The sequence below is a fragment of the Acinetobacter sp. Ac_3412 genome (genome assembly GCF_013072675.1).
GTDB classification, from domain to species: domain Bacteria; phylum Pseudomonadota; class Gammaproteobacteria; order Pseudomonadales; family Moraxellaceae; genus Acinetobacter; species Acinetobacter higginsii.
Window position 1 is genome coordinate 1 of sequence record NZ_LXUJ01000009.1, and the last position, 115,343, is coordinate 115,343.

The window sequence follows — 115,343 nt, forward strand, 5'->3', positions numbered from 1 at the left end:
CTTTTAAATTAGAAACACCCCAATCTCGAGAGAGGTTGGGGTGTTTTTTATTGCGCGGACGGAAAGGTATAATGGGGAGAATCAATCGTAAAATCTGAGCTAAGGCTTTTATAGAAGGTGTAAAGAAAAGTCCTTTCTGACAATTTTTTATAAATATTATAAAAGATTGGACGTGTGCTAGTTTTTTGAACAGATAAGTCAGTTGAAAAGCTTTTTCCTTGTATGCGGAAACATTGCTTTATGTTATAAATATTTTTATAGGCATGTTTTTTGCTTATTTTAATAAAAGGAAAGACTATGAAATTATCTGTTGGATTGAAAGTTGCGAACAGCTTATCGTTAACTCCTCAATTGCAGCAGGCCATACGTCTTTTACAGCTATCTAGCTTAGAGTTAGAACAAGAAATTCAAATCCAGTTAGACAGCAATCCATTACTTGAAAAAATAGAAGATATGGGTACCACGGAAAGTCTGTCTTCACTAGAAGAAAAAGAGAATGGAGATTTAACCACTGAACTGAATGCGGATCATCTTCCAAATGATTTACCTGTTGATACTGAATGGGATGATATTTATACCCATCAATCTACAGCATTGGCCTCACCAGAATATGAAGAAAGAGAAGACAATCGTCAAGTACATTTGAGTCTCAAAGAGCATATTTTAGATCAAGTCAATCTCTTGCATTTTTCAACGGTAGAAAAATTGATTGCATATTGCATCGTAGACTCTCTTGATGATAAAGGGTTCCTCGATGCAGATTTGGATGATATTTTGCTTGCAGTTTCCCGTCTTTTACAGGAAATGGAGAGTGAAGAAGAGGTTGAGCAAGATGAAATTATTGTTGTTTTAAAACATATTCAACGTCTTGATCCTATTGGTGTCGGTTCCAGAAATTTAGCAGAATGCTTGAAAATCCAACTTGAAACTTTTAATGAAAAAGTTCCTTATCTCGCTGAAGCTAGAAATTTATTGAAATACTATGAGTTATTGATTTCGAATGACCTGAATAAGTTGTTAAAGCAAACAGGATTATCTAAAGAGCAATTAAAAAGTGCCGTTGATTTGTTGAAGACCTTAAAGCCTTATCCTGGGTTGGAATTCAATCAACAAGAATCTGAATACCAAGTTCCTGATGTTGTGGTGTCGAAGAAAGATCAACATTGGCAAGTTCAACTGAACCCTGATGTATTGCCTAAATTACGCATCAATTCTTTTTATTCAGGCATGATTCGTCGAGCTGATCAAAGTGACGATAATGTCTATTTGCGCAATCAAATGCTGGAAGCGAAGAATTTTATCAAGAGTATTGATGAACGTCATAAGACTTTGTTGAAAGTAGCAACCTGTATTGTTGAGCATCAGCGAGCTTTTTTGGAGCAAGGCCCAGAAGCGATGAAACCTTTAGTGCTTCGGGATGTGGCAGAAGAAGTTGAATTACATGAGTCGACCGTATCTCGGGTGACAACCAATAAATATATGCTGACACCACGTGGTTTATTTGAATTGAAATACTTCTTTTCTAGTCATGTTGGAACAACAACAGGTGGTGAGGCTTCATCGACGGCAATTCGTGCCATGATTAAAAAACTCGTTTCAAGTGAGAATCCGCGTAAGCCTTTGTCAGATAATGCAATTGCTGAAATGTTGAAGAATGAAGGGATTGAGGTGGCTCGACGCACGGTGGCAAAATATCGTGAATCGTTACATATTGCCTCATCTTCTGAAAGAAAAGTCTTGATCTAAATTTCAAGGTGTGACTATTCTAGGGGTTCATTATTACGGAATAATGAATTTTTTTAATGATCACTAGAGGAATCGCTGAAATGATTTAATGGATATTGAACCACTGATAATGTGCATTAAATTTGCTGAAGCGATTTTCTTGTATCCTGAGAAAAAGGTGAGGGATAGAATTATGCAAATAACGATTCGTGGGCACCATTTAACCATTACACCAGCCATTGAAGAAAATATAAAAGAAAAGTTTAGTCAAATGACCAAACATCTAGATCAGGTCAATAGTATGCAAATCAAGTTGGCTAAAGATCATCAAATTGACAAACGTTCACATAAAGGTAGTGCAAATCATATCGCTGAAGCGATTATACGTTTGCCGGGGGTAGAACTGTTTGCACAGGCCACAGCCGATGATATGTATACTTCAATTCGAAAACTGACAGATAAATTAAAACGCCAGCTAGCAAAACATCGAAAAATTCAATGTTCGTATCAGCATGAACTGGCACTTTTGAGTTAATTTTTTATTTTGTATAAGAGGCTTTTTGTGAAGCCTCTTTTTTTTATTGATAAAAAAAGAAACTGCTTACTGAATTATGTGAAAAAGTTATAGTAAAATAGCTGGTTTTACACCAATGGTTGTATAAGAGGCCTTGTAATGAATAGTGAGCAGCTCACGCAAATTTTAAAAGAAGCTTTCCCTGAAGCAGAAGTAGCAGTGAGCGGTCAAGCTGGGAAATTTGACCTTCGTATTGTGGATGATCAGTTTGAAGGTAAGCGTACCGTTGCTCGTCAACAAGCCGTTTATGCACCTCTAAATTCTTATATTGCGAGTGGCGCAGTTCACGCTGTTACGATTCGCGCAATGACAAAAGACGAATGGCGCAAAGCAAGCCTTTTCGGAGCTTAAATATTAATGGATAAATTTTTAATTACGGGCGGTGTTAAGCTCGAAGGTGAAGTGCGCATTTCTGGTGCTAAAAATGCAGCTTTACCTTTACTTGCAGCAATGATCCTTGCTGACTCTCCGATTAAGCTAACCAATGTACCTAATCTAAAAGATGTAAATACATTGGTTAAGTTGATTGCTGGTCTTGGTGTGACCATGAGCTATGAAGGTGAAACGGTTTGTGCTGACGCATCAACATTAGATAACCAGTTTGCACCATATGAACTTGTACGCACCATGCGTGCATCTATTTTGGTGCTTGGTCCTTTGTTAGCGCGTTATGGTAATGCAAAAGTATCATTACCAGGCGGCTGTGCGATTGGCTCACGTCCAGTCGATCAACACTTAAAAGCTTTAGAAGCTTTAGGTGCGCAGATTGAAGTTGAAAATGGCTATGTGCATGCTTCAGTTGATGGTCGTTTGAAAGGCGGTGAAGTTGTCTTTGATATGGTGACCGTTGGTGGTACCGAGAATATCTTAATGGCTGCTGCACTTGCTGAAGGTGTAACCACGATTCGTAATGCTGCTCGTGAACCAGAAATCACCGATCTTGCGCAAATGTTGATTAAGATGGGCGCTAAAATTGAAGGTTTAGATACAGATACTTTAGTCGTTACTGGTGTTGAAAGTTTGCATGGTTGTGAATATGCCGTTGTTGCAGACCGTATTGAAACAGGTTCATATTTAGCTGCCGCTGCCATTACTGGTGGACGAGTGAAGACTACCCATACTGATCCTTCATTATTAGAAGCAGTATTGGATAAGTTTGAAGAAATGGGTGCTGAAGTCACGCGTGGTGATGACTGGATTGAATTGGATATGCAGGGCAAACGTCCTAAAGCCGTGAGCTTTAGAACCTTACCGCATCCAGAATTTCCAACAGACATGCAAGCGCAAATTATGGCAGTCAATGTGATTGGACGTGGCTTTGCAACGATTTCTGAAACCATTTTCGAAAACCGTTTTATGCATGTACCAGAACTTTCACGTATGGGTGCGAATATTCAAGTGGAAGGACATGATGCGGTGGTAACGGGTGTGGAAACACTTCAAGCTGCACCTGTCATGGCAACCGATTTACGTGCTTCATTTTCACTTGTTTTAGCTGCTTTGGTTGCTGAAGGTGAAACATTGGTTGACCGTATCTATCATATTGATCGTGGTTACGAACATGTGGAAGAGAAATTGCAAAGTTTAGGTGCTCAGATTAAGCGAGTAAAAGGATGAATGACTTAAGAAACGATGATCCAAATTTTGACGTAATGGGCAATTTTGATCATGGTTTAACTTTAGCACTCAGTAAAGGTCGTATCTTAAAGGAAACATTACCGTTGCTTGAAAAGGCGGGTATTAATTTACTTGAAGATCCAGATAAATCACGCAAATTGATTTTTCCAACTACGCACAAAAAAGTTCGTATTTTGATCCTACGTGCGTCTGATGTTCCGACTTATGTTGAGAATGGTGCAGCAGACTTTGGCGTAGCGGGTAAAGATGTATTGATGGAACATGGTGCGCAACATGTTTATGAGTTGCTTGACCTAAAAATTGCCAATTGTAAGTTGATGACGGCGGGTAAAGTCGGCATGGAACGACCAAAAGGCCGTTTAAAGATCGCAACTAAATACGTCAACTTGACCCGTCAATACTATGCAAGCCTTGGTGAGCAGGTTGATGTCATTAAGCTATACGGATCAATGGAACTTGCACCTTTGGTTGGGTTGGGTGATTACATTGTCGACGTGGTTGATACAGGTAATACTTTACGTGCCAATGGCTTAGAGCCATTAGAAGAAATTTGCAAAGTTTCTTCACGCTTAATCGTCAATAAGGCGAGCTTTAAGCGTAAGCAAGCGGTGTTAAATCCGATTTTGACGCAACTTGAACAAGCCATTAAAGCACGTCAAAACTAAGTTTTAGATTGAATTGAATAAAATGGTCAGCTTCGGTTGGCCTTTTTATTTGAGTTTATCTGGATTACGTAAAGAATAAATGCTTTGCAGTTGTTGCTGATCATTGAAAGCAAAAGTAAGTACCATGACACAATAATGGTCTGAGTCATAGAGTTTAAAACCGACACTGCCATTGATATGGCACATTTCCCAAGAGAGCTCTGTCCAAGCCTGAAAAAGCAAGTGTTCAAAGAAACGTAATATAGGCGGTCGGCCAATGAAAGGCTGTCGAATGGCTGAGACTTTACCACCGCCATCTGCTGCAAATTGGATATCGTCACTAAGTAATTGTGTGAGTTGATTCAGGTTATGTGAATGAATGGCGACTTTGAATGCATTGAGTAAGTTGATTTGCTGCTGAGTCGGATGATTCGAGAGAACATTTGGTTCATCCGCAATACGTTTTCTGCTACGGGCCACCAATTGTCGACAATTACTTTGTTGTTCCCGAAGGATTTCCGAAATTTCAACATAGTCAAGATTAAAGATGTCATGTAGTAAATATGCTGCACGTTCTTTAACTGAAAGTTTTTCAAGAACCAAAAGAAAAGCAGTAGAGAGGGTATAGTCGGATTCGACTGAGAATGTTTCTGTATGATGATAGGGTTCAGGTAACCATGTTCCCGTATATTCAGTTCTAGATCTGTGGTGAGCACGGAGTAGATCAATACAATGGCGTGTGCATACAGAGGTCAGCCAAGCTTGGGGATTGAGAATATCTTGCTTGGGTTGCTGTTGCCATTTTATAAAAATATCCTGTAAGACATCTTCCGCATCACTTGTTGTTCCTAGCAGCCGATAAGCAAGACCGAACAGAAATGTTCGGCTTGTCTCAAAAATTGTTAAATCGTGTTGGCTAATCATGCCTGATGCTTTCATAGATGTTAATGCTGTGAAATTGCAATTCGATTCCACAAATTAATCATGCCAATCAGTAAAGTTAAAGCTGAAATTTGTGGCTCACTGAAATATTTTAACAAGGCTATACGGAAAGGCTCATAATCAGTGAGTGGGTTTAAAGTCGTGAGTGCTTCAACCCAAGCAAAGGCGGCTTTTTCCTGATCCGTATAATCATTGCAATGTCGCCATACCACCAAACGGTCCAAACGTGATTGTATTTCACCATCTGCCATAGCTTCAGCAATATGCATCTTCACACAAAAAGCACAACCATTGATTTGCGAGGCACGTAATAGAACAAGATGGTAAAGCGAGCGATCTATCAGAGCTGAATCAAGAATATTTTGATGGACTTGATAGAGGTGATGAATTGACTCTGGTAAGTGTTTTTTAGGATGAATATTGAGTGTCGTCATTATAGTGTTCCTGATTAAAATCAACGTAGGTATTCATTTGACGATTCAGCCTTTTGTTTTGTGACAAATGGAATAAAAAATTTAACTTTTGTTTTTGATAGCTAAATGTTTTGATTAAAAAGATAAAAGTAAAGATTGGGGATTGATCGAAGAACCTTCTCTTTCTGATTGATTTTTTTAGCCTATATTGTGCCCACAAGGACACCGAAAAAGAGTAAACTTAGCGCTCTCTTATTCGCCTTGTGGGTAAATTGATGCGACGTTTATCGACTCAGGATCAAAATTTTAAACAGACATTTGCTGAACTTTTAGCATTTGAAACGGTTAATGATCCTCAATTAATTCAAACTGTAGATCAAATTATTGCTGATGTACGTCAGCATGGTGATGATCATGTGCTTAAATTAACGCAACAGTTCGATCGACATCCAGCGCATCAATTCTCTGATTTAGAACTGACTCAAGCACAGCTCAAAACCGCATTTGATGGTTTAAGTGTTGAAATCCGTGAAGCATTAGAGCTTGCTGCAAAACGCATTCGTTCGTTCCATCAAGCACAAAAGCAGGAAGGTTGGACCTATATCGATGAGTTGGGTAATACCTTAGGTCAAAAAGTCACACCTTTGGATCGTGTAGGGATTTATGTGCCTGGCGGATTAGCCTCTTATCCATCATCGGTACTTATGAATGCTTTGCCTGCACATGTTGCAGGGGTTCCTGAAATTATTATGGTGGTTCCGGCACCAAATGGTGAGTTGAATCCATTGGTATTAGCAGCTGCCTATTTAGCTGGGGTGAGCCGAGTGTTTACCATTGGTGGTGCACAGGCCGTTGCAGCATTGGCTTATGGAACACAAACCATTCCAGCAGTAGACAAAATTACAGGACCAGGCAATCGATTTGTAGCAGCCGCAAAACGTGCGGTGTTTGGTCAAGTCGGTATCGATATGATTGCAGGGCCTTCGGAAATTCTGGTCTATGCCGAAGGTGAAAATAATGCTGAATGGCTAGCCATGGACGTATTGTCTCAAGCTGAGCATGATACGGTTGCACAAGCGATTTTCATTACTCCAGATGAAACTCTGTTAAATGCAGTTGAAGCCGCGATTGAAAAGCATTTAACTGAATTACCAAAAGCAGAAATTGCCAAAACTTCGATTCAAAATCGTGGTGCATTGGTATTGGTAAAAGATCGTGCAGAAGCAGTTGAATTGATTAATCAGGTCGCACCTGAGCATTTAGAACTTTGTCTTGATGATGCTGAATTGATGAGTCAGGAGATTCGTCATGCGGGTGCAATCTTTATGGGACGTTATACCCCAGAAGCCATTGGTGATTATTGTGCTGGTCCAAACCATGTCTTGCCGACATCGGGTACGGCACGTTTTTCTTCACCGCTCGGTGTTTATGATTTTCAGAAACGCTCTAGCTTAATTATGTGCTCTGAAGAGGGTGTGAAAAGCTTGGCAAAAGCAGCCGATGTTCTGGCAGTGCAAGAAAATCTTGATGCCCATGCGCGCTCAGCCCGTTATCGTTACCAATAACCGATTCAAAGATTGATAGGGGCTGGTTAGCCCCTTTTTTAGGATACATGAGAGTAGAACAATGACGTTTACAGCAGAACAAATGCGTTTTTGGAGCCCCGAGGTTCGTGAATTAGAGCCTTATGTACCCGGTGAGCAGCCTAAAATTCAAAACTTACTCAAACTCAATACCAATGAAAACCCATATCCGCCATCACCAAAAGTGGTGGAAGCAGTGCAAGCTGTTTTAGCAGATCATGCTGATGCCTTACGTCTATACCCTGACCCAGACGCGACGGTGTTAAAGCAGGCGATTGCCAAGCAGCAGCATGTTGATGTGGCTCAAGTCTTTGTCGGTAATGGGTCGGATGAAGTATTGGCACATATCTTCAAAGCTTTTTTTATCCAGAAACAACCGATTCTTTATCCAGATATCACCTATAGTTTTTATCCTGTTTATAGCCAGTTCTTTGCGACACAAACCAAGCAGATTCCTTTGAATGAAAAATTCGAAATAGATGTATCGGATTATGCGCAGGAAAATGGCGGTATTATCATCACCAATCCAAATGCGCCAACCAGTATCGCGCTCGGTTTAGATAAGATTGAGCAGGTACTCAAGGCAAATCCAGATCGCGTGGTCGTAATTGATGAAGCCTATGTTGATTTTGGTGCTGAGTCAGCAGTGCAATTGGTTAATCGCTATGAAAATTTAGTGGTTTGCCAAACGACCTCTAAGTCACGTTCATTGGCAGGCTTACGCGTTGGTTTTGCCATTGCACAAGCACATTTGATTGCGGGACTTGAAGCCGTAAAAAATAGTTTTAACTCCTATCCAATTGATCGTTTTGCAATAGCAGCAGCCGTGGCATCATTCGAAGATCAAGCTTATTTTGAAGCGCAATGTGCCAAAGTGATTGAGAGTCGAGAAAAATTAGTGAGTGATCTCATAGCTTTAGGCTTTGAGGTATTGCCTTCGAAAGCCAATTTTATCTTTGCTACACATCCGCAACATGATGCTGCCCAGTTGTCTCAACAATTGCGTGAACAGGGGATTATTGTGCGTTATTTCAATAAGCCGCGCATTAATCAATTCTTGCGTATCACGATTGGTACAGATGAACAAAACCAGCGTTTAGTCGATACGCTTAAAACGCAAATTTTATAAATCTGTATTGACGCTTATTGTTCAGAAGTTTGCCATGTATTGAGTAAATCAAGCATGGCAGAAATTTTATCAAAGCATTCTTGATATTCTGCTTCTGCATCAGAAGCAATGGTGATGCCGCCACCCGCCCACATCGATAATTGATCCTGATATTTTTGAATACTACGAATCAAAATATTCCAGCAACCTGTACCATCGAAATTAAAATAACCTAAGCTGCCACAATAAGCGCCACGCGGTGCACCTTCTAATTCTTCAATGATTTGCATAGCACGAATCTTCGGTGCACCTGTGATTGAACCACCTGGTAGGGCAGACAATAACATTTGCATTGGATTGATGTCTGCTTTTAAGGTTGCCGTAATCTCGCTGACCATATGATGGACTTGATTAAAGCTTTCAATTTCAAATAATTTGGTTGTCTCAACAGAGCCTGTTTCAGCATAGACACTCAAGTCATTGCGGAGCAAATCGACAATCATGACATTCTCAGCCTGATCTTTTTCAGAGTGGCTGAGTTTATCCTTTGAGATCTGATCTTGTTGTGGATCGTCAAAACGTGGCATGGTGCCTTTGATTGGGCGTGTTTTAATTTCTCGGTTGTCCTTGAATTCAATAAACAGTTCAGGAGAGCAACTGAGCAATTCAAAATCATTGATTTTGAGATAACCAGCATAGGGGGCTTGGGTGAGTTCCCATAAATCATGGGCACGGCTTAATAATGAACCTTGTACATGCGCTGTAAATTCTTGAGTCAAGTTAATTTGATAACAATCCCCCGCTTTGATGTACTCCTGCACTTGGTTGAATGCAGTGAAGTACTGCTGTTTCGTCCAACGAGGGCGGCATTGCTGATTTAAAGACAGTGCATTGAGTTGTTTTGGTGTATTGATCAAATCGGAAATGTGTTGATAGATATTTTCAGCCTGAGGTTCATCACTATAAAAGTACCATTCACCTTCCTGAAACTTTAAAAAGCTGAGGTATTGACCCAAGAAAAAACTTGGCTGTGGGCATGCATCAATTGTTGTAAATTGATCTGCACTATAGTCATAACTAAAGAAGCCAATATATCCACCATAAAATCCATCAGGATGATCAGAAGAGGAGGTGCCATCAAACTGAGAGAAGTCGAGGAGAGAGCGTACTTCTGATTTGATTTGATATTGATTGAATTGTATTTGTTGAAATTGTTGAAGCTTAGATTGCTGAAAAATTAGAAACTCTTTGGGTAAAAATGCAATTACAGGTGCACCTTGGTCATGCAAATAAACTAAGCCAGTCAAATCAAACAGTCGGGACAGAAGCTCAAATGCAGAAGTGAGTTGCGTGTTAAGCTTTTGCTGAAAATAAGACATAAAACGGAAATACTGGCTATACATTTGAAGAGAGAAATTGTACTACATCCAAAAATATCAAACTGATGTTTATCCTACTGTTTGATGAAAAAACGGATGCTTTTGCTCGAAGATTGCTTAGATCAAATAAATGATGTATTTATCAGATTAGAATGAATAAAGCACTTTTGTTAACACTTCTTATCTGATTTTTGACGATGATAAATGGTTAACAGATTTAAGTTTAGATTTGGTGTTCAAAAAAATATAATAAAAATCATGAATAATTACATGTTGTTGTCACGATTTTTTTGAATAGTTTGGATTGAGTGTTTTATATGCCGTTTGTCGGTTTGTGGATAAAAAGCAGTTAACAGGAGTTGAACATAAAATAACAAACAGGTAATTTAGTAATTGCTAAGCGAACTACTCAAGGATTGGAAGTTCAAGTTGTCATTTAAGAATAAAACGACCGTGGACAGTTTAGAGTAGTGTAAGTCAAAAAATAAATGCTCTTGGGAGAGTGCTCAATGAAAATGTTTACTAAACTAGCTTTAGTTTCTTCAATGGCGATTAGCGCAAATGCAATGGCTATGCAGTCAATGGATGATGCTGCACTAAGCGCTGCAACAGGTCAAGACGGGATTAATATTGGTCTTGGTATTAGCTCTGTTACGATCGATAAATTATTAATTCATGATAACGATGGTTATGCTGACAACGGTGGTGCAGCGGGTACAATTGGTTCTGGTGGTACAGGTGTTGCTGGTGCAATTGTTGTTAACAACGTTTCAGTTACACCAAATATGGCTGCATTGTTGCCTTCTCATAACTTGGCTGATTTGAAAATTGATACGGATGCTGGTACTACAGCAACTGGCGGTGCGTTCCTTAATGTTGCAGCTAAAGTATCTGGTTTGAATATTAGTCTTGGTAAAATCGAAGTTGCTGCTTCTGGAACTCAAGGTACAACAAATATCCAACGTGGCACTACTGGCGCAGCAAATGAAATCTTATCTGGTTTAACATTGAAAACAGGTACGATGGATGCAAATATTCAATTAGGTGCTGCTCCTCAAGGTGCAATGATCATGTTGAATACAACAATGACTGGTGGTTTGGAAATTACCAATTTAGGTATTAAAGATAAATCAACAATTGGTCAACAAACTTCAGGAGCTGTTGCAAGTACATTGGCGGGTGAAATTCGTCTAGACAGCATTAAAGTTGCTGATAATGGCAGTAATGACATGACTGTTAAGGCAAATGTAAGTGTAGTTGGTGAAAGTGTTGCAGGTGCTAATGACGGGTTCTTAAGAATTGTAAGTCAATCTCCAGCAAACGGTACAGATATTTACATTAAAGGCGTTCATTTAGGTAGTGCGACTGCAGGTTCAATCGGTGACGTAGAAATCCAAGGTTTAAAAACTACTTATGGTTCAGGTCCTACAGCAGCTTCTGGTGCAGTAATTACGATTTCTGGTCACTAATCGGTTATCAAACAAAAAAAGCGCATCTTGCGCTTTTTTTGTTTTTAAGTAGAGTTTCTATAGTGTAAATAATGCTGAAGGAAGTAACAATCGTGAGTTGTTTGAGTGTTTTAAATTATGCTGCTGATGTGTTGTTATTTTATGCCTATCATTCATAGGCTTTAAGTAAATTATTCGGTTTTATTTTTAGAACTAAAAAAGTTAAAATTATAAATAATTGTTATAGAAATGTTTGCTTAAAGGCAAGATTTGTCAAATTGTCGGTGTAATAATAAAAAAAATAACATTCTGTCAAAAAAAACCAAAAAAAAGATGTATTTTTTTATAAAAGAAGGTATCTTCATCTTGCAGGGATGTAGTGTCATAGACACTAAAAATAAGATGAATAAGGCAAGTGCTGCCATTGTTAGAAAAAGAGACTTATGTTAGAGATCGCTTTAGGCTCGGCATTGATGTATTACTTTACAACGCAAGCCTTTGAAATAGAAAAAAAACCAGAAGGATCTGTATATTATACAGAAACCTTGGATTCTCGTTATCCTTCCTTTACTCGCAACCACCGTGAAGCAGTAGTGATTAAACCTGCTACAGAGGATCAGTTTCGGGGGATCGTTCGTCAGGCCTATGATTATAGTTGTGGTTCAGCTGCCTTAACAACGTTATTAAATGGTTATGGGGGGTTACGTTTAACTGAACAGCAAACCATGAGCGGTCTACTCCAGTATGGTGAGTACCAGCGTATTATTGAGCGTCGTAGTTTCTCTTTATTAGATATGAAACGTTTTGTTTCCGCTTTAGGGATTAATAGTGGAGGTTATCGTGGGGAATTTTCAGATCTTATCTCGTTAAAGCAACCAGCGATTGTTCCTATTACTTATGCTGGCTTTAAACATTTTGTTGTATATAAAGCATATAAAGATGGGCGAGTTTATGTCGCTGATCCTGCGTTAGGTAATATTAGCTTTGATGAAACTCGTTTCAAAGAAATATGGGATAACAATACATTATTTATTGTTGATATTCCTCAACAATACCAAAAGAGCTTATTAGCATTACAAGATGCGGATATGCGTCATGTTGAGGATGCAACTGTAAATCGGTATGCCCTTGCTGAAATTCAATTTCCAACGCAAAAATTTGAGCATCTTGCGGACAAAGCTTCGACAATGCGTCGAGTATTGGATGCAGATCCTAATTCAGAAACGTATAACCAACCGATAACGACATATATGCGCTTATATTACAAGCGGAAGTAAATTTAGAAAAATCAGTAAAATTAATGTAATAGGATGCAAAGTAAAATGAATCGTACATGGATGAATATGAGTGTGTTGGCCTTAAGTTTAAGCGCAATCACATCAACACTTTACGCAGCAGAACAAGCATCACCTGTTGAGCCTGTAGCATCTGGAACAGATCAGGCATCAGTAGCTGAAGTACCAGTGGATACAGTTGCTGAAAGTCCAGCAAATCCTGTTGTAGATACCAGTGCGGTCGCTGAGGGGAATCAAGCAGACCAAGCTGCAAGTGCTTTACAAAAAAAAGAAACTGATGCAACACAGGAAACTAATTTACAAGAAGTATTCACATCCAATGAGCGCCAGTATTCATTAATTAAGAAAGGAATTTTTTCATCTTATTATGATTTGGACTATACCTATTATCGTGATAGCCGCCTTGATTTGGCCTTGAATGATAGTAATAGCTCATTATCTAGATTACGTGTTGAAGAAGATGCTAACCATACCTTAACCAATACGTTTACGGTTCAATACGGTTTATTAGACAATGTGACGTTATCTGCTTCGTTACCTTTTGTGGCGAAAAAAGAGTTATTGAAAGACCAAACAGCTGCAGGTTTAGGTGATATTAATTTTGGTGCGCGTTGGGAACCTTTTCCGTTAAAACAGGGCCGTTTGCCATTGGTCCTATTTGGTAGCTTATCAACTAAAACAGGTGATAGCCCATATGAAGTAGGGGTCGATGAGCTATCAACAGGTAAAGGTTATTATTCAGTTGGTGCTGGAGCAAGTACACGTAAATATATTGATCCTGTCGTATTGTTTGCATCAGTTTCAACTAGTTATGGTCTAAAAGAGTCTGGACTCAATCAATTGCGCGGAAGCCGCGTTTTAGAAAGTTTTGATCCAGGTCTCAGCGGTGGATTCTCTTTTGGTTTTGCCTATTCATTTAACTATGACGTGTCATTGACCATGTCATATCAACAAAGCTTTAATACTGGGGCGAAATTCTATTTCGAGAATGATGAAAGTTATAAATCTGCTGACCAGAGTAGTGCTATGTTGTCATTTGCTTTAGGGGTACGTGTATCACCTGAAACAATTGTCAATGGTACTGTCGGGATCGGTTTAACGGAAGATGCCCCAGATGTATCACTAGGCTTATCTTTCCCGCTTGATATCATAGGTTTTGGTAAAAAAGCTCGTTAAGGAGATGTAATAATGGTGAAACACCTTAAATTATGTCCATTAACGATAGCGATTTTTTTTGCTGGGCTATCGAGTGCTACCCATGCACAACTCGGACAAGACCTATCTGTAGATTTGCGTTCTTTATCATTAGGGAATGCAGTCACCGCGGATCCCCCTGGAATTAGTGCAGTTCACTTCAACCCGGCAGCACTTGCTAAACTAGACGGTTTACAAACTGATGTGCAAGGGATTCTAGCGAACTTTGCTATTAAACGAGATTATGCTGCGCCTGCTGGCTACAATGTTTTTGGCTATTCGGATGATCCGATTGTTTGTAATGATGGACCTGAAGTCGACTCGAATATTTGTACTGATTTTAAAGGAACGGTAAGTGGTGATGTTGAATATGCCAGTATTTATGTGCCTGTTTTAAAGAAAATTGTAGATTTAGGACCGAACTCCCCATTAGTTGCGCCCACTGCTGGTATTTCTTATAAACCACCTGGCTCAAAAGTAACTTACGCAACAGCAATTTATGCACCACTTGTAGCTGGTTTTGGTGCAGAAGATGGTAATCCAAGTAACTATATGGGGCAGCAGGTTGCTCTAGAGCGAATTACCTATTTATCGCCTTCATTTGGTTATCAGGTCAATGATAATTTATATCTCGGTGCTTCAATTGGGATGTCCTATCAAGCCATTGCGATGAAAACGGATTTACGTTTCCCAAATGAGCTGATTGGGGTATTACGTATGGTCGATGAAGTCGTTTGTGGACCATTTAAACAAAATGGAGACATTATTACTGACCTCCTGCTTTTTGGTATTTGTAATGCCAAAGAAGGAATGGATCCTTTTAGTAAGGTCGGATCTCTGGATGTTTCACTGGAACAGTCTTTAAGTCCTAGCTATAACTTGGGTTTATTGTGGGAACCTACGGATGACTTTAGCTTTGGGATGGTGTACCAAAGTGAGGCGAAGATGCGGTTAAAAGGTAAATATTTAATTAATGTTGCGGAAGCGCCACAACAATTAATTGCCGGATTGAACTCATCTGCAACAGGCCAGATTCTTGCAGCAATTTTAGGATTTCCAAGTTATGCACCCCCAATAGAATCTGGGTTGTTAGCAATGGATTTTAAATATCCACAGCATTTTAAAGCTGGGATTAAATATAAAATCTTTCCTGATTTGCAAATGAACTTTGATTTAGGTTGGACGGATTTCTCTGCTTGGGACAAGTTTAGATTTGAGTTTGATCGCCAAATTTCTTTGTTAAAAGTTGCTAAGCTTTTATCTAACGATGTAACCGATCGATCATTATCTTTACCATTAAAGTTTCAGTCTTCTTGGCGTTGGGGGATTGGCTTTGAGTATTCTGCAACAGATCGCTTGAAATTACGTATGGGCTATGAGCCTCGTACTAGTTCAATTCCTGATGATAAACGGAATACCATGGTGCCGATTAACAATGCACAATTGTTTGGTTTAGGGATCGGTTATCGTTTTGATCAGGACACAGATTTAGATTTATCACTTGGCTTTTTACGTAGCCGTGACGATATTCCTGCAAATACCAGTAGTCTTTCAAACCAAACAGGGGTGAATAACCTGTTATTAAACCCTTATGCAGGTTTGAACGTCAAAACAAATACAAAAGTCACTTTACTCGGGATTAACTACAGAACAAGATGGTAATGCAAAAGAAAAGGACTCAGCAATCGGCACTTGCTATTTCATTATTACTTTTAATGGTATCAAGTGTTTCGACTGTTTATGCGGATGGTTTCTATACGATTATTGGTCCAGATGGTCGTCCAATGGTTGTGCCTATGAAAATTGGAAAAAAAGAAGCAGAGCCTCGTAAGCAGCAACAGGAACCTCATGCTGAAAAAGCATCACAACCAACGATTACTAAGATCAATCCAGTAGAAACAGGAGTTGTACCGCTTGAACAGAAAAGGGCGGTAGAAACCCCTAAATCATTTGAAAACAAGCAAAGCCAACAAAATACAGCTGAAAAGATTTTAATTGAGTCAAAAGTCCCAGAGCCCAAAGTTATTCAACGAGCAGTCGATTCATCTAAAACGACGAAGATAGTCCATAATGAATCTGGAAAAGAATCATCAGTACCAACTAAAAAATTAAGTGAGGCTCAAGTCTCTTCCAACCCTTTGACGATAGAGAAGCCAACAGTTGAAAAAACACCAGCGGTTGTAGAGAAAACACCATTAACTAAAAGTGTTTCTAATTCTTCAAATGAAACTACCTCAATAGTTGGATTTAATAAGGTTGATGGTGTGGATTATGTCAATAATGAATATTTAGAAAATCAAGAATTTAATTTGGATGGAAAAAAACGCTTTTATACGATACCTGACGGCACTGGGCGTACTGAAACGATAGAAAGGAAAAAAGGAGTAAGTCGGTCAGTTCTAGATAAACTTCTAAATCGATCACAGCAATCAACAGCTCCAATTGCGTTATCTGGCACTTATATTCGTTTATCGAGTGATGATCTAAAATTAGCTTTTGAAAATGATCGTTGTTTTTTAGAGAGTTATAAAAAATCAATCAAAACTCTGACACTTAAAAAAGATATCGGATTATGGCCTAGAAAGCCGCTTAAGGAAAAATTTGAATATGAGCTAGTGAAACTAGACTCTTCTATTCAGTATATGCAAATTGATTCATATTCTTCCAATAATGGAAAACCTGTTTATTACTGGCCTTTAGTTGTATTTTTGGACGAAAAAGGGTGTATTGAAGAGGGTGTAAGTGGATTTAAAAATAGTAAAACTGCTGCGACAGTGTTACAACATTCGGGTATCCAAGGTGTGATAAAAGTACCAGTAGGTGCGCATTACATGATGATGACGCCATTAGCATCGGCGGTCGATGTTTCTGAACAAGAACTTTCTAATCAAGGACAGATAAAAATTTCTGTTTTACAGTAATCATGGATAGGATTAACCAATGATGAACAAAAAAATATTATTGCCATTTGCGCTTTCAACGTTGGCTATTTTTTTACATGGTTGCGGTGGTGAAAGTGCCAAAATCAATGAAGACCCCAATAAAGGTGTAACAGGGGTAACATCAAATACCAGTTGTGATATTACTGCGACAGATTGTTTACAGTTCGCGCTAGATTATCCTGTAGCAGGATTAAACTTTGATTGTAGTAGTGATAAAGTCAATCACTTTGCCACAAAACTAGATAGCAATATCGTTACAGGTGCATGTAAGCTCGGTGATACTGTAACTTTTTATCTACAAGGTGCTGAAAGTCCTAGGAAAATTAGTTTAGGTGCTATTCAGTTAGATAAAATTACCAAGACAAAAGTGGGGGTACCTGCGCGTATTCGTCTTGTTGATCTGGCGATGGGTTTAACGGGACAAACACCTGCTAGCCTAAGTATGAGTGATGATACGATCAGAGTCGCAATGGCTTTGACTAAAATCTTTCAGAGCCAGAGTATTGCAAATGATATGAATGTCATTGGTGATATACAACCAATTGAGTTCACTACGGAAAAGAAAAATACGCTTGCTGCTATCAGTCGGGATATTGGGAGTACAGAATTAAGCAGTGGAGCATATGCCGAAATTTTAAAGCCATGGTTAGATGTAAGCAAAATCAATGATGAACAAGCATTTTCTACTCTTACCCAGTTGCTCGATTTAAGTCATATGGGGGTATGGTATGCTGAGCTCCCACTTTTTAAAGCAGGAAGTAATGGTGCAGTTGTTGAAGTACCCAATGAGGGAAGTGGTGCATTCCCTGACGGTCTTTTCGGATGTAATAGGGAACTTTATAAGGATTGTCTCAATATCGGTGGGGACAATGGGGCTAGTTTACGACACTCGATGGGGCGGTTTGAATTATTAACAGACCGTCAAGGCTATACGATTGGTTATGGTCAGCAGTGGCGAGGAAGCCCGATTATTACCAATGGTGTCGTATCTCCACCTATTGTATTGCTTGGAACAACGAAACCAGAAAAACTGCAAATAAAAGCACAAAAAGAATGGTTTAACTTGGTTAATCAAGAGGTTAACTCGAATCAACCACTACGTTTTACATTAAACAATAATACATCCGAAGATGTGTTAATGACACAAGGTAAGTTGATTAATGGAACCAATATCGCCAGTACAGAAGCTGTCTATCGACAGTTGATGAAATTAAAATCGACGGATCCATTTAACAATGCAAAAGATTTGGGTTTATGGCAGCAGAGTATTGCTGGTGTGAACTATAAAGGGGTGACGGATGTATTTAAGGTCAACCCAGCTAGTTATTTACCAAAAGATGTCTTTACTACAGAAGCGAATGTTAGATCGGGGCAGCGTTATGCATTCCCATTATATGCAACTCTGACTTTTAAATTTCAAGAGACCACCCTTCCATCAGTTGATTTAGGGATTGTGATTGATGAACACGGTGATATTCGCACTGATATTAAAAAGGATGCAACTGCAACAGATATGTCAGGGAGCTGTGCTAAAGCAGAGCCACAAGCTGATGGTACATTTATTGATGAGTATGGTGTAACACAATATCGAGTGGGTACGACAGGTGGGGCACTTTATTCGGCGAATGATAAATCAATTACCGTGCGTATGATTTTAGCAAATCCAAAATTTGGTGCTATTGAAGGTGTATTACTCGGTTTGAACTTTACCTCCTTAAATGGTCAAAATAATATTAGTGGTGCGAAAATCAATGTGCATAACTTATTAAATGGGCAAGCCACAGGAATTAACTTAACCAACTTCTCAAATAATACGGTTTCTTGGTTGAATAATTCTGCTTTATATCTGACCGCTTATATCAATGCTTACGATAAAGAAGGAACAGATAAGAGCAAGTTTGTTGAACCAACGGCTCAAGAGCGTGCTTTTGCAAAAGGTTATCAAGGAACTGCAAGTATCCGTATTGCAGACCAAAACATCCCTGCATGTAATGCCATTAAGATCAAGTCTTAAGTGAATGATTAAAAAAGACCGCAATGGCGGTCTTTTTTAATCTAACCTGTATGGTCGAGTCGTGTTCCCAACGTTTCTAAATGGGTTAGAAAAATCCCTGTTTTACGATCCGCAAAATAATGTCGGAGTGTTTGTTCTACACTCGGAAAAGCCAATTCGGTCCAAGGAATTTCATGTTCTTCAAACAAACGGCATTCGATACTTTCTTCACCCGCACCAAATAAGCCTTGTTTTAAATGCGCTTTGAATAGGACATATATTTGGCCAATACGTGGGATATTGTACATACAATACAGTTGTTCGATTTCTACTTCGGCCTCGGCTTCCTCACGGGTTTCACGTGCCGCACCTTGCTCCATGGTTTCAAAGAGTTCCATATAACCAGCAGGTAAGGTCCATAGGCCATAGCGCGGCTCAATTGCCCGACGACATAGCAAAACTTTATCATCCCAAAGGGCCAAAGCACCACAAATGACCTTGGGATTTTCATAGTGAATGTTGCCACAGTGAGTGCAGACAAGTCGTGATTTATGATCACCTACTGGAATTTTTGCTTCAGTTTGATGTCCACACGCAACGCAAAAGCTCATAATTATCATCGGCCGTAGAGATAGCTCAGCATAACTGAATTTTGATGACTTCGCATCATGATCTATGATTGCACCGAAAATTTCAGCTATGATGCTGATTAAGGAAAAAGAGAACAAAGAGATGAGTCATATGGAAGAACCATCGTTAATACAGCTTTTACAACAACGGTTGCGTTTTTCCAAACGGATCCAGCAGGCGGACGCTGCGGTTTTGATTGCAATTACCCAAGAAATTCAACCGAAAGTCTTACTGACCCGCCGTTCTATGCAGTTGTCTCAACATGCGGGAGAGGTGTCTTTTCCCGGTGGAAAACGTGATCCGAGTGATACCAGTAATATCGTGGTTGCTTTACGTGAGGCACAGGAAGAAACAGCCCTAAATCCATTTGATGTTAAACTTCTGGGTGATTTACCGATTCAGCGTGCACGGAGTGGTCTCTCGGTTAAACCGATTGTGGGATTGATACCGGCTCAAGTCGATTTAATCGCTCAGCCTACAGAAATTGATCGAATTTTCTTTGCTCCATTACAAGAATTAATGGATGCACCTCCTTTGCCTTATGAAGTTCGTTTGGCTAGGCAATCGCTGTATTTCCCTAGTATGCAGGTGGAAAGTGAAATTGTGTGGGGGCTAACAGCTCGGATGTTGATTTCCTTATTTCAGTACGGTTTAGGTTATCAAAAAAATTGGCCATTCTTAGTGAATCCGCCTCATTTTGGTTTATCTAAATTCTAATTTTTTAAGAGTTATTAATCATGATGTATACCTATCAGGGATTGAGTCCAAAAGCGTTACATGAACCTTGGGATGGCTGGGTTGCTCCAACAGCAACAGTAATTGGTCAAGCAGAATTGGGTCGTCAGGTCAGCATTTGGTTTGGTGCTGTGGTTCGTGCTGATAATTGCGTGATTCGGATTGGCAATTTTTCCAATATTCAGGAAAATGCAGTATTACATACTGATGCAGGCATCGAATTGAATGTGGGTGAATATGTCACGATTGGGCATAAGGTAATGCTGCACGGTTGTACGATTGGCGATAATTCCTTAATTGGCATGAATGCTGTAATCCTCAACAATGCAGTGATTGGCAGGAATTGTATTATTGGAGCCAATGCATTGATTCCTGAGGGGAAAGTGATTCCTGATAATTCAGTCGTGATGGGATCACCGGGTAAAGTAGTGAAAACGCTGGATGAGCAGGGCGCTGCCCGATTGCGTTTAAGTGCCTTGCATTATGCAGAACATTATAAAAATTTCTTAGATTTAGCGCCGTTCCAGTTTTAATCATTTCAGTGTAACCAGCCAAGTTTATGCTTGGCTTTTTTATGGCGATAAAAAGACAATAACTCGCCTATCGCGTTTGAGTGGAGTATGATACTCGACGTTTTTTATCTCTTTTTCTCTAAGGTTTTTGCATGAAGTTGCTTGCATTGGAAACTGCAAATGAGCAGTGTTCTGTTTCATTAATTGATGATACTCAAGAACTCTATTTTCAATTGGATGAGCGAACCAAGGCACAAACTCAAACCATTTTACCTTTAACGGAACAAGCCCTGTTGCAAACCGATACGCAATTGGCTGACTTAACTGCGATCGCGTTTAGTCGTGGTCCAGGATCATTCAGTGGTGTACGCATCAATGCGGCGGTAGCACAGGCCTTAGCGTGGTCGCAAGATTTACCTGTTATTCCTGTTTCAAGTTTACAGGCTTTGGCGCAGGCGGCTTATCGTCTCAATGGCTTAGAGCAGGTGACGGCCGTGCTCGATGCGCGTATGCAAGAAGTCTATATTGCCAATTTTAGCCTTGATGAGCAGGGCATGATGCAGGCCATTGATGATGAGAAATTATTAAGCTATGAGCAGGCCACAGCGTATTGTCAATTTACAGCGATCGGTTCGGGTTCAGAATTAATTAAGCCAACTGACATAGACTCAGAAGCGGCTTCCTATCAGCACACGTCAAATGTCAACATCAAGGCAACGGCGCAGGACATTGCAACGATTGCACGCGTGTATGCGGCACAACAAAAATGGGTTGATGCTGAATATGCGCTGCCTGTGTATTTACGTGATGATGCTTGGAAAAAAATTCCCGAACAAGGTAAAGCGAACTAAGGTTAATTATGGATCTTTTATTGCTATTTAAAGCAGCAATTATGGGGTTGGTGGAAGGGATTACCGAATTTCTACCGATTTCAAGTACAGGGCATTTGATTTTAACTGGTCAACTGTTAGATTTCTGGACTGTTGAAAAACGAGATATGTTTGCGGTGGCTGTACAGATTGGTGCAATTGCAGCCGTGATCTATGAATATTGGGGTAAATTGTGGGGTGCACTGATTGGCGCACTCACAGGACAAGAACAAGGTCGCCGTTTAAGCCTGAATCTGATTATTGCCTCGATTCCAATTGTGATTATTGGTTTGACCTTCGGCGATGTGGTTAAAGCCTATTTATTTAATGCGATTACCGTTGCGATCGCCTTGATTATCGGTGGTTTTATTATTTTATGGGCGGAACGTCGTCCACATCAGATCGTCACTCAAGAAGTGGATGATCTGAGTTTTAAACAAGCGACTTTAATTGGTTTGATTCAGTGTCTGGCTTTGATTCCGGGAACGTCTCGTTCAGGCTCGACCATTATTGGCTCATTATTCTTAGGCGTATCACGTAAAGCTGCGGCAGAGTTTTCCTTCTTTTTAGGGATTCCAGTGCTGATGGGCGCAGGCTTACTGGATATGTACAAGATGCGTCATGAGTTGCATAGCAATGATATGGCTGTGCTAGGCGTAGGAATCATTGTTGCCTTTGTTTCTGCTTTGGTGGTGATTCGCGCTTTGATTCGTTATGTCTCTAAACATGACTTCACCGCATTTGCGTACTATCGCATTATCTTTGGTTTGTTTATTCTTGCGACATGGTGGACAGGTTGGGTGCATTGGTAATGCAGATGGGGTGTTGGTATCCAGCGGAATATGAACAATCATTTCAACAACTGCAAACCCGTTTGGCTGAACTGAATGTGCAGCTTAACGGGCAGGTGGTTGAAAAAATTAATGCACGTTTTTTACGTTTGAATCCTGACATGGCATTGGTTTTGGATGAGGATGGGCTCAGTCTTGCTGCCAATGGCATGAAAATGCAGCCTGATTGGCGTGCTGAAGTTCCTCGGCTGAAAAGAGCTAGCCTGAAATCTGAAATGATTGCCAGAGCCTGTCAATTGGGTGAAAAGCCAACCTTAATTGATGCCACCGCAGGTTTGGGCCATGACAGTTTATTGATGGCCCATCTGGGGGCGAATGTTCGTTTAATTGAGCGTCATCCGATTCTGTTTATGCTATTGGAATATAGCAAAGCCAAAGCTGAGCAAGATCCATTTTTGCAAAGCTCTATGCAGCGAATTGAGCTAATTTATGCAGATTCCAATACCTATTTACAGCAATTAGGTCAGCAAGGCGAGCAGGTGGATGTGGTGTATTTAGATCCAATGTTCCCACAGCGTGATCAGAATCAACAGGCAGTCAAAAAACAGGCACAAGTCAAAAAACAAATGCAATTGTTGCATATGTTGTTGCCTGAAGATGGCGAGATGGATTTAGGTGATCAGCTACTTCATTTGGCTCAACAGATTGCCAAACGTGTTATTGTGAAGCGTCCACGTCACGCAGTTTATCTGGCAGATCAAGCCCCTGATCATCAATGGTTAGGTGATGCCTGCCGTTTTGATGCATATTTTCCAAAAGGTCAAATTTGAATCAGAATTGAATGATTGTTTGGCTTGCGTCAATGCTCGGTAAAGATTTGTGATATAGTGCAAAAGCATGATTGCTAAAAAATTCTTGTCGAGCTTACACTACAGTCGCGCATCGCGTTTTTTAGGAAAAGTAATGCCCATTCAATGATTAGAATGGCATATTTTCAGTTTAGGCTTGAAAAGAGAAACTCCCGAAGAATTTTATGATCGACCTTAAACCCTCTATTAATATCTGGCATGATTTTAAAAGTAACCAAATTGCTGGAATGTGGTTGTTCCTCGGGTCTCGTCGTTCCTTACAGATCGTTCATCCCTCGATTACCCAACTCATTATTTGGGGAATTCTCGGCGGATGTACCAACTCTTTATATAGCTGGTTAGTCGCAGGCCAAGTTGGAGAGTTTAACTCCCAAGGTCTAATTGGTTATGCACTTTGGCCTTTCATTGCTCTCATTGTTGGTATTTTCCTTTCCCAACGTATGAACCAGCCGCGTCTGATGCTAGTACCTGCCTTGTTATGGTTGGTGTTGGATACCAATATTCTATTGTTGCAATGCATCATTCAGTATTTGGGCTCAAACGGCTATCTCAATTTTATTCCTGACAGTATTTATAACGGCTTCCTGCCACCCTTATTTGTTGGACTGTTTGTTTGGCAAAGTTTGGCTGTGATCTGGGTTTTTTCACGTGCTTTAAACTGGCCGTGGTGGGAACGTGCTTTGGTTTTTGTCGCGACCATTGCCACTATGGTGGTTTGGCAACTTTCAGTGAAAGATCAGCCGATTTGGAAAGTGGAAGAAACTCCACCAAGCTTCGCTGAAGATGCTTTCTATGCACAAAGTCATTTGTTAGATAAAGCGCTGGATCAGATTCAATATGGGGATATTGCTAAAAGCCATTGGTATTTCATGGGTGTGGCAGGTGATAGCTATGTGGATGTATTTAAATCTGAAATCGAGCGTATAAGAGAACAGTTTGATACGCGTTTTGGAACCTTCGGGCGCTCGATTATGTTGATTAATAATCCTGCGACACGTTTAGAGGTTCCGATTGCTTCTAAAACCAGTATGGAGTTGGCTTTACGCCGTATTGGTCAGCAAATGAATCGGGATAGTGATGTCTTGTTTCTGTATATGACCTCGCATGGTGAACGTAATCATTTTGAAATTGAAAATGCACCTTTGGATTTAGATCAGGTTGATCCAAAATGGTTAAGAGAAACCTTGGATAAATCGGGGATTCGCTGGCGTGTGATTGTGATTTCAGCCTGTTATTCAGGCAGTTTTATTCCTGCATTACAGTCACCCGATACTTTAATTATTACGGCTTCTGCTGCGGATAAAACCTCGTTTGGCTGTAATAATGAAGCGGATTATACTTATTTTGGTCGAGCGTTCTTTGATTTAGCGATGCGCGAACAATATTCAATGAAAACTGCATTTGAACAGGCCAAGCAAACGGTAACCAAATGGGAAATTGCACAGGGCGTAGAACCTTCTGAGCCTCAGTGGGCGATTGGACGCAACATGGAACTGATGTTGCCACAGCTTGAGCCCTATTTATTTCCAACTCAGAATATCGCTTCAACAGATATAACCAAAACACAGGATGATGAACATGCAGCTACTGCAAAAAAACCGTTGTTTTGAGGGTGAGCAACGGATTTATCAGCTGGAATCTCAACATTTAAAGGGAAGCACTAAGGTCGGTGTTTATTTGCCTCCTGCTGCTTTAGCGGGGAAGCCTTGTTCAGCTTTGTTTTATCTTGCGGGACTGACTTGTACTGAAGAAACCTTTGCCATCAAAGCACATGCGCAACGAATGGCTGCTCGATTAAGTCTGATTTTGATTACGCCTGATACTTCTCCGCGTGGAGATGATGTGGCTCAAGGCGATCATTGGGATATTGGTCAGGGTGCAGGCTTTTATCTCAATGCAACGCAACAGCCTTGGGCAGAGCATTATCAGATGGAGTCCTATCTGGTTGATGAGCTGTATGCACATGTCTTGCAAGAATTGCCTGTGATCGAAAACCAAATCGGTATTTTCGGGCATTCAATGGGTGGACATGGTGCTCTGACCTTGGCCTTTAAATATCCAGAGCAATTTAAATCGGTTTCAGCCTTTGCGCCAATTTGTGCACCGAGTCTCTGTCCTTGGGGTGAAAAGGCATTCACCCAATATTTGGGTCCTGATCAACAACAATGGCTCGCACATGATGCGACGGCTTTGGTTCAGCAAAAGGGCAGTGTATTTGATGAAATTTTAATTGATCAAGGCTTAGATGATCAGTTCTATGCCCAATTGAACCCTGAAAAGTTTAAGCAAGCTTGTCTGGATGCAGGGCAACACCTGACTTTACGACAACACAAAGGCTATGATCACGGCTATTACTTCATTCAAAGTTTTATCGATGATCATTTACAGTTCCATGCGATTCAATTAGAAAAAAATTAACAACCGAAAGGTTCTACTTAGGGGCTGTTGTTTGAGCCTATAACATAAGGCATAGCTGAAATGCCAACAGCCCCTAATTTGTTAGAGCATTATAATTTTACTAATTCGACTCTTCTGTTTTTTGCTTTACCTTCTTCGCTTTCATTACTGGAAACCGGCTTGGTATCGCCAAAGCCTTGAGCCTTTAAACGAGATGGATCAATCCCTGCATCGGTCAATGTTTTGACAACAGTTTGTGCTCTTGCCTGAGAGAGTTTTAAATTATGTGCGGACTCGCCTGAGTTATCAGTATAGCCATTAATTTCAAGTTTTAGCGCATCATCACTTTTTAATAAGTTCAGTATTTGGGTGATTTGTTCATGTGAATCTGCTAACAGTGTTGCTTTATCTGTTTCAAAGTTAATCTGTATATCAACTTTATTATTTTGATCTAAAGCGGCTTTTAACTGATTTGCCGACAGAGCTTGTGCGGTGATTTCTATAGGTCGGGTTTCTAAGACCAATAAACCCGCTGATAGTCCACTTTGAGTGATTTGAAACCAGATATCTCGATGATTTTGATGAATCACATAGCTTTGTGTTGGATTGTTATAAATATCTCCTAATCCATCCACATAAGCTACACCATATTTTTCTGAAAGTTGGGTGCTGAGTTCTGTCGGAATTTTACTGTCTGTAATTTTTTTGCCGCCTAAGCTGCCAATAACCGCATCCAAATTACGCTGTAGCTCCAAGAAGGAGGCTTGTTTGTTATTTTCTTCAGCATCGATCCGTCCATTGAAAAGTTTACCCTCAACTTTCTCAAGTTTGTCTCCGACCCAAAACTCCATTTGAGCGAAGTTTTCAGTGGATTGATGAGCAAAATGATAGCCTTTAGGGAGTTGAATAAATGGAAAATCTCCAAGTTCAACATTCGAAATCGGAATTTGATCGATATTGAAGCTATCGGTTTTTGTTTGTGCTTCAGCTGATTGATGTTCTGTAGTCGCGGCACTTGTCTCGGCTGCCTCTTGTTTTTCTGGTTTTTTACTACAACCGATGGTTGTTAGACTGATGATTGCAGTCATTAGCATGACGGATGAAAATTTCTTATTCATATGCTTTCCCTATTTAAGGCATACATGATATCCAAAACAAAATACTATTTTTAATTTTAAGCGGATAGATCGAATTGAAATACTGATCTGCCTGCTGATTTAACACTTCTTTCAGTTTTTTAACTATGCTGCCATTCAGCAACAAATTCCTGTTGTGCCATACGGTTTAAATGATCCAGTACCACCTGTTCTAGACGAGCTACATCTTCTTGTTGATTTTCAATCAGTACAGCCAAATGTTGTTCCTGTGGTGTAAGTGTCACCGTAGCCGTCGGCATAAAAATTTTTGAATGGGTTTCGGTTTCCAAAACTTCAAACTTATGTTTCCAATGGTTCAGTAAGCGCTTACTGATTCGTTTTCCTTCAGTGGTTGTGATTTGAGTCGTACTGTTCATGTTTTAGACATCCTCTTATTTCACTCCATACCATAGCAAAGCTGAGAAAAGATAAAAATAGTTCAGATGCAACGCGTTGTTGCAAGTTTGCAATGTCCTAATAATGACTTTGTAACAGACTTAAGTTCGCTAAATTTGCTATAATCCTTGCATTATTTTCTTAGAGTTTGCCAGGTCGTCCATGTCCAAGCCTTATTTAATTGCGCCTTCGATTTTATCTGCTGATTTTGCACGTTTAGGTGAAGATGTAGAGAAAGTTCTAGCTGCGGGCGCAGACGTTGTACATTTTGATGTGATGGACAACCACTATGTTCCTAACCTGACTTTTGGTGCCGGGGTATGTAAGGCACTGAAAAACTATGGCATCAAAGCGCCGATTGATGTGCATCTAATGGTTTCACCTGTTGATCGTATGATCGGTGATTTCTTAGAAGCCGGTGCAGATATTATTACCTTCCACCCAGAAGCAACGGATCATATTGATCGCTCATTACAGTTGATTAAGGCCGGTGGCGCCAAAGCAGGCTTGGTTTTCAACCCAGCAACGCCATTGCACTATCTTGATTATGTATTGGATAAAGTTGACCAAATTTTGTTGATGAGTGTAAACCCAGGGTTTGGCGGACAGAAATTTATTCCAATGACTTTGGAAAAGCTTCGTCAAGCACGCAAAATTATTGATGCCAGTGGTCGTGATATTCGTTTAGAAGTAGATGGCGGTGTAGGACCGGCCAATATTCGTGAAATCGCAGAAGCTGGTGCAGATATGTTTGTTGCAGGCTCAGCAATTTTTGGTCAGCCGGACTATAAAACCGTGATTGATCAAATGCGTGCAGAGTTGGCACAAGTTGGTGCAAAAGAAGTTTAGTATTTTCATTCTATTATTCACATAGTCTTGTGGATAACTTTGTTTATAACTCGGTGGATAACCGTGTTGATAACCAAGTGGATAAGATGTTGTTAAAATAAACAAAATGATTTCAGTTGTTTATATTGGCAACAAAATGATGAAAAAAGGACAGTTTTTTGTCCTTTTTTTTGTGCATTAACTTATTCATTTTGCTTTATTTTTGCTCATGCTTGTTGATGTGCTGTTTAGCTTGATAAAGCAGCAGTTTGGAGCGAGGTTTGGGTGGAATTATCGAAATTCAGACATAAAGATGATTGTGCATAACTGCAAAAGAAATTATCCTAGGCAGATTAAGTTATTTTTTTGATGATCGGAATAAGGAACATAAGTGCAACTTCTTAAGCGATACAAACGCCTGTGGTTTGTATTCCTGATGATATTTTTCATCGGGGGGAGTGGCGTGGCTGTTGCTGCTGTTCAAGTGATTCAATCCGATCAAAATACTTCAACGGTTATGCCAAGCATGGCGTGTCACGATCAGCAAATGATGGATCAACATCATCAGATGCCAAGTTCGAAAAGTGACTCACTCAGTTCAGCACAGTGCCATGATGGGAAAATGCATAGCGATCAACATTGTCTGGACTGCAATAGTACCTCACATTGTCAAAGCATTAATTTAGGTTTGGATCAACATAGCCCAAGTCTAACGTCTTCGCCATTTTTAGAGTTGAGTACCCGTACCAATACGGATTATCAGGCTCGACACCTTGCTGGTTATTGGCAAGAGATTTTACGCCCTCCTAAAGCCTGATCTGTCTTTACTCGGCTCTTTCGATTCATGAACAGAGCAATTTGAAAAGCTAACAGATTAGGAAATTATCATGTCTTCAAAACTATATGCTGGTGTTGTCGCTAGCTTAAGCCTATTGTTTGCGCCTTATACTTTGGCTGCAATTAAAGAATATCATCTGAACATTAATGAAGGGATGGTGAATGTCACTGGCAAGCCCGTCAAACGCATTACCGTAAACGGTAAATTTATCGCCCCGCTCTTAGAGTTTGAAGAGGGTGATGAAGCGGTCATTCATGTGCATAACCAACTCAAAAATCAAGATACCTCTTTGCATTGGCATGGATTGCTGTTACCTGGATTGATGGATGGTGTACCAGGTTTTAATGGTTTCCAAGGAATTAAGCCGAATGGCAGTTTTGAATACCGCTTCAAAGTACGTCAAAACGGCACCTATTGGTATCACGCACATAGCAAAGGGCAGGAACAAGATGGTTTGTATGGCGCGTTGGTGATTTATCCAAAAGGCAAGCAACCTGTTGCTGCCCATGAAAAAGCTGAACGTGATTATGTGGTGATGTTGTCGGATTTCCATGAAACGGAAAGTGACAAGATCATGGCGAATTTGAAAAAGTCTGCGGAATACTACCAAAATCATCGTGAAACACTGGGTGATGTCTGGAAACAAGTTAAAACGCAGGGTTTAAAAGCCACGTGGCAAGACCGTTCCGCATGGAATCAGATGCGTATGGCCAAAACCGACATGGGCGATGTAGATGGCTACACCTTCTTGGTCAATGGTCAGACACCACAACAAAACTGGACCGGTGCTTTTAATGCGGGTGAAAAAGTACGTTTACGTTTTATCAATGCTTCAGCAATGTCTTTCTTTGATGTACGTATTCCCAACTTAAAAATGACTGTGGTCAGTGCCGATGGGCAGCCCGTGAAACCTGTTCCTGTGGATGAATTCCGTATTGGAACAGCCGAAACTTATGATGTATTGGTTGAACCCAAACAAGCCCATTATCAGATTGAAGCAGAGTCGATTGACCGTACTGGCTTTGCCATTGGCTCACTGCACAATAGCATGACGCCCAATACGCAAAAGGTTCAGATCCCTAAAGCGCGTCCACGAGCTTTATTAACCATGGAAGATATGGGCATGGATCATGGTGCGCATGGTCAAATGGATATGGGCAAGATGGATCATAGCCAGCATCAGATGTCGCAAGATAAAGCGAAGACTGCAACGACTTCGCAGCCTGCTATGGATCACAGTGCACATGCTCAAATGAATATGGCGGATATGGATCATAGTCAGCACCAGATGCCGCAAGACATGGCGAAGACTGCAACAACTTCGCAGTCCACTATGGATCACAGTGCACATGCTCAAATGGATATGAGCAATATGGACCATAGCCAGCATCAATCAACTGCCACTACGGACACTTCAAAGACGGATACCGTGCAGGGTTGGGCCAATGCAGCAACGCCAGCAGGTCATAAAGCGTTAAGTTATGCAGATTTGCAATCTTTAAAGCCACAACCTGAAAGCTATAGCCGTCCAGCAGAACGTGAAGTGGTAATTCGTTTGGGTGGAACCATGGAGCGTTATATCTGGACCATTGATGGCAAGAAATTTAGCGATCCTGACTTCAAGCCTTTAACCGTGCGTTATGGTGAGCGTATCCGACTCAAATTTGTCAATGACAGTATGATGGCGCATCCGATGCATTTACATGGCATGTTTATGCAGCTGGAAAATGGTCAGGCACCTCAAGATATGCCAAATAAACATACTCTAGTCGTACCACCGGGTAAGACCGTTACGGCTTTATTGACTGCGGATGAAATCGGTGAATGGGCGATCCATTGTCATCTGTTGTATCACATGAGTGCGGGCATGATGAGTAAATTAATTGTCGCCAATGTGGATGACAGCAAAGCAGCACAAACAACACCAGTTCAATCATCTCAAGGAGCGAGCCATGCACATCACTAAGCAATCTTCTAAGATGAAACGTTATACACAATTATTGGCGATTGGTGGCATTGTCTCTTCTTTCAGTGCATTGACCTATGCACATGAAGGACATGATCACTCGATGCAAATGGATATGTCGGCACAGCAGAACATGACAATGAATGCATCCATGCCGATGGACCATTCACAGCATCAAAGCCCAAGTATTTCCTCTCAGATGCAGAATCAAGATGGGCATGCTGACCATTATAAGGAACATGGCGGACAGATTTATCAGTCGACGCAGTTAGATACGCAATGGCTACTTGATGAAGATGGGCAGGGCACGCTCAAGTCCAAGTTAAAAACTTGGGTGGGAACTGATGAAAATAAATTATTCATCATTGCGGACTATGCCAAGGCCGAGTCAGAAAAATCGGAGCAAAGTCTGGCTGCGCTATACAGTCGGAATATTGCAGATTTCTGGGATGTACAGGCTGGGGTAAATTATCGCTATAACCCTGAGCGTGAGGTGGATAAGGAACAATTTGAGGGTGTTGTCGGTTTTCACGGCATGGCGCAGTATTTCTTCGAAACCGATGCACATCTGTATGTCGGACAAGACCAACAATGGCGCTTTGTGTTGGAAACAGAACGAGATTTGTTGCTGACTCAAAAGTTGATCCTGCAACCATATCTGGAAATGGAATGGGTACTGCGAGATGAATCCAAGTATGCTGCTAAAACAGGTCTTGCCGATGCTGAAGTGGGGGTTAAAACCCGCTATGAAATCGTCAAGAATCGAGTGATGCCTTTTATCGATGTTGGCTATGGTTATAGCAAAGGGCGTAAGGAAACCAACTGGCAAACCGCCAGTGACTCCAAAACCGGTTGGGTCTATGGTGCTGGTCTGTCGCTAAAGTTCTGATATTTTGTTTAAAATGTCATTTTTTCGAGATACTGTTGGTTTATACTGACAGTATCTTTTTTGAGTCATTCATGGTGCATAAATGGCTTTAGAACAACAAGACAATCCAATAATAGATAAACTAAACGCGTCGACTAACTTGAGAGAAAAATCTCAACGTGTGTCGGCTTCTCAGCTTGAGTTGATTCCTGCCGATGGCAGTATGAATGTGAGTTTTTACTATATCCCTCATATGAGTAGTGCTGTAGAAGAGCAGCGCGTAAGAAAAGCATTACTGCCTTTTTCAGATCAACTCATTGAACACTGTATTGATTTAGAAGCACGCCATTTAGCCCTCTATCATCAGGACCCGATTGCTGAGGTGACTGCCGCATTACAGCGCTTGAATCTTGGTGCAGAATTACAGCAAACCATGCCGCATTATGAACCGATGGAACTGGCGACCTCTAAACCACAAGTCGCTCAGAATAAAGATCAGCAGCAAGATGAAAATGTCTTAAGCCTGATTCAACAGTTCTTTTCAACTGCTTTAACACGATTTAAGCAATGGATAAAAGCTTTAGGCAATAAACAGGATCAATAACATGCCGAGATGGATGTATGGCTTGCTAGTGATTGCACTCGGCTGGATGCTGTGGACAAAATGGATTAAGCCTACACCTGATATCAGTCAGATTACGACTCAGCAAGGTGTACAAGTTGTGGCATTAGAAAATTATGAAGGTTCCTTCCGTGTGCTTTCCAGAGAAGACTATAACTTGGGGCGTGAAGCTGAGTTTTCTCCTATGGATATTGCCGTAGGTTGGGGTGAAATGGCCAACCCTCAGGTGTATAAACAGATTGATATTTCCCAAAGTAACCGTTGGTATCGTTGGTCTATCGATCATGAGCCACCCATTCCACTGCGTCAGATTGCAACACACAGTGCCAATATGCATCTCGTCCCCGCCAATGCCGCAATTGCAACACAAATGAAAAAAATTAAACAAGATGATTTGGTGTATTTAAAAGGCTCGCTGATTGAGATTCAGGCCAAAGATGGTTGGCGTTGGAAAAGCTCTTTATCTCGAGAAGATACGGGTAATGGCGCGTGTGAGTTGATGCGGGTCGATCAAATTGTCTGGCAGTAGTCGAATTAAATAAAGAGCTTCATTTTTTCAAAAGCTTAGTCAATATAGATACAGAACAAATCACATATTTAAAAATTCCACAGTACACTACTGCACCTAGGAGGACGACCTCCCTCGAAAGAATTACGTTGGGACGACCCAACATTCGATAAAGTTGAGCGTAATAAAATGGCATGGGCAATTTTAATTTTGGCAGGTATTTTTGAAGTCATTTGGGCATATTCCATGAAGATGTCTGAAGGATTTACCAAGTTAACGCCAAGTATCGTGACCATTGTTTTCATGATTTTAAGTGTGGTATTACTTTCCATGTCGATGCGGACACTTCCACTTGGAACGGCCTATACCATTTGGACGGGAATTGGTGCGATTGGATCGTTTGTTGTTGGCATTTTGATCTTGAATGAACCGATGACGGCTATGCGCATGATCGCAGCGGTATTAATCGTTTCAGGTCTTGTATTGATGAAGTTATCATCAAATTAATGGTTGAGGAGAGTGTGATGCAACTGGTGTATATGTACATGGATTCTCCTGTGGGTGCATTAAAACTGGTTGCTCATGATCAGGCACTTGTCGCCGTGATGTGGGATAATGAAGACCATAAACGGGTGCGGCTTTCTGAGCTGATTGAAGATCGCCAGCATCCAATGCTGCATCGTGTCAAACAACAATTAGAACAGTATTTTGCAGGGCAACGTCAGCAGTTTGATTTACCACTTGATTTTCAAGGCACTGCATTTCAGCAACAAGTCTGGCAGGCTTTATTGAGCATTCCTTATGGGGAAACACGCAGTTATAAAGACATTGCTATTCAGTTAGGGAATGAAAAAGCGGTACGTGCTGTTGGAGCCGCCAATGGTAAGAATCCGATTTCGATTATTGCGCCGTGTCATCGGGTGATTGGTTCGAGTGGGGCTTTGGTGGGTTTTGCAGGTGGTCTGGATAAGAAGCAGATTTTACTGAGTTTAGAGCAAAGCCAAATTCCATAATCTGTAGTGTTAATACTCGATTTTCATTTCTTTTTGGAATAAGCTATTTAACAGATATGAATCGACATATTTTATGACTTGAACCGTAACTCAGTTATTAGCGAGGCGGTGTCTTGCTTAGTGTAATTCAATATTAGGAATAACCTTCGGTTCGAGTTACTTTGGTTTCGCCCAAAGTAACCAAAGGCATTGTCATCTACAAAACCTGTTCACTTGTTGCATTTGTTTTATCTATCGCAGAAACGGGATATTACAAATACCACGCAGGTTGTAGATGACCTTTCCGAGTCTCATATATAGGGTATGTATTCATTTTCTTTTTCATAACAAATTGAATGGAAGTTTAAAAATGGCTGTTGGTGACGTAACAATGCCACTTATGCATGTGGTGCAGGGTGTAAAAATTGGCTCAACTGAGGCGTATGTACGTTATCCAAATCGACGAGATTTAGTCATTTTTGAATTTGCCGAAGGCTCAAATGTTGCAGGGGTATTTACCCAAAGTGCTTTTGCGGCTGCGCCTGTTCAATTGAGTAAAAAGCATTTAACAGAAAATACCCCACGTTACCTGATTATCAACACGGGTAATGCCAATGCTGCAACGGGAACAGTTGGTTATAAAAATGCAGAAGCGACTTGTGCCAAGTTAGCTGAATTAACAGGTGTTCAAGCCAATCAGATTTTACCATTTTCAACTGGTGTGATTGGTGAGCAACTCCCGATTGAACGTTTAGTACAAGGCATTCAACCTGCATTAAATGATTTAAATGCAGATCGTTGGGCGGACGCAGCATCGGGCATTATGACTACAGATACCACACCAAAAGGTGCATCTGAACAGTTTGAGCTGGATGGTGTGACTTATACCATGACGGGAATCAGCAAAGGCGCAGGTATGATTCGTCCGAATATGGCGACCATGCTCAGCTTCGTTGCAACCGATGCCCCGATTAGTGCTGAATTGGTACAGCGGTTATTGCAAACCACGGTTGAGCATTCTTTTAACCGCATTACCATTGATGGTGATACCTCGACCAATGACTCTTGTATCTTTGTCGCAACGGGTCTAGCTGGCGGTGCTGAAATTCAGAGCCAAGATGATGCACGTTATCAACAAGTGCTTGATGTGCTTGCACGTATTATGAATCGTTTGGCGCAATTGATTGTGCGTGATGGTGAAGGCGCGACCAAGTTCATTACCGTTCAGGTGGAAGGCGGAGCCAATACCCAAGAATGTTGTGATGTGGCCTATAGCGTTGCTGAGTCACCGTTAATTAAAACGGCTTTATTTGCCTCAGATCCAAACTGGGGTCGTATTGTGATGGCGATTGGTAAAGCGGGTGTACCAAACCTAGATAGCAGCAAAGTTCAAGTTTGGCTTGGTAATGTACAAATCTGCTTGGATGGTGGTGCAAACCCTGACTATACCGAAGAAGCGGGCTCAACCGTCATGGCTGAGAAAGAAATTAGCATTCGTATTGACCTCGGTCGTGGTACAGCAAAAGATACGGTTTATACCTGTGACTTTTCTTACGACTATGTCAAAATTAATGCCGATTATCGCTCATAAATTTGCGTTATAATAAAGCCTCTACAGTGGGGCTTTTTTTAGCTAGTTTGTGGATGAGGTGATTTTTCCCAAATGATCACGCCATTACCCACGTTAAAAGTTTGCAGTGATGCAAGCACGCAGGATAGAGAAGACGTTTTATGAATGATGCGAATTTAATTGCGAACGAAGCCAAAAATATTGTGCAGGCGCATTTAGATCGTTTGGGCGAGCCAAAGGACAACAGCCTTAGCCCAGAAGTGAAACAAGAAAAGTTTGCCCAAATTGCAGCAGAGTTGAAAAAACGCAATGCAGTGCTTGTGGCTCACTATTACTGTGATCCGGAAGTGCAAGAGCTTGCCGAACTCACGGGTGGCTGTGTTTCTGATTCATTGGAAATGGCGCGTTTTGGTCGTGATCATCCTGCAACAACGCTTGTGGTGGCAGGCGTGAAGTTTATGGGCGAAACCTCAAAAATCTTATCCCCTGAAAAAACCGTGTTGATGCCAACCCTAGAAGCAACCTGTTCACTCGATTTGGGCTGTCCTGTCGATGAGTTCACTGCATTCTGTGATCAGCACCCTGATCATACCGTGGTGGTGTATGCCAACACCTCGGCGGCTGTGAAAGCACGTGCCGATTGGGTGGTGACTTCAAGTTGTGCGGTAGAGATCATTGAGCACTTAGATAGTTTGGGTGAAAAAATTATTTGGGCACCTGACCAGCATTTAGGTCGTTATATTCAAAAGAAAACTGGCGCAGAAATGTTATTGTGGGATGGTGCATGTATCGTGCATGAAGAATTCCGTGCGCGTGGTATTGCACAAATGAAAGCACTTTACCCAGATGCTGCGGTATTGGTTCATCCTGAGTCACCTGAATCAGTGGTGGATATTGCAGATGCGGTGGGAAGTACCTCGCAACTGATTAAAGCAGCACAGACCTTGCCGCATAAACAAATGATTGTGGCAACAGATCGCGGCATTTTCTATAAAATGCAGCAAGCCGCACCAGATAAAGAATTATTTGAAGCGCCAACTGCAGGTGAGGGCGCGACTTGTCGTTCATGTGCACATTGCCCGTGGATGGCAATGAATGAACTGGATGGTATTTTGCATGTGTTACAGCATGCTGATCAAGAAATACACGTTGATCCAGCCTTAGCTGAACGTGCGAAATTACCCTTAGATCGAATGTTGAACTTTAGTGCTTCTTTGAAACGCTAAAATGTCTGAAAATGCTTGTTAAATATACATTTGATAAGGATTTATTAGTTTTTTGGAAAATAGGTGTTGACGTTCTAGGGCGTCGCGCCTAGAATGCACACCGTACCGCACGATGTGCGATACACTAAAAGCTGAAAAGAAATCGGAGCATAGCACAGCCTGGTAGTGCACCTGGTTTGGGACCAGGGGGTCGTAGGTTCGAATCCTACTGCTCCGACCATTTAAAATATGTTGAAAAACATAGTTTTAAATATCGGCGAAGTATCGTGATAGTATTATCATCGTTATGCGCCTGTAGCTCAGTTGGATAGAGCATCCGCCTTCTAAGCGGATGGTCACAGGTTCGAATCCTGTCAGGCGCGCCATTTGGCAGCTTGGTATATAGAATCAAAGTTTTGATGGTGGATGTAGCTCAGTTGGTAGAGCCCTGGATTGTGATTCCAGTTGTCGCGGGTTCGAATCCCGTCATTCACCCCAATTTCGGAGCATAGCACAGCCTGGTAGTGCACCTGGTTTGGGACCAGGGGGTCGTAGGTTCGAATCCTACTGCTCCGACCATCATCTTAAAAGATGAGATAAAATACCGCTAAGTTAGCGGTTTTTTTACGTCTGGATTTTTTAAATTTAATAGCTTAAATTGAGTCCGTAGCCGTAGGTCGCGGCGTACCAATTCACGATAAATGTAGAGATTAAAAATACAAGAACTAAGATTATGATGAATTTATAGCTCGCTTTTTTGGCTGCTATAAGATAACCAGCCAACATGCTTAAGATGAACCAAAACCAAGTATAGATCATTAAAAAGTTCTTAAATGAACCACTACAACCTTCTATACATGGCCTTTTATGTTTTAATAAGTTAATAAAAATTTCATGCGAAAGTTGCATTAAAACAATGATAATTATTAGACCTAAGATAGGGTACAGAATCTTTTTCATCATTTGAACTCAAAATTAATAGCTTAGATTCAGTCCATAGCCATAATTTGTTGAATACCAAGAAAGCAAAACTAATAAAAAAATAATTAAAATAATGAAGTAAAATATTGTTTTAAAACCAACTTTTCTTAATGAAAATAAGTATCCGATGAGTCCACCCGAAAAGAGGCTTGTCCAAGTAAATGTTCTTGCAATTATTAAAAAATCAGCACTACATCCTTCTCTGCATCTAGATTTATCTGTATAAATTAAACTAAAAAATTGAGGTACAATTAGAATAATTATTGCAACTAAAAAAATTCCAGCTAATACCCATAAAATATGTTTCATTACTTTACCTCGAAAAACAATATTCTCTTTGCTTTACCATAATCAGAATATGTATATCCCATAAAGTCAAAACTGTTAAACCCAAGAGTAAAACGTAAAAAGGTTGTCCAATTATCTGTTAATTTTGATTTATTCCATAAATCGATATGTCCACCGCTCGCTGCATCTGCACTTTCATCATCGCGTTCCCAATACTCTCCGAAAAATATAATTCCTGTTTTACCTTTGATTTTTGATTGCCAATCTCTCCCTGTTATGACGATAGCAGGGCCAATCCCACAAACAGGTCTTGTTTGAAGCCAGCCAGCCATCTCATTCGCTCTTGTTGCTGTCGCCTTATTGTTTAATACAATACGACCAAGCGTAGGTGCTTTCCCTTCAGGTTTAATATTGTTCTGAGAAAAAGTAGTCATCTTTACACCTACTTTATGCAAAGTCACGCTCATTCGAATTGCACATTGATTTTCAAACCCTTTAGGGGCTTGTCCATTAATGTTATAAGGTGGAGTTTTGTCACCATAGTAATTATCCCATAACTCTTTAAAGGTAATCGGAACGATTCCCACCATACTACAAGCCGCAACAGAGCCTCGTTTGGGATTTGTTTTAACTGTTCCCGATTGATTAACTGGCATCACCACCACGCTTGGTGAGTGCTTCTTCACCTAAATAGAGTTTATAAGAAGCATGTCCCTCGGTTTCAATCCGTGGCAGTTTCCCATCAGCGCCAATTGTGCCTTGAAAGATTTTACCCTCAGCTGTTTCAATTAAGTAGGGCATACCTTCGGCAAAACTAAACTCAGCTGCCACTTGTTCATCGAAAACTTGAGGGCTGCTGGTATTGAGGAAGTTGCTAACAGCGGATGAACTATTCGCGCCTGCACCGATTCCGTTATTTCTCACCACAAGGCTTTGATTCGGAAAAAAGGTAGCACCGCAAGTGGCTTTGTCACCCGCCACAATAATGGTTCTGGTGCCTACCATTAAAAAGCCTCTACCTGAAGCTTGAGCTGTGGCCATCACTTGGCATTTGGGGCAATAGTGCCTCATGCCTTCTACGTGTACAGGAATCCCTTCGACGAGAAAGGTATTATCCGCTTCTTGTACTATGCCACCGTGGTCTGTATGACAACCTTTGGTGATAAGAGCCTTCATTATTTTATCCAGTAAATAATCTTCAGTTATTTAAAAAATTTGTTTTAATAAAACTAATAAATGATTTATTTACTTGGTTTAGCTATTCAAAGTAAAGTGGAATGCAAACATTATCCTGATGTGTTAAAGGAGTAAGTTTGAAGTGTTGATTGATGAGTCCATTCTGAGCCTTTTGCCAGTTTTAAATAGACATGAATGAATATTATTAGGAGGTGACTTATTGGCTTCTGAAAGATTGCATTTTTACTGCAAGGGCATTGCTTGATTTGGCTATTGCGCTTTGAGGATGATCCAGTTAAGTTGCTTATATTGATATGAATTGGTTAGACAACTACAACAGTATTTAAATGCCGTGTTCGGCATAATGCTTCCACTTTTTAAAAAGAAAAAACAGAGTATAGCGATGACAGAAACAGCTTTTGATTTTGTAATTATAGGTGGTGGTTCAGCAGGATCGGTACTGGCTGGGCGATTATCAGAAAATCCAAATATTTCGGTATGTTTATTAGAAGCTGGTGGTGATGGCAACAGTTGGTTGGTGAATACACCTTCAGCAGCAGTGATTAGTATTCCGACTAAAATTAATAACTGGGCTTTAGAAACCATTCCACAAAAAGGCCTAAATGGCCGAAAAGGTTATCAACCGCGAGGTAAGTGCTTAGGTGGAAGTTCTGCCATCAATGCAATGGTGTATATCCGTGGGCATCGCAGTGACTACGATCATTGGGCTGCTTTGGGTAATGCGGGATGGTCTTATGACGATGTTTTGCCATATTTTATAAAATCAGAGCATAACGAGCGCATTCGTAATGAATATCATGGACAGCATGGTCCACTTAATGTCAGTGAATTACGTTCAGATAATCCTTATCAAAAAACTTTTGTTGAAGCTGCGAAGCAGGTGGATTATCCGCTAAATGATGACTTCAATGGTGCAGAACAAGAAGGACTTGGTGTTTATCAGGTCACGCAAAAAAATGGCGAACGCTGGAGTGCTGCCCGAGGTTATTTATTTCCTCATTTAGGCCAGCGTTCCAATCTACATGTGATTACCAAAGCCTTGGTGTCAAAAATTGTGATTGAAAATGGTCGTGCTGTTGGGGTCGAATATAAACACAATGGACAAAACACAGTTGTTCGTGCCAAGAAGGAAGTCTTATTGTCAGCAGGGGCATTCCAGTCACCACAAGTCTTGATGCTATCTGGTATTGGTCCAAGTCAAGAGCTTGAAAAGCACGGTATTGCTGTCGTTAAAGATTTGGCGGGTGTGGGTGAAAACCTGCATGACCATCCAGACTTTATTTTTGCTTATAAAACCAAGCAAATGGAGGGAACTTTTGGTGTATCAGTGGGTGGAAGCCTAGACCTAGTCAAGCAGATTGGACGTTATCGTAAAGAGCGTCGCGGTTTGATCACCACCAATTTTGCTGAGTGTGGTGGTTTCTTAAAAACTCGCCCTGAGCTGGATAAGCCAAATCTACAACTGCATTTCGTGATTGCGGTGGTAGATAACCATGCTCGAACAATGCATATGGGACACGGGATTTCATGCCACGTCTGTTTGTTGAATCCGCGTGCGCGTGGTTCAGTCAAACTCAGTGGTAAACATGTGGATGATCCATTGCTGATTGACTTTAAATTCCTTGAGGATGAGCAAGATCTTCAGGATATGGTCGATGGGTATAAAGTCACGCAAAAGTTAATGAACGCACCTGCTTTAAGTGAAAAAATTAAAGAGGACATGTTTACTGCTAATGTGCAGTCTGATGATGAAATCCGTGAGATTTTGCGCCAACGTGTCGATACGGTGTATCACCCAGTGGGTAGTTGTAAAATGGGGGTGGATAAGATGGCCGTGGTTGATCCTGAACTGAAAGTCTATGGTATTGAGGGATTGCGAGTCATTGATGCCTCAATTATGCCAACCGTGGTGAATGGTAATACCAATGCGCCGACGATTATGATTGCTGAGAAAGCGGTGGACTTAATTCGTCAAACGTGGAAGTAAACTTAAACGATCAGTAATTGGAGCTAAGCTAGCAATGTCTTAGCTCTTTTCATTTTCAGTGCTGTTGCGTGGTGTTTCCAGCATACGTGGAAAAGTGAAATTATAATTTTCCAGTGCATAGCGGAATAATTGAGCAGGGCGCTTGCCGACAATTTTTTGCTGTCCCGTTTCTTCAACTGCACCTGCTTCCTGCATACGCCGTCTGAATGATTTCTTTTCTAATGTATGGCCTAAAATAATTTCATAAATGGTTTGTAATTCGGTCAGGGTAAAAAGCTCAGGCATGAGGCTGGCGGGTAGAGCGGTGTAACGGGTTTTATTGCCAAGGCGATCATAAGCGAGTTGGAGCAGCTGTTGATGATCAAAAGCTAAATCCAGCTGTAATGCCTGATCGATTGGAAACCATTGGCTATGCTCAGTGGTGTGACTTGCTTGAATTTCAAATTTGTCAAAATCAATCAGGGCAAAATATAAAGCGGTAATCGACCAGCCGCGTGGATCACGATGTTGATTGCCAATGGTTTCGACTTGTTCTAGGTAAGGGGAGTGAATCCCTGTTTTTTCAAGCAGTTTGCGATGCGCCGTTGCCATTAAGTCTGGGTCGGTTTTTAAATCGACAAAGCCACCTGGTAGCGCCCATTTGCCTTTTTCGGGAAAGTTGGAGCGCTGAATCATTAAGACTTGTAATTGACCTTTCGCCACAGAAAAAATTGCCATATCGACCATAAACAGTGGGGTGTCATAGTCTGTTTTTTGGTAGTGGGCAAGGTATTCCTGTTCGGAAGTATAGGTCATTTGGTGTTATCTCATGGATGAGTGAATCAAGTATAAAGGTTTTTATAGATTTGAATGTGCTGTTTATAAATGAAAAAACAGTTTAGCTTGTTTAGGCATAGCGACATCCGTTATCGAGAAATCAAAACTTTTGTGTATTGGCAATTGCATACTTTTGGGGATAAGGCCTAAGCGAAAACTGTTCATTGCTATAGTTAGTTGATGGTGCATCCTGAGCCCAGTTCAAAATAGCATTCTGAACTTCGTGCAAGATCGTTAAATGGGCGGCATCCATGCCGCCTGTCTGATATAACGTAGATGAGCTGCAAATTAGAGGTCTTGATATTGCTTAGATCAATCTCTCCCGAATTTGATCAAGCGAGCATTCGCTTAACAATTGACCATTTTCAAATACTGTTTGCAGTGCCCCCATCTTCTCCTGTTCAAAGCTTTGTTGATCAAAGAGTTCAAAACCATTTTCGGTTTGTTCAACCCGTAATAAGCCCTTGGCTGATTTTTTAACACCTGAGTCGGTCACTGGGTCTTTAAACAGTTCGCGGCCGATACCGTTGACTTGCCCCCAAGTGGCTTTTACAGCAAAACCAAAGCTATCGCGAGTCAAATAGTTATAGGTATAGCTGCCAATTCCAAAGACCAGATTATTGGAAGCAAAGCCTTTGGCTTCCAAACCTTTTAAGATATTTTGTGCACGTTCTAGGGTAATCGAGTCACCATAGATCAAACCAACACGCTCATTCAGTACTTTATAGCCTTGCGCTGTTTTGGTACCGCCAAAAATCTCCCATAAACATTGCACTGCACCTTTATAAGCAGGGCTATCTCGCTCTGCATCAGGATCGCCACAGATAATTTTCACGGGATCACCTGAGTCAGGGCGAAACACCACTTTGGCGAGTCCGAGGGCATTCGGTTGGCGTTTTAAAATCTCTGCTTTTAATTCCACACTAAACTCGGTAATCACACGCCAGAAATCCCAAGTATCTGAAACGATACTGACTACCCCAGCAGGATAAAGCTCACAGATCAGGCGTCTAAAGGTCTCGATTTCACTTTCTTCACTGCCCATACACATCACACTGTGTTCTGTTGCAGGCACTGAAACGCCGATGACACCAGTGGCGTTATAATATTCTTCAGCATAGTCAATTGATGCAACTGAATCGGTACCGATAAAACTGGTCAAGTGCCCCACGCCTGATTGGGCTGCATCATAGATCCCACTCATCCCGCGGCTACTAAAATCATGGCCTTGAACAGCAACAAAGTCTAAAGGTGCACCTGTTTTTTCTGCATATTGGGTTAACAAACGTTTGTATTCATAGGCAATGCTAGCGGTGGTACAGCTTTTCCATAGCTCGGCACTGAGCACGGTTTCAATATAGTTGGTTAACCAAAAGAAATTCGGATCAGTATTGATGATGGTCAATACTGGTACTTTGATATTGACGCGGCTACCTTCTGGCAAGGCTTTAATTTTTAATGGTAAATAACCAAGATCGTGCAAGGCTTCGATGTGCTCGACGGGCACAGCACCTTCACCTAAAGCGTTGTCCATACGGCGTTTATAGGCTGCCACCACTTTGGCTTTAGCTTGATTGAAGAAGCCTTCATTCCAAGTTTCAATCAGAAAGTGTTTGATAAAGCCTTGCAGGCCAAAGAACACAATCTTGTCATCAAAGTCAGGCAGCATTTTGGCTAGGCGTGATGAACGCGGGGTAAAGTTGGCATAGACGTATTCAGTTCCCACTGGATACTGGCGACGGTGGTCTGCTTTATAGAAATCAATTGCATTGAGTGGGTTAATTTTAATACTCATTTTTATTGGCCTCTTGCTTTAATCTTGATTTTGAAAATTGATGATATTGAGTTTGCTTGCTTCTGCTTGTGGCAGGCTATTGCTGCTAAAGATCTGATCGACCAAGCCATCAAATACCGCGAGACCTTTGCTAAAAATGCCATGGGTGACATACAAAATAATGTTTTGGCAATTTAGGCTGCGTAGTTGTTTGGCAATACCAATAAAGGTGGCACCACCATCGCAAATATCATCGGTGATCACGGCTGTTTTTCCTGTCAAATCAGGACTATCCACCGCCGTTGTTCTAATTTTTCCAGTGCTTGGATCGCGTTTCTTTTCACAGTGAATCACTTCAATGGCTTGTTGGCGTTGCGGATTGATACGGTTTGCAATCGCTTCGGTGCGTTGTATTGCACCAGCATCAGGGCAGATCAATACCGTATTGTCGGCGCTTAAAATCTGCATCAATGCTGGGCTTTGCTGGATAATCTCAATCGGTTCGATATTGATTACCTCTTGGAAGCTGGTATTTTTGCGTAACAGTTCAAGGGTCACTGGGCTATGGCAATCCCACACCACAATTTTCTGACGTTGTCCTGCAAATTTTTCGCTATTACTATTCAATAACTTGGTCATTAAATCCAGTGAGAAGGCCTGACCTTGTGCACAGATACGGTCTTGACGTGCATAGGGAAAATAAGGGATTTCTACGGAAAGGCGAGTGTCTTGTTGCAACAACACATTTTCCAATAATAGATAATCCATCACATCTGCACTGTTCTGAAGTGAGGCTTTGATCTGCGTGTCAGCTTGTAATTGGTTCAATAACTCAGGCTGTAGTTGAATATGACGTTCACCACCTGAAAACTGCAAAAACTCGATGGGAACATTGGCTTGAGCTGTCATAAGTTGAATCGTCATTTTTAACTTCTCTTTTATAGTGGCTTAAAGCCAGTAAATATATAGTGTCATAAAGACACTATTAAATGCAAGATTTAAATTTGATCGTTTTAATAAAAATAGGGAAGCAATTTAGAAAAATAGATTCATCTATTTGAAGTTAAAAGAGAATAATTTTTAAACTTTTTTTGAATCAATCGAGCGATTTTAAAATACATCATTTGCTGACTTTATTACTGCGATATATTGATATTTAGGTCATAGTTTTTGACAATTATCCTTGTCAGGATTGAGTCATGTGTTGTTTGCTTGGTACAGCAACGGGTCAAAGTGCTAAAAGCGAACAATGGGAATAAAACAAAAAGGAAAGCATCCTATGAAATCTCTGATTTGTCATAACGCTGAGTTAAAACTGGAAGACAGCCTTCAATTGGTTCCTGCGAAGGGGCAAGTCTTACTTGAAGTGGTACGTTGTGGTATCTGTGGTTCTGATTTACACATGCAACATCACTGCGATCATATGCATGATTTGGCAGCGCGAGTTGGCTTTAATGGGGTGGCAAAGTCCTCGGATAAATTGGTTTTCGGGCATGAGTTCTGCGGTAAAGTCTTGGATTACGGCCCAAAAACACGACGTAAATTGAAAGCCGATACTTTGGTTTGTGCTATGCCTTTATTAAATGTCGATCCACAAGGCTATGTTCCGACGGGGCTATCGCCAAGTGCTTCAGGTGGTTATGCAGAACAGGTCTTGGTGCAATCCAGTCTGATGTTTGAAGTGCCCAATGGTCTAGATGCAGACAGTGCTGCACTGACTGAGCCGATGGCTGTTGCCTTACATGCGGTACGTCGTAGTCGAATCAAGAAAAATGAGCCAGCGATTGTGATTGGCTGTGGTCCTGTCGGTTTGGGTGTGATTATTATGCTCAAAGCAGCGGGTGTCAAAACCGTAGTCGCCAGTGATTTTTCACCGAATCGCCGTCGCTTGGCCGAGCAGTGTGGTGCAGATATCTTGATTGATCCTAAACAGCAATCACCATTTAGCAGTTGGAAAGAGCTCGGCTTATTGGGCAATGTCTCAGAAGCAATTAATATGGGCATGGGGATTTTTGACAAGGTTCAGACTTACGCATTACCGTGGGTGAATGCCATGCGTGTCGGGGATAAACTCGGGTTATTGCCAAAACGTCCAGTGATTTTTGAGTGCGTGGGTGTGGCTGGGATCATGCAGCAGATTTTGGAAGGTGCACCACTGTTCTCACGTATCGTGGGCGTAGGGGTTTGTATGCAAAGTGACAAGATCGAACCTGCCTTGGCGATTAATAAAGAGCTAGAAATTCAGTATGTGTTGGGTTATACCCCACTTGAGTTCCGTGACACGCTGCATATGATTGCGGAAGGTAAAGTGGATTGTTCACCATTGATCACAGGTGTGGTCGGCTTGGAAGGTGTCGGCAATGCCTTTGAAGCGCTGCGTGATCCAGAGCAACACGCCAAGATTCTGATTGATCCAAAACGTGCAGGCGCAACGATTGAATTGATCAAGTCATAACATCCACGATTTTAAAAAGCCGCTTGCAGTGAAGCGGCTTTTTTATGTCAGAAGACTTGATCTAGTTAGGATTAGAAGCTTTTGGTCAATGAAAAAGTCAGGGTTGAATCAATCGGATTCGAGACTTTAGCATTTGGATTGCCATTGCTGTATTGCTGATAAAAACCGTCTTTATCCCATGCTTTGCTATAGGTCAAACTGCTGGAAAGATTGTAGGGCAGTTCTTTGTTGACGGCAAAACTGGCATCTTGGAAGCTGGCTGCAGAAAAGTTTTTAATGCGTTGGTTGCCATAATGGGCATTGACCGACCAACCTTGCGTAATCGGTTGATGCCAATTGACATCCAAATACCCCGAGCCACGTGAATGCTTATTGTTGCCGACGCCCAAAGTATCCGAGTTATTGCCGAAATAATCTTGGGTATAGGTCATCGCATATTTAACGCTGAGTGGCCCATAGCTGATCTCAGGGATAATTTCCCCATAATCAAAACGGGTATTGCCGGTATCCGCAGTGGTTTTTGCCCCTGGATAATAGTAATAGGTGACTTTGGTGCCGACAGTTAAATCACCAAAACTGCGGCTATAGCCAGAATACACATCCCACTCGACTGAGGCATCCCGAATAAAATGATCACTTACCATCGATGCCCAAGTCCCTGCATAAAAACCGCTGGCATGGTTGTAATCCAGTCCACCTTGTAAGGCAGGTTTACCCCAAGTTTGTTGAAAACCGCGAGAAACGTATTGGCTAGCCGCAGTGATATTGGCTGAGTAGGGTGAGGGGGTTTCAGTGGCGTGGGTGCTTTGAAAATAAAAAGCGAAAGGTGCAATTAAAAATAAGGTTTTTTTCATCATTTCTCCCTGAATGAAGTAAAACCCGAAGCTCAGCTTCGGGTATCCCCTAAAGGAATTTCTTGCTTATTGTATTGGACGTAATGGCGCTTGACGTACAGGTGCTGTACCCGCTTTGTAATAAGCCGCTTCAGAACGAGGGAGTTTTTGACCACGGATTTTATCGGCAATTTTTTCTGCGATCATAATCGTGGTGGCATTCAAATTACCAGTAATGATCAATGGCATGATGGAAGCATCAACCACACGTAAGCCTTGTACGCCATGAACGCGACCTTGACCATCGACTACTGCCATGTCGTCTTCGCCCATCTTACAGCTGCATGATGGATGAAATGCTGTTTCAGCATGCGTACGGACGAATTCATCCAGTTCTGCATCGGTCTGGATATGTTTACCCGGGCTGATTTCCTCACCACGATACGGATCAAGCGCAGGTTGCGCCATGATTTCACGGGTGATACGGATCGCATCACGGAATTCACGCCAGTCTTGTTCTGTTGACATGTAGTTGAACAGAATACTTGGATGCTCAAACGGATCTTTTGATTTCAGCTTAATGCGACCACGTGACGGTGAGCGCATTGAACCGACATGCGCTTGGAAGCCATGCTCTTTTACTGCATTACTACCGTTGTAGTTAATCGCAACAGGTAAGAAGTGATACTGGATATTCGGCCAGTCAAACTCTTCCGAGCTACGGATAAAGCCACCCGCTTCGAACTGGTTGCTTGCACCCACACCTGTGCCATTGAATAACCATTCAGCACCAATCGCAGGTTGGTTATACCATTGCAGTGCAGGGTAGAGTGATACCGGTTGCTTGCATTGATATTGCAAGTACATTTCTAAGTGGTCTTGCAGGTTCTCACCCACACCGGGCAAGTCATGCACGACATCAATATCCATCGATTTCAGGAAGTTGCTTTCACCCACACCTGAGCGTTGCAAGATTTGTGGCGATGCAATCGCACCTGCACAGAGCAAGACTTCACGTTTGGCTTGTGCCTGTTTCATATTGGCTTTGTCTGCACCAATAATATATTCCACACCCACGGCCTGTTTTTGATTGAACAGGATGCGGTTGGTGGTGGCATGTGTGACGATGGTTAAATTGGGACGACCTTTGGCTAGATCCAGATAACCACGGGCAGTACTTGAGCGACGACCTTTTGGGGTCACAGTACGGTCCATTGGACCAAAGCCTTCTTGTTGATAACCATTTAAGTCATCGGTACGTGGGTAACCTGCCTGTACGCCTGCTTCAACCATGGCGTGGAACAAGACATTGTTGCCATTTTTAGGGGTTGCAACTGACACAGGGCCTTTGTCACCGTGGTAGTCATTACCACCGATATCACGAGTTTCGGCTTTTTTGTAGTAGGGTAAGCAGTCTGCATAGGTCCAGTCTTCCAGACCTTTCATGGTTGCCCATTGATCCAGATCCATGGCATTACCACGGATATAGCACATGCCATTAATCAGAGAAGAACCACCTAAGCCCTTACCACGACCACATTCCATACGGCGATTGTTCATGTGTGGTTCAGGATCGGTTTCATAGGCCCAGTTATAGCGACGACCTTGTAAAGGAAAAGCCAAAGCAGCTGGCATTTGAGTACGGAAATCTAAACGGTAGTCTGGACCACCTGCTTCCAATAATAAAACAGTCACGTCTTTGTCTTCAGTCAGACGTGTTGCGAGCACATTTCCGGCAGATCCTGCGCCAATGATAATGTAGTCATATGCTTGAGTATTCATCGTTATCCCTTTTTCTATTCTTGAGGATGCCGATGCAATCATGGGATTGCTCGGCATTGAGGATTAATTTTGAGGGTGAAAGCTGAGGGCATTAGAAAATGCTGTGATACTCACCCAACTCAACTTGAACGGATTTGATACGGGTGTAATGACCCAAAGTGGTTAAGCCATTTTCACGACCAACACCAGATTGCTTGTAGCCACCGACTGGCATTTCCGCAGGCGATTCGCCCCAGGTATTGATCCAGCAGATACCTGCTTCAAGTTTATGAATCATACGATGTGCTTTGGTGATGTCTTGGGTCACCACACCTGCAGCTAAGCCAAAGGTGGTGTCATTGGCACGACGGATCACTTCTTCCTCAGTTTCATAGCTGAGAATGCTCATCACTGGGCCAAAGATTTCTTCTTGCACAATCGCCATATCATCTTGGCAGCTGCTGAATACAGTCGGTAGTACATAAGCACCTTTGGCAAGATCACCTTCAGTGGCACGGCCACCACCGATTAATAGTTTTGCACCTTGCTGTTTGCCTGACTCAATGAAAGACAACACTTTTTCCATATGCGGGAAACTGGTGAGAGGTCCGAAGTTGGTTTGCTCAACCATCGGATCACCGATACGAATACGTTTTACCCGTTCTACAACAGCTGCTTCAAAATCAGCAAGCAAGGCTTTTGGCACAAACACACGGGTACCATTGGTACAGACTTGACCTGAGCTAAAGAAGTTTGCCATCACTGCGATATCCGCAGCACGGTCAAGGTTGGCATCATCACAAATAATCAGGGGTGATTTACCGCCAAGCTCCATGGTCACTTCTTTCAAAGTCGAACCCGCAGCACTGGCCATCACTTTCTTGCCTGTTTCGACACCACCCGTGAACGAGATTTTTTCAATCACAGGATGTTCAGTTAACCATTGACCGATCTCGCGACCCGCACCTTGAACCACGTTAAATACGCCATCTGGTACGCCCGCTTCGGTATAGATTTCAGCAAGTTTAAATGCAGTCAGCGGCGTGATTTCGCTTGGTTTGAAAATCATGGCATTACCCGCTGCTAGGGCAGGCGCAGATTTCCACATGGCGATTTGAATTGGATAGTTCCAAGCACCGATACCAGCCACTACACCGAGGGGTTCACGGCGGGTATAAAAGAAGCTTGATTCACGCAGTGGCACTTGCTCGCCTTGAATCGCGGTTGCAAGACCAGCGTAATATTCGAGTACATCTGCGCCTGTCACGATATCCACGGTCGAGGTTTCGCTATAGGCTTTACCAGTATCGAGGGTTTCGAGCTGGGCAAGTTCATCATTACGTTCACGTAAGATATCAACTGCACGACGTAAGATGCGTGAACGCTCCATCGCGGTCATCGCTGCCCAGATTTTTTGGCCTTGTTGTGCGCTTTGAACAGCCGCTTCAATGTCTTGTTGTGAGGCTTGTTGAAGTGTTGCGATCACTTCACCGTTGGCAGGGTTAATGCTGTTAAATGTTTTGCCACTGGTCGCTGCGACATAACGTCCGTGGATATATAATTGGTGAACTTGTGCATCACTCATTCTGTTTCTCCTGCAAAGGCTTGTTCGCAAATTGAATTTGCGTTTTTACATAATCGTAAGCAATGGAACGGGCCAGTTGGCTGTCAAACTCATCGTGACTACTTAAACTGCCGCGTAACCATAATCCGTCAATCAAAGCTGCTAATCCGCGAGCAGCGATGCTTGCCTGTTGTTTATCATCGACCAACATAAGAAAATAATGTTTCAAGTTGGAATACAGGCGTTGATCATTAATTCGTTGTAAACGTCCAAGTTCGGGAAGGTGCATACTGGCAGACCAAAAGTCTAACCAGACCCGCATGGCTTGTTTGTTGACCTGACTGATATCGAAGTTGGAATCAATAATGGCCTTGATCTGGCTTTCTGGATGCGTATCTGCTTCGGCTTTGTATTGGTCAGTCTTTTGACGCAAAACGTTGAGCATTTCTTGCATACAGGTATTGATCAATCCCTGTTTGTCACCAAAATAGTGACTCACAATACCAGTCGATAGTTCGGCCTTTTTTGCAATCTGTGCAATGGTGGTATTGGATAACCCCACTTCAGAAATTACATAAAATGCGGCGCTAATAATTTCTTCACGTCGCACATGCTCTGGTTTTACTCTACGCTTTGTCATGCTTATCCATTTAAAGCCCTGCCAAGGTGCTTTTTATTCAACATTTCTCGATGTAGAGCATCATAACATTTTTTTATCATACTTTTTATTGATTGAACGTTCAATCAATAAAAAGTATAATCTGTAAAAATCAATGAATTTTTGATTGGAAAGAATAGAAGTAGCGTAATAAATCAAAGATTCTTATGGATAAGGCGATAAGCAGAATTGAACACTTATCACATTATTTTTTAAGAAAAAACACCAATTGCAAGGAGCAAGAACATGGTGTCAGAAAGTAATGAAGGGTCCCCATCTGAACCTATACGTTTAAATTTGTTTGTTTTTTGGAGCTCCGCAATCAGTATCGGCATTTTTGGCCTATTGTTTGTGTTGTTTCCACAGCGCAGTCAGTTCTGGTTAACCTATATACAAGGGCAGGCCAATCAATTATTTGGTTGGTATTACATGCTGGTAATCGTGGTTTGTTTAGGTTTTGTTGCTTGGCTGGCCTTTTCTCGGGTTGGGCAGATTCCATTAGGTAAAGATGACGATAAACCTGAGTTTGGCTATCTGGCTTGGGTGTCGATGCTGTTTTCCGCAGGGATCGGGATTGCGCTGCTGTATTACGGTGTAGCTGAACCCGTTGACCATTTTATTCGACCGCCAGAAGGTCAGGGTGGAACCATTCAAGCAGCACGTGATGCCATGATGTATAGCTTTTTACATTGGGGCATCCATGGTTGGGTGTTGTATGCCTTATTGGGTGTGACACTCGGTTATTTTGCTTTTCGTCAGAACTTGCCATTGGCATTGCGCTCTGCGCTATATCCAATCTTTGGTGAACGTATTCATGGTTTGATCGGTGATTTTGTTGATGGTTTTGGGATTTTAGCCACAGTCATTTCTTTGGTGACGAATCTCGGTATCGGTGCTTTGGTACTGGTTTCGGGCGTGCATTATCTCTTACCTGAAATTCCAAACAATCAAACCACATTGATTACGGTGGTGTTGCTGATGATGTCAGTCGCGACCATGACCACCGTGGTTGGAATTGAAAAGGGCTTGGCTTGGTTATCGCGTATTAATTTGCGTTTGCTCTATGCGCTCTTACTATTTGTATTCCTCACAGGGCCAACCAACCATTTACTTAATGGTTTAGTACAGAACGTGGGGGATTATCTCGATCATTTTCTAGCGAAGAGCTTTGATATGTACCTCTACAATGCTAAAGCAGGTGAGTGGTTAGGTTCATGGACAGTGTTCTATTGGGCGTGGTGGATTGCATGGGCACCATTCGTGGGCATGTTTATTGCGCGTATTTCCAAAGGCCGTACCATTCGTGAAGTTGTGCTCGGTGTCTGTCTGATTCCATTGGGTTTTACGCTGGCTTGGATCTCGATTTTTGGTAACACCGCAATCTATTTTATTTTGGAACAAAAGCAAAAAATCTTAGGTGATCTGGTGTTAACCGATCCTGCTTTGTCCTTATTTAAGCTTCTCGAATTTCTACCATTCAATCCTTATGTTGCTGGGATTGTTGTTGTGATTTGTTTCGTATTGTTTTTGACCCCTGTGGGTTCTGGTACACTCATGATCGCAAATCTGTCCTCGAAAGGGGGTAGCAATGAAAGTGACTCACCGATTTGGTTGCGAATTTTCTGGTCTGTGGTGATTACCATTGTCAGTATCGGGCTGCTGTTGGCAGGGAGTTTTCACTCTATGCAAAGCGCTGTGGTACTGTGTGGTTTGCCATTCTCCGTTATTATTTTGCTGTATATGTTTGGCTTGGCCAAAGCACTTAAACAGGATCAATTTAGTCCTACACCACCGCAAGTGATAACGCAGGACACTCAGTCATCACATCACACCACTGAAAAATCAGAAATATTGTAATTCGGGTAAATAACTTTTGTTTTTCATTTTCTATTCAGATATGTCTTTTCATTGATCTCGTGATGAAAAGACGTGGATGAATATTTTCTTTTTCTTCTCTAACTCCCTGAGGATTGTATGGCGACAGATAATCCAAGAGCGGTTGATGATGCTACATTAGCGAATAAAGACCATTTAAATCGTGTGGTCTTCTATGTTTCAGCTCTACTTATTTTAACATTTGCACTTGTTACGATTTTATTTAACGATTTTGCCAACCATTTGCTCAACGTAGTGCTGGCTTGGGTCAGTGATAAATTCAGCTGGTATTACCTATTAGCTGCAACATTGTATTTAATCTTTGTGGTTTTTATTGCTTGCTCGCGTTATGGCGATATCAAACTTGGTCCTAAGCATTCCAAACCTGAGTTTAGTTTACTCAGTTGGTCAGCGATGTTGTTTGCGGCGGGGATTGGAACAGATTTAATGTTCTTCTCTGTTGCAGAACCTTTATCTCATTATATGAATCCGCCTGTGGGTGAAGGTCAAACCTATGAAGCTGCGCGTCAGGGCATGGTTTGGACGCTGTTCCACTATGGTTTAACGGGTTGGGGCATGTATGCCTTGGTCGGGATGGCCTTGGGCTACTTTAGTTATCGTTATAACTTGCCACTTACGATTCGTTCCGCACTCTACCCAATTTTTGGTAAAAAAATTGATGGTCCGATTGGGCATAGTGTAGATATTGCAGCGGTTATCGGGACCATCTTTGGTATTGCCACCACCTGTGGTATCGCCGTCGTTCAGATCAATTATGGTTTGCATGTCTTATTTGGTTGGCCTGAAAACCTGTTGATTCAGTCGGCACTGATTTTGGTTGCTGTTATTGTCACCATTATTTCGGTGACAGCTGGGGTCAATAAAGGCATTAAGGTTTTATCTGAAATCAATATTTTTGCCGCAATTGGCTTAATGTTGTTTGTCTTGTTCTTGGGCAATACAGGATTTTTACTCAATGCATTGGTACAAAACTTTGGTGACTACATCAGTCGATTCCCAAGTTTGGCCTTGGAAAGTTTTGCCTTTGATCAACCTAAGGATTGGATGAATAGCTGGACCTTATTCTTCTGGGCATGGTGGGTGGCTTGGTCACCTTTTGTTGGTCTGTTCTTGGCGCGCATTTCCCGTGGCCGTACCATTCGTGAATTTGTTTGCGGTACCTTAATTATTCCATTGTTGTTCACCATCACGTGGTTATCTATTTTTGGAAACAGTGCCTTATATAACGTCATTTTTGAAGGCAATACGGCACTGGCTCAAACAGTTCTGACTGACCCTGCGCATGGTTTTTATGACCTATTGGCGCAATATCCGTGGTTTGCATTTATTGCAGGTGTGGCAACGATTACAGGTCTATTGTTCTATGTAACCTCTGCCGATTCTGGTGCGTTGGTTTTAGGGAACTTTACCACTAAATTTTCCAATGTTGATAATGATGCGCCACGCTGGTTAAGAGTGTTTTGGGCAACGGCAATTGGCTTGCTCACCTTGGCAATGCTGATGGCAAACGGGATTACCGCGCTGCAAAGTGCTACGGTAATCATGGGCTTACCGTTTAGCTTTGTCATGTTGTTGGTCATGGCGGGGCTGTACAAGTCTTTGCGTCTGGAAGATTATCGGAAGGCAAGTCGTAGTATGAATGCTGCGCCCGTGGTGGGGAACGTGGATATCCTGAACTGGAAAAAGCGTTTAGCCCGTGTGATGCATCATCCGGGTACCAGTGAAACCCAACGCATGCTTGATAGTGTCTGTGAGCCTGCAGTACGCACAGTTGCCGATGAACTGGTTAAACGTGGTATGCAAGTCGATGTCACCCAAACAGCATTGGAAGACAACGATGCACTCTATCATTTAGATTTAACCATCTACTTGGAAGAAGAGCACAACTTCGTTTATCAAATTTGGCCGGTACGTTATATCGCGCCTAACTTCAGTGAACGTGGTAAACGCGGTAAGCAGTTCTACTACCGTCTGGAAACCTTCTTGTATGAGGGTTCGCAGGACAATGATCTGGTTGGATACACCAAAGAACAGGTGATTAACGACATTCTTGATAAGTACGAACGTCATATGACTTTCTTGCACATCAATCGTATTAGTCCCGGAAATCGTCCTTTGTATCCCGATTCACAAGATTAATTGTGATAATAAAAAAACCTCACGTCATGTGAGGTTTTTTTATGTGCTGAATTATAAGGCGCCATATTTTTGCCATGTTTCACCCGTTTCATAGGTTTCATAATGGCTTTTGAGTTCATGCAGAGATTGGGTCTGGTAGATCGCAAAGATGATCATGATCAAGAATAAGCTGATCAATTTAATGGCGCGTTTATTCTTATATTCATCTGAATAGAGGTAGAAAATACAATAGAAGGCAATCATCAAATAGGTGCAAAACAGCGAGTTAAACACCAGATAAATCAGCAAGGCAGCGGTCGTTACCAAAGCAATTCGGTTTTTTAAAATCGTTGGGCGTAAGCTCAGAATGTTCAATATCAAAAGGCCAAACGAGGTCCAGAATAGATAGGCATGCCCACCGATAATGACAATATAGGTCGATTGCAGCCACAGCAAGACCAGCCATACAAAAACGGAAAAAATAATAAATTTAGAGAGGCCTGAAGACGCGGGCAAAGTATGTTTCATATGACATTGAATTTTAAAATAACTATTTGTTTAATAGGGGAATTAAAAACGAAACTTCAATAAGTCTTTGGTCTTGAGCTTGGTTATAACAACGCAGAGCAAAGACAGTGAACCACCCATCAACATCGCAGGAATCACGCTGAAAAAGCGCGTCATCACACTCGACTGCAACGCACCAAGCTCATTACTCGAGGTGACAAAGATGCCATTAATGGCAGCGACACGTCCAAGCATGTCCTTGGGTGGAATCAGTTGCAGAATCGTTTGACGAATGACAATGTTGATACTGTCACATGCTCCCATAATAATGAGAACTGCGACTGAAAAATACAGCTGTCTGGTAACAGCAAATAACAAGGTACACAGGCCAAAGCCTGTCACTGCTATAAGCATCATCTGCCACGGTCTAGATTTTGGTGGATAGCGAATTAAAATAATCATCATCACCAATGCACCAAAAGCAGGTGCTGCGCGTAATAGACCAAAACCATCTGCACCGATATGTAAAACATCTTGGGCAAAAATGGGCAGCAGCGCGATGATGCCACCAAAAAAAACGGAGCTCAGATCGAGAAACATCGCCCAAAAAATAATTTTAGTTTTAAAAATAAAATGTACTGCTTCTTTAAGACTTTGAGTTACTGACTCCGTTTGGATTTGCGGGAAATCTCGTTTTTGCAAACACCAGAGGGCAATACTGCCACTGAAAAAAAGTGCCACGATGACACTAAAAGTAATGTCTAAATCGAGATGAGCCAACAGGAAGCCCCCAATGACGGGTGCAAGAATACCACTGGCTTGCCAGCACATGCTGGTCCATGTGGCGGCATTGGTATACAAATGTTCGGGTACGACAAAAGGACGTAAAGAATTAAAGCAGGGACTGTATATGCCGCGAATACAGCCAAATAAAAACAGAATACTCAAGCATGAGATTAATAATAAATTTGCACTGATGGTTTGGGTGTGGAAAAGATCAAAACTGATCCATAAAGCAATCGATAAGGGGATGGCGAAGCTAAAGCTGATCTGCAAAATACGTTGACGATTAAAACGGTCAGCAATATAACCGCCCCATAAAGAGAGAATGAGAAAGGGTAAAAAATCCATGATCCCGACCAAGCCGAGGATAAGCGGATTCTTGGTAATTTGATACAGATAATACGCGATCAGTACTTCTTGAATTAGCACCGCAAACGTCAGACAGCATTGATTGACCGTCAATAACGTGAAGTCACGACTGGCAAATGCAGCAAAAGCAGAATGAGGTACAGCAGAAGACATAAGGCGTAGATTTAAAACATACAAATAAAGAAAAAGGGAAGAGTTGAAACTCCTCCCTTTTTGATGTGCTTCGCGTTACTTATTGAGCAACAGCTTCAGCTTTAACAACTTTCTTAGCAGGAACTAAGTTTGCTGGAGTCGTATAGTTCAAGCCCAAAGTTGAACTTGAGTACTGACGGATTTGATCTAACAACGCTGGATCTGTTGAAAGGTCTTTACCATAAGAACGTACGATCTCATGCAATTTGTCATTCCATACACCTTTAGTTTGCTCAGGGAATGCTTTTTCAAGCAAGTTAAGCATGATGTAAGGTGATGTAGACGCACCCGGAGAAGCACCTAACAATGCAGTTACAGATTTATCTTTAGATGCAAAGATTTCAGTACCGAATTGCAATTTAGCAGGTTTGCCCGGCTCTTTTTTGATGATCTGAACGCGTTGACCACCTTGTTGTAAATGCCAGTCTTTTGGATCAGCTTCAGGGTAGTATTTTTTCAACTCATTGAAACGATCTGCATCAGACATTAACACTTGGCTTACCAGATACTGAACAAGATCAGCATTTTGTAGGCCAATTGCAGCCATAGGCAACACGTTGTTTTTGTTGGTCGATGCAAGCAAATCAAGCTGTGAACCATTTTTCAGGAACTTGTTTGAATAAGTTGCGAATGGGCCAAACAACACATATTTTTTACCGTCGATATAACGAGTATCGATATGTGGTACAGACATCGGAGGCGCGCCAAGATCAGCACGACCATACACTTTAGCAGTGTGTTTTGCTGTTACCGCAGGATTGTCAGTTACAAGGAACTCACCACCAACAGGGAAGCCAGCATATTGTTGCGCTTCTGGTAAGCCAGTCATTTGCAATAATTTAATTGCAGCACCGCCCGCACCAATAAACACAAAACGTGTTTTCACATGATCAACTTTGCCAGATTTCAAATCTTTGAAAGCCACAGACCAAGTGTTGTCATCGTTTTTGCTGATGCCTGTCACTTCAGTTGAAGTGCTGAGTTTGAAGTTTGGACTCTTTTCAAGGTTGCCAATCAACTGCTTGGTGATTGCACCGTAGTTCACGTCAGAACCAACGTCCATACGGGTTGCAGCCACTTTTTGTTGAGGATCACGACCGTCCATCACCAATGGTGCCCATTGTTGAATTTCAGCTTTGTCTTCACTCAATTTCATACCAGCGAATAACGGATTTTGAACCATGGCAGCATAACGCTTTTCCATGAAATTCACGTTATCGCCCCATACGAAAGCAATGTGTGGTACTGGGTTAATGAAGGTCGTTGGTGTTTCGAGTACACCTTGCTTCACTTGGTATGCCCAGAACTGTTTGGCAATTTCAAACTGATCTGCCACGTTTACAGCTTTAGAAATGTCCATTTTACCGTCTTTTTCTTCGGTATAGTTCATTTCCATAAAGCCTGAGTGGCCTGTACCCGCGTTGTTAAAACCGTTTGAACTTTCTTGTGCAACAGCATCAAGACGTTCATACATGCGGATATTCCAGTCGGGTTGTAACTCGTTGAGGTAAGTACCTAAAGTGGCACTCATGATCCCGCCGCCGATGAGTACAACATCGACAGTTGGTTCGTTACTGGTGGTTTTAATTGCCTTAGACGCAACTGGTCTAAAAAGAAAGGCAATTGCAATAATAATTAATACTACGAGTAGTACTAATAAATATTTCCAAAATTTTTTCATTCAATTTACCTTAAAAATTAAATGACGCTCTATATGACAAGCGATATAGAGAGAAAGAATTTAAATGATGTACAGGCGCAATAAAGGCACATCAGTACGGCAAGGGATCGCCTTAACACTGATGTTGAAGAAGTTAGTTCATGAATTTTACTTTAATTTAGACGGTATTTTGGTTGAACTAATGTTTCAAAATGTACAAATCAAGCCAACTTTGATGATTTATTGTGTAAAAGTTGTAGAAAGTTCTAGTAAATCTTAGACTTATGGTTTAGAGAGATCAGTCACATTTTGACCAAATAAGATGATTTAGATAATAACAAAATGCGCAGTTAAGCATTAATGAGGGATGCAATCGAAGAGAGAACAATGCCGCTTGGTATGATTTATATGCACCCTATGCGTTATCCAGATCAGTTCAAAATCCCCTGAGCGATATTCATCTTTCAACGTGTCATCAATCGAGGATGCTGAGCCATTTTCATCTCAGCAAATTTATTAAAGTGAATTTTATTCATTTTCGACTTAGATTAAATCATTTTTATTCATCTCTTGATTAGGGTATAAATCACTCTATACAGAAATTCAGATTTATCTCAGAAATTAGGGTGGCGGATTAAAATGAGTAGCGCATTTAATTTTACGATCAAGAGTATTCGTTTTGATGAGAACTATTACCCATCAGAAAATACCCGTATTACAACCAACTTTGCCAATTTGGCTCGTGGTCAAAGCCGCCAAGAAAATCTGCGTAATACCCTAAAAATGATCGACAATCGTTTCAATACCTTGGCGCATTGGGATAATCCAGAAGGGGATCGTTATGCGGTCGAGCTTGAGATTATTTCTGTTGAGATGAAGGTTGAAGCGGGCACTGACAGCAATGCATTGCCTTTGATTGAAATTTTAAAAACCAATATTGTCGATAAAAAAACCAATGAGCGTATTGAAGGTATTGTTGGCAACAACTTCTCTTCTTATGTACGTGATTATGATTTCAGTGTGTTATTGCTTGAGCATAATAAAAATCAGTCTGGATTTAGCACACCAGAGAACTTCGGCGACTTACATGGCAACTTGTTCAAGAGCTTTATTGAGTCAGAGACTTACAAGGCAAACTTTAAAAAACCACCTGTGATCTGCCTCAGTGTTTCCAGCAGCAAGGTCTATCAACGTACTGAAAATCAGCATCCAGTATTGGGGACGGAATATTTGCAAGATGAATATTCATTAACGGATGAGTATTTCCAGAAAATGGGCTTAAAAGTGCGTTATTTCATGCCGCCAAATAGTGTCGCGCCGTTGGCCTTCTATTTCTCTGGGGATTTGTTGGCGGATTACAGCAATCTGGAGTTGATCAGCACTATCAGCACCATGGAAAGCTTCCAGAAGATTTACCGTCCTGAAATTTACAATGCTAATTCAGTGGCAGGCAAATCGTATCAACCAAGTTTGAGCAACCAAGATTATTCACTGACTCGCATTGTATATGATCGAGAAGAACGTAGTCGTTTGGCGATTGAACAAGGCAAATTTGTTGAAGAACAATTCATCAAACCATACCGCGAGACGCTTGAACAGTGGTCTGCCAGTTATGCAGCACAAAACAACTCGCAAAAAAGTTACGCGCACTAATTTATTGAAAATATAAGGTTATTGATGATGAAAAGATTATTACCAACGTCGACTGCGGGTAGCTTACCGAAACCGTCTTGGTTGGCAGAGCCTGAAAAGCTTTGGTCACCATGGAAATTGCAAGAGCAAGGTCTGATTGAAGGTAAACAGGATGCACTGCGTTTGTCTTTGCATGAGCAGCAAGTGGCAGGCATTGATATTGTCAGTGATGGCGAGCAAACCCGTCAGCACTTTGTGACGACTTTTATTGAGCATCTTACGGGTGTTGATTTTGAGAAACGCGAGACGGTGCGTATCCGTAATCGTTATGATGCTAGTGTTCCGACTGTAGTCGGTGCTGTATCTCGTCAAAAGCCTGTTTTTGTTGAAGATGCCAAGTTCTTGCGTCAGCAAACCAATCAACCAATCAAATGGGCGTTGCCAGGTCCAATGACCATGATTGATACATTGTATGATGCACATTATAAAAGCCGTGAAAAATTGGCATGGGAATTTGCCAAGATCCTGAATGAAGAAGCCAAAGAGTTAGAAGCGGCGGGCGTGGATATTATCCAGTTCGATGAACCTGCGTTTAACGTGTTCTTTGATGAAGTGAATGACTGGGGTGTGGCGACTTTAGAGCGTGCGCTTGAAGGTTTGAAGTGTGAAACTGCGGTGCACATTTGCTATGGTTACGGCATCAAAGCCAATACCGACTGGAAAAAGACCCTCGGTTCTGAATGGCGCCAATATGAAGAGGCTTTTCCAAAGCTACAGCAGTCAAAACTTGATATCATCTCGCTGGAATGTCACAACTCGCGTGTGCCGATGGATCTGATTGAATTGATTCGCGGTAAAAAGGTGATGGTGGGTGCGATTGACGTGGCGAGCAACACGGTTGAAACGCCAGAAGAAGTTGCCGATACCTTACGTAAAGCACTTCAGTTTGTCGATGCAGATAAGCTGTATCCATCAACCAACTGTGGTATGGCACCTTTGGCGCGTGATGTTGCGCGTGGCAAGCTAAATGCTTTAAGTGCAGGTGCGGAAATTATTCGTCAAGAACTGCAAGGCTAAAATGCACTGATGTTGTGAGGTAGAAAGGGCGAGTATGTGCGCCCTTGATACCACCGTAAAGCTCGGGTTTAATTGAGGTATAAAGTGATGGTTGAAGCAACAGATTTTAGAGATGCAATGTCTTTACTCACCAGTGCGGTCAGTGTGATTACCACCACGGGCATGTCTGGTCGTTTTGGCTTTACTGCATCTGCTGTATGTAGCGTCACCGATACGCCTCCGACTTTATTGGTGTGTATGAATCGAGCATCGAGTTCGCATGTGCATTTCGTCGACAATAAAATCTTAAGCGTGAATGTGTTAAGTGCAGATCATCAACATATTTCTAAAGCCTTTTCGTCTAAATTGAGTCCAGAAGAACGTTTTAAACACGGTGCTTGGTCAGAACTGGAAACAGGTGCGCCTGTTTTGGATGATGCCTTGGTGAATTTCGATTGCGAGATTGATCAAATTCAGGAAGTTGGAACCCATACGATTTTTATTTGTCGTATTGTGGCGGTTCAACAAAGTGGACATGATCAAAGCTTGGTTTATTTTAATCGTGCTTATCACCAAGTAGGGCAAACTGAAGTCGCTTAAAGCAGGATGCTTTAAGCCGATTGGCTTATTATTAAAATACATTTATATCATAATTTAAAAATAATAAACAATATAATCTATTGAAAAATAATAATAAAACTGATTTGGCCCAAAGTGTAACATTGACACCCTTAAACTCACCGCTTATTCTTTAAGCGCTGGCCTACATCGCCAGTCGGTTTTAGCAGACCGTTTCCTAAGTGCATTGAAAAACCTTGTTTTTTTGATGTAGACTCGTTCGTCCCCCTTTTGTAGCGGTAGGGCGAAAGGGGGACGCCTTCGGGCGTGCTGATTCTTAGGTTCAGTCTGCTAACCCTCTTTCTCCCTGCCACCATAATCTTTATGTCTTGGCAGCGTTCCGAATTTTGTAGGAGTTGGCCATGCACTGTATTTTTATTCTTCTTCAGTAGTCTTTGACGCCGTTTGATTGCATTCCGTAATTCAAACAGTACTTTGTCACGACTAAAAAATCATATCAACAATAAAACTTGAGATGCGCTCAGGCCGTCTTATCGGGTCTTTGCGTGCCTTTTTTTTGCTCATTGCAACATAAATGGCCGCTTGATCTGGTTAAGCAACAACAAAAAATTATTCAATCATGGAAATGATATGCCACCTTTTGCTTTGACTTATCGTGCTTTAAAAGTCTTGGATACCTCGCAAACACTGTTTAATCAAGATGGCTTTCATCATGTTGGGGTCGACCTGATTATTGATGCGTCACAAATTGCCAAAGGCACCTTTTATAAATACTTTCACTCCAAAGAGCATTTGGTTGAAATGACGCTAAGCTTGCAGAGAACGGCACTCAAGAAAGAAGTCCGTTCAATTCTCTATGCCAATAAAAACTTATCAGGGCGTGAAAAGCTGAAACGGATTTTCTTTTTGCATGCCGATGTAGAAGGGTTGTACCATTTATTGTTTCGAGCAGTTTTTGAAATTAAAGCACGTTATCCGAAAGCTTATGAGATGGTGGTGGAGTACCGAAACTGGTTGATTCGTGAAATTTATATGTTGTTGGCAAGGACGGATATCAATGTTGCCAAAGCAGACGCACAGATGTTCTTATTTGTGGTGGATGGGGCAATGGTGCAGTTGTTGAGTGGGAATAAGGTGGATAAAGGGAAGTTATTGGAGGGGTGGTTGGTGGGGGTGGGGTCATAAGAAACTTTATTTCTGAATGATTTAATTTTTATTATTTTAATTAGGTATTTTTATTAAAAATCATTATATTAAAGTTTACATTGAAAAGTACAAGTTCGGATTGTAAGTTATGATAAATTTACCCAAAGAAGGTGAAAGTCAAAGAATTGGTCGATTAGCGAAAAGAGCTTTAGTTAATCAGTTGCCTGATAATTGGATAGAAAAAGAACTGGATGGTGATTCTGATTATGGCATCGACTATCTTATACAATTAAAAAATAATGATAGTCATGTTGAATTTTCTTTCTATTTACAATTAAAAGGTACTAAATCACCTAAATACAGCGAATCAAAAACTTTTATTTCACATCCTTTTAAAACAAGTACTTTAGAATATTATTTACGACAAGACCCACTTGTTATGGTTGCTATTGTTGATATCCTAAGTGACAGAAAATTATATGAATGTCCTATTTATTATTTTTGGTTGGATGATGAATGGTTTAGGCAGAATTTTGATAAGATTAAAAATCAGGAAAATATTTCAATTCAAATACCTACTACTAATAATTTAAATCAGGATCTTGATATTTATGATTTTTATGTAAGTAGGTTTAGAGAAAAGCTAGCTTTCTCTGAGTTAAAGAAAGGTATTAGTGATCAAGATAAATCAATTCCAGAAACTGTAGAGTTTTTAGCTAAAAGAATTATTGAAAAGCCTATTTTCCTAAAAAGCATTGAAAAACAAAGCGAAGCACCTTGGATTGATAATCCTTCTGGCGAAGTGGCAACAGAGCTAAAATCATGCTCTGATTTTTTATTAAATAATCGTGTAAAAGATGCAAAAAAAATATTAGAAAAACTAGAAGAAAAAAAAGAAAATTTTACAACACATGAGTTTGCAGAGTTTTTTTATCAAAAGGCTAATATTTCTTCGTACGAAGGTTTTTTTGATGAGGCAGAGAACCTATATAAATTATCATATGAGAAAAATCAAAAAGAGCGTTATCAGTTAGCATATTTGCAATCTAAATTTAAATTAGACTCAATGCCATCCGAGCAAGAACTTAAAAAAATAATTAATATTTTGGATGAGAGTGATTTTACTAAATGTGTTATTAAAGCAAAATCCCTTGCTTTGTTAAAAAAACCATTTGAAGCATTAAATATTTTAAAACAAAAATATCCAAATGAAATTACCGCTCAAATGGGAATATGTACTATCGGAGAGCTTTATCAAGAACTTGATAAAATTATTGAAGAAAATATTAATTCAAACTTTGATAGTGAAAGAAAAAAATATGATTTTTATTCTTTAGCCGCACGAAGATATTTTCATAAATCCTCAAATCAGATAGGAGTGTTTGGAGAAATTTTGCCGCTTGATGGGCTTGCAAACTATGATGTTGTGGGGATGAAATTATCATATGAGTTTTTACAAAAAGCGTGGAATTCTGCTAAGAAATTGGGTTATCCAAGTGATGTGATAATACTCATGGATATCAGTGCTTTAATTTATGGATATTTCAATAAATTAGATGAACTAATAGTTTTTGTTGATAATATTTTGGCCGAGCGACCTCGTAACAAAGAAATAATAAAACCATATATTAGAATACTCTTTAATTGTAGAAATTATAAAAAGACAGTTGATTTGCTAGAGGAGTTAGAGAGTTTAGGAGACCTTGATGCAGATGAGTGTGGAATAAAAATACTTTCATATTCGTACTTAGGACATTATAAGCAATGTTTAGATTTTATTCATAAATATGAAGATATCTTAATAAGCTCAGGGAAAGACAATATTCCTGCGATTTTTTGTAATGGTATTGAAATTGCTGAAGCAATGTTAAAAATGGATTTAGTTGACAAATATAGGGAAATTGTCAAAAAACTACCAGAAGGTGAAGCTTTTCTTGCTATTCAAAAATTTGTTATGGAATCAAACAATGATAAAAGTCGACGATATGAATTTACTCAAGATTTATATCAAACCTATTTAAAACTTGGTAAACCTTTAGTCATAGCAGAGCAATTGTTACCATATTTAAATCCACATGAAACTCAATCAGCTCATCAAATAATTGAATTGGCTGAGCAAATCTTGAATGTGAGAGAACTTAGAAAAAGTAGATATCTAGATTTAGCACAAGCATTTTTCACAACTGGCAGATGGAAGGAAGCTGAAGTATTAGCAGAAAAAAATATAAATAAAGGTATTGCTATTTCTAAGTGGAAATTAGTAATGGCTGGTGCTTTAAAGAATCAAGGTAAAGTGGGGAATGCATATAATATAATCCGTGAAGCTATTCAAGAAGATAGTGCGGAACAATTGAATCAAAAATTTTACATAGATTTGTGCTTTTCTTTAGGTTTTATAGAGGAGGTCATGGATATATTGGAAAATAATTTGGTTAAATTTAAAGGTCAAGATGAGGAAATTTATATTGTTAGGAGATTGATTGAAATATATGCTAACAATGAGGTTTATAATGATAAATTAAAATTGGCTATTTTGAAATATGGGGATTTAATTAATCGAAATAATGTTGAACATGAGGGTGATTATTTACAATTATGTATGTTGTATAATCCTTTTGAAGATAATGAAGAAATTAATAATTTTGAAGAAAGAAGTAATAGATATTTTGAAAGTTTTCCTAATTCAAAAATTTTAAGAAGAGGTGAGATAAATGTTGAAAGTGGGGTTGAAGGTTTCTTGGAATCTTTTAGGGTATTAACAGGAATTACTCCTGAACAAGAAGAGAGATGGAAAATAAATAAACAAAAAATGAGGAATAGAGAGCTTCCTATACCTTTTTTTATGCGTGGAGAGTTCTTACAAAATACCAGAGATGTCTACACAACATGGATGTTGTCAAAGCATTGTACGGAGGAGGAGTTAGAGTTTAAGATAATTCATTCACATCAAATGGAAGTTGAAATTTTTTTAAATTCTATTGAGAACACTAATAATATTTTAATTGAAGAGACATCTTTATTAATTCTTAGTGATTTGAGTTTATTAGATGTTTTTTTAAACTTGCTGCCAAACTTTTTAATATTAGATTCAGTGTTCAAGCGAATAAGTCTAACTACTTATAACTCTATTTCTCCTAATAGTCAGGTTTCAGGTTTAATTTTAAAATCGATTCAAAATAATATAGAGCGGTTGCAGTTAGTTTGTGAGAATGAAATAAATGATTTTCATTATGATGGTATTTTAGAAGGTGAAAGAATTCTTTTTTTAACTGATGATTTTTATCTTTCGGTCTTAATGTCAGAGTTTGATTCTAACGTTTCATTTGCAAATGTTTTTAATGTTTTAGAGTTTCTTTTTTATAAAAATGTTTTAAGTAAAGATCTTTTTTTTGAAAAGATTGTTAGTTGTTTTTCTCTTGGAATTGTGGGTTTTAATATTCGTCTTGATTTTTTGGGAGAGTTGGTTAATTTTTATCTAGGTAAGCCTGATATTTGTAACTATGAACTTACTGATTTTAAAGATATTTTTGATAAACTTCTTGATGAAAGAAATAGTTTTTTGGATAAAAAACTCTTTTTTTTCAATATGTTTAGTTATGTTGATATAAACAGTTTAAATCCTAGGGTTATATTAAGTTTGATAGGTAAGTTGTTAGAGTCTAATCCAATAATTGATCCGCAAAATGTTGTGAATACTTGGTTTATATATTGTGGATTGAAAATAGAGTTAAGGAAAAAATCCGAGGCATTAAAAAGTGAAGTACATAAGGATTTCTGGTTTAAATATAAGCAAGTTATAGAGGTGTTGAATGATACATCTTATTCAAATAAGTTCTTATTGCAAAATATTTTTAATGTTACTCAAACCTTAGATGAGAATATTTGCCAATTAGCTTTTAGCAACTTAAAAGCTTCTTTCTCGACAGACTCAGAAGAATATCAGTTTTTGGAAACTCTAGGTTCGAATTCTCAAGCGTAAAGTAATTAGAAAATTTATTCGAATGAAACTTTAACTAAGTCATCTATCATATTTTACATGAAAGATGCCCTATCACTTATTAAAACTTAGATGGTATTGAATGATATAAACTTTTATTGTTGATAAAAGTAAAATTCATTTAATTTAATCAATAAAGAAACCGCCATTTATGGCGGTTTCTTTATAGCAGGTCGTCACACGACACATATGTTGTCATTTTCCATTTCAGAAATTCAAAAACTTAGCGATCAATACGACACATAATGACAATTTCAGCGACACAATTATTGTCATTTTCAGAGTTTTGCGATACATAAGCTGTCATTTTCTGAAAAATGGAATTATATAAGTTAACTATTAACTTGATAGAAATGCTTATTATTCTGGAAAAACATGTTTTAAGTTACTGTTTATGATTGGGATCTTTTGCTTGTTCAAGACATCTATTAAAAAATATCTCTGAAACTCTACAAGGTCTTATAGTCTGCCAATGAGTCTATTCATTGGGCCAATTCTTACTGAGATTAAAAACATCTTTAAATGATTTCCCTTCTATTAACTTAATTTGATTTCCATCTTTTTTTGCATTTGGCATTATTAATGCAGATGAAGGTAAGGGGAAATTTGACCAAGGGTTTATATAGAGAGTGTGGCCTACATTAGCTAATGAATATATAGAAAGGTTTCCAAAGAGCCAGGCACCACTACATCTTCTCCCTTTTGGTCCAGATGGGCCAATCCAAGCTCCATTTGGAACTCTAGAATAATGATAATTATCTAAGTTTTTAAAATTAAAACTAATTTTTTCCTCACCAAAGAGTGCCTGTAATTCATCAATTTGGTTAAGTCTAAAGCTATTAACATTGACAGCAACAATCAACGGCAAATCTAATTGTCCATATCTGTTTGTCTTTTTTTGAATTGCATCCCGAATAGGTATCCAACCGTTAATCCAACTCGCTCCATAACTACGAATCCCGATAAGTTGTTCGTGTGTTCCTCGATATTCACTTTTCAAAGGGATAGCATCTATCGTAACTTCCCATTCCTCATGTACCCATGTAATTTGGGGAAATGCAGAATATCCATTCTTTTCTGACTCAGCTAATACGATATCAGGATCAAGTGAGTCTAGCCATGGTTTAATCTTTGAGTATAATTTTTTACCACTAGGTTGAGTTAAAGGATTTCCAGAACAGCTAATCGAAAGAAAAAAATTTGGATGGGGTTTAGAATTAAGATAGTTTAGGGTTGATTCTTTTAATGTTTCTGTAGAATCATTTTTACCATCATTTTCCGAAGTACAAATTGCTTCCAAATAAAACTGATTTCCGTCTGGGCATGTGACCAAGAAATCTGGGCGTTTAGCTGAACCATTTGCTAATTCCGGGTGAGGAGACAGTGTAAAATTTTGATTTATTAAATATTGATGTAGCAGAAGTTCAAAAGTAGTTGAAGTAAATTGTCTCGGATCGCCTGATTTTAAACGAGCTATTATTTCGGGTTGCTCGATTACAGGATAATTATTCAGACATTGCTCTAAAAGTGATCGCATGTGCTGGGCTTTTGGCCAAGCACAACGATCTAAGAAATCAAATTCTGACTCATTTGCCTGAATAATATCGTGATTTGTACGAATAAAATTTTGGAATAGCATACTAATCTGATAACCATTCGGCATATGCATTCACATCGATCATTGGCACAGTACCGCTAAACTGCAACATTGAAATAAGCTGGAATAGAAACGCAGTTGCTGGTTTTCTTTCTGATATAAATGTATAAGCTTTACTAGTAGAATCCCAAATAAAGTGTCCGTGTGCTGCTACACATCCGATATCTATATGATCTATCTCTGTGCTTCCATCCCCTAAAGCGTTCCTTAATGGTTCACCATCACATGGTGACCAATCACTTTCTAGCGTTAGAATTCCACCTAAGATAGGAATTAATGGTTTTGCTGGATAAGTTCCCTTAGCATAAGGTATTGGTAAGCTGGTGCGATGCAAGGCTCTTACTGAAGCTATTTTTTGTCGAGCATATGCAACATGTGAAGCATTAATTGTTTGTTTTGCTTCGAAAACAGCATAAACACTTTCAGCTGGGATGATTGTTTGTCCTTCATATTTGAAAATGAAAGGAGAATACTGTCTATCATAAACTACGATATCAATTTGCTCACTGAAAATGCCATTACTATCTACAATGAAAGCTTTATCCGCAGAGTAGCGTTGCGGAAGATAAGTATTAAGCATCTCAAGCCATACTGACTCACTAGCATCACCTTTTGTTCCAGGATGGGAAAATGATTGTCGTGCAATTTCAAGGCGAAGTTGGATATCTTTATGGAAATTACTAAATAATGTTGATAACGACCACTCACTCATATTTTTTTCTCTTCAAATGGTGGCGTTGGATTCATTTGATTAGTGATTTCCAATGCTCGTTCAAACTTAACGCTATGCGCTGGATAGGCATCAAGAACAATTGTTGGGAGAAGTCGCTGAGTTAAATCGGAAAAAGTAAAACCACAACTATCAGCTTTCTCGCCTGTTGCGGCCACAAAGTGATTAATTTCATCATCAGTAAAACCTAGAGCCTGAAGAGATTTACTGAGAACAGCATAACGTTGTATTTCATTAGGTCGTTCAAAAGTCAGAATATCTGCTGCTCTGCGTTTAACCGCGGGATCAAGTGCTCCAATCCGATTTGTACACATAATAACGGCAGCTGGCAATTGACCATTAGCAATTCGATCAATACCCCGTATAAATGCGTTAACTCCTGCACGGTCTTCATGATGCATTTGAGCTGATTCTCGAGATTGGGCAAGAGCATCTGCTTCATCTACTAAAAGAATGACAGCTCCACGTGCTGTACCGTCTGCATTTTTAAGTCTAGTGGCGGCTTCTACTGTATAGTCAAATGCGGCTGATAAAAGTTGAGTCATTTCTCCAACACGACCTTGTCCTCTACTTGATAAACTAAGAGGATACAAGGTGATATCAATATTGTCCTGTCGTGCAACAGCATCACCGATAGTTTCCGCGAGTTCTGTTTTCCCTGAACCAACATCTCCTGCTAATACCACAAGTGGTGGACGACGAAGTACATACTTCAATAAATCTTCAGCATCAGGATGAAATTGTTGTGCCCAAGTTCTTAAACCTGAAGGGTTAACTAGAAGGCTAAGTATCTTAGTAAGACGAGCTTTTTGATCATCAAGCCCAACCAGTTTTGCTAATCTTTCTTGAGGCTCGAAATCTGGGAAATTAAGTCTTTTCTCGAAAAGTTGATCAAGTGACGGTGTATTATGTGAAGTCATTTATTGCTCCTTACGCTTGCTCTACTCAATGCTTTCCCTCCAGCTGAGTAATTTTTATCAGTTTCCAAATATCCGTTTACTGTTGGTTCTTGAGCACCAGTACGCTGATATGGCATCCGTGCTTCAAAAGCATCTTTTTGGGCTTGGTTGAGGGCATTCCATGTAGATGAATAAGTATGGTAATTATAGAATGATGCTCCCGAAGTATCGGCCCCTGGCCTTACGCGACCAGGGTCATCATCAGTAGCCCCCGTTCCAGAAAGATCAAGTGCCGTGTATCTCAGCGTGGGTTCAATCCATTGATCGTTGCGTTTAAATCCCAAAGTGAGAGTACCAAAATAGCCGGCCTTTAGAAGCTCAATCACTTCTGTTTCAATATTTGTAATATGATCGTCTGTAGGTCGCTCATAAAATCGTTGCATACGCTTCAAGTCTGCCGCAACCTTTGCTGCCATATGACGTGCATGAGTAACAGTAAAAGTCGTTGACTCGGTACTAGTAAAGCTAGACATATTTCATTTACCCCTGGAATGATGCACCAAAAACTTTTTGCCAGTAGTACACAGTCTCTTGCTTGGTCGGTGCGGATAAAGCTGCGTCAATAGCATCACCTGCATCAAGTGCAGCCTCGTAAATTGCGCTAGCATTGGAGTCTGTATACAACTGACTGACATTGTTAGAAGCGTTCACAGGATCAATGATTTGAACACGAGTATTAAAGTTTTCAACCGTAGATGCTGGATAATAATCAGTAAATAAAACCTTTTCTTTGAGGTCAGTCTTTGCAAGATAGGTGAAAAAATGCTGAAGAGCTTCAGGATAGTCGGCTAATGACAAGCCTCGATCACACAAGTGTGCGAGTATCAACTCTATCATGAATGATTTAAATCTGAACCCTTCATTAGCAGCTTTCATTCGGGCTGCCCAAAATTTTATTAATCGAACTACTTGAGAAAAATGTTCAGGCTGTGCTTGTTTGCGTTTCCTTATAAATTCAAGATGATAAGGAATATTCGTCATCAGAAATGAACCGTTGTCTTGGCTTACTAAATTCCCATACCAATTCGGATTTCCATCATACAATATTGGTACTACATCAACATCCAATCCAGAACCACGAAAAGAAACCGTTACACAGAAAGTTTTTGGCTGAACCTGATCTGGAGAAAAGTTTGGGAATGCTTTACGCAACCGCTCTGCAAGATACTCCATGAGTGTATTTACATCACGTGGTGCATCAGCCCCACTGATATAACATGCCACATCAATGTCGTTAAGAGAGCGTAGTGCCGTACCTTTAGCTAGACTTCCAGCCAACATCATTTTTTTGAGAGTGAAATCTGGATGTTCACTTAAATAATTCTCAAGTCTATCGCGCAGACGTTTGGCTTGTGCTCGAAATTCATTTGCTTTTTCTTTTGGTAGATTGACCCTTTCTTGAGCGAAACGGGCAATATCTTGATGACTTACGTGTTCTCGGGTCATGGGTATTTTCCATAAGTTACATATCAAAATCGACATGATATATAACTATTTTTTAATTTATGTTGAAAAACTAGTCAATTGTTTTATGACGAATTAGATTGAATAATGAGCTTTCAGCTTTAAGGCTTTTTTTAGGACGGTTAAAAGCTACTAGGTAATTATATAAATGGAGTCTGGGTGAGTTAGCTTGCCGCCAAGTTCTATCGACTATTTTTAGTCGCTGGCTCACGTAAATCGTCATTTGATACACTTCGATGCCTTGCGAATGTATTAATAGTAACTGCAGACTATTAGCTTGGGCAGACTGCTTTATTTATGAGGATGAAACATTTTCCTATGAAAGAATACTGTGTTCTGCAGAAGTGAATAAAATATTAATTAAGATAAATACGGATGCTGGGCATATTAAAGAAATGCTAGATCATTGGTACAAGGCAAAGGCGAAGAGCGTATTTTTAAAACGTTTAGAGCACGTCTTGGGTAGAGCCCTATGGGCTACTGAAAAACCAAATTTTCGTGTTAGTAAGATGCAGACACAGTGGGGAAGCTGTTCACCTCAATGAATACTTGTTTTAAATCCTTATCTGGTTAAAGCACCTACTCAATGTATTGATTATGTGCTTCTGCACGAACCTTGTCATTTAGCTGAACATAACCATAGTGAGAGGTCTTATCAGCTTATGAGTCAAGTGATGCCAGATTGGGAATCAAGAAAGGAACTGTTAGATAATATGGCAGCTAGGCTATTCAGCTAATATATAAAGAAAAAAACAAAGAAGAAGGTATGCAGCAAAGAGGAGCTGTAAAAATCTACCATCTAGAATTATATGTAAAGATAGAGTTAACGGCTATGATTATTAATCAACCAAAATATTTGAAGTTATTATAGACTTTACGTATATAAATTATGTGGTGATAAATGAATCTTTTTTTAGATTGTGAATTTAACGGCTGGCATGATCAAGGTACTGGTGAACTAATTTCATTAGGCTTGGTATCCGTTGATGGTAAATATGAGTTTTATGAGGCAGTTGGATGCAAAAATCCAACCCCCTTTGTTTTACAACATGTCATACCAATTTTAGGGCAATCCATCATTCCTATGTGGGAGTTGGTTGATAAGCTATGTAGTTTCTTATGGGAAGTGAATAATCAAGAGGAGGGCAGCATCACGATCGTGGCTGATTATCCTTCAGATATAGAGTTGTTTAACCGTATTTTGCTATTGGGGCAGGGCCAATGTATCAACGTGCCAGTACTAGGCTTTTTGCTCGATTTATCACTTAGTACAAAAAATTCCACAATTCCTCATAATGCATTAGCAGATGCTAGAGCTTTGAGCCAAGATTATGCATCAAAGTATCTTCAGTAAGTTTTTAAATAAGTGTGTATTGGCATATATATATCCAATTCACACTTAATTAGTAATTCAACAGAGCTTTCTACAAGTTTCTGCGCTTTATTTGTTGAACATCTGATCTCTTAAAAAGACGGATTGGGGTTCCTGTTCCAAGATAAATAGGTTGGATCAGTTCCTGAGTGTGTAAATTGGTAATATGCGAGTGAGGCATACCTAGCAATTTACTGGCTTCAGCTCCTGTCATATAGCTTTCTTTCAGCTTAAGTACTTCCTCGACATCGTTTTGCTGAACAAGTTTCCAATACACAAGATTTTCTACCGTCAAAAAACCAGATTTGCACCAATACTTGCCTAACCAATTCACTGAACAATTAAGTAGTCTTGCTGCTTGTTCAGTAGTTATTGAGTTTTCACTCAGCAATTTATGCTTTAGTTTAAGTACAGATACTTTAGGAATTCTAATAGACAAAAGATAATTGGTATCTTTAATAAGGATCCCTTTTTTAATCAAAACAGCAACTTTATTGGGGCTAATGTTTAAGTGTTCTGCTGCTTCATTTAACGACAAAAAATCTTGCTTTGTTTTTAGTGGAGTAAAGCTTTTTTTAGGCCTACCTGTACGAGTAGGATACTGTATTATTTTTTCAAGATCAGATTTTCTTAGGTGATTAACAGAGCTCATAAGATATATATTTACTGGGGAAGCATCGATATGTGGGCCTCGAATAGGAACAATCCCTATGCTTGCTAGTTTTTCAACAAGATTTGTTGGATTAATGTCTAGTTCCTTTGCAATTGTTGAGGCTAGAATATATTCACTCTTAAAACTTTCGAGTTTTGTAAAAGAATATCCTTCTGCTGCTTTAGCATCATTAGATAATCTGTCCAAATCAAACCATCCCGTATTTGCTAATTTACGTGCAGTTTCATAATTTATGTCGAGAATATTTGAAATTTCCTTTAAATCTAATTGCTTGGGATGAAGATGGATTTCCTTGATACGCGGTTTCCGTAATAAATTTTTATGTCTGTTTAATATTAAAAATTTTTCAATCAAATGGCTAGGGATAACATCATAGTAATGATTAATATCACCTAGTTCTAGAAAATCTTGCTCAATCCAATCTTCGAGTGTGTTATGAGTAACTCCTAAAACAAGTTGTAATTCACGTTTTTTTACCCCAAAGATATGACTTTTATCACTTGGGGTATATGTATGGCATTTTGCCTCAACTAAAGCTGCATAGTTTTTAAAAAATCTAGAATGTTTCAAAAATGGGAGCAATTGGATTCTTGGATGAGCTAGATTAATTCTTTGATTAATCAAAGTACTTAAGCTAATGATAGATTGATTATGATTATTAAAATATTCGTATACCAGTTCTAATGTAGTTTCATTATCTATAACGTTATCAAGCTCAAAAAAACCTCGTATTGCTAGCCAAAAGGCAGTGAAATATTGAAAGAAATCGTTCGAATCATGATTAAGCATTTCAACAAACCAACTGATGACTCGTATTGAACTACATTCAATCTTAGGTGCATCTTGCAATAGCGCATGGCAATGACGGCACTTTGTCACTCCTGAGCTAAGCGATATTGAGGATCCACATTGATAACATTTATCGACAAGGAAAATAGAGTGTATTGGACATGCATATAAAGGTTGTAAAAGCCAAATTTTTTTAAAAAATGGCTGTTCTTCTAAGCATTGTGGGCAATAGGAACAAGGATAGTATTTTAATAAATCTTCATGTAGTTCTATATTGCTCCATTTTCTCGCTGATCGGCTCGTGGGGCCAGCTTTTGCAAAGGCAAGACTTTGATGATTTGGGTCAATATTAAGTAGTTGTAAGACATATTTAAAACGCGGAAGATCTGCTAATCTACAATTCGGTGCGCTTTTTGCCAAGAAATGGTGCTGCTCTTTATTAATTAATCTCTCTATAGATGAATGCCTATTAAGCTCAGCAACTCTAGCTAAGAAGCTCACTGCCGATTCGCCATCATAAGGAATGGGATGAATAAGAAGGTTGCTAACGGATGTCATGAGTACTCCTTTTTTAGAGTACTAGCTAGGCTTGATAAAGACATTTCAAAAGGATTGGTTATTTGTGTGTTGATAAATGACGTAATTCCTAAGTTCCAAGCCTGACTAAAGTCATTAATAGTTATGGTATTTCTATTTTCAGCCAAGGCAATTGCCATGCTTTCACGTATCATGCTCATGACATAAGCATGATAGCCTTTTGTTGCTGTATATATTTGTACTCTCAATAGAAAGTTATCAAAATCTGGCGAAAATGAAATTTGAATTTCTGATGCCCTATGACTGACCTCTTTGAGAAAGGGGTAAAGGGTTCCTGGTGAGGTTTGAGTACCTAAAGTCAGAGGGTTTAATTGATAATGAAAAGGGAATCGTCGCGCGATTTGACTATCAATTTGAATGAGTTCGGCAAATTCAGGTAAACCAACGAGACAAAAGCTTATACCTGTTTCATTGACTAAGGTCTTAAGCCAATTGCCCACTGTAATGTTTAAACGTGTCGATGTTGCTTTGCGTTCAAATAAATGATGAAACTCATCTAGAAAAACAAGCTTGGTTTCACACTGTTGTAGTAAATAGCCTAGCCGATCTGTTAGGTAGGAGGTTGTACCTGTGTAATGAGATGGATCCCCTAGCTTATGTAGCATTGTTATTGCTAAAGACTTCACGGTAGCTGGTGAAGGAACTTCAACATAGAATGCTGGAATAATCGTTTTTTTACGATCTTTTTCTACTTTGATGGATCGTGGCATTTGACTCACAATCGTATTACATAACGTTGTTTTCCCAAGACCACCTTTTGCCAGAAGCATACTTCCAATAGGTTCTTTGTACGCGATACTGCGCTCCGCACATTGTTGGATTCCATTAAACGCCTGCATGAATTCATCAGAAGTGATTACGATTTCGTTAAGCTGACTTACGTGTTCATAGATAGATTGATTACTTATCATTTCTTTTCACCTTAAGTGAACCAAAACTTACAGCTGATTGTTGAGCATTATGTTGGTGGGAAGTTGTTGTGAGTTCTTCATTACTAGGGGGGGAAGTTAACTCGGACTCCAGTCGTGTAAGCTGTTTAGGTAGCTCAATTTTGAATTGTTTCAGTTTTGGTTTTTTACGGACAAGATCCTTTTGTATATCTTTCATAAGCTGATACAGATTATAAAGATCTGCGTGTTTCCCCAGTCTTTGTCTATCGGATTCAGACATCAGTTTTTTACGCTTCTGAACTTCTAGGTGAACACTGCGAGATAGGTTATACGTGTATTCAGGCCGAGTAGAGTCTGCTTGAATGACTAGATCCTTTTTATCTGGGTGTATGATATAAACTTTGCTCAGATCTAAATCATCAACAAGTACAGTAACTTTTTTGATGCCGTCAGCTTTCAATGTGGTGAGTGCATGTGAAAAGTAGCTAAGTCCATCAATAATCACTTGCCCATGATTAATATTTCGGTCAGTAGGTCTTCGACAAATAATATCAGCATCGGTCTTAGTTAAAGATGCGGGCTTTGTATGCTCAATAGCATCTTGCCATACAATAAGAGGGGCTCGTCTAGTAGTACTATGTATTGTTTGCTGATAAACCATTTTTATCCAAGAGTCGACGTATTCTTTAACCTTGTCTAATGTAAGACTAGCTTTGCTGGATGAATCATATTGTCCTCGTGCTATAGGATTGGAGAATGTTGTACCTGGAAGTTTTTGCAGAATACCTTCTGTTAATGTGCTGAAGAAGCGTTCAATATGAGGTTTGTTGTTTGGCGTCCCGATTTGCGATGGTGTGATAGTAATTGAGAGTTGTTTACATACACGTGCTAGAGCATTGTTTTTAAACTCAACACCATTATCTGGAATGATAATAGACGGAATTCCACCAGGTAAATCTCGATCAGGGCGTGTAATCATGTCTTTGATTAAAGCTAAAGTTGTCAATGCACTAGGTGGAAACATACTGATGTAAGTCCCAACAATTGCACGTGTATATGTATCGATGGCACAGGCCAGAAAAGGTCGTCCGAGTATTTGTCCAGTTTCAGGATCGATGACGATGATATCTAGATAATGGGTGTCGATTTCTACAGTATGTAAAGCAAATGAGTTTGGAGCACTTATACCAGCAGCTTGAAAATATTTGCGAGCGATACGACTTCCTTTCTTAACACGCATTTCAATATAAGGATCTAATTTTGCAATAGATCGCTGTATGGCTCTAAGGCTAGGTAAATATGTAGTTGGAATATTTTGTTCATTAAGCTTACATAATACGAAAGCCCTCACATCTTTGCTTGTTCGATGCTCTGGTTGTAGATATATCTCTGAAATAACCTGTTTGATGATTTGATAGACTTCCGGTGGGTATCTTAGCGTCTTATTACCTTTACCATGTTCGCTTAGGCTGAGAGCGTTATTGCTACTCATTCGATATTGAAAAATCCAGCGCGCAACAGTTCTTGCTGATGGTGGAGAGGCATCTTCAATTTCTAATGCAATTTCTTGAATGAGTTCTCGAAGTGGTTCAATAGAAGTGGGGGCTGTCAGTTTTGCTAGAGCAGTGAGTACATAGCGTTCTTTACGACGAATGGTTGAACAACTGTCTGGATTGATGAATAGCTTTTCTGGAGCGAAGACACATTGAATATCTCCAGCTTTATAGCGAGTTTCAAAGGTACTAGCAGAAATGGAAAATGGTTTTCCTCCTGCAATTGATGCATAGCGGATTACACCATAATTAGATGAGGTGATTTCAAATACATGTTCATGATCAGCAAAAGTGAATCGAAATCCAGGTTGAGGGATGAGTAAAGGCTTTTCCATTTTAAACCTCCTCACCTGAATAATAAGTTTTGTGGCTGATTAATGTGATTAATTCATAAAAAAGTAAGTAGTCACCTAATCGGGGATCGAGGTCTGCTTGTTGTAGGGCTTGATATATTTGCTCGGAATGGCTGAATTTATAAGGCTTCAACGCTTCTGTTGCGAGTTCGAGTTCGTATTTTGTCCAAGAGCATGTATGACCTCGTTGATACCAATGTTGTAATTGTTGTAGGTCTTTATTTGATGGCAAGCTTTTCTGGTCAATCAGTCGAAATGCAATGTTTAAAGGATGTAGTAAGTTTGCTAACCTAAGAAATCTGTCTAGATCATTTACAGATAGACTGGAAATATTAGGTTTAATTTCATGAACTTCATATTGGTTATTGATTGTTTGGACTAAGAAATCTGGGTAACAGAATTCCTTTTCTCCAAGAGCGATTTTGAGAGCTTGGGATCTAAAACATTTAACCTGTGGGTTTTTCTCAAGACAAATAGCATGTGCCAATTCAAGACGACTTTCGGTAGGAATGGAGCCTCCAGATTTTGCGCTGGGGAAAAGTGCAGTTCTTCGTCCATAGCAGCCTTGGTAGATTTTCCTTTGACCATGGATTGTAGAGGCAAGATTCGGCTCTGCTTTAAAAGCATTATTAATTTGATCTAGAATAGATTGATGAGGATTGTGTTTATCATCAAAAGAAAAAGCGTACATGTTGTATTTCCAGTATGTATAGCCATTCATCCCATTTTTAGGGATGAGTTCATTCTTGCGTAAAAAACGCAAAACTTGACTGATGGCTCTATACGGAAGATACTAGGATTCTCAAGTCTCTATATCTAACCATATAGAACCAACGGATCCGTAAGGGTCCGTTTTTTATTTGGATAGAGTTCTATGTCATGGCTTACTTCTCCTTATGTTGTTGGCTGTTATCTGAGTTAATCAGTAGTTTTGATACATTCTTCTATTTTCTTAAAGCTCTTGTTGCGTGATAGCAGCATTACGCTGTTTGACTAACCACTCTGCGACATCCTTGACTAGTGCATATTTCCCGCGACGGTTTTCAACTGAAAAGACTGGGATCGGTACTGTTTTCCTTGTAAGTGCTTTTCTGAAGGCATCAGTGGATCGATAGCCTAGAGCCACTCGTAATGCATCATCTGCAATCATCGGGCCATGGCGTTCAAAAAGCTCACGTTCAATGGTTTCTACACTAACTGGGGTAATGTGTTGCATTCCTGTCATGCCATGTCCTGTCTAGTCTAAACAACATCATATATTTTGTTCATTAGAGAGTCCATGAGTTACGAAATAGTAAAACTTTAATCTTATTTTTTTATTCATATAACTGATTTTTAATGATAATGTTTTTATTTTCGGATTTTTCGTAGATGATGACGAAAATCAAAAAAATGCCTGGTCGACCAAGAAGAGATCATATAGATAGCATAAGAGTGTCACTGTGGTATGAGAATCTGAAGCTTAATTTGTCGGCCTCTAATTCTTGCCAACTTGAAAGAATTATTGAACCAGAGGCTTTTGGCCAAAGTGTTTATGGTGTTCCTTATCACCACAATAAATGGGTGGTTTATCGTTCAGGCATACATACACCAAAGCCAAATTTAGTTGCTGCTGCTGAGTTTCATGTTTCTGGTAGCTCTACTATCATTAATAGTGTTTTATGGGAGGTCATAAAGGGGAAGAAAAAGTTAGATTGGATGCTTAAAGAGGGTATTAGGCAATTATCATGGGATGTTCAGAATGTTCTATATAAAACAAATAAATCTAAGAATTCTAGTGAGTTATTGCCAACTTTAACCAGAAAAAATCTTTCTCGATTGATACGCTTAGCAAACTTAGATTCTTTGGCAGCACAAATAATTTTTCTTCGAGACGCTGATAATAGAAATGAACGGACGCTAGCACTAAAAATAGGGCAATCGATTTATCAAACGCTTTTAATTATGTGTACATATCTACCATTCTGTTCATCTAGTTTCTGTGCTGAGTTGATAAAATTGATGCAAGACTATGTCTTTCCACTTGCACATGATGGGGAAAAAGGAATTCATATTCAGTGTGAAAATCAATTTTTTCATGAGGTGAGACAACTGTGTAATTTTCGGCTTGCTATGGAAGATCGAGGTCAGGTAGGGATGAGTGAAAACGATGGGGTTCAAGCTACCGCTGATTGGTTGAATGGTAAGTTAGGATTTCATTTACAATTTGCCTTTTCCGCTCCGATCACTTCTAAAGATGGGCGACTACTTAGCGAGCAAAGACTAAAACAATGGGGACAGGAGCAACTGTTAACAGGATGTTCTGAAAAATTCCCACCTTTTGACCTTTTCTCTGATTAAAGGTCGTTATCAGGTTCTGAATCATATAATTTATTATTGATAGTAAAACAGGCTGCGAATTGCAGCCTGTTTTACTATGGTGTCTATGACAACTTATGTGTCGTTCTTTGCCAACTTATGTGTCGCAAATGACAACATATGTGTCGCGTGACGTGTGGATTCAATCATAAAATGAAATTTTTTAACTTCTGTATTCCTTTAATAATTAGGCATATAGTGTAGGTGGATAATCTTTAAATTCATTTATTTAAGTAAAATTAAAAAGAATAAATTGAAATAATAGTCAGTTTTTAAACCATAAAATGAAATTTTACTAATTAAGTAAGTGAAATACTGTATCTAGTCTTCATGCTCAAAAAAACTTATTTAAGTCAATTAATTAATAATTGAGTTTTAGGATGATGGTTTTACCCAGTTTTGTACATGTAAATTTAAGTTGATAAATATTTAGATTATCAAGTCTCTGCATTAGTGACCTAAAGAAGCTCGATAATAATTATGTGATCAAATAGAAAGTTCGGAAAACTACATAATTGAGTCTCGATATAAAATTAATTTGAGTCTTTTTATTAAATTTCAAATGGTTGTGAGTAATTAAGGTTGCTTTAAAAAGTGGTCTAGTTATCATTATTTGTAATAAACACTAATTAATTAATTTTTTTGTTGAAAAGTGAGGTGCTTTTTGTACAATACATCATGATGAATTTACTGTATAATTAGTGTAACAAAAGTGAAATAAATGCGTAATAAATATTTAATCATTCTCGTGATATTTCACTCTGGTTTTAGCTATGCCGAAGATCAGGTGGGCCAACAACAGACTAAAGATTATCTTTCGCAGAAACAACAGATTGATCAGTTAACGCAATCTGTTGCACCGTTTATTCAGTTACAGCAAACAAAGGTTGATTCAAGCTATCCTTGGCTACAGAAAGAACCAGTTTGCTTTGGCATAACATCTTTAGAGGTTGATGTTCCAAGCACACATCCCAGCATAAAAACGGCAGATTTCAATCGTATCTTCAAAGAACTAAAATATTCAGACAACAAAGTCCTAGGCCGCTGTATTGGCGAAAAAGGGCTTTCTGGCCTTGTGAATTACATCAATGAACGACTGGTGCAATTGGGTTATGTGTCGACTCAAGTTATCGTGCCTGAACAGGATCTTGCGACAGGACATTTACGTTTAACTTTAATCCCCGGATTAATTGGCGAAATCCGACTTAAAAATAGTAAAAACCAAACTTTGAATTATCGTTTGCCCATGCATGCAGGCGATATCCTCAATATTCGTCAACTGGAACAAATTCTAGAAACCTTTGCTCGTCTACAAGGTATGCAGACCAGTTTCGATATCTTACCCAGCCAAAAAAATGCTGAAGATGCAGGTTATAGCGATGTCGAAATTGTATGGGAGATTCGGGAGCGGAACTTTATCACTGTTGGATTGAATGATGCAGGTAGTAAAAGTTCAGGAAAATACCAAGGCTATGCCAGCTATGCTTTAGAAAACCCACTTAATTTTGCCGATAGCCTATTTATTTACTATACCAAGTCACTCAATGATTGGAATGCAGACCATACCGATTTTAATAATGTCTTTGTTTCCTATGAAGTTCCTTATCAAAACTGGCTGTTTAATATCAATGCCAGTCAATATACCAATACCCAAGAACTAGAAGGCTTTGATCAATGGTTCGACTATAAAACCATTAACAAAGATTTTAACTTCCAAGCACAACGCGAACTCAGCCGCAGTAAATCTTACCGTCTGTCAGGCTATGCACAACTGTACCGTAAATCAGCATCCAGTTTTATTGAAGATGTAGAAATTGAAGTACAACGCAAACGCACAGCAGGTTGGGAGCTTGGCGGCAAATACCAGTTACGGCTCGGGCAGCAAACCATCAATGCCCAATTCAGCTATCGCAAGGGTACAGGCATCTTAGGGGCCAGCCAAACTGCTGAAGATATTACTGGTGAGGGCGATTCTCGGGCTGGAATTTGGAATGCTGCTGTTCAATATGCAGTGCCATGGCAGACCACTAACAGTAACTTTATGTATCAGCTGAACTGGCAAGGACAGTGGAGTCCCCAGAAAGTGGTCAGTCAGGAAACTTTCAATATTGGTGGACGCTACAGCATTCGAGGTTATCGACCTGAGCAAAGTATCGTGGGCAGTAATGGACATTATTTACAGCAAACCGTTCATTGGCTCAATCCTATTCCGAATTTTTCACTCTACGCTGGGCTGGATCAAGGACTGGTGACAGGTGAAGGCACTCAATATTACTCCGACCGTTATCTGTTAGGTAGCGTGGTGGGACTAAGAACTCAATTCAAACATATCAATGGTGAGTTTTTCATGGGCCGGGGGCTGGTTGCACCACAACATATCCAGAAAGACCTCATCACTGGTTTTAATCTCTCATTTAACTATTAAGCAAATCTATTCATAGAAATATAGGTATAAAGATGAATAAGCAATTTTACCGCACTAAATTTAACGCCAAACTTGGGACTTATGTTGCAGTATCTGAATTGGCAAAATCCCATCAGGGTGATACCTCCCCACGCATCAAAGCTTCAATCCACAGTAATCATGATGTGACAGACTCAGGTATTGCGGCAGCTGGGCAACGAACATTAAAACAATTGGTGCTGGCGCTTTCTGGTTTGATGGCGATTAGTCCGATTTATGCCAATGTCGTCGTCAATAATAATGCAGCAGCTGCGCATAAAGCGACCGTGCTCAAAGAAGGCAATGCAGCCAATGTTTGGATTACAGCACCATCTGCATCAGGCGTGTCACGTAATAGTTATACCCAGTTTGATGTCAATCAAAATGGTGTGATCCTGAATAACTCACGTGGCGCAGCAACTAGCCAAATTACCAAAACATCCATTGCAGCGAACCCGAATCTGGCAAAAGGTGCTGCGACGACTATTGTGAATGAAGTGGTTTCAACCAATCCAAGTTTATTACAGGGTAATCTTGAAGTCTTAGGATCAAGAGCAAATGTGGTGATTGCCAACCCAACCGGTATTACTGTAAATGGTGGTGGATTTATCAATGCCAATCAGGTCACGCTCTCAACAGGGGTGTTGGGTTATAACAGTGATGGTTCAATTAAAGACCATACTGTTAAACAAGGTGCAATCACGATTAATCCGGATGCCAATAACCGAGGGCTAGGCGGCAATGCCAATAATCCGGTTGCATTAGAGCTGTTAGGTCGTTCCATTGCGATTAATGCACCAGTGAATGCTACGACTATTACTGCTGTTACAGGGGCAAATACCATTGCTGCTGATACAGGAGCTTTTACGGCAACGACAGGAACAGGAACGAAACCTACAGTTGCGATTGATGTTGCGCAGTTAGGCGGGCTTTATGCAAATAGTATTTATCTGTATGCCAATGAAGCAGGTGTAGGGGTAAACAATGCAGGGGTAATTCAAGCGCTAAATAATGTGGTGCTGAATAGTAATGGCAAAATTGAACATAAAGGCACGATCAGTTCAACTAGCAAAACACAAGGTTTAGTGAGTATTAGTACGACAGGTACAGGAGTTGCAGGAGACATTAACTCATCTGGAAGTATCAATAGTAATAGCATGATCAAAATTGATTCAGGCAATAACCTTAATGTGAATGCCAAAGAAATTATGGTAAATCTTGGAGGTGTTACAGCATCACCATTATTGATCAATGTCAAAGGTAATTTAAATTTAGCTGCGAATAGCCGAATTTTTAACGATTCACAGAGTGGGGAGTTATATGTAGATGCAGCTAACATCAATTTAGCTACAAACTCAGGGCTTACAAGTAACCGTGCTTCCGCATATATACAGTCACAAAAGGATATCGTTACAGCCCAAGGTGCAAGATTAATTGCAGCACAGGATTTGAATGTATCAAGTAAAGGGAAATTATCTTTAATAGGCAATACACTGTATGCAACGTTAGGTTCAATCAATCTACAAGCAGACTCATCAAGTACCCAAGGTTTAATTGATATTCAGACAGGTACTATCTATGCAGGAAAAGACTTAAATTTATATAGTACTGGTGATATTAACTTAAAGAATTTAGGTTTGGCTGTGGAGAACTCAGCGAGCCGAGTGAAGAATATCAAAGCCTATAGTGGGCAGAATTTGAAATGGGATAATGCTGGTATTACGTTACCGCAGATTACAGGAAAAGTTCAGTTAGATGCTGCGAATCAACTTGATTTAGTTGGTAGCACAATTTCAAATAAAGATGATATCACTCTCCAAGCCAATAAGATTAATTTAGGTACGGCACTGAGCTCTCAAAAAAATATTAATATTACATCCCGTGTGAGTGATCTCAGCTTAGATAAAGCCTTAACAGCACAGGGGGATATCAATGTTGTTGCATTGGTTGGGAATTTGAATGTAACTAGTGTTAAGGCAAAATCTACAGCAGGGGAAATATCGCTATTAGCTAATAAGAGTGTAATAGTTGAATCAAATCAATCTGTTGAATCGAGGTTCCCAACTAATAAAGTAACAACTATTAATAATACAGATATCAATGGTGCTAAAGGTGTGACTATTGGTTCTATAGGTGATGGTTCAGTTGGAATTAGAGCAACGAATATAATTTCAGGTCAGGGTGATATACAAATAATAGGAGAGAATGGAGTAAGTCTGTCTAGTAATACTGATGTATATGTCAGTGGAGATGACCCTTATGAAGTTACGATTCCAAGTTTTTTGTTAGGCAAAAATATTAATATAAAGAATAAAAAAGGGGGAGTGAATGTTGAAAATACTAGTTTACAAACATCACAAGGGAATTTATCAATCAATAATCAAGTAGGTATGACAACAATTAAAGATAGTTTTTTGACTTCAATAGGAAATACGGAACTATACGCAAAAGATTTACTGACTTTACAAGGTGTTAGTGCTAAGTCTGATCAACACTTAGCATTGAATTCGGGACGTACAGTTTATATTAATGCCGAGTACACGCCTGCTACGGTATGGATCCCGAATAAAGTCACCAACTTAAGCTCCAAAGGCGTGACCTCAGTCACTGCTACGGGGAATCAGGTGATACAAAATGCGAATATTACAGGTGGCGCTGTGTTAATGGAGGCCGGAGGCTTCATTCTTAATCGTACAGGGATGAACTACAATGCAACAGGCAGTGATTTACTTAAAAATGATAAAAAGCTCAATGGATTAAATGGCAGTTTGAGTGTGCAGATGGGCAACGATCTGATCATTGACCCGCAGAGTGATAAGTTGACAGCAATTGGGAATATCGATTTAATTTCAAAAAAGGGGAATCTCACACTCAAGGGCTACGGTGGAACATCAGGAAATGGGTCCGAAAAAGTCGTTTCTTTAAAGACGGTCAATGGGGGGATTAATTTACAAGGAAATAAGGTTGAGCTACAAGGAACTCAGTTAGCAGCCGCTAAAGATATTAATATCGTAGCCGCATCGGGTGATGTTGTGATTGATGGGGTAAAAAATCAACTTATATCGTCTCCATCAAAAAGCCAAGTGAGTGATTTGAATACGCTAAAGTTTATTAATGATACACAGTGGCAATACACCAATAATCTTTTAAATGATAACTCTGCAACATCGAATGTGATGAAAGCAATTATAGGAGATGAAAATTTAAGAAATCTAAAAGTCTATTACGAAAATGAAGGAGCTCAAATCAATAGTGATCTAGGGTTTTTTTCATCGAATTTAAATGGATATGAACATAAAAGAGCAGAGATACAAACAAGCGGAAATATTAATATTGCCTCAAAAAATGGAATCCTAGTTCGAGGTGCCTCTGTGAGTGGGGCGGGTAAGGTTTTATTGGAATCAAAAGGCACCCTTACTAAAGCACTGACTGCAAAAGATACCCAAGATCAAGTGAATGCTGGGATATTGATTGATGGCTTGGTGAATAGTTATGAAAAGGGCAATGAAAATGATGCCAATTATTCGGTCAAGGAGTTTTTTAGGGGGGCATATATTGGTGGTAGTCAAGGTGTAGATATCAAGGCGACGGGCCTACAAGCAACAGACCATCTAGTTGCTCAAGGTGCAAAAATTAGTTCGTCAGGTGATGTGAATTTAGAAAGTACCCATGATTTGATCCTGTTGGCTGGTCAGGATCAGTCTTATGATAAATGGACCAATATCACTAAAAAGAGATCGTGGTACGGTAAGAAAAAGACAACTACAACGATCAATCAATATATCAATACGTCTTCAATTCCTGTCACAATTGATGCACAGAATATCAATCTGAAAAGTCTTGGTGATACAACCCTCTACTCTACTGAAATGGCAGCCAGCACAGGTGGCAAGGTTGATATCAAAGCAAGGAATCTTAAGTTACTTGTTACAGATGAACTTAATAAAAAAGAAACAACAACACGGAAGAAATCATCGTTCTGGGGGCTTAAATACAACGATACCAAAACCAATAATAGTTACAAAGAATTAACACAGGTTCCAGTCAAGGCGAAGGGAGATTACATCAATACTCGTACTGACTATGACACGATTATTCAGGGTGCTGAGTTTAATTATTTAAAGGCTGCATCGGTTCAGGCTGGAGGCAAAATAGAGTTGTTGCCTGCAACTAATTTGGTTGAGAATACTTCAACGAAAAAGAGTAATAGTGTAGTTTGGCAGTCGATGCAGGATAAAGGTTCCATCACTGAAACTGCAAAACTGCCAAGTTTTAATGGACCATCAGCGCCTGAATTTAAAGCGGCAGGTGGTTTAGTTGTACAAATTCCAGTTGGGGAAAAGGACCAGAATAAGGTTCAACTGAAAGAAGAGGTTTTAAAGCTTGCGAATCAGCCAGGTAACCAATATCTCAAAGACCTTATTGGTCGAGATGATGTTGATTGGCAAAAAATGATTCTTACCCAAAAAGACTGGGATTATAAATCACAAGGATTGACTGCTGCTGGTGCAGCTATTTTAGCGATTGTTATTGCAGCGGTAACAGCTGGTGCAGGTGCTGCTGCATTAGGGACAACAACAAGCGTAGCAGGAAGTGGCACAATCACAGCAGCAGGAACAACATTTACATTTGGTGCTGCGGGTGGCTCGGTAACAACTTTTGGTGGGGTCGTTCTTTCTACGACAGTAGGGACTGGAGCGGCTGCTGTAACAACCTATACCGCATTAGGCACGGCAGTGAATGCAGCTTTAACCACACTGGCAATCCAATCTTCAGTCGGACTGGCCAATAATGGTGGTGATGTTGGTAAAACGCTTAAAGAGTTGGGAAGTAAAGATTCTGTCAGAAATCTTGCGGTAACTGTTGCTACAGCTGGTTTACTGAAAGGGGTAGCAACTAATTTAAAAATTAGTGGTGATGCTGCGGTGAATGAACTTGCCAATAGAATGGCAAATGGCATGATACAAGGCGTGGGTAGTACCTTGATTGATTCTGCGATTAATGGTCGAAATCTAAGTGAGGGACTGGAAAAAGCTTTATTAGCAGGATTAGCCAATTCCTTGCAAGCCCCATTGGCAGGAACAATCGGGGATACATTGGGGATGAGTAATAATGCCTTTGTCAGCAAAGTTGTTGCCATTGCAGCGCATGCGGCAGCAAGTTGCGCTACAGGCTTGGTTGACAATCAATGTCAATCACGGGCACTTGGTGCAGCATTAGGAGAAGTTATTGCTGAGAATATGTTTAAACCTGCGAATGGTGTTGAATATACGGTAGCAGAAAAAGAAAGAATTCTAAATATCAGTAAGCTCACCACAGGGGTTGTAGCGGCTTATACAGGCTACGATGTGACTGCTGCTGCGAATGCTGCCGATACAGCGGTAACGAATAACTATTTAAACCATGCACAAGAAAAATTAAAGAAACAAGAGCTTAATAGTTGTAAAGGGGTTGAATGTGGTGGCTTAAGATTAAAGTGGGCGGCAATTGACGCTGGGCAAGATATTGGCTATGCAACGGGCTTTGTTGCTGGCATCCCAACAGCCCTTGGAGAGTCAGCAATTGGGTTGGTCCAAATGAGGCTAAACCCAATGCAAACGGCTAGAGTTTTAAAAGACATCCTGAGCAGTGAAAATATTTTAGGCACAATCACCAATGCTGTCAAAGATGAATATACGAACCGTATTAATAAACTTGAAGCAGAATACCAAAAAGCTGGTCCGTCAGGTTCATATAAGGCAGGTTTGGAATTAGGTAAAATTACGACGGATATGGTTAGCTTACTTGCAGGTGGAGCCAGTCTTGCCAAAGGCGGGCTTATACTGACAGAGAAAGTAGCAGCGAAAGTTAGCTACAAAGTTCTAAAAGACCCTGTGATAATTTCTAATAAAGGTGTTCCTACTACTTTAGATGGGCATAAAATATATGACCCTGAGTTTGCACCGCTAGGTTCTAACGAAAAAGCAACATATAGGTTTTCTGATCCTGTTTACAGAAAGGAGTTTGGTGGAACTGGTGGCGATGTCTATTTTGGAGAAAACATTGCCACCTCATATTTTGAAGTGAGGCAAGCTATTGGCGGGAAATCGTTGTTTGTAGGTCAGGTAGAAGTAAAAAATATGTTGGATTTAACAGATCCGAAGATTTTAAAACAAATGGGCATCGATCAGAAGAAGTTAACTCAAAAAATTGATGACGCGAATGAAGCTCAAAAGGCTTCGATATATGCCTATACAAACAATATTGCTAATCAAGCTTATGCTAAAGGTTATACGGGTATCATCTACAACAGCAGTCGTAATACTGAGGTAAGCAATAATCGTGTGGTGGTATTGTTTGGTGGACGTTACGATCCCGCAAAAATCAAGCCAGTATTAGATAAGCCGATTTTAATTGAAAAGAAATAAAGGAGTCATTCAATGAGAGAATTGCATCAGGTTGCAGCAAGAGAGATAGCTGTGATTCCTTACTATTTAAAAGGATATCAACAACATGGCTTGCAATATAGAATTAATCAATATGAAAGGGCTGAACCTTTAGGCGCACAATGTGGCAATTGTCATACCATTGTTTGGATAACAGGGCGCAGTGATCCTATTTTATTTAAGGAAGCTCCGAATAATCAAGAGTCTTACTATGATCATAATAGACGCTTTCTAAAATCTTTACCCGCCTGTCCTCATTGCCATCAGCAGGCTTATGACCTATTTATTAATAATGTTACATTAAAAAGATTTGAAGATGGTAGTCCGTTCCCAAATGAATTTTATGGTGTTGATGAAGAAATGTCCGCTAAAGTTAAAGACAAAGCAGTATGGTGGTATGGCGATGAAGCTGAGGCCAAAAGGTTAAGTCTACATTTTTTATGATGTGATTTGATTGATCAATTTGATTTGAGAAAAAGTGACGGTATTCAAGTTTAAATATCGGCACTTTTTTATTTGAGTTAATAAGCAACGATACTGGTAAATTCTTTATATTGAGCCTGTAAAAACTTCTGTGTAAATGCTGCTTAAATGAAAGCGTCTAAACGACCTTCAAATTCAATCATAAACCGACTCATAGCGGCACGCCAATCCCGAATTGGCATATTCCACTTTTTCGATGCAGCGTCAATCGCCAAATAAATCATCTTTCTAACCGAGTCATCGGTTGGAAAGAGCTTGCGCTTCTTGATTGTCTGTCGAATTACACTGTTCAATGATTCAATCGCATTCGTGGTGTAAATTGCCTTACGAATATCTGCTGGATAAGCAAACAAGGTATTTAGGTTCTGCTAGTGTCCGTACCAAGGTTTACTAATCTGTAGGTATTTATCATCCCACATGCTAGCGAAGACTTCTAACGCCTGCAAGGCAGACTCTTCAGTCGCAGCTTTGTAAATACGATTTAAGTCACTAGTGACTGTTTTATAGTCCTTCCAACTCACATATTTCAGACTATTGCTTACCATGTGGATAATATAGAGTTGAATACGTGTTTGTGGATAAACGGTAGTAATCACATCAGGAAAGCCCTTCAAGATTGACGCCTAGTGCCAAGAACACTGCTTTATTGATGACACTAGTGTCTTGCCTAACTTTTACAACAATGCAATCAAGATAAACGATGGGATAAATGCCATACAAAGGGCGATTCTGTCATTCGGTAACTTATTCTTTGACCGCATCTGTTATCTTGGAAATCAGACTAGGAGGCACATCCGCATCGTACAGCTCTTTGAATGTGCTAACGATTTTGCGAGTAGTCATACCTTTTGCATAAAGTGAAAGGATTTCGCTATCCATGCTGGTGATTCTAGTTTGATGCTTCTTAATCAGTTGAGGCTCAAAAGTCCCATCACGATCACGTGGCGTATGAAGTTAAAAATCACCAACAGTCAGAAGTTGCTTCTTACTATAGCCATTACGTACATTACCTTTAGCACTGGTCTGATGACGCTCATGCCCTAAATGCTCGGTGAGTTCGGCATTCAGAGCTGTTTCAACTGTGAGTTTCTTCAGTGCTTTGCTGAATTCGTTCAGATCATCATCTGTTTTTAGGTTTTTGGCAAATTCTGTTGCCAGTGCCATTAATTGACGGTGGTCCATTGTGGATGTCTCCATCTATCCCTTGTATAGGGGACTAAAATTTGGACATTTACACAGTTTTATTTACAGGCTCATAATTATGATCCAACAGCTACGTTATTGATACTAGTTAGCCACTGAATTTGTCTAGAATTTATGGTTTTAATTCTATGATTTTTAAAGCTGTAAATTTAAGTGTTCACGTTGAGAGGGTTATTTCGTTAAACCATTATAAATACGAGCATCCCAACTTTCTAAATCTTCAATGGCAACTAATACAAATCTAGTCTTGTGGTTACATTCTAAAGAAGTCTGTAGAGCTTGTATAATCAAATAAAAAATTCGGAAAATTATCATAATTGGGTCCTGATATAGGCTGAATCTTTCCTAAACGGATTGCATTATTAATATCTTGGCGGGTTTTTCCAACAGATTCAGCTAGTTCTTGTGTACTTAATGCATATTTCCTGAGTTCCTTGATGTTTTCCAAGTCATCCACACAGGCATAACGTTGTCCTAAGCCATCGTCAATTAGATTCAACCGACCTGATTTAAGCCAATCAATTTCAAGTCTGCGCTTGTCAATTGATAACCAAGTAGGTATATCTTGTAGCTTTATAAGATGCGGATTATTTCGGAATTTGGCAAGGTATTGCAGTATTACTTCTGATTTGAAGTAGCGTTTGTTACCTAGTTCTCCATTATGTTGCACCGCTTGTAAAAAACCCTTCTTTACTAAACGTGACACTTTTTGAATATTAGCATTATCTCCCAAGAGTTCAGCAACTGCTTGAGCATCCATATAATCTATTTTGGCGTTGCTTTTTGCGGTAATTTGTCCTCTTGGGGGCCTACCGGTGCGGGTTTGATAACTTTGTACTTTATCCAATTGTTGTTTGTTGATGCCGATAATATCCTTACGCTTAAAGACATAGACTAGACCATTATCAATTGTTGGTCCTGAGATGGGTTTTATTCCAAGATGCTTTATACGCTCAGCAATGTTGGTAGCATTTGTCTGAAAAAGTTCTGCAATTTCACTTGGCAAAATATATTTAGTTTTGAAACGGGCTAATTCCTCTGTTGAAACAAATCGCTGTGCAGATTTTATATTTATTGTTGCCATTTGATACTTTAAAAGGCCTACTGACATGATTCGATATACAGCATCACGGTAGCTATTTAATGCGATAATAATATCATTGATACTTAATAATTCATTTTCCTTTTTATTTTTTGTTTTTATATCAATAAATTGAAGTAATTCTTTTTTGGAGAAACTGACACCTAATAGACCAGCTTCTTTATCAAAGTTCACTGTAGAAAGCTGTCCTACAAGTACGGCATGAATTAATTCACTCAGTGTACGCGTTGAATTGTAATGATATTTCTTAAAATAAAGTGAAAGTGATATATCTTCGTGTACAACATTTGATTTTACTGAGTTATTAATAGCAGTTAACAAATCATTCAGTACCTTAGTATCAATCAAAATGTTGCGATAACCATCAACTTCAGGACTACGGAATGCTGTAATAATCCCACTATTTAAAAGGTTCTTTGTGTTGTGAGGCGACAGCTTTAGAATTTTCGCTGCTTGCTTCAGTGTAACTAGTCTCAATAATATATCTCTGAGTTCAGTTACATTATCTAACGAATACTTCTCGTTTAGTAAAGATGGTTTCAAATTAATTTTGATAAGCTGATCAACGCTAGAACTAGACACTGCTAGCATATTTTTAGTTTCTTTTTTTGATAAAAGTTTGTCATGTATCAGATTCTTGGTCCAAGGCTTTAATAATATTGATGGAGTTTGTTGTGCGCGAATAAAATTTTCTAATTCATATTCTACTGCTTGATAGAGGTCAGGTTGTAATTTACGTAATGGAGAACGATCCAAAGCCATACTTATGCGATAGAGTAGAGCTGGTTTACTAAAAGTTGGATAGATAGCAGCATTTTTTGCCACAATTTCTGTTAGAAACTGATGAAAGCTTTCTGGCCAATTAGCAAATGGTTTGAATGCATTTAGAGCTTCGGTGTGCCTCTTACTTGTAATTTGGTAACTAAGGTCTAATTCTGTATTTGACCAAGAATATCTATTGGATAACATATAGCTAAGATGAATGACTGCATAAAATGATTGCATATCTTTGATTAGTGGATGTCCCTTGATCGAATGACTATTGATTGCTTGCGCAGTCATATCTGTTAGTAGTATTTCAGAGGTTTCTACTTGCCGTGAATCTTCTACTCTTAATTCAGTACCACAGCGACATTTCAGTAAGTTTGTATTTGACCAATTAAATACTGAATTACATGTTGAACATGTATCCTGTAGTAGAGATAAGTGTTTAAGGCATACTGTATAAGATGCAACTGTCCATATTTTTCGATGATAATAAGACTCTGCTAAGCATTGAACACAAACTGCGGGACTTCTAAAATTCATTAACTCATCGGAAATGATTGCATGATTGACTCTAAAATATTGGCTTTGATTGAGTGTAAGTGATTGATGAATTAAGTTATAAAAAGTCTCTTGAGGTTTATTTGTAAGATAAGATAGTTGTTCTATATTAAATTTACCCATGCAAAGAGCACGTACTCTATGTGGTTTTATTTCAAAATCAATGCCACCTAAAAGTGATAATATTGGATTCAGGTATTCATAACCATTTGTATTCGAAAGGCGTGCTAAGTAGCCAATCATACTTTCATCTGCAAATGGGTTAGGTCGTCTTAATAGTCGTTTTTTCATACGGACATCTACCAATTAACGACGGGTTATTGTATTTCTAATAGTCAATTCTTTTGCTTTGGCTTTAACACGATTGTTAGTGCCAATTTCTGACTGTGTAATCAGGCTTGTTGCTTTCCAAGAAGAAATTACATCAATCTCTACTAGAAATGGATTGTTGGGGAGGGTAGTGTCATATTGAATTGACTCGAAAGCATTGGCAAAATGATGTAATGCTAAAGACGAATCATTATGCCTAAACGCATCATAAGACGCACGTTTTATTAACGCCATAATATTTGCAGCTGTTCCTTTACTTGCTACAAAAAGGCGATAAGCAATTTCCTCTGATGCCAAATTACTATATTTATCGAATGGGAGAGACTTGTCCACTTCAGCTAGGAATTTTCTAAATTCATTTCGGTTAACTTCACTATCCCATAAAAAAGGGGTGAGACGTTTCTTAATGAGAAATCGGCGACGAAGTTGAGGACTTTGATTTAGAATCGTTTCTGATTCTGGCATGCCAATTAGTATAACTGGAATTTTAGTAATTTCGATAAACATCTTGATCCAGTCTGCTACTAATCCAATTACTCTTTGTGTTTTATTGTCGATAAGATGTTGAAATTCATCAATAATAATAAGTTCCACCTTGCATTGATGAACTAAAGAATATAAACGGTTGCTTTGAATTACAGTGGTTCCATGGGTAGCAGCTAAATCACCTAGGTCGCTTAACATTGCGGTAGCTACACTTTTAATTGTAGCACTAGCAGGTATAGATGTTTTAAATACAGGAAGAATGTCGCCATCAGGCATTTCGATTGGCGGCCAACGGTCAGAATATTGTCGGATTAAACTTGTTTTTCCAACACCAGATCCACCAGTGATAAACATACACTGAGGTTCATCTGAGAGTTTCGACATTTCACGACATTCTTCAATGCTATTAAGAATCTCTGTGACTCTAGGATATTTTATAAAGATAGATTCAATTTTTTGGATTCGATCGGCATTGATTTTAATAAAGTCTGATATATCACTCATTTTTGACATCTCTCAAAGTGGAATCAGAAGACCAGCCATCCGCATCATCATAAAATGAAGCGAGAGGTATTTTGTCGTTAGAAATAAAGGTATTTTTTTTCGCAAATTTATTAGGACTATTTTCTGTAGAGTCATCGGTAGCATCATGTGCCGAGTCTAATTGTTCATTTGTTTTGGAGTGGAGTACAGAGTTTTGGGAAATATCTTCATAACGTGCAACTTTTTGAGATAGTTGTGTTTTTCTATTTTTAGAAGCAACTTTACTTTTTTCAACAACTTCTTCAATTCTATCAGCTGCTTCCATTAAACTATTCATATCTACCGAAGATTTTGCGTATTCACGGGCATTCCTTCTGATTACTTGATGTTGAAATAAAGTTTTACCCGTTGCGTATTTCTGGTTTGTTGCTGGAACGCTAAAATATTCCTCTTTGATTGGATCAAGAACAAATATATGAGAAATATTGGAAGGATCTATTTTTATAGTCACATTGGGATTGTCTAGAATTTTTTGCCTCAGTAAAGCCAGTTCTGATGAGTTGTAGATTAAACCTTCATAGGAGATTCCAGTCCTCACAATTTTTCGTTTGTCATGTAGACCTAGAGTAATATTCACGTCTAATGCACTCTTGGGAAGTAATGGTGGATATATCAGTACACTTTTACGCCATTTTTCTGTTGGTGTATCACCAATGCGTTCTTTGAAGCTTTGATGATAAATATCTATCACCCATATATACATAATTTCTACGAATGATGAGAAATCTATTACTGCATTTTTAATAGGATCATAGTCAGCAAATTTTCCAAGATTGCTTAAGCTTTTGCCTTCCATACCATTAAGCAACTTTTGATTTATAACTGAGAAATATCGTTCAATGGAAGCTTTAAACCAAGGTTGAAGTGGAGGGGAGTATTGAATATTAATTCCTAGCTGAATACATGCTTCTTCGAGTGCAATGCTGTAAAATTCTTTGCCGTTGTCTACTACTAAAGTTTCAAATACACCAAATACGTCCCATGTATTTTTAACAGAAGGAAAGATTTTGTTTATTTCAACTTTAGGTAATATGGCTACTTTTAGGCATTCCATGACACTAATTGCGCTTGCAGGTGTAAAACTAATGTAGAACCCTGCAATAGAGCACGTGTGGTGATCTATTGCAGCAGTAATGTATGGTTTGCCCAGAGGAAAACCTGTTTGATCGTCGACGACGAATAAATCTAACTGAGTATGATCTATTTCGACCCTTTCTAATGGTCTAGTTGTTGAGACGCCCATTTGGTAGACTCTAAACTTCATTTCGGTAGCATGTTTCCCTTCACGATGCAGAGTGACTAATACAGGGTCAAGCGCTTTTATTTTATTGATCAGAGTCGTTAAGCTCGGTACTGCTAAAATATCACTAGGGATCCTGAATTTATTTTCTTTCCAAATATTTCTCTTAAGTACTTCATAGACTGTTGTCATTGAAGGTTTATGGCCTTTAAGGTAAACATCCTTAATGGTCATATCCATTATACGTTGTACTTCTGGATCAAGGCGTTTACTTCGATTCCCTTTTTTCCTCTCATTCTTAATCAATGCACGTATATCTTCAGTAGATTTTATATAGTTTTTATGCCAACGATATACTGTAATTGCTGAAGGTGGGGAGGGATCTCCAATTTGAAGTGCAATATTTGCAATAAGTGGATCAAGATATTTTTTTGTAAAGGATGGAACTTTTAGTTCCTTTAGCATATTTAGATATTTAGATCTTCTTAGTGCTTCCTTTTTTTGTTCTGGTGATTTTGTTGAAAAATCTGCTAAAGCACGTTGTTCTGCTGTAATTATAGGCTTGGTAGCTGTTTCAGGATCAACAAATCTAAGTTCATTGTTAACTAAGTGACTTAATGCCTCTGAGTATGGCATTGAAATCTTTAGCGCATCAGTTGTTCTTGATAGTTTTAATATTTTTGTTTTTTGATCAAGGTTCTCAATCTCCCATATTGAGCTTTGGTAAGAGATGTAGTGTCCGAAAGAAAATTGATAGCTGCTCATTGATCATAGCCTCCAACATACCAAGTCATTTCTATTTCGGTGTTAACATGAAGAGGCTTCCCCATATCGAATTTTGCGCTACTGTTATAGAGTAAGAAATATGCAAGTTCCATTTCTGCTCCAAAATCAACGCAATGATTTTGTAGTGCTTTTAGAGTAAGTTTAGAATGATTTGGTAAAGCTTGTTTGATTCTTAAAAGTATTTCAGGATTGGATGCTAAGCGAGCATATCGGTATAAGAGTCGAATATTATCTAAGTAACTGCCTTTACGGAGACAGTCATCAGTTATTAAATCATATTTATGGCCATGGAGGTGAAAATGGGCAGCGCGAGCAATATGTTTTCGTTTAAACTCATCTTCCATTGTTTTCTTATATGGCTTTACTTCGATGTATTGGTATTGACCTACTTGAAGGCTATGTCGCATGACCTCAAAGTCTGGGGTATGGCGTAATTTTCTATCTTCAAAAGTATAAGAAATGATAAGTGGTTGTGAATGATAGGCAATTACGTCTTTATCAAACTCAAGCCAATAACAGCAATCTCTTTCTATTTGGGACTCCCATTGAATAACTTGCTTCATCTTCAAGCTGGCAAATTTTCCAATTACTCGGTTTCGTCCTCTATTGGTAATACGTCTAACACCATGCTTACCCATCTTGAAAACTCCAAGAATTCTCTTTTTTATAATTAATAATAGTTTGATTTCATCTTATAGTTGAATCAACTTTTGTTTAAGAAAAGGATCTTTTTGTAATGGATTGAATATTATTTAGTAATTATTTTTTATTTCATTTTCTATAATTTTAAAATTTGCAGTATAGGGTTTTGTTTTTACTTTTTTGTTTAATATCAATTGTTTATTTCTATATTATCTAAGCGAAATTATGCCTATTTGTGTATTAATGAAAGAAATGTATGCCTTATACTTAAATTTTAAACAATAAGATGAAATACTTTTTAATTTTGCGGTTATTTATTGATTTTCACAAAAATAGTTTTAATTTATTCGATTATTTCACTGATATTCTGAAGTATAAAGATAATGTCATAATAGTTTATGACATTATCTTATTGTTTTAGTGGGATTTCACATTATAGTTTAATTTATTTCAGCTTATGCTTTATAAATTTCACTTTATGCTTTAATTGACAGCAGGTAATTCAACTTACCAGCTTAACGCACCACCAGTTTGGTAATCCGTTACACGTGTTTCAAAGAAGTTCTTCTCTTTACGCAAGTCCATCATCTCAGACATCCACGCAAACGGGTTGGTTACACCAGCAAACTGCTCAGGTAAACCAAGTTGCGCTAAACGACGGTTACAGATGAACTTCAAGTATTCTTCCATCATGCTTGCATTCATACCCAATACACCACGTGGCATCGTGTCACGCGCATATTCGATCTCAAGCATAGTGCCTTCAAGAATCATTTGAATCACTTCTTCTTGGAACTCAGCCGTCCACAAGTGCGGGTTCTCGATCTTGATCTGGTTGATCATGTCGATACCGAAGTTCAAGTGCATAGACTCATCACGCAAGATGTACTGGAACTGCTCAGCAACACCGTTCATCTTGTTACGACGACCCATACTCAAGATTTGAGTAAAGCCACAGTAGAAGAAGATCCCTTCAAGAACGCAATAGAACGCGATCAAGTTACGCAATAAACGTTGGTCGTTTTCAGGCGTACCAGTGTTGAAAGTCGGATCACTTAAAGATTGAGTGTACTTCAAGCCCCACGATGCTTTACGTGCAACACTCGGAATCTCGCGGTACATGTTGAAGACTTCGCCTTCGTCCATACCCAAAGATTCGATACAGTATTGGTAAGCATGGGTGTGAATCGCTTCTTCAAATGCTTGACGCAAAATGTACTGACGGCATTCAGGGTTGGTAATGTGACGGTAGATCGCCAATACCAAGTTGTTTGCAACCAATGAGTCAGCAGTCGAGAAGAAACCCAAAGAACGCATGATGATGGTACGCTCATCTTCAGTTAAGCCATTTTCAGACTTCCAAAGCGCGATATCATGGTTCATGTTGACTTCTTGCGGCATCCAGTGGTTTGCACACCCGTCAAGATACTTCTGCCAAGCCCACTCGTATTTAAACGGAACAAGCTGGTTTAAGTCAGCGCGACAGTTGATCATTGCTTTATCATCAACCTGAACACGCTGTGCACCCATCTCAAGCTCTTCCAAGCCAGGTGCAGCATCTAAATGTTCTAAGGCAGCAGATGCTCGTGCCAACGAATCGGTTGGATTTGTTGATCGCACGGTACTGGTTCCAGCGGGTTGTGCAGCAGCCACGCGCGGCGATGATTGCTCTGAATCAGATACCACTTGCGTATTAACCGTTTTTTGCGTGTCGATGGGCGCAGACTTGTGTTCAGGTGCAGTCGGTTTTTGCGAATCATCTTCAAAATCGTCCCAACTAAGGATAGACATATTCATTCTCTCTTCGTTGCTTTATATCTTTTATTTAGACATCTCAAGCAAGGAGATGTCCTACTATACGCTCAATTTGTGTAAGCAAAATTAAGTTTTATTGACTGAAATCTTAAAAGTGACCAATGGACACTGATAATCCCTAAAACTTATTTTGCTTACGCTGTTGTTTACGTATTTTAAAAAATGCGTAAACCATTGGAATATAAAACACTAAAAAGGCACAGATCAGGACTATCACACCAAATTGATAATTATGACTGAGATGGAACATGATCTATGCCTCAATAGAAACCTCTCTTGCGGAGCTTTAGTCGCTCCTCACCCCTCCAAAGGAGAGGGAGTATGGAGAGAGGTGTGAAATTACTGACAAGCTTCGCAGTCTGGGTTGTCAATTGAACAGGCCAATGGCACTGGCGCTGCTGTTGAGAAACCATCATCTTCAGTTTGAACTTCAGCTTTTTCTGCTACAACCGCTGCTGCCGCAACCACAGGCGCTTCAACCGATGCTGGTTTAACTGCATTCAGTGCCCCAGTATTAATGGTTGATTTCTCTGCAGAAGTCGCACCTAAAGCTCGGAGGTAATATGTGGTTTTAAGACCACGTAACCATGCCATCTTATAAGTGATGTCAAGTTTCTTACCATTCGCGCCAGCGATGTAAAGGTTCAATGACTGTGCTTGGTCGATCCATTTTTGACGACGTGACGCAGCATCTACGATCCAGCGAGTATCCACTTCAAATGCAGTCGCGAAGATTGCTTTTAATTCTTCAGGAATACGCGCAATCTTTTGAACTGAACCTTCGAAGTGTTTTAGATCATTGACCATTACGGTATCCCAAAGACCACGTTCTTTTAATGCACGAACAAGGTAAGGGTTGATCACGGTGAATTCACCAGAAAGGTTCGATTTCACATACAAGTTCTGGAACGTTGGCTCAATTGATTGAGACACGCCACAAATGTTAGAGATAGTTGCAGTCGGTGCAATCGCCATCACATTTGAGTTACGCATACCGTCTTTTTGAACTTTGGCACGTAAAGTGTCCCAGTCTAAACGTTGAGTACGATCCACTTCGAACATACGCTCTGGACGCGATTTCGCAACGATTTCTAAAGAGTCGATTGGCAAGATACCTTGATCCCACAATGAACCTTTGAATGTTGAGTAAGCACCACGTTCAAGCGCAAGGTTGCTTGATGTTTCAATTGCGTAGTAGCTGATCACTTCCATCGATTCATCGGCGAAATCAACAGCTGCATCTGAACCATAAGCAAGATTCATTTCATACAATGCATCTTGGAAGCCCATGATACCCATACCCACAGGGCGGTGTTTCAAGTTCGATGTTTTCGCTTGTGGTACAGCATAGTAGTTAATGTCGATTACGTTATCGAGCATACGCACCGCAGTTTTCACTGTACGCGCAAGCTTTTCACGATCTAATACGCCACCTTGAACGTGTTGTACAAGGTTGATCGAACCTAAGTTACATACCGCGATTTCATCTTGGTTTGTGTTTAACGTGATTTCTGTACACAAGTTAGATGAGTGAACCACGCCCACGTGTTGTTGTGGTGAACGTAAGTTACATACGTCTTTGAATGTGATCCATGGGTGACCTGTTTCGAACAACATCGAAAGCATTTTGCGCCATAAATCTTTAGCACGTACTTTCTTGTGTAGCATGTTTTGTTCTTTTGCTACAGCTTCGTAGTGTGCATAACGCTCAGCGAATTCTGCGCCAGTTAGGTCATGCAGGTCTGGTGTTTCAGACGGTGTGAACAAGGTCCATTCAGCATCTTCAAATACACGTTGCATGAACAAGTCAGGAACCCAGTTCGCTGTGTTCATGTCGTGGGTACGACGACGGTCATCACCTGTGTTTTTACGTAGCTCTAGGAATTCTTCAACATCCAAGTGCCAAGTTTCGAGGTATGCACAAACTGCACCTTTACGCTTACCGCCTTGGTTTACTGCAACGGCTGTATCGTTCGCAACTTTAAGGAACGGTACAACACCTTGAGATTTACCGTTGGTGCCTTTGATATAAGAGTTCAAGGCACGTACAGGTGTCCAGTCATTACCTAAACCACCCGCCCATTTTGATAGCATTGCGTTGTCACGCATTGCACCATAAATGTCGTACAGGTCATCACCAATCGTGGTTAAGTAACAGCTAGATAATTGCGGACGCAATGTACCTGAGTTAAATAGCGTTGGTGTAGAAGCCATGTAGTCGAAGCTAGACAATAAGTCATAGAACTCGATTGCACGATCTTCTCTATTTTCTTCATTGAGCGAAAGACCCATTGATACACGCATAAAGAATAATTGTGGTAATTCAAAACGCACGCCATTTGAATGGATGAAGTAACGGTCAAATAAAGTTTGTAGACCTAAATAAGTGAATTGGTTTGAGCGTTCTGGTTTGATCGCAGCAGCCAATTTTGCAAGGTCAAATTCAAGCAAGTCTTTAGAAAGAAGATCAAGCTCAATACCTTTCTTCAAGAAGGTTTCTAAAGCATCACCTTCTAAGGTGTCTGTCGGTAGACCGAGGAACTCTAAACCTGTGCTGACCAATTCGCTACTGAGTAAACGCGCAGTCACATAAGTATAGTTTGGCTCTTGTTCGATACGGGTACGCGTTGCCATCATCATGGTGGTCGCGATATCGCTTTCTTTTACGCCGTTATATAAGTTCTTCACCGTTTCATCAAGAATGGCTTGAACATCAATTCCTTCTAGACCTTCACTTGCAGTTTGAATAGTTGCTGTAAGCGCATCCAAATCCAATGGTTGGAGCTGACCATTGGCATCTGTAATTTGAAGGGTAGGGTGATGGTTCGCACCAGTTTGCTGACGAGCACTTGCGCGTTGGTCACGATAAATGACGTAGGCACGGGCAACTTTTTGCTCGCCTGTACGCATCAATGCCAATTCAACTTGGTCTTGAATTTCTTCGATATGAATCGTACCGCCAGAAGGCAAACGACGATTGAATGTGTTCATTACCATTTCAGTCAGTTGAGTGATACGGTCATGGATACGACTTGAGTCAGTACCTTGTTGACCTTCAACAGCTAAAAATGCTTTCCCAATCGCAACAGAAATTTTCTCGGCATTAAATGTCGCAATCTCACCGGTGCGCTTAATGACCTGAAGTTGGCCAGGAGTAGAAGTGATGATGCTCATGTCAGCATAGCTCCATTATCATCTATTTTTATGTTCATGGACCGTTTGAATCGAGCAAAAAGTATGCCACGATGTTTGAGGGATAAACACAATACTTAGTGGTTAAAGTTTATTTTCAACACAAGATACGGGATTTTTTGCAGTAGATCAATCCTTGACTTTTTACTAATTTTTTTTTCATGTGTTAACTGCTGAAATCACAGTCACATAGCATATCAAAGCCATTAAAAAAGGCTTATAGATAACTCTGTGGATAACTCAAAAAACAGACACTTAAATTGTTTTGGGTGAATAAAGAAACAAATTGTTTAACATTGGCACAAAATCTATACTAAATATTCATCCTATCGGAAAATGCATATATTTCTGAAAAATATATTAAAATTCATAATTTTAATAAAAAGATAACAAAACTGGGTAAGCGTGTATCAGTTTGGTGAACGCCTACTTGTTTACAATGTAAACGTGTGTATATTGCAAAACATAAACCAATGTATCTGTCAGATTTCATAGATAGATTCACTCAGATTTTAGGGGCAAACAAATGAGCCAAGAAGAAAAGTTACCGAAGATTTTGATCGTAGAAGATGACGAACGCTTAGCACGCTTAACACAAGAGTATTTGATTCGTAACGGTTTAGAAGTTGGAGTCGAAACGGATGGTAACCGTGCAATCCGTCGCATTATCAGCGAGCAACCAGATCTTGTTGTACTCGATGTGATGTTACCGGGTGCAGATGGTCTAACCGTTTGTCGCGAAGTACGTCCGCATTACCATCAACCAATTTTGATGCTCACTGCACGTACTGAAGATATGGATCAGGTTCTTGGCTTAGAAATGGGTGCAGACGATTATGTTGCGAAACCTGTTCAACCACGTGTGTTATTAGCACGTATCCGTGCTTTATTACGTCGTACTGACAAAACAGTTGAAGACGAAGTTGCACAACGTATCGAGTTTGATGATCTTGTGATTGATAACGGTGGCCGTTCAGTAACGTTAAATGGTGAGTTGGTTGACTTCACCAGCGCTGAATATGACTTGTTATGGTTGTTGGCGTCGAACGCGGGTCGTATCTTGTCTCGTGAAGATATCTTCGAGCGTTTGCGTGGTATTGAATACGATGGTCAAGATCGTTCGATCGATGTACGTATTTCACGTATCCGTCCAAAAATTGGTGATGACCCAGAAAATCCAAAACGTATCAAAACAGTGCGTAGTAAAGGTTATTTATTCGTTAAAGAAACCAACGGAATCTAAACTCTCTAAAGCCTCCTTTCAAAAGGGGGCTTTTCCCTTGATAGAGGAGGGGCTTGTACAGCGTGGCTGTTCAGGAGAGATTTTAACTAGCTTGGAATTATTTACCCTATGGTAAGTCGAGTACTGAAAAACAGCATATTCTTGCGTATCTATGCTGGGTTGGTGGTTTTGGTTGTTGTGGTTGCCGCATTTTGTTATTTGCTGGTGCAGATCATTAACTATCAACGGGCGCAAGAATATCGTGAATCTCTTACCGATGGCATTTCTTATGTTATTAGTGAGGGGGTATCTCGTCAGCCAGAAAAGCAACAAAAGTTAGATTGGATTTCCGATGCATCTGATTTGCTGGAGCTGCCGATCTACTATGTCGATGCTGAGCGGGTAGAACTATCGCGGACTGAGAAAAAGCGTATTGCTGAGCAAAAATCAGTGGTTCGTTATGATGCGAATAATGGGATTGGCTATATCATTATTGGCCTAAAAGACGACCCTAAGCATTTCCTCTATATTAAAGTCGATAAAATTGGCGAACGCCAAATGAAAGCGCTACCGATTTTTGTACTGGATTATTTGATTTTTTATCCGGGGCAGGAGCGTGAGTATTTAGCAAAAATTAAAAAGCATTTCTATTACCCAATTGAAATTGCGGATATTAAAGACATTAATCTGGATTCGGAGCAGATTGGTCGTTTGCGCCAAGATCAAAGTGTGTTGCTGTATAAAGACAGTGCAACTGTGCGTGGCACTACCATTTCCATTGTTTCTCCAATGCCAAACCATCCTGCGCAAGTGCTGATTTTAGGGCCTGTTCCAATGTTTAATTGGATGCCGTTCCAGCTGTCAGCAGGGATCACTTTATTCAGCTTGTTCTTATTGAGTTTGGGGGTATATGGCCTGATTTTACCGCTTGAGCGTAAAATTCGTCAGGTACGTTATGCCTTGAATAAGATGAAGTCGGGTGATTTGTCATTGCGTGTACCCATTGAAGGTACTGACGAAATGGCAAATTTGGCATCCAGTTATAACAATATGTCAGATCATATTCAGCGTTTGATTGAAGCGCAGCGTGAATTGATGCGTGCGGTGTCGCATGAACTCAGAACACCTGTGGCACGGATCCGTTTTGGTATGGAGATGTTAGCTGAAGAAGATGATTATAATTATCGAATTCAGCAAGTGGACATGATTGATAAAGATATTGAAGCACTCAATACCTTGATTGATGAGATCATGACCTATGCCAAGCTGGAGCAAGGTATGCCATCTCTAGATTTTGAAGACATTGTACTGGTTGAAGTATTGGATCAGGTCGCAATGGAAACGGAAGCATTGAAGACGCAAAAAGAAATTGAACTGATTGCACCGCCTTTAGCCTTGAAAGTGGATGCAGAACGTCGCTATCTACACCGCGTAGTGCAAAATCTGGTCGGTAATGCAGTACGTTACTGTGATAATAAAGTGCGCATTAGTGGTGGGATTCGTGCTGATGGCAATGCCTATGTCTGCGTCGAAGATGACGGGCCGGGAATTCCTGAACAAGAGCGCAGTCGTATTTTTGAGGCCTTCGCCCGTTTAGATGACAGCCGTACCCGTGCTTCAGGTGGTTATGGTCTAGGTCTGTCAATTGTCAGCCGGATTGCCTATTGGTTTGGTGGTACGATTCAAGTCGATCAAAGTCCAAACTTGGGTGGTGCACGCTTTATCATGACGTGGCCTGCCAAGCGTTATAAACAAGTCATTAAAAAATAAGTAGTAAAAAAGGAATGATATTTATCATTCCTTTTTTATTGATATCAATAAAAAAGCCAAAGCAAGATACTTTGGCTAAGTCAGGTCTTTCGGCGACCTTGAATTATTACTATTTATTCATGAATAGATGGGTCGGGTTCAATCAACGGTTTTCCTGAGCGAAGGCTCTGCAATGCATCTGCATTGAAGTCAATCAGTAGCGCATTGTTCTTAATATCGATTTTATAACCTTTGATCAGGGTTTGATCTCCATTTAAGGTTTCGACTTTATAGCCATCGGCAATATTGAGAATACTTTCTAAATTGGTTGTTGTGGCGGCAAAATCCTCTCTAAATACTTCGTAAATGTCTCTTAAATCAAAAATCGCATTATCAGCATCTGGATGTTTTCGAACATAACTTTCTATATGGCGCATCAGAAGTTGTGAAAAAAAGAAATAATCCGAAGCGTGAGTGTATTCTAGATGCATATTTTTCTCCTTTTGTTCTCATTCTAGAATACTCATCTATTCGCGCTGCTGTGTATAAAGATAATTAAAGTATTTAGCTGAATTGCAACATATTATGTCGAAATGACAACTTGGTTTCGGCCCTGCCGTTTGGCTTGATACAGCGCATCGTCGGCCTGCTTAAATAATTGCTCAATGGCGTGATGATTTTCAGGTGTGCAGATACAAATTCCAATGCTGATTTGAATGAAGAAACGTTGCTGTTGTTCATGTTCAATTGGGGTTTGGCTGATCTGTTGGCGGATTTTTTCAGCGCAGAGATAAGCTGCATCGGCATCGGTGTCGGTCATAAAGATAGCGAACTCTTCACCGCCTAAACGACCGAGCAAGTCTTGAGGGCTGAGTAGGCTCTGAATGGTGTGCACGCAGCTTTGCAAGGCACGATCACCCATCTGGTGCCCATAGCTGTCATTCACTTGTTTAAAGTGATCAATGTCGAGCATGAGAAAGGCCGTACTTTGACCAGACTGTGTCGCTTGCTGTTGGAACAGTTGTACCGATTGTAGAAATTGGCGGCGGGTCAGGCTTGAGGTGAGTTCATCATGGGCAATGGTATGTTGCAATTCTTGGATTAGCTTGGATCTCACCATATTGATGCTGGATACGGTGAGTGGGGCAATGGTCATCATAATTAGTCCAAGGCGGATTGAGATGGCATTATTTAAAAATTGCTGGGGATAAAGTAGTAGGTAGTTCTGCGAGACGTGATAGATCACAAAGGCGCAGCTGATCGAGGTAATAATTGCCACTGAAAAATGACGATAGCTCAATGCACACCAGATCAGTGCCGCAATTGGATAAAGTAGGGAACCGGGACCTGCATCATAGTAGCCAATGGCAATGGAGAAAATAACTGCAAATAGCGGTAAGCTTTCTTGTACCGTTTGAGTTTTAAACTCTTGGAGCTGCTGTTTAAATTCACTCCAAAGCGGAGCACTAATGATTGCAGGGAGCAATAATAATGCATTTTGAATTTCCGCAGTAAACCAATAGCCAAAATCAATCCAAAATGAACCTAAAGCAAATTTGGTGTTAAATAAAGGTAGGGTGATGGCTGCAAATAATGAGCTAGCCAAACCACCGATACAACAAAAACTAAATAGAAATAGATAAAAATAACCATGATGCATTGAACGGATAAATGCATTAAATTTGACATATAGGGCCAGTGTCGTAATGACATAGAGTAGGTTTGCTGAGGTTAGACAAATATTGAGTAAAAAAGGCGTATCTTGTGAGGTATCGGCAAGTAGATAACCCACGATTGCCCCAATGAAACTGATCGGGTGGCGTGTTTGCGGAAAACGAATGAGTAAACCGAGCAGAACCGAGTTAGCAGGCCAAAAAGAGGCAAGAAAGGTGAGGTGTCTGGTTGCGATACCGAGTAGGCAGCAAAATAGAATTACCCCACTAAAAAGTAGAAATAATTGTAAAAGGGAGCGTGGTTTTAATGCTGCATAGGCTTGGGGCATGCTGACGCGGTTCTATGGGGAGGCAAGGTCGCGCTATTATATAAATTCTGTTTAAATTTTCATCATAAATTTGTATCAATGCAATGATTTAGTTCGTGCTGCAGTATATTGGGGCGGACCACCCAAAATTTAGATTTTTTCACGATGTAGAAAAAGAAAAAAATGATCAATATAGTCTTCTTGATTAGATAATTCGATTTTTAGGGGTGAATTAACCATGATCTTGGATATATCGGTAAATTTAAGGACAAAATCATCCGAAAGACTAAAGCGCTTCAACTAGCATGAGAAATTAGAAATCAGGTACAATTGGCGGGATTAATTTTGTGTTTGGTGTATTTGAAGGCCAATACATACATTCTTTGTTAAAAATAGGCCTGCCAGGAGTTATCCCCGCATGAGTGCCATTACTCCATACGAATGGGCAATAATTGCCTTCGTGATCGGCGTTACATTTCTTTGCGTTTTTATGCTCACTGTTCCCTTACTCCTAGGGGGTAAAGCATGGGGACGTGCAAAGCAAGAGCAGTTTGAATCAGGTGTAGTTGGTGCGGGCGGTGCTCGTATCCGCTTGTCAGCCAAGTTCTATTTAGTTGCAATTTTCTTTGTGGTTTTCGATCTGGAAGCCCTCTATCTCTACGCTTGGGCAACTTCAGTTCGTGAAGTCGGTTGGGTTGGTTTTGCAACGGCTGCTGTCTTTATTTTAGTTTTATTAATCGGTTTGATTTATGAGCTTTCTACAGGCGCACTTAACTGGGCACCTTCAGATCGTCGTAAAGCGGCTGGGATTAAAACCAAAATAGGTTCGCCAAATATGAACATTGCTGACATTACGCGATTCAATAATATTGAAGAGTTAGTTGTCGATCCTACTGGTCATATTCCAGCACAGTCTTCAGGTCGTGTTAAATCTAAAACACCGACTACATCATTACTTAAAAAGGAGTAAGTCGGGATGAAATATACTTTAACCCGTGCGAATCCAGATGCCGATCAATATCCATTACAAGATCGTCAAATCGTAACTGATCCACTTGAGGAAGAAGTTAATAAAAGCGTGATGATGACGCGTCTTGAAGATGTGTTGCATACAGCGGTGAACTGGGGGCGTAAAAACTCTTTGTGGCCTTTTAACTTTGGTACTTCATGCTGCTACGTTGAATATGCAACGACTTTAACGGGTGTACATGACTTGTCCCGTTTTGGTGCTGAGGTTATTCGTGCTTCACCACGTCAAGCAGATTTGATGATTGTTGCAGGGACCTGCTTTGTCAAAATGGCACCTGTAATTCAACGTTTGTATGAACAAATGCTTGAGCCTAAATGGGTGATCTCAATGGGTGCTTGTGCGAACTCTGGCGGTATGTATGACATCTACTCTGTGGTTCAAGGTGTCGATAAAATTATTCCTGTTGATGTGTACATCCCAGGTTGCCCGCCTCGTCCAGAAGCATTGATTCAAGCATTGATGTTACTTCAAGACCAAATTCAACTAGAGCGCCGTCCACTTTCAGCGGTTATTGGTGATGATCTTCAGCCTGTGTATAAGCCAAAGATGATGCCAGAACGTGACCGTAAAAATGCTGAACGTATTGCGGTGAAAAACTTACGCTCTATGGATGATATTAAATAATTTTCTCGATGAGTTTTTGACATGTCTCGTGATGGGTATGGTCATCGGAAAAATTGCCAGAATTTGTATTAAATAGGAAGCCAAGCCAATGGCTGAAACTGACATTGCTATGCCAGAATCAACACCAGTTGATTCCCGCCCTGCATTTGCAATCGTAGAAGAGCTCAAAACCAAATTTGGTGAGAACTTCTATGTGCAGACGACTTTTGAAGAGTTTCCAACAGTCTGGGTTGAGCGCGCACGCGTGCAAGAAGTCCTTATGTTCCTCCGTAAAGTGGAACGTCCTTATGTGATGTTGTTTGACTTATCAGCGGTAGATGAGCGTTTACGTGTTCACCGTGATGGTTTACCAGCATCTGACTTCACTGTGTTCTATCACTTGTTATCGCTTGAGCGTAATAGTGATATTCGTATTAAAGTTGCATTGAATGAAAATGATTTAAGCATTCCAACTGCAACCAACATTTGGCCAAATGCCAACTGGTACGAGCGTGAAGCTTACGATATGTTCGGTATCGATTTCGCAGGGCATCCAATGCTCCGTCGTATCTTGTTACCAACCTATTGGGAAGGTCACCCATTACGTAAAGAATATTCAGCGCGTGCGACAGAATATACGCCGTATATGCAAGACCAAGCAAAGCAAGATTTCGAACAAGAACACTTACGCTTTGTACCAGAAGACTGGGGTCTAAAACGTGGTAATGACGACGAAGACTTCATGTTCCTGAACTTGGGTCCTAACCATCCATCTGCACACGGTGCTTTCCGTGTGGTATTACAGTTGGACGGTGAAGAAGTGAAAGACTGTGTGCCTGATATCGGTTATCACCACCGTGGTGTGGAAAAGATGGCTGAACGTCAAACATGGCATTCATTCATTCCTTATACCGATCGTGTTGACTACCTCGGTGGTTGTGCGCAAAACATGCCATACGTGATGGCTGTTGAGCAGCTTGCTGGTATTAAAGTACCTGAGCGTGCACAAGTCATTCGTGTGATGTTGAACGAATTATTCCGTATCAATAACCACTTGTTGTTCTGTGGTACAGCGATTCAGGATGCGGGTGGTATGACTCCTGTATTCTATATGTTCGCAGACCGTCAAAAAGTCTATGACATCGTTGAAGCGATTACGGGTTACCGTATGCACCCAGCATGGTTCCGTATTGGTGGTACAGCACACGACCTTCCAAATAACTGGCAAAAACTTGTTAAAGAGTTGCTAGAGTGGATGCCGAAACGTTTGAACGAGTACTACACAGCAGCGCTTAAAAACTCAGTATTTATTGGTCGTACGCGTAACGTTGCGCAATACGATGCTAAATCTGCGTTGGCTTGGGGTGTAACGGGTACTGGTTTACGTGCGACGGGTATTGATTTTGACGTTCGTAAATATCGTCCATACAGTGGTTATGAAAACTTCGACTTTGATATTCCAGTGGAATATGAAGGCGATGCATATGCACGTGTCTTGGTTCACTTCCGTGAAATTACTGAGTCGTTGAAAATCATTCAACAGTGCTTGGACAACATGCCATCTGGTCCTTATAAAGCGGATCATCCATTGGCTGTTCCACCACCGAAAGATAAGACATTACAAGATATTGAAACCTTGATTACGCATTTCTTGAGCGTATCTTGGGGTCCAGTAATGCCTGCTGGTGAGTCATCATTTATGACGGAAGTCGTGAAAGGCGCGAGTACTTATTATTTGACTTCAGACAAGTCAACCATGAGTTACCGTACCCGTATTCGTACACCGACATTCACTCACTTACAGCAAATGCCTTCAGTGATTAACGGCAGTTTGGTTTCTGACTTGATCATTTATTTGGCGACCATTGACGTGGTTATGGCTGACGTGGATCGCTAGGGGTAAACGATTATGATGATTTTGACTGATAAAAAACCTCGTGTGAATGTTGAAGGGATTTTGACTGCTGAAGAAATCCATGACATTGAACATCACATTGACCACTACCCGTACCCACGTGCAGCCTCTTTGGATGCTTTGAAGTGTGTACAGCGCCGTAATGGTTGGGTAGATGATGCACAAATGAATGCGATTGCACAGTTGTTGACGATGAGTGTGGCGGATCTTGAAGGTGTTGCAACTTTCTATAACCGTATCTACCGTCAACCGGTTGGTCGCCATGTGATTTTATTGTGTGACTCAATTGCATGCTTCTTGATGGGTGCAGAAACTTTGGCAGAAGCGTTCCAGCGTGAGTTGGGTATCCAGTACGGACAAACCACCGCGGATGGCCGTTTTACCTTGCTCCCAATTTGCTGTTTAGGCAACTGCGATAAAGGTCCAACTTTAATGATTGATGAAGATACGCACGGTCTTGTGGACGTGTCATCAGTTAAACAGTTATTGGAGAAGTATGTATGAATACTGAACCAAAACCAATTTATGGCGACGGTAACCCAGAAACGCATCCATTAACTTGGCGTTTGAGCAAACAAGAGTTTGTGCGTGCGGCAGATGAATACGAAGCACTTGAAGGGTATGCTGGCTTTAAAAAAGCATTGAGCATGCCACCAAAAGACGTGCTTGAAGTCATTAAAGCTGCAACGGTTAAAGGTCGTGGTGGTGCAGGTTTCCCAGCGGGAATTAAATGGTCATTGATGGCGCCAAATGATGGTGGTCCACGCTATTTGATCTGTAATGCCGATGAAATGGAACCAGGTACCTTTAAAGACCGTTTGTTGATGGAAAAACTTCCGCATCAATTGATCGAAGGCATGCTGATTGCAGGTTATACCTTAGAAGCAACTCAAGGTTATATCTTCATCCGTGGTGAATATGTTGAAGCAGCTCAATACTTAAATAAAGCATTAGAGCAAATCCGTGCCAAAGGTTACTTGGGTGACAACATCCTTGGAACAGGCTGGAACTTTGATATGCATGTTCACACTGGCGCAGGTCGTTATATCTGTGGTGAAGAAACTGCATTGATCAACTCGCTTGAAGGTCGTCGTGCCAATCCGCGTACTAAGCCACCATTCCCGCAAGTTGCAGGGGCATGGGGCCGTCCAACGATTGTCAACAACGTTGAGACCTATAACAACTTGCCTGCGATTATGCTTCGTGGTCCTGAGTGGTACATCAATCTTTCTGCGGGTAAGTCGAAAGATCCGGGTACCAAGATCTATGGTGCATCAGGCAAAGTTAAATTCCCAGGTCTTTGGGAACTTCCATTCGGTACAACAGCGCGTGAAGTGATTGAAGAACATGCGGGTGGTATGCGTGATGGTCTCACTTTAAAAGCATGGTTACCAGGTGGTGCTTCGACTGACTTTTTAGCAGCTGAGCACATTGATTTGCCAATGGATTCTGAAACAATCATGAAGGCGGGCTCACGTTTAGGAACCTGTTTATTGATGGTTGTGGATGAAACTCAATGTATGGTTTCCGCGACACGTAATTTAGAAGAATTCTTTGCGCGTGAATCATGTGGTTTCTGTACACCATGCCGTGATGGTTTACCTTGGGCAGTTAAAGCGCTTAAAGCACTGGAAGCAGGCGAAGGTAAGAAAGAAGATATCGATCACCTACAAGAACTTACTCGTAAATTGTGGATTGGTAAAACTTTCTGTGCTCACGCACCAGGTGCGATGGAGCCGCTTATGGGCGCACTTAAATATTTCCGTGGCGAGTTTGAAGCAAAGGTTAAAACCCATGCTCCTGCTCTAGACGTAGAACAAGCTTAAGGAATTCGACTATGGCTACAATTCATGTCGATGGAAAATCGTATGAAGTCAACGGCACTGAAAACTTGCTACAAGCATGTTTAAGCCTTGGCATCGACATCCCGTATTTTTGTTGGCACCCATCCTTAGGTTCTGTTGGTTCTTGTCGTCAATGTGCGGTGACTCAGTACGCAAATCCTGAGGACACACGTGGACGCTTGGTGATGTCATGTATGACACCTGCTGCCGACAATACCTATATTTCGATTGAAGACAAAGAAGCAACGGATTTTCGTGCATCGATTGTTGAATTCTTAATGACCAACCACCCGCACGACTGTCCAGTCTGTGAAGAAGGTGGTCACTGTCATTTACAAGATATGACCGTCATGACGCAACATGACCGTCGTCGCTATCGCTTTACCAAACGTACGCATCACAACCAAGAGTTGGGTTCGTTTATTGCGCATGAGATGAACCGTTGTATCGCATGTTATCGTTGTGTGCGTTACTACAAAGATTATGCGGGCGGTACGGACTTTGGTGTATATGCCAATGCTTCACGTGTTTACTTTGGTCGTCCAGAATCAGGCACTTTAGAGTCTGAATTCTCTGGTAACTTGACTGAAGTCTGCCCAACGGGTGTATTCACGGACAAGACACATTCAGCACGCTATAACCGTAAGTGGGACATGCAGTATGCGCCAAGCGTATGTCATGGCTGTTCTTCAGGTTGTAACATTTCTCCGGGCGAACGCTATGGCGAAATCCGTCGTGTTGAAAACCGTTTCAATGGTTCAGTCAACCAATACTTCCTTTGTGACAAAGGTCGTTTTGGTACAGGTTATGTGAATCGTGAAGATCGTCCACGTCAACCGCAGTTCCGCAATGGTGAAACTGTTGCGACTGTGAGTGTTGATCAGGCACTTGATCAAGTGATTACTCAACTTCAAGGCAAGAAAGTGTTAGGTATTGGTTCACCACGCGCAAGCTTGGAATCAAACTACGCATTGCGTGAATTGGTCGGACAAGACAATTACTCAACAGGTATGTCTCAAAAAGATCAAAACTTGGTTGAGTTAGCTGCATCAATTATGCAAACACAGGGTATCTATAACCCGAACATGCGTGAAATTGAAAGCTATGATGCGGTGTTGATCTTAGGTGAAGACTTAATTCAAACTGCGCCACGTATGGCATTGTCTGTTCGCCAAGCTGCGAAAAACAAAGCTAAAGAAATGGCTGCTGCAACACGTACACCAGACTGGTTAGCAGAACCTGTACAACGTATCGGTCAAGATGCAAAATCACCAATCTATATCCTTGCTGCAACACAAACGCGTTTAGCCGATGTTGCAACAGGTGAAGTGGTTGCATCACCAAATGATATCGCACGTTTAGGTTTCGCGGTTGCTGCTGCTGTTAAAGGTGAAGTGCTTTCTGGTTTAGCGGATGATGCCAAAGCATTTGCGCAAACCATTGCAGATACGCTGAAAGCTGCGAAAAAGCCATTGATTATCTCTGGTACCAGCTTACAAGATCCTGCAATCATGGAAGCTGCAGCTCAAGTTGCACAAAACTTAGGTGAACATGCAGGCTTGTCATTGACTGTTCCTGAAGTGAACTCAATGGGCTTGGCGCTGTTTGGTGGCTTAAGCTTAGAACAAGCATTTGCACAAGATTATGATGCAGTGGTTGTGATTGAAAATGACTTAACTCGTCGTTTACCAGTGGCTCAAGTGAAAGCTGCATTTGACAAGGCTGAAACTGTGATCGTACTCGATCATAGCGAAACTGAAACCTTGAAACTTGCAGATATCGTACTTTCGGCTGCAAGCTTTGCTGAAGGTGACGGTACTGTGGTCAGCCAAGAAGGCCGTGCACAACGGTTCTATCAAGTGTATGACCCAAGCTACTACAAGCCTGAATATGCGATCAAAGAATCATGGCGCTGGTTACATGCCATTGAGACAGGTCTCAAAGGCAAAGCAGTGGACTGGACATTGCTTGATGATGTGATTGATGACATCGTGAAAAATGTTCCTGTGCTTGCTGCAATTGAAGACGTTGCACCAGACGCTGGCTATCGTATCCACGGTTTGAAAATTGCACGTGAACCACGTCGTTACTCAGGTCGTACTGCAATGCGTGCACCGTTATCGGTTCACGAACCTAAGCAACCGACGGATATCGACTCTGCATTAACGTTCTCTATGGAAGGTTATGTAGGGAATCAAACTGCATCTTCATTGGTACCTTTCGCATGGTCTGCGGGTTGGAACTCACCACAAGCTTGGAACAAATACCAAGATGAAGTGGGTGGTCACTTAAAAGGTGGTGATTCAGGTGTTCGTTTATTCGATCGTTTAGCAAAACGTCCTGCACGTAGCTATGTTGCACCTTCAGCTGTTGTTGTGAATCCTGAAAGCTTCCGCCTTGTGCCAATGCACCATATTTTTGGTTCTGGCGAATTCACCATTAAAACACCTGCGATGGAATCTCGTATTCCTGAAGCAATGTTTGCTGTGGGTGAGCAAGATGCGACACGCTTAAATGTTCAAGATGGTCAACGTATTACAGTGAAAGCGGGTGAAACGAGTATTAGCTTGCCAGTACAAGTGATCGAATATTTACCAACAGGTTATATTGGTTACCCAATTGGTTTAGCACCAACTGTTTCATTGGCAGAGCCTGTTTCTGTGGCGGTAGGAGTGTAATTCATGAATCAAGAAATTATACGTCAAACGCCACTTTGGGCTGAGAACTGG

Annotated in this window: 92 protein-coding genes, 4 tRNA genes and 2 pseudogenes (1 of these 98 running past the window's edge); 58 read left to right on the plus strand and 40 right to left on the minus strand. The window is 40.2% G+C overall.

What is annotated here, in order from left to right; translation table 11 throughout:
- The first annotated feature begins 297 nt into the window (after nucleotides 1–297).
- The 5 genes from A7P54_RS08545 (at nucleotide 298) to hisG (ending at nucleotide 4,602) form a co-directional block, all read left to right on the plus strand.
- Nucleotides 298–1,746 (plus strand): RNA polymerase factor sigma-54, encoded by a 1,449-nt coding sequence (locus tag A7P54_RS08545; protein ID WP_216077069.1) that lies wholly within the window; start codon nucleotides 298–300, stop codon nucleotides 1,744–1,746.
- A 172-nt stretch (nucleotides 1,747–1,918) separates the two neighbouring features.
- Entirely contained in the window at nucleotides 1,919–2,260 is a 342-nt protein-coding gene (gene raiA, locus A7P54_RS08550) for a ribosome-associated translation inhibitor RaiA (RefSeq protein ID WP_004655596.1), read from the plus strand.
- 138 nt (nucleotides 2,261–2,398) lie between these two features.
- The gene (ibaG, locus tag A7P54_RS08555) at nucleotides 2,399–2,650 is read left to right on the plus strand and encodes a BolA family iron metabolism protein IbaG (protein ID WP_005151378.1); all 252 of its coding nucleotides are present in this window, start codon (nucleotides 2,399–2,401) and stop codon (nucleotides 2,648–2,650) included.
- A gap of 6 nt (nucleotides 2,651–2,656) precedes the next feature.
- Nucleotides 2,657–3,916, plus strand: a complete 1,260-nt coding sequence (gene murA / locus A7P54_RS08560; protein WP_004804524.1) for a UDP-N-acetylglucosamine 1-carboxyvinyltransferase — start codon at nucleotides 2,657–2,659, stop codon at nucleotides 3,914–3,916.
- The gene (gene hisG, locus A7P54_RS08565) at nucleotides 3,913–4,602 is read left to right on the plus strand and encodes an ATP phosphoribosyltransferase (RefSeq protein ID WP_005151374.1); all 690 of its coding nucleotides are present in this window, start codon (nucleotides 3,913–3,915) and stop codon (nucleotides 4,600–4,602) included. The genes murA and hisG overlap by 4 nt, the downstream gene beginning before the upstream one ends.
- Before the next feature lie 45 nt (nucleotides 4,603–4,647).
- On the opposite strand, the gene A7P54_RS08570 is transcribed toward hisG, so the two are convergent.
- Nucleotides 4,648–5,520: a sigma-70 family RNA polymerase sigma factor gene (locus tag A7P54_RS08570; protein ID WP_171549319.1), complete on the minus strand. Its 873-nt coding sequence runs from the start codon at nucleotides 5,518–5,520 to the stop codon at nucleotides 4,648–4,650.
- A gap of 5 nt (nucleotides 5,521–5,525) precedes the next feature.
- On the minus strand, nucleotides 5,526–5,957 hold the full coding sequence (locus A7P54_RS08575) for a carboxymuconolactone decarboxylase family protein (RefSeq protein WP_171549320.1): 432 nt from the start codon (nucleotides 5,955–5,957) through the stop codon (nucleotides 5,526–5,528).
- Nucleotides 5,958–6,211: 254 nt separating this feature from the next.
- On the opposite strand from A7P54_RS08575, the gene hisD reads away from it, so the two are divergent.
- Nucleotides 6,212–7,501, plus strand: coding sequence for a histidinol dehydrogenase (gene hisD, locus A7P54_RS08580; protein ID WP_033133454.1), 1,290 nt, complete (start codon nucleotides 6,212–6,214; stop codon nucleotides 7,499–7,501).
- Between the two features lie 61 nt (nucleotides 7,502–7,562).
- Nucleotides 7,563–8,648: a histidinol-phosphate transaminase gene (gene hisC / locus A7P54_RS08585; protein ID WP_171549321.1), complete on the plus strand. Its 1,086-nt coding sequence runs from the start codon at nucleotides 7,563–7,565 to the stop codon at nucleotides 8,646–8,648.
- A gap of 14 nt (nucleotides 8,649–8,662) precedes the next feature.
- Here hisC and A7P54_RS08590 read toward each other — a convergent pair whose 3' ends face one another.
- Nucleotides 8,663–10,006, minus strand: a complete 1,344-nt coding sequence (locus A7P54_RS08590) for an anthranilate synthase component I family protein (RefSeq protein ID WP_171549322.1) — start codon at nucleotides 10,004–10,006, stop codon at nucleotides 8,663–8,665.
- 509 nt (nucleotides 10,007–10,515) lie between these two features.
- Here A7P54_RS08590 and A7P54_RS08595 point away from each other — a divergent pair.
- From A7P54_RS08595 to A7P54_RS08620, 6 genes are all read left to right on the plus strand, one after another.
- Nucleotides 10,516–11,475, plus strand: a complete 960-nt coding sequence (locus A7P54_RS08595) for a DUF6160 family protein (RefSeq protein ID WP_171549323.1) — start codon at nucleotides 10,516–10,518, stop codon at nucleotides 11,473–11,475.
- Nucleotides 11,476–11,897: 422 nt separating this feature from the next.
- Nucleotides 11,898–12,731 (plus strand): C39 family peptidase, encoded by an 834-nt coding sequence (locus tag A7P54_RS08600; protein ID WP_004804539.1) that lies wholly within the window; start codon nucleotides 11,898–11,900, stop codon nucleotides 12,729–12,731.
- 45 nt (nucleotides 12,732–12,776) lie between these two features.
- Nucleotides 12,777–13,925 carry a hypothetical protein gene (locus A7P54_RS08605; protein ID WP_216077070.1) on the plus strand — a complete coding sequence of 383 codons (1,149 nt, stop codon included), beginning with the start codon at nucleotides 12,777–12,779 and terminating at the stop codon, nucleotides 13,923–13,925.
- 15 nt (nucleotides 13,926–13,940) lie between these two features.
- A complete protein-coding gene (locus A7P54_RS08610) occupies nucleotides 13,941–15,605 on the plus strand; it encodes an outer membrane protein transport protein (protein WP_171066456.1) in 1,665 nt (554 codons plus the stop codon).
- Nucleotides 15,605–16,864 (plus strand): putative pilus assembly protein FilE, encoded by a 1,260-nt coding sequence (filE, locus tag A7P54_RS08615; RefSeq protein WP_171549675.1) that lies wholly within the window; start codon nucleotides 15,605–15,607, stop codon nucleotides 16,862–16,864. The genes A7P54_RS08610 and filE overlap by 1 nt, the downstream gene beginning before the upstream one ends.
- 19 nt (nucleotides 16,865–16,883) lie before the next feature.
- Nucleotides 16,884–18,899: a hypothetical protein gene (locus tag A7P54_RS08620; protein WP_171549324.1), complete on the plus strand. Its 2,016-nt coding sequence runs from the start codon at nucleotides 16,884–16,886 to the stop codon at nucleotides 18,897–18,899.
- 41 nt (nucleotides 18,900–18,940) lie between these two features.
- On the opposite strand, the gene A7P54_RS08625 is transcribed toward A7P54_RS08620, so the two are convergent.
- Nucleotides 18,941–19,489, minus strand: coding sequence for an NUDIX hydrolase (locus A7P54_RS08625; RefSeq protein WP_171549325.1), 549 nt, complete (start codon nucleotides 19,487–19,489; stop codon nucleotides 18,941–18,943).
- 121 nt (nucleotides 19,490–19,610) lie between these two features.
- Between A7P54_RS08625 and A7P54_RS08630 the strand changes: the two genes are divergently transcribed.
- The 7 genes from A7P54_RS08630 to fghA all read left to right on the plus strand — a co-directional run bounded on the left by A7P54_RS08630 (nucleotide 19,611) and on the right by fghA (nucleotide 25,702).
- The gene (locus A7P54_RS08630; RefSeq protein ID WP_162180579.1) at nucleotides 19,611–20,225 is read left to right on the plus strand and encodes a CoA pyrophosphatase; all 615 of its coding nucleotides are present in this window, start codon (nucleotides 19,611–19,613) and stop codon (nucleotides 20,223–20,225) included.
- Between the two features lie 23 nt (nucleotides 20,226–20,248).
- Nucleotides 20,249–20,776: a gamma carbonic anhydrase family protein gene (locus A7P54_RS08635; protein WP_171549676.1), complete on the plus strand. Its 528-nt coding sequence runs from the start codon at nucleotides 20,249–20,251 to the stop codon at nucleotides 20,774–20,776.
- Between the two features lie 131 nt (nucleotides 20,777–20,907).
- Complete coding sequence (gene tsaB, locus A7P54_RS08640; protein WP_171549326.1) at nucleotides 20,908–21,606, plus strand: tRNA (adenosine(37)-N6)-threonylcarbamoyltransferase complex dimerization subunit type 1 TsaB; 699 nt, start codon at nucleotides 20,908–20,910, stop codon at nucleotides 21,604–21,606.
- Between the two features lie 8 nt (nucleotides 21,607–21,614).
- Nucleotides 21,615–22,436 carry an undecaprenyl-diphosphate phosphatase gene (locus A7P54_RS08645; RefSeq protein ID WP_004804559.1) on the plus strand — a complete coding sequence of 274 codons (822 nt, stop codon included), beginning with the start codon at nucleotides 21,615–21,617 and terminating at the stop codon, nucleotides 22,434–22,436.
- Nucleotides 22,436–23,245 carry a class I SAM-dependent methyltransferase gene (locus A7P54_RS08650; protein ID WP_171549677.1) on the plus strand — a complete coding sequence of 270 codons (810 nt, stop codon included), beginning with the start codon at nucleotides 22,436–22,438 and terminating at the stop codon, nucleotides 23,243–23,245. The genes A7P54_RS08645 and A7P54_RS08650 overlap by 1 nt, the downstream gene beginning before the upstream one ends.
- A gap of 203 nt (nucleotides 23,246–23,448) precedes the next feature.
- Nucleotides 23,449–24,894 (plus strand): C13 family peptidase, encoded by a 1,446-nt coding sequence (locus A7P54_RS08655; RefSeq protein WP_004804563.1) that lies wholly within the window; start codon nucleotides 23,449–23,451, stop codon nucleotides 24,892–24,894.
- Nucleotides 24,863–25,702 (plus strand): S-formylglutathione hydrolase, encoded by an 840-nt coding sequence (fghA, locus tag A7P54_RS08660; protein WP_171549327.1) that lies wholly within the window; start codon nucleotides 24,863–24,865, stop codon nucleotides 25,700–25,702. Before A7P54_RS08655 ends, fghA begins: the two co-directional genes overlap by 32 nt.
- Before the next feature lie 89 nt (nucleotides 25,703–25,791).
- Here fghA and A7P54_RS08665 read toward each other — a convergent pair whose 3' ends face one another.
- The gene (locus A7P54_RS08665; RefSeq protein WP_171549328.1) at nucleotides 25,792–26,799 is read right to left on the minus strand and encodes an OmpA family protein; all 1,008 of its coding nucleotides are present in this window, start codon (nucleotides 26,797–26,799) and stop codon (nucleotides 25,792–25,794) included.
- 119 nt (nucleotides 26,800–26,918) lie between these two features.
- Entirely contained in the window at nucleotides 26,919–27,194 is a 276-nt protein-coding gene (locus A7P54_RS08670) for a DUF2218 domain-containing protein (protein ID WP_004655547.1), read from the minus strand.
- A gap of 181 nt (nucleotides 27,195–27,375) precedes the next feature.
- Here A7P54_RS08670 and rpe point away from each other — a divergent pair, with 181 nt between their 5' ends.
- The 14 genes from rpe to A7P54_RS08740 all read left to right on the plus strand — a co-directional run bounded on the left by rpe (nucleotide 27,376) and on the right by A7P54_RS08740 (nucleotide 37,189).
- On the plus strand, nucleotides 27,376–28,062 hold the full coding sequence (gene rpe / locus A7P54_RS08675; protein ID WP_004804570.1) for a ribulose-phosphate 3-epimerase: 687 nt from the start codon (nucleotides 27,376–27,378) through the stop codon (nucleotides 28,060–28,062).
- Between the two features lie 370 nt (nucleotides 28,063–28,432).
- Complete coding sequence (locus tag A7P54_RS08680) at nucleotides 28,433–28,858, plus strand: hypothetical protein (protein ID WP_004804572.1); 426 nt, start codon at nucleotides 28,433–28,435, stop codon at nucleotides 28,856–28,858.
- 70 nt (nucleotides 28,859–28,928) lie between these two features.
- Entirely contained in the window at nucleotides 28,929–30,845 is a 1,917-nt protein-coding gene (locus A7P54_RS08685) for a copper resistance system multicopper oxidase (protein ID WP_171549329.1), read from the plus strand.
- Nucleotides 30,832–31,734 carry a copper resistance protein B gene (locus A7P54_RS08690; protein WP_171549330.1) on the plus strand — a complete coding sequence of 301 codons (903 nt, stop codon included), beginning with the start codon at nucleotides 30,832–30,834 and terminating at the stop codon, nucleotides 31,732–31,734. Before A7P54_RS08685 ends, A7P54_RS08690 begins: the two co-directional genes overlap by 14 nt.
- A gap of 82 nt (nucleotides 31,735–31,816) precedes the next feature.
- Nucleotides 31,817–32,317, plus strand: a complete 501-nt coding sequence (locus tag A7P54_RS08695) for a cobalt transporter (RefSeq protein WP_171549331.1) — start codon at nucleotides 31,817–31,819, stop codon at nucleotides 32,315–32,317.
- 1 nt (nucleotide 32,318) lies between these two features.
- Nucleotides 32,319–32,864, plus strand: coding sequence for a hypothetical protein (locus A7P54_RS08700; protein ID WP_033133469.1), 546 nt, complete (start codon nucleotides 32,319–32,321; stop codon nucleotides 32,862–32,864).
- Between the two features lie 168 nt (nucleotides 32,865–33,032).
- Entirely contained in the window at nucleotides 33,033–33,350 is a 318-nt protein-coding gene (locus tag A7P54_RS08705; protein ID WP_004655532.1) for a multidrug efflux SMR transporter, read from the plus strand.
- A 17-nt stretch (nucleotides 33,351–33,367) separates the two neighbouring features.
- The gene (locus A7P54_RS08710; RefSeq protein ID WP_005205701.1) at nucleotides 33,368–33,856 is read left to right on the plus strand and encodes a methylated-DNA--[protein]-cysteine S-methyltransferase; all 489 of its coding nucleotides are present in this window, start codon (nucleotides 33,368–33,370) and stop codon (nucleotides 33,854–33,856) included.
- 349 nt (nucleotides 33,857–34,205) lie between these two features.
- Nucleotides 34,206–35,426: a bifunctional glutamate N-acetyltransferase/amino-acid acetyltransferase ArgJ gene (argJ, locus tag A7P54_RS08715; RefSeq protein ID WP_171549332.1), complete on the plus strand. Its 1,221-nt coding sequence runs from the start codon at nucleotides 34,206–34,208 to the stop codon at nucleotides 35,424–35,426.
- A 140-nt stretch (nucleotides 35,427–35,566) separates the two neighbouring features.
- Nucleotides 35,567–36,631, plus strand: a complete 1,065-nt coding sequence (gene nadA / locus A7P54_RS08720; RefSeq protein WP_004655525.1) for a quinolinate synthase NadA — start codon at nucleotides 35,567–35,569, stop codon at nucleotides 36,629–36,631.
- A 143-nt stretch (nucleotides 36,632–36,774) separates the two neighbouring features.
- Nucleotides 36,775–36,851 (plus strand) — tRNA-Pro (locus tag A7P54_RS08725).
- Nucleotides 36,852–36,919: 68 nt separating this feature from the next.
- Nucleotides 36,920–36,996: transfer RNA gene (locus tag A7P54_RS08730), tRNA-Arg, on the plus strand.
- A gap of 36 nt (nucleotides 36,997–37,032) precedes the next feature.
- Nucleotides 37,033–37,108, plus strand: a tRNA-His gene (locus A7P54_RS08735).
- Nucleotides 37,109–37,112: 4 nt separating this feature from the next.
- Nucleotides 37,113–37,189: transfer RNA gene (locus tag A7P54_RS08740), tRNA-Pro, on the plus strand.
- A 396-nt stretch (nucleotides 37,190–37,585) separates the two neighbouring features.
- On the opposite strand, the gene A7P54_RS08745 is transcribed toward A7P54_RS08740, so the two are convergent.
- Genes A7P54_RS08745 through A7P54_RS08755 form a run of 3 tightly spaced genes read right to left on the minus strand, consistent with a single transcriptional unit; the run spans nucleotide 37,586 to nucleotide 39,055 of the window.
- Entirely contained in the window at nucleotides 37,586–37,900 is a 315-nt protein-coding gene (locus A7P54_RS08745; protein WP_004804698.1) for a hypothetical protein, read from the minus strand.
- Nucleotides 37,900–38,535 carry a type VI secretion system amidase effector protein Tae4 gene (locus A7P54_RS08750; protein WP_171549333.1) on the minus strand — a complete coding sequence of 212 codons (636 nt, stop codon included), beginning with the start codon at nucleotides 38,533–38,535 and terminating at the stop codon, nucleotides 37,900–37,902. The genes A7P54_RS08745 and A7P54_RS08750 overlap by 1 nt, the downstream gene beginning before the upstream one ends.
- Nucleotides 38,525–39,055 carry a PAAR domain-containing protein gene (locus tag A7P54_RS08755; RefSeq protein ID WP_171549334.1) on the minus strand — a complete coding sequence of 177 codons (531 nt, stop codon included), beginning with the start codon at nucleotides 39,053–39,055 and terminating at the stop codon, nucleotides 38,525–38,527. Before A7P54_RS08755 ends, A7P54_RS08750 begins: the two co-directional genes overlap by 11 nt.
- Before the next feature lie 403 nt (nucleotides 39,056–39,458).
- On the opposite strand from A7P54_RS08755, the gene A7P54_RS08760 reads away from it, so the two are divergent.
- On the plus strand, nucleotides 39,459–41,063 hold the full coding sequence (locus A7P54_RS08760) for a choline dehydrogenase (RefSeq protein WP_171549335.1): 1,605 nt from the start codon (nucleotides 39,459–39,461) through the stop codon (nucleotides 41,061–41,063).
- 39 nt (nucleotides 41,064–41,102) lie between these two features.
- Here A7P54_RS08760 and A7P54_RS08765 read toward each other — a convergent pair whose 3' ends face one another.
- The 4 genes from A7P54_RS08765 to prs all read right to left on the minus strand — a co-directional run bounded on the left by A7P54_RS08765 (nucleotide 41,103) and on the right by prs (nucleotide 44,577).
- Entirely contained in the window at nucleotides 41,103–41,858 is a 756-nt protein-coding gene (locus A7P54_RS08765; protein WP_171549336.1) for an NUDIX domain-containing protein, read from the minus strand.
- 121 nt (nucleotides 41,859–41,979) lie between these two features.
- A complete protein-coding gene (locus A7P54_RS18830) occupies nucleotides 41,980–42,132 on the minus strand; it encodes a hypothetical protein (RefSeq protein WP_216077071.1) in 153 nt (50 codons plus the stop codon).
- Between the two features lie 54 nt (nucleotides 42,133–42,186).
- Nucleotides 42,187–43,674 carry a nicotinate phosphoribosyltransferase gene (locus A7P54_RS08770; RefSeq protein ID WP_171549337.1) on the minus strand — a complete coding sequence of 496 codons (1,488 nt, stop codon included), beginning with the start codon at nucleotides 43,672–43,674 and terminating at the stop codon, nucleotides 42,187–42,189.
- Nucleotides 43,675–43,692: 18 nt separating this feature from the next.
- The gene (prs, locus tag A7P54_RS08775; protein WP_171549338.1) at nucleotides 43,693–44,577 is read right to left on the minus strand and encodes a ribose-phosphate diphosphokinase; all 885 of its coding nucleotides are present in this window, start codon (nucleotides 44,575–44,577) and stop codon (nucleotides 43,693–43,695) included.
- 355 nt (nucleotides 44,578–44,932) lie between these two features.
- Between prs and A7P54_RS08780 the strand changes: the two genes are divergently transcribed.
- Entirely contained in the window at nucleotides 44,933–46,108 is a 1,176-nt protein-coding gene (locus A7P54_RS08780) for a zinc-binding dehydrogenase (RefSeq protein WP_171549339.1), read from the plus strand.
- A gap of 71 nt (nucleotides 46,109–46,179) precedes the next feature.
- Here A7P54_RS08780 and A7P54_RS08785 read toward each other — a convergent pair whose 3' ends face one another.
- From A7P54_RS08785 to betI, 4 genes are all read right to left on the minus strand, one after another.
- Nucleotides 46,180–46,962 carry a TorF family putative porin gene (locus A7P54_RS08785; protein WP_171549340.1) on the minus strand — a complete coding sequence of 261 codons (783 nt, stop codon included), beginning with the start codon at nucleotides 46,960–46,962 and terminating at the stop codon, nucleotides 46,180–46,182.
- A 66-nt stretch (nucleotides 46,963–47,028) separates the two neighbouring features.
- Nucleotides 47,029–48,723 (minus strand): choline dehydrogenase, encoded by a 1,695-nt coding sequence (gene betA, locus A7P54_RS08790; RefSeq protein WP_171549341.1) that lies wholly within the window; start codon nucleotides 48,721–48,723, stop codon nucleotides 47,029–47,031.
- 91 nt (nucleotides 48,724–48,814) lie between these two features.
- Nucleotides 48,815–50,287: a betaine-aldehyde dehydrogenase gene (gene betB, locus A7P54_RS08795; RefSeq protein WP_171549342.1), complete on the minus strand. Its 1,473-nt coding sequence runs from the start codon at nucleotides 50,285–50,287 to the stop codon at nucleotides 48,815–48,817.
- Entirely contained in the window at nucleotides 50,280–50,906 is a 627-nt protein-coding gene (gene betI / locus A7P54_RS08800) for a transcriptional regulator BetI (protein WP_004804724.1), read from the minus strand. Before betI ends, betB begins: the two co-directional genes overlap by 8 nt.
- 264 nt (nucleotides 50,907–51,170) lie before the next feature.
- On the opposite strand from betI, the gene A7P54_RS08805 reads away from it, so the two are divergent.
- On the plus strand, nucleotides 51,171–52,781 hold the full coding sequence (locus A7P54_RS08805) for a BCCT family transporter (RefSeq protein WP_171549343.1): 1,611 nt from the start codon (nucleotides 51,171–51,173) through the stop codon (nucleotides 52,779–52,781).
- Between the two features lie 117 nt (nucleotides 52,782–52,898).
- Entirely contained in the window at nucleotides 52,899–54,959 is a 2,061-nt protein-coding gene (locus A7P54_RS08810) for a choline transporter (RefSeq protein ID WP_005312420.1), read from the plus strand.
- 51 nt (nucleotides 54,960–55,010) lie between these two features.
- Here A7P54_RS08810 and A7P54_RS08815 read toward each other — a convergent pair whose 3' ends face one another.
- From A7P54_RS08815 to mqo, 3 genes are all read right to left on the minus strand, one after another.
- Nucleotides 55,011–55,466 carry a hypothetical protein gene (locus A7P54_RS08815; RefSeq protein ID WP_171549344.1) on the minus strand — a complete coding sequence of 152 codons (456 nt, stop codon included), beginning with the start codon at nucleotides 55,464–55,466 and terminating at the stop codon, nucleotides 55,011–55,013.
- 42 nt (nucleotides 55,467–55,508) lie between these two features.
- On the minus strand, nucleotides 55,509–56,750 hold the full coding sequence (locus A7P54_RS08820; protein WP_171549345.1) for an MFS transporter: 1,242 nt from the start codon (nucleotides 56,748–56,750) through the stop codon (nucleotides 55,509–55,511).
- A 79-nt stretch (nucleotides 56,751–56,829) separates the two neighbouring features.
- A complete protein-coding gene (mqo, locus tag A7P54_RS08825; protein ID WP_171549346.1) occupies nucleotides 56,830–58,470 on the minus strand; it encodes a malate dehydrogenase (quinone) in 1,641 nt (546 codons plus the stop codon).
- A 618-nt stretch (nucleotides 58,471–59,088) separates the two neighbouring features.
- Between mqo and A7P54_RS08830 the strand changes: the two genes are divergently transcribed.
- From A7P54_RS08830 to A7P54_RS08850, 5 genes are all read left to right on the plus strand, one after another.
- Nucleotides 59,089–60,102 carry a DUF1852 domain-containing protein gene (locus A7P54_RS08830; RefSeq protein WP_171549347.1) on the plus strand — a complete coding sequence of 338 codons (1,014 nt, stop codon included), beginning with the start codon at nucleotides 59,089–59,091 and terminating at the stop codon, nucleotides 60,100–60,102.
- A 27-nt stretch (nucleotides 60,103–60,129) separates the two neighbouring features.
- Nucleotides 60,130–61,158 (plus strand): methionine synthase, encoded by a 1,029-nt coding sequence (locus A7P54_RS08835; RefSeq protein ID WP_032812745.1) that lies wholly within the window; start codon nucleotides 60,130–60,132, stop codon nucleotides 61,156–61,158.
- Between the two features lie 87 nt (nucleotides 61,159–61,245).
- Nucleotides 61,246–61,737 carry a flavin reductase gene (locus tag A7P54_RS08840; RefSeq protein WP_005312434.1) on the plus strand — a complete coding sequence of 164 codons (492 nt, stop codon included), beginning with the start codon at nucleotides 61,246–61,248 and terminating at the stop codon, nucleotides 61,735–61,737.
- A gap of 609 nt (nucleotides 61,738–62,346) precedes the next feature.
- On the plus strand, nucleotides 62,347–62,901 hold the full coding sequence (locus A7P54_RS08845) for a TetR/AcrR family transcriptional regulator (protein ID WP_171549348.1): 555 nt from the start codon (nucleotides 62,347–62,349) through the stop codon (nucleotides 62,899–62,901).
- A 109-nt stretch (nucleotides 62,902–63,010) separates the two neighbouring features.
- A complete protein-coding gene (locus tag A7P54_RS08850; protein WP_171549349.1) occupies nucleotides 63,011–66,841 on the plus strand; it encodes a DUF4365 domain-containing protein in 3,831 nt (1,276 codons plus the stop codon).
- A 496-nt stretch (nucleotides 66,842–67,337) separates the two neighbouring features.
- On the opposite strand, the gene A7P54_RS18835 is transcribed toward A7P54_RS08850, so the two are convergent.
- The 5 genes from A7P54_RS18835 to A7P54_RS08875 are packed head-to-tail and all read right to left on the minus strand — an operon-like array spanning nucleotide 67,338 to nucleotide 71,651.
- A complete protein-coding gene (locus tag A7P54_RS18835) occupies nucleotides 67,338–68,522 on the minus strand; it encodes a hypothetical protein (protein WP_216077072.1) in 1,185 nt (394 codons plus the stop codon).
- Nucleotides 68,500–69,228: a DUF6602 domain-containing protein gene (locus tag A7P54_RS08860; RefSeq protein ID WP_171549350.1), complete on the minus strand. Its 729-nt coding sequence runs from the start codon at nucleotides 69,226–69,228 to the stop codon at nucleotides 68,500–68,502. The genes A7P54_RS18835 and A7P54_RS08860 overlap by 23 nt, the downstream gene beginning before the upstream one ends.
- Nucleotides 69,225–70,166, minus strand: a complete 942-nt coding sequence (locus tag A7P54_RS08865; RefSeq protein ID WP_171549351.1) for an AAA family ATPase — start codon at nucleotides 70,164–70,166, stop codon at nucleotides 69,225–69,227. Before A7P54_RS08865 ends, A7P54_RS08860 begins: the two co-directional genes overlap by 4 nt.
- On the minus strand, nucleotides 70,163–70,678 hold the full coding sequence (locus tag A7P54_RS08870) for a hypothetical protein (RefSeq protein ID WP_171549352.1): 516 nt from the start codon (nucleotides 70,676–70,678) through the stop codon (nucleotides 70,163–70,165). The genes A7P54_RS08865 and A7P54_RS08870 overlap by 4 nt, the downstream gene beginning before the upstream one ends.
- Before the next feature lie 7 nt (nucleotides 70,679–70,685).
- A complete protein-coding gene (locus A7P54_RS08875; protein ID WP_020753576.1) occupies nucleotides 70,686–71,651 on the minus strand; it encodes a CBASS oligonucleotide cyclase in 966 nt (321 codons plus the stop codon).
- A gap of 254 nt (nucleotides 71,652–71,905) precedes the next feature.
- On the opposite strand from A7P54_RS08875, the pseudogene A7P54_RS08880 reads away from it, so the two are divergent.
- Together A7P54_RS08880 and A7P54_RS08885 are read left to right on the plus strand one after the other, a co-directional pair.
- A pseudogene (locus A7P54_RS08880) lies at nucleotides 71,906–72,406 on the plus strand (YgjP-like metallopeptidase domain-containing protein).
- Between the two features lie 164 nt (nucleotides 72,407–72,570).
- Entirely contained in the window at nucleotides 72,571–73,023 is a 453-nt protein-coding gene (locus tag A7P54_RS08885; RefSeq protein ID WP_171549353.1) for a hypothetical protein, read from the plus strand.
- A gap of 70 nt (nucleotides 73,024–73,093) precedes the next feature.
- Here the strand turns inward: A7P54_RS08885 and A7P54_RS08890 are convergent, their stop codons facing one another.
- The 5 genes from A7P54_RS08890 to A7P54_RS08910 all read right to left on the minus strand — a co-directional run bounded on the left by A7P54_RS08890 (nucleotide 73,094) and on the right by A7P54_RS08910 (nucleotide 79,121).
- Nucleotides 73,094–75,061 (minus strand): TniQ family protein, encoded by a 1,968-nt coding sequence (locus tag A7P54_RS08890; RefSeq protein ID WP_171549354.1) that lies wholly within the window; start codon nucleotides 75,059–75,061, stop codon nucleotides 73,094–73,096.
- Nucleotides 75,058–76,011 carry a TniB family NTP-binding protein gene (locus A7P54_RS08895; protein ID WP_171549355.1) on the minus strand — a complete coding sequence of 318 codons (954 nt, stop codon included), beginning with the start codon at nucleotides 76,009–76,011 and terminating at the stop codon, nucleotides 75,058–75,060. Before A7P54_RS08895 ends, A7P54_RS08890 begins: the two co-directional genes overlap by 4 nt.
- Nucleotides 76,001–77,878, minus strand: coding sequence for a Mu transposase C-terminal domain-containing protein (locus tag A7P54_RS08900; RefSeq protein WP_171549356.1), 1,878 nt, complete (start codon nucleotides 77,876–77,878; stop codon nucleotides 76,001–76,003). The genes A7P54_RS08895 and A7P54_RS08900 overlap by 11 nt, the downstream gene beginning before the upstream one ends.
- A 1-nt stretch (nucleotide 77,879) precedes the next feature.
- The gene (locus A7P54_RS08905; RefSeq protein ID WP_171549357.1) at nucleotides 77,880–78,587 is read right to left on the minus strand and encodes a hypothetical protein; all 708 of its coding nucleotides are present in this window, start codon (nucleotides 78,585–78,587) and stop codon (nucleotides 77,880–77,882) included.
- A 261-nt stretch (nucleotides 78,588–78,848) separates the two neighbouring features.
- Nucleotides 78,849–79,121, minus strand: a complete 273-nt coding sequence (locus A7P54_RS08910; RefSeq protein ID WP_171456901.1) for a hypothetical protein — start codon at nucleotides 79,119–79,121, stop codon at nucleotides 78,849–78,851.
- A gap of 146 nt (nucleotides 79,122–79,267) precedes the next feature.
- Here A7P54_RS08910 and A7P54_RS08915 point away from each other — a divergent pair, with 146 nt between their 5' ends.
- The 4 genes from A7P54_RS08915 (at nucleotide 79,268) to A7P54_RS08930 (ending at nucleotide 89,566) form a co-directional block, all read left to right on the plus strand.
- Nucleotides 79,268–80,236: a hypothetical protein gene (locus tag A7P54_RS08915; protein WP_171549358.1), complete on the plus strand. Its 969-nt coding sequence runs from the start codon at nucleotides 79,268–79,270 to the stop codon at nucleotides 80,234–80,236.
- 739 nt (nucleotides 80,237–80,975) lie between these two features.
- Nucleotides 80,976–82,679: a ShlB/FhaC/HecB family hemolysin secretion/activation protein gene (locus tag A7P54_RS08920; RefSeq protein ID WP_171549359.1), complete on the plus strand. Its 1,704-nt coding sequence runs from the start codon at nucleotides 80,976–80,978 to the stop codon at nucleotides 82,677–82,679.
- A 32-nt stretch (nucleotides 82,680–82,711) separates the two neighbouring features.
- Entirely contained in the window at nucleotides 82,712–89,104 is a 6,393-nt protein-coding gene (locus tag A7P54_RS08925) for a DUF637 domain-containing protein (protein ID WP_171549360.1), read from the plus strand.
- A gap of 12 nt (nucleotides 89,105–89,116) precedes the next feature.
- Nucleotides 89,117–89,566, plus strand: a complete 450-nt coding sequence (locus A7P54_RS08930) for a hypothetical protein (RefSeq protein WP_171549361.1) — start codon at nucleotides 89,117–89,119, stop codon at nucleotides 89,564–89,566.
- A 143-nt stretch (nucleotides 89,567–89,709) separates the two neighbouring features.
- Here A7P54_RS08930 and A7P54_RS08935 read toward each other — a convergent pair.
- The 8 genes and pseudogenes from A7P54_RS08935 to A7P54_RS08970 form a co-directional block, all read right to left on the minus strand.
- Nucleotides 89,710–90,787: pseudogene (locus tag A7P54_RS08935) on the minus strand (IS256 family transposase).
- 274 nt (nucleotides 90,788–91,061) lie between these two features.
- Nucleotides 91,062–93,527, minus strand: a complete 2,466-nt coding sequence (locus A7P54_RS08940) for a TniQ family protein (RefSeq protein WP_171549362.1) — start codon at nucleotides 93,525–93,527, stop codon at nucleotides 91,062–91,064.
- A gap of 15 nt (nucleotides 93,528–93,542) precedes the next feature.
- Nucleotides 93,543–94,556, minus strand: a complete 1,014-nt coding sequence (locus tag A7P54_RS08945; RefSeq protein ID WP_171549363.1) for a TniB family NTP-binding protein — start codon at nucleotides 94,554–94,556, stop codon at nucleotides 93,543–93,545.
- Nucleotides 94,549–96,600: a Mu transposase C-terminal domain-containing protein gene (locus A7P54_RS08950; protein ID WP_171549364.1), complete on the minus strand. Its 2,052-nt coding sequence runs from the start codon at nucleotides 96,598–96,600 to the stop codon at nucleotides 94,549–94,551. Before A7P54_RS08950 ends, A7P54_RS08945 begins: the two co-directional genes overlap by 8 nt.
- The gene (locus tag A7P54_RS08955; RefSeq protein ID WP_171549365.1) at nucleotides 96,597–97,259 is read right to left on the minus strand and encodes a TnsA endonuclease N-terminal domain-containing protein; all 663 of its coding nucleotides are present in this window, start codon (nucleotides 97,257–97,259) and stop codon (nucleotides 96,597–96,599) included. Before A7P54_RS08955 ends, A7P54_RS08950 begins: the two co-directional genes overlap by 4 nt.
- 511 nt (nucleotides 97,260–97,770) lie before the next feature.
- Nucleotides 97,771–99,054: a ribonucleotide-diphosphate reductase subunit beta gene (locus tag A7P54_RS08960; protein ID WP_004804751.1), complete on the minus strand. Its 1,284-nt coding sequence runs from the start codon at nucleotides 99,052–99,054 to the stop codon at nucleotides 97,771–97,773.
- 142 nt (nucleotides 99,055–99,196) lie between these two features.
- Nucleotides 99,197–99,328 (minus strand): hypothetical protein, encoded by a 132-nt coding sequence (locus tag A7P54_RS08965; RefSeq protein WP_004804753.1) that lies wholly within the window; start codon nucleotides 99,326–99,328, stop codon nucleotides 99,197–99,199.
- An 89-nt stretch (nucleotides 99,329–99,417) separates the two neighbouring features.
- Nucleotides 99,418–102,252: a ribonucleoside-diphosphate reductase subunit alpha gene (locus tag A7P54_RS08970; RefSeq protein ID WP_171549366.1), complete on the minus strand. Its 2,835-nt coding sequence runs from the start codon at nucleotides 102,250–102,252 to the stop codon at nucleotides 99,418–99,420.
- Nucleotides 102,253–102,796: 544 nt separating this feature from the next.
- Here A7P54_RS08970 and bfmR point away from each other — a divergent pair.
- The gene (bfmR, locus tag A7P54_RS08975) at nucleotides 102,797–103,513 is read left to right on the plus strand and encodes a response regulator transcription factor BfmR (protein WP_004655457.1); all 717 of its coding nucleotides are present in this window, start codon (nucleotides 102,797–102,799) and stop codon (nucleotides 103,511–103,513) included.
- A 108-nt stretch (nucleotides 103,514–103,621) separates the two neighbouring features.
- Nucleotides 103,622–105,262: a sensor histidine kinase BfmS gene (gene bfmS / locus A7P54_RS08980; protein ID WP_216077073.1), complete on the plus strand. Its 1,641-nt coding sequence runs from the start codon at nucleotides 103,622–103,624 to the stop codon at nucleotides 105,260–105,262.
- Nucleotides 105,263–105,375: 113 nt separating this feature from the next.
- Here bfmS and A7P54_RS08985 read toward each other — a convergent pair whose 3' ends face one another.
- Nucleotides 105,376–105,732 carry a hypothetical protein gene (locus tag A7P54_RS08985; RefSeq protein ID WP_216077074.1) on the minus strand — a complete coding sequence of 119 codons (357 nt, stop codon included), beginning with the start codon at nucleotides 105,730–105,732 and terminating at the stop codon, nucleotides 105,376–105,378.
- A 92-nt stretch (nucleotides 105,733–105,824) separates the two neighbouring features.
- Entirely contained in the window at nucleotides 105,825–107,243 is a 1,419-nt protein-coding gene (locus A7P54_RS08990; RefSeq protein WP_171549367.1) for a sensor domain-containing diguanylate cyclase, read from the minus strand.
- A gap of 397 nt (nucleotides 107,244–107,640) precedes the next feature.
- Between A7P54_RS08990 and ndhC the strand changes: the two genes are divergently transcribed.
- The 7 genes from ndhC to nuoH form a co-directional block, all read left to right on the plus strand.
- Nucleotides 107,641–108,192 carry an NADH-quinone oxidoreductase subunit A gene (gene ndhC / locus A7P54_RS08995; RefSeq protein ID WP_004804766.1) on the plus strand — a complete coding sequence of 184 codons (552 nt, stop codon included), beginning with the start codon at nucleotides 107,641–107,643 and terminating at the stop codon, nucleotides 108,190–108,192.
- Nucleotides 108,193–108,198: 6 nt separating this feature from the next.
- On the plus strand, nucleotides 108,199–108,876 hold the full coding sequence (locus A7P54_RS09000) for an NADH-quinone oxidoreductase subunit B (protein ID WP_004655450.1): 678 nt from the start codon (nucleotides 108,199–108,201) through the stop codon (nucleotides 108,874–108,876).
- An 88-nt stretch (nucleotides 108,877–108,964) separates the two neighbouring features.
- Nucleotides 108,965–110,752 carry an NADH-quinone oxidoreductase subunit C/D gene (gene nuoC, locus A7P54_RS09005; protein WP_004804769.1) on the plus strand — a complete coding sequence of 596 codons (1,788 nt, stop codon included), beginning with the start codon at nucleotides 108,965–108,967 and terminating at the stop codon, nucleotides 110,750–110,752.
- 12 nt (nucleotides 110,753–110,764) lie between these two features.
- A complete protein-coding gene (nuoE, locus tag A7P54_RS09010) occupies nucleotides 110,765–111,274 on the plus strand; it encodes an NADH-quinone oxidoreductase subunit NuoE (RefSeq protein WP_171549368.1) in 510 nt (169 codons plus the stop codon).
- Nucleotides 111,271–112,596: an NADH-quinone oxidoreductase subunit NuoF gene (nuoF, locus tag A7P54_RS09015; RefSeq protein WP_171549369.1), complete on the plus strand. Its 1,326-nt coding sequence runs from the start codon at nucleotides 111,271–111,273 to the stop codon at nucleotides 112,594–112,596. The genes nuoE and nuoF overlap by 4 nt, the downstream gene beginning before the upstream one ends.
- Before the next feature lie 11 nt (nucleotides 112,597–112,607).
- A complete protein-coding gene (gene nuoG / locus A7P54_RS09020; RefSeq protein WP_171549370.1) occupies nucleotides 112,608–115,292 on the plus strand; it encodes an NADH-quinone oxidoreductase subunit NuoG in 2,685 nt (894 codons plus the stop codon).
- A gap of 3 nt (nucleotides 115,293–115,295) precedes the next feature.
- Nucleotides 115,296–115,343, plus strand: the 5' end (the start) of a protein-coding gene (gene nuoH / locus A7P54_RS09025) for an NADH-quinone oxidoreductase subunit NuoH (RefSeq protein WP_004804775.1). The gene runs 969 nt beyond the window's last position; the window shows 48 of its 1,017 coding nt (coding positions 1–48); the start codon lies at nucleotides 115,296–115,298; its stop codon lies off the right edge, out of view.

Excerpts from the sequence above, each read along its gene's own strand:
- A7P54_RS08570 (WP_171549319.1), bottom strand. The coding sequence starts at position 5,520 with ATGAAAGCATCAGGCATGATTAGCCAACACGATTTAACAATTTTTGAG.
- A7P54_RS08755 (WP_171549334.1), bottom strand. The coding sequence starts at position 39,055 with ATGAAGGCTCTTATCACCAAAGGTTGTCATACAGACCACGGTGGCATA.
- A7P54_RS08920 (WP_171549359.1), top strand. The coding sequence starts at position 80,976 with ATGCGTAATAAATATTTAATCATTCTCGTGATATTTCACTCTGGTTTT.
- A7P54_RS08760 (WP_171549335.1), top strand. The coding sequence starts at position 39,459 with ATGACAGAAACAGCTTTTGATTTTGTAATTATAGGTGGTGGTTCAGCA.
- A7P54_RS08645 (WP_004804559.1), top strand. The coding sequence starts at position 21,615 with ATGGATCTTTTATTGCTATTTAAAGCAGCAATTATGGGGTTGGTGGAA.
- A7P54_RS18830 (WP_216077071.1), bottom strand. The coding sequence starts at position 42,132 with ATGGATGCCGCCCATTTAACGATCTTGCACGAAGTTCAGAATGCTATT.
- A7P54_RS08685 (WP_171549329.1), top strand. The coding sequence starts at position 28,929 with ATGTCTTCAAAACTATATGCTGGTGTTGTCGCTAGCTTAAGCCTATTG.
- A7P54_RS08875 (WP_020753576.1), bottom strand. The coding sequence starts at position 71,651 with ATGACCCGAGAACACGTAAGTCATCAAGATATTGCCCGTTTCGCTCAA.
- A7P54_RS08635 (WP_171549676.1), top strand. The coding sequence starts at position 20,249 with ATGTATACCTATCAGGGATTGAGTCCAAAAGCGTTACATGAACCTTGG.
- A7P54_RS09000 (WP_004655450.1), top strand. The coding sequence starts at position 108,199 with ATGAAATATACTTTAACCCGTGCGAATCCAGATGCCGATCAATATCCA.
- A7P54_RS08905 (WP_171549357.1), bottom strand. The coding sequence starts at position 78,587 with ATGTACGCTTTTTCTTTTGATGATAAACACAATCCTCATCAATCTATT.
- A7P54_RS08705 (WP_004655532.1), top strand. The coding sequence starts at position 33,033 with ATGGCATGGGCAATTTTAATTTTGGCAGGTATTTTTGAAGTCATTTGG.
- A7P54_RS08960 (WP_004804751.1), bottom strand. The coding sequence starts at position 99,054 with ATGTCTATCCTTAGTTGGGACGATTTTGAAGATGATTCGCAAAAACCG.
- A7P54_RS08745 (WP_004804698.1), bottom strand. The coding sequence starts at position 37,900 with ATGAAACATATTTTATGGGTATTAGCTGGAATTTTTTTAGTTGCAATA.
- A7P54_RS08950 (WP_171549364.1), bottom strand. The coding sequence starts at position 96,600 with ATGAGCAGCTATCAATTTTCTTTCGGACACTACATCTCTTACCAAAGC.
- A7P54_RS08970 (WP_171549366.1), bottom strand. The coding sequence starts at position 102,252 with ATGAGCATCATCACTTCTACTCCTGGCCAACTTCAGGTCATTAAGCGC.
- A7P54_RS08630 (WP_162180579.1), top strand. The coding sequence starts at position 19,611 with ATGAGTCATATGGAAGAACCATCGTTAATACAGCTTTTACAACAACGG.
- fghA (WP_171549327.1), top strand. The coding sequence starts at position 24,863 with ATGCAGCTACTGCAAAAAAACCGTTGTTTTGAGGGTGAGCAACGGATT.
- A7P54_RS08815 (WP_171549344.1), bottom strand. The coding sequence starts at position 55,466 with ATGAAACATACTTTGCCCGCGTCTTCAGGCCTCTCTAAATTTATTATT.
- A7P54_RS08665 (WP_171549328.1), bottom strand. The coding sequence starts at position 26,799 with ATGAATAAGAAATTTTCATCCGTCATGCTAATGACTGCAATCATCAGT.
- A7P54_RS08690 (WP_171549330.1), top strand. The coding sequence starts at position 30,832 with ATGCACATCACTAAGCAATCTTCTAAGATGAAACGTTATACACAATTA.
- A7P54_RS08750 (WP_171549333.1), bottom strand. The coding sequence starts at position 38,535 with ATGCCAGTTAATCAATCGGGAACAGTTAAAACAAATCCCAAACGAGGC.
- A7P54_RS08620 (WP_171549324.1), top strand. The coding sequence starts at position 16,884 with ATGATGAACAAAAAAATATTATTGCCATTTGCGCTTTCAACGTTGGCT.
- nuoC (WP_004804769.1), top strand. The coding sequence starts at position 108,965 with ATGGCTGAAACTGACATTGCTATGCCAGAATCAACACCAGTTGATTCC.
- prs (WP_171549338.1), bottom strand. The coding sequence starts at position 44,577 with ATGACGATTCAACTTATGACAGCTCAAGCCAATGTTCCCATCGAGTTT.
- betB (WP_171549342.1), bottom strand. The coding sequence starts at position 50,287 with ATGAGTGATGCACAAGTTCACCAATTATATATCCACGGACGTTATGTC.
- murA (WP_004804524.1), top strand. The coding sequence starts at position 2,657 with ATGGATAAATTTTTAATTACGGGCGGTGTTAAGCTCGAAGGTGAAGTG.
- A7P54_RS08545 (WP_216077069.1), top strand. The coding sequence starts at position 298 with ATGAAATTATCTGTTGGATTGAAAGTTGCGAACAGCTTATCGTTAACT.
- A7P54_RS08955 (WP_171549365.1), bottom strand. The coding sequence starts at position 97,259 with ATGGGTAAGCATGGTGTTAGACGTATTACCAATAGAGGACGAAACCGA.
- A7P54_RS08870 (WP_171549352.1), bottom strand. The coding sequence starts at position 70,678 with ATGTCTAGCTTTACTAGTACCGAGTCAACGACTTTTACTGTTACTCAT.
- A7P54_RS08810 (WP_005312420.1), top strand. The coding sequence starts at position 52,899 with ATGGCGACAGATAATCCAAGAGCGGTTGATGATGCTACATTAGCGAAT.
- betA (WP_171549341.1), bottom strand. The coding sequence starts at position 48,723 with ATGAATACTCAAGCATATGACTACATTATCATTGGCGCAGGATCTGCC.
- A7P54_RS08885 (WP_171549353.1), top strand. The coding sequence starts at position 72,571 with ATGAATCTTTTTTTAGATTGTGAATTTAACGGCTGGCATGATCAAGGT.
- A7P54_RS08835 (WP_032812745.1), top strand. The coding sequence starts at position 60,130 with ATGAAAAGATTATTACCAACGTCGACTGCGGGTAGCTTACCGAAACCG.
- nadA (WP_004655525.1), top strand. The coding sequence starts at position 35,567 with ATGAATGATGCGAATTTAATTGCGAACGAAGCCAAAAATATTGTGCAG.
- A7P54_RS08840 (WP_005312434.1), top strand. The coding sequence starts at position 61,246 with ATGGTTGAAGCAACAGATTTTAGAGATGCAATGTCTTTACTCACCAGT.
- bfmS (WP_216077073.1), top strand. The coding sequence starts at position 103,622 with ATGGTAAGTCGAGTACTGAAAAACAGCATATTCTTGCGTATCTATGCT.
- tsaB (WP_171549326.1), top strand. The coding sequence starts at position 20,908 with ATGAAGTTGCTTGCATTGGAAACTGCAAATGAGCAGTGTTCTGTTTCA.
- hisD (WP_033133454.1), top strand. The coding sequence starts at position 6,212 with ATGCGACGTTTATCGACTCAGGATCAAAATTTTAAACAGACATTTGCT.
- A7P54_RS08710 (WP_005205701.1), top strand. The coding sequence starts at position 33,368 with ATGCAACTGGTGTATATGTACATGGATTCTCCTGTGGGTGCATTAAAA.
- hisC (WP_171549321.1), top strand. The coding sequence starts at position 7,563 with ATGACGTTTACAGCAGAACAAATGCGTTTTTGGAGCCCCGAGGTTCGT.
- argJ (WP_171549332.1), top strand. The coding sequence starts at position 34,206 with ATGGCTGTTGGTGACGTAACAATGCCACTTATGCATGTGGTGCAGGGT.
- A7P54_RS08575 (WP_171549320.1), bottom strand. The coding sequence starts at position 5,957 with ATGACGACACTCAATATTCATCCTAAAAAACACTTACCAGAGTCAATT.
- A7P54_RS08650 (WP_171549677.1), top strand. The coding sequence starts at position 22,436 with ATGCAGATGGGGTGTTGGTATCCAGCGGAATATGAACAATCATTTCAA.
- A7P54_RS08910 (WP_171456901.1), bottom strand. The coding sequence starts at position 79,121 with ATGACAGGAATGCAACACATTACCCCAGTTAGTGTAGAAACCATTGAA.
- A7P54_RS08595 (WP_171549323.1), top strand. The coding sequence starts at position 10,516 with ATGAAAATGTTTACTAAACTAGCTTTAGTTTCTTCAATGGCGATTAGC.
- A7P54_RS08820 (WP_171549345.1), bottom strand. The coding sequence starts at position 56,750 with ATGTCTTCTGCTGTACCTCATTCTGCTTTTGCTGCATTTGCCAGTCGT.
- A7P54_RS08600 (WP_004804539.1), top strand. The coding sequence starts at position 11,898 with ATGTTAGAGATCGCTTTAGGCTCGGCATTGATGTATTACTTTACAACG.
- A7P54_RS08770 (WP_171549337.1), bottom strand. The coding sequence starts at position 43,674 with ATGAGTATTAAAATTAACCCACTCAATGCAATTGATTTCTATAAAGCA.
- bfmR (WP_004655457.1), top strand. The coding sequence starts at position 102,797 with ATGAGCCAAGAAGAAAAGTTACCGAAGATTTTGATCGTAGAAGATGAC.
- A7P54_RS08860 (WP_171549350.1), bottom strand. The coding sequence starts at position 69,228 with ATGAGTGAGTGGTCGTTATCAACATTATTTAGTAATTTCCATAAAGAT.
- A7P54_RS08865 (WP_171549351.1), bottom strand. The coding sequence starts at position 70,166 with ATGACTTCACATAATACACCGTCACTTGATCAACTTTTCGAGAAAAGA.
- A7P54_RS08925 (WP_171549360.1), top strand. The coding sequence starts at position 82,712 with ATGAATAAGCAATTTTACCGCACTAAATTTAACGCCAAACTTGGGACT.
- raiA (WP_004655596.1), top strand. The coding sequence starts at position 1,919 with ATGCAAATAACGATTCGTGGGCACCATTTAACCATTACACCAGCCATT.
- A7P54_RS08700 (WP_033133469.1), top strand. The coding sequence starts at position 32,319 with ATGCCGAGATGGATGTATGGCTTGCTAGTGATTGCACTCGGCTGGATG.
- A7P54_RS08695 (WP_171549331.1), top strand. The coding sequence starts at position 31,817 with ATGGCTTTAGAACAACAAGACAATCCAATAATAGATAAACTAAACGCG.
- A7P54_RS08985 (WP_216077074.1), bottom strand. The coding sequence starts at position 105,732 with ATGCATCTAGAATACACTCACGCTTCGGATTATTTCTTTTTTTCACAA.
- A7P54_RS08930 (WP_171549361.1), top strand. The coding sequence starts at position 89,117 with ATGAGAGAATTGCATCAGGTTGCAGCAAGAGAGATAGCTGTGATTCCT.
- A7P54_RS08780 (WP_171549339.1), top strand. The coding sequence starts at position 44,933 with ATGAAATCTCTGATTTGTCATAACGCTGAGTTAAAACTGGAAGACAGC.
- A7P54_RS08900 (WP_171549356.1), bottom strand. The coding sequence starts at position 77,878 with ATGGAAAAGCCTTTACTCATCCCTCAACCTGGATTTCGATTCACTTTT.
- ndhC (WP_004804766.1), top strand. The coding sequence starts at position 107,641 with ATGAGTGCCATTACTCCATACGAATGGGCAATAATTGCCTTCGTGATC.
- A7P54_RS08805 (WP_171549343.1), top strand. The coding sequence starts at position 51,171 with ATGGTGTCAGAAAGTAATGAAGGGTCCCCATCTGAACCTATACGTTTA.
- nuoG (WP_171549370.1), top strand. The coding sequence starts at position 112,608 with ATGGCTACAATTCATGTCGATGGAAAATCGTATGAAGTCAACGGCACT.
- ibaG (WP_005151378.1), top strand. The coding sequence starts at position 2,399 with ATGAATAGTGAGCAGCTCACGCAAATTTTAAAAGAAGCTTTCCCTGAA.
- A7P54_RS08890 (WP_171549354.1), bottom strand. The coding sequence starts at position 75,061 with ATGACATCCGTTAGCAACCTTCTTATTCATCCCATTCCTTATGATGGC.
- betI (WP_004804724.1), bottom strand. The coding sequence starts at position 50,906 with ATGACAAAGCGTAGAGTAAAACCAGAGCATGTGCGACGTGAAGAAATT.
- A7P54_RS08785 (WP_171549340.1), bottom strand. The coding sequence starts at position 46,962 with ATGAAAAAAACCTTATTTTTAATTGCACCTTTCGCTTTTTATTTTCAA.
- A7P54_RS08990 (WP_171549367.1), bottom strand. The coding sequence starts at position 107,243 with ATGCCCCAAGCCTATGCAGCATTAAAACCACGCTCCCTTTTACAATTA.
- A7P54_RS08830 (WP_171549347.1), top strand. The coding sequence starts at position 59,089 with ATGAGTAGCGCATTTAATTTTACGATCAAGAGTATTCGTTTTGATGAG.
- A7P54_RS08850 (WP_171549349.1), top strand. The coding sequence starts at position 63,011 with ATGATAAATTTACCCAAAGAAGGTGAAAGTCAAAGAATTGGTCGATTA.
- A7P54_RS08895 (WP_171549355.1), bottom strand. The coding sequence starts at position 76,011 with ATGATAAGTAATCAATCTATCTATGAACACGTAAGTCAGCTTAACGAA.
- A7P54_RS08965 (WP_004804753.1), bottom strand. The coding sequence starts at position 99,328 with ATGTTCCATCTCAGTCATAATTATCAATTTGGTGTGATAGTCCTGATC.
- A7P54_RS08605 (WP_216077070.1), top strand. The coding sequence starts at position 12,777 with ATGAATCGTACATGGATGAATATGAGTGTGTTGGCCTTAAGTTTAAGC.
- A7P54_RS08765 (WP_171549336.1), bottom strand. The coding sequence starts at position 41,858 with ATGACCTATACTTCCGAACAGGAATACCTTGCCCACTACCAAAAAACA.
- rpe (WP_004804570.1), top strand. The coding sequence starts at position 27,376 with ATGTCCAAGCCTTATTTAATTGCGCCTTCGATTTTATCTGCTGATTTT.
- A7P54_RS08655 (WP_004804563.1), top strand. The coding sequence starts at position 23,449 with ATGATCGACCTTAAACCCTCTATTAATATCTGGCATGATTTTAAAAGT.
- A7P54_RS08590 (WP_171549322.1), bottom strand. The coding sequence starts at position 10,006 with ATGTCTTATTTTCAGCAAAAGCTTAACACGCAACTCACTTCTGCATTT.
- A7P54_RS08915 (WP_171549358.1), top strand. The coding sequence starts at position 79,268 with ATGATGACGAAAATCAAAAAAATGCCTGGTCGACCAAGAAGAGATCAT.
- A7P54_RS08940 (WP_171549362.1), bottom strand. The coding sequence starts at position 93,527 with ATGAAAAAACGACTATTAAGACGACCTAACCCATTTGCAGATGAAAGT.
- A7P54_RS08670 (WP_004655547.1), bottom strand. The coding sequence starts at position 27,194 with ATGAACAGTACGACTCAAATCACAACCACTGAAGGAAAACGAATCAGT.
- mqo (WP_171549346.1), bottom strand. The coding sequence starts at position 58,470 with ATGAAAAAATTTTGGAAATATTTATTAGTACTACTCGTAGTATTAATT.
- hisG (WP_005151374.1), top strand. The coding sequence starts at position 3,913 with ATGAATGACTTAAGAAACGATGATCCAAATTTTGACGTAATGGGCAAT.
- A7P54_RS08625 (WP_171549325.1), bottom strand. The coding sequence starts at position 19,489 with ATGAGCTTTTGCGTTGCGTGTGGACATCAAACTGAAGCAAAAATTCCA.
- filE (WP_171549675.1), top strand. The coding sequence starts at position 15,605 with ATGCAAAAGAAAAGGACTCAGCAATCGGCACTTGCTATTTCATTATTA.
- A7P54_RS08845 (WP_171549348.1), top strand. The coding sequence starts at position 62,347 with ATGCCACCTTTTGCTTTGACTTATCGTGCTTTAAAAGTCTTGGATACC.
- nuoE (WP_171549368.1), top strand. The coding sequence starts at position 110,765 with ATGATGATTTTGACTGATAAAAAACCTCGTGTGAATGTTGAAGGGATT.
- A7P54_RS18835 (WP_216077072.1), bottom strand. The coding sequence starts at position 68,522 with ATGCCGAATGGTTATCAGATTAGTATGCTATTCCAAAATTTTATTCGT.
- nuoF (WP_171549369.1), top strand. The coding sequence starts at position 111,271 with ATGAATACTGAACCAAAACCAATTTATGGCGACGGTAACCCAGAAACG.
- A7P54_RS08945 (WP_171549363.1), bottom strand. The coding sequence starts at position 94,556 with ATGAGTGATATATCAGACTTTATTAAAATCAATGCCGATCGAATCCAA.